This window comes from Aquaticitalea lipolytica (genome assembly GCF_014641635.1).
Lineage (GTDB): Bacteria > Bacteroidota > Bacteroidia > Flavobacteriales > Flavobacteriaceae > Aquaticitalea > Aquaticitalea lipolytica.
In genome coordinates, this window is the sequence record NZ_BMIC01000004.1 from 1 (window position 1) to 115,343 (window position 115,343).

100 protein-coding genes and 1 tRNA gene are annotated in these 115,343 nt (G+C 32.0%); 59 read left to right on the forward strand and 42 right to left on the reverse strand.

What is annotated here, in order from left to right; all coding sequences use genetic code 11:
* Nucleotides 1-153 precede the first annotated feature (153 nt).
* Nucleotides 154-233, reverse strand: a tRNA-Leu gene (locus IEW41_RS10290).
* Nucleotides 234-379: 146 nt separating this feature from the next.
* Here IEW41_RS10290 and IEW41_RS10295 point away from each other — a divergent pair.
* The 3 genes from IEW41_RS10295 (at nucleotide 380) to pth (ending at nucleotide 2,707) form a co-directional block, all read left to right on the forward strand.
* Nucleotides 380-1,321: a ribose-phosphate pyrophosphokinase gene (locus IEW41_RS10295; RefSeq protein ID WP_188606281.1), complete on the forward strand. Its 942-nt coding sequence runs from the start codon at nucleotides 380-382 to the stop codon at nucleotides 1,319-1,321.
* A 25-nt stretch (nucleotides 1,322-1,346) separates the two neighbouring features.
* On the forward strand, nucleotides 1,347-2,000 hold the full coding sequence (locus IEW41_RS10300; RefSeq protein ID WP_188606282.1) for a 50S ribosomal protein L25/general stress protein Ctc: 654 nt from the start codon (nucleotides 1,347-1,349) through the stop codon (nucleotides 1,998-2,000).
* A gap of 74 nt (nucleotides 2,001-2,074) precedes the next feature.
* Nucleotides 2,075-2,707: an aminoacyl-tRNA hydrolase gene (gene pth / locus IEW41_RS10305; protein ID WP_188606283.1), complete on the forward strand. Its 633-nt coding sequence runs from the start codon at nucleotides 2,075-2,077 to the stop codon at nucleotides 2,705-2,707.
* A 49-nt stretch (nucleotides 2,708-2,756) separates the two neighbouring features.
* On the opposite strand, the gene IEW41_RS10310 is transcribed toward pth, so the two are convergent.
* Nucleotides 2,757-6,047: a zinc-dependent metalloprotease gene (locus IEW41_RS10310; RefSeq protein ID WP_188606284.1), complete on the reverse strand. Its 3,291-nt coding sequence runs from the start codon at nucleotides 6,045-6,047 to the stop codon at nucleotides 2,757-2,759.
* Nucleotides 6,048-6,123: 76 nt separating this feature from the next.
* Here IEW41_RS10310 and IEW41_RS10315 point away from each other — a divergent pair, with 76 nt between their 5' ends.
* From IEW41_RS10315 to IEW41_RS14640, 16 genes are all read left to right on the forward strand, one after another.
* On the forward strand, nucleotides 6,124-7,044 hold the full coding sequence (locus IEW41_RS10315) for a bifunctional riboflavin kinase/FAD synthetase (RefSeq protein WP_188606285.1): 921 nt from the start codon (nucleotides 6,124-6,126) through the stop codon (nucleotides 7,042-7,044).
* Entirely contained in the window at nucleotides 7,025-8,332 is a 1,308-nt protein-coding gene (locus tag IEW41_RS10320; RefSeq protein ID WP_188606286.1) for an HTTM domain-containing protein, read from the forward strand. Before IEW41_RS10315 ends, IEW41_RS10320 begins: the two co-directional genes overlap by 20 nt.
* A 60-nt stretch (nucleotides 8,333-8,392) precedes the next feature.
* Entirely contained in the window at nucleotides 8,393-9,661 is a 1,269-nt protein-coding gene (serS, locus tag IEW41_RS10325; RefSeq protein ID WP_188606287.1) for a serine--tRNA ligase, read from the forward strand.
* Nucleotides 9,662-10,144: 483 nt separating this feature from the next.
* A complete protein-coding gene (locus tag IEW41_RS10330; protein WP_188606288.1) occupies nucleotides 10,145-11,929 on the forward strand; it encodes a tetratricopeptide repeat protein in 1,785 nt (594 codons plus the stop codon).
* A gap of 7 nt (nucleotides 11,930-11,936) precedes the next feature.
* Entirely contained in the window at nucleotides 11,937-12,452 is a 516-nt protein-coding gene (locus tag IEW41_RS10335; protein WP_188606289.1) for a GNAT family N-acetyltransferase, read from the forward strand.
* Nucleotides 12,449-12,772, forward strand: a complete 324-nt coding sequence (locus IEW41_RS10340; protein ID WP_188606290.1) for a DUF4286 family protein — start codon at nucleotides 12,449-12,451, stop codon at nucleotides 12,770-12,772. The genes IEW41_RS10335 and IEW41_RS10340 overlap by 4 nt, the downstream gene beginning before the upstream one ends.
* 2 nt (nucleotides 12,773-12,774) lie before the next feature.
* A complete protein-coding gene (rsmA, locus tag IEW41_RS10345) occupies nucleotides 12,775-13,548 on the forward strand; it encodes a 16S rRNA (adenine(1518)-N(6)/adenine(1519)-N(6))-dimethyltransferase RsmA (protein WP_188606291.1) in 774 nt (257 codons plus the stop codon).
* A gap of 19 nt (nucleotides 13,549-13,567) precedes the next feature.
* Nucleotides 13,568-14,941: a magnesium transporter gene (mgtE, locus tag IEW41_RS10350; RefSeq protein WP_188606292.1), complete on the forward strand. Its 1,374-nt coding sequence runs from the start codon at nucleotides 13,568-13,570 to the stop codon at nucleotides 14,939-14,941.
* 113 nt (nucleotides 14,942-15,054) lie between these two features.
* Nucleotides 15,055-15,420 carry a cupin domain-containing protein gene (locus IEW41_RS10355; protein ID WP_188606293.1) on the forward strand — a complete coding sequence of 122 codons (366 nt, stop codon included), beginning with the start codon at nucleotides 15,055-15,057 and terminating at the stop codon, nucleotides 15,418-15,420.
* Nucleotides 15,421-16,356 carry a 2-hydroxyacid dehydrogenase gene (locus tag IEW41_RS10360; protein WP_188606294.1) on the forward strand — a complete coding sequence of 312 codons (936 nt, stop codon included), beginning with the start codon at nucleotides 15,421-15,423 and terminating at the stop codon, nucleotides 16,354-16,356.
* 24 nt (nucleotides 16,357-16,380) lie between these two features.
* Nucleotides 16,381-16,836 (forward strand): DUF1801 domain-containing protein, encoded by a 456-nt coding sequence (locus IEW41_RS10365; protein ID WP_188606295.1) that lies wholly within the window; start codon nucleotides 16,381-16,383, stop codon nucleotides 16,834-16,836.
* Between the two features lie 5 nt (nucleotides 16,837-16,841).
* Nucleotides 16,842-17,228: a VOC family protein gene (locus IEW41_RS10370; protein ID WP_188606296.1), complete on the forward strand. Its 387-nt coding sequence runs from the start codon at nucleotides 16,842-16,844 to the stop codon at nucleotides 17,226-17,228.
* Between the two features lie 143 nt (nucleotides 17,229-17,371).
* Nucleotides 17,372-17,824 carry a YtxH domain-containing protein gene (locus IEW41_RS10375; RefSeq protein WP_188606297.1) on the forward strand — a complete coding sequence of 151 codons (453 nt, stop codon included), beginning with the start codon at nucleotides 17,372-17,374 and terminating at the stop codon, nucleotides 17,822-17,824.
* Between the two features lie 104 nt (nucleotides 17,825-17,928).
* Nucleotides 17,929-18,252 (forward strand): ArsR/SmtB family transcription factor, encoded by a 324-nt coding sequence (locus IEW41_RS10380; RefSeq protein ID WP_188606298.1) that lies wholly within the window; start codon nucleotides 17,929-17,931, stop codon nucleotides 18,250-18,252.
* A 60-nt stretch (nucleotides 18,253-18,312) separates the two neighbouring features.
* Nucleotides 18,313-18,810, forward strand: a complete 498-nt coding sequence (locus IEW41_RS10385; protein WP_188606299.1) for a DUF6428 family protein — start codon at nucleotides 18,313-18,315, stop codon at nucleotides 18,808-18,810.
* Nucleotides 18,811-18,814: 4 nt separating this feature from the next.
* Nucleotides 18,815-19,732 carry a GNAT family N-acetyltransferase gene (locus IEW41_RS14640; protein ID WP_188606300.1) on the forward strand — a complete coding sequence of 306 codons (918 nt, stop codon included), beginning with the start codon at nucleotides 18,815-18,817 and terminating at the stop codon, nucleotides 19,730-19,732.
* Here IEW41_RS14640 and IEW41_RS10395 read toward each other — a convergent pair.
* Genes IEW41_RS10395 through IEW41_RS10405 form a run of 3 tightly spaced genes read right to left on the reverse strand, consistent with a single transcriptional unit; the run spans nucleotide 19,721 to nucleotide 23,315 of the window.
* Nucleotides 19,721-21,562, reverse strand: a complete 1,842-nt coding sequence (locus IEW41_RS10395; protein WP_188606301.1) for a GNAT family N-acyltransferase — start codon at nucleotides 21,560-21,562, stop codon at nucleotides 19,721-19,723. The genes IEW41_RS14640 and IEW41_RS10395 overlap by 12 nt on opposite strands.
* A 21-nt stretch (nucleotides 21,563-21,583) precedes the next feature.
* The gene (locus IEW41_RS10400; RefSeq protein ID WP_188606302.1) at nucleotides 21,584-22,834 is read right to left on the reverse strand and encodes an aspartate kinase; all 1,251 of its coding nucleotides are present in this window, start codon (nucleotides 22,832-22,834) and stop codon (nucleotides 21,584-21,586) included.
* Nucleotide 22,835: 1 nt separating this feature from the next.
* Nucleotides 22,836-23,315 (reverse strand): GNAT family N-acetyltransferase, encoded by a 480-nt coding sequence (locus IEW41_RS10405; RefSeq protein WP_188606303.1) that lies wholly within the window; start codon nucleotides 23,313-23,315, stop codon nucleotides 22,836-22,838.
* Nucleotides 23,316-23,435: 120 nt separating this feature from the next.
* Between IEW41_RS10405 and fbp the strand changes: the two genes are divergently transcribed.
* Nucleotides 23,436-24,440 carry a class 1 fructose-bisphosphatase gene (fbp, locus tag IEW41_RS10410; RefSeq protein ID WP_188606304.1) on the forward strand — a complete coding sequence of 335 codons (1,005 nt, stop codon included), beginning with the start codon at nucleotides 23,436-23,438 and terminating at the stop codon, nucleotides 24,438-24,440.
* A gap of 325 nt (nucleotides 24,441-24,765) precedes the next feature.
* Here the strand turns inward: fbp and IEW41_RS10415 are convergent, their stop codons facing one another.
* Genes IEW41_RS10415 through IEW41_RS10425 form a run of 3 tightly spaced genes read right to left on the reverse strand, consistent with a single transcriptional unit; the run spans nucleotide 24,766 to nucleotide 27,568 of the window.
* Nucleotides 24,766-25,899: an ATP-binding protein gene (locus IEW41_RS10415; protein ID WP_188606305.1), complete on the reverse strand. Its 1,134-nt coding sequence runs from the start codon at nucleotides 25,897-25,899 to the stop codon at nucleotides 24,766-24,768.
* A 33-nt stretch (nucleotides 25,900-25,932) separates the two neighbouring features.
* Nucleotides 25,933-26,685 (reverse strand): SDR family NAD(P)-dependent oxidoreductase, encoded by a 753-nt coding sequence (locus IEW41_RS10420; protein ID WP_188606306.1) that lies wholly within the window; start codon nucleotides 26,683-26,685, stop codon nucleotides 25,933-25,935.
* Nucleotides 26,686-26,698: 13 nt separating this feature from the next.
* Entirely contained in the window at nucleotides 26,699-27,568 is an 870-nt protein-coding gene (locus IEW41_RS10425) for an aldo/keto reductase (protein ID WP_188606307.1), read from the reverse strand.
* Between the two features lie 166 nt (nucleotides 27,569-27,734).
* Between IEW41_RS10425 and IEW41_RS10430 the strand changes: the two genes are divergently transcribed.
* The 14 genes from IEW41_RS10430 to IEW41_RS10495 all read left to right on the forward strand — a co-directional run bounded on the left by IEW41_RS10430 (nucleotide 27,735) and on the right by IEW41_RS10495 (nucleotide 42,747).
* On the forward strand, nucleotides 27,735-28,736 hold the full coding sequence (locus IEW41_RS10430) for an AAA family ATPase (RefSeq protein WP_373282961.1): 1,002 nt from the start codon (nucleotides 27,735-27,737) through the stop codon (nucleotides 28,734-28,736).
* Between the two features lie 114 nt (nucleotides 28,737-28,850).
* Nucleotides 28,851-29,717 carry a DUF58 domain-containing protein gene (locus IEW41_RS10435; RefSeq protein ID WP_188606455.1) on the forward strand — a complete coding sequence of 289 codons (867 nt, stop codon included), beginning with the start codon at nucleotides 28,851-28,853 and terminating at the stop codon, nucleotides 29,715-29,717.
* 7 nt (nucleotides 29,718-29,724) lie between these two features.
* Nucleotides 29,725-31,371 (forward strand): BatD family protein, encoded by a 1,647-nt coding sequence (locus IEW41_RS10440; RefSeq protein WP_188606309.1) that lies wholly within the window; start codon nucleotides 29,725-29,727, stop codon nucleotides 31,369-31,371.
* Nucleotides 31,371-32,375 (forward strand): vWA domain-containing protein, encoded by a 1,005-nt coding sequence (locus tag IEW41_RS10445; protein WP_188606456.1) that lies wholly within the window; start codon nucleotides 31,371-31,373, stop codon nucleotides 32,373-32,375. Before IEW41_RS10440 ends, IEW41_RS10445 begins: the two co-directional genes overlap by 1 nt.
* A gap of 20 nt (nucleotides 32,376-32,395) precedes the next feature.
* A complete protein-coding gene (locus IEW41_RS10450) occupies nucleotides 32,396-33,430 on the forward strand; it encodes a VWA domain-containing protein (RefSeq protein WP_188606310.1) in 1,035 nt (344 codons plus the stop codon).
* Nucleotides 33,431-33,494: 64 nt separating this feature from the next.
* The gene (locus IEW41_RS10455) at nucleotides 33,495-34,283 is read left to right on the forward strand and encodes a tetratricopeptide repeat protein (protein WP_188606311.1); all 789 of its coding nucleotides are present in this window, start codon (nucleotides 33,495-33,497) and stop codon (nucleotides 34,281-34,283) included.
* Between the two features lie 23 nt (nucleotides 34,284-34,306).
* Nucleotides 34,307-36,082, forward strand: a complete 1,776-nt coding sequence (locus IEW41_RS10460; protein WP_188606312.1) for a BatD family protein — start codon at nucleotides 34,307-34,309, stop codon at nucleotides 36,080-36,082.
* A 1-nt stretch (nucleotide 36,083) separates the two neighbouring features.
* Nucleotides 36,084-36,842, forward strand: coding sequence for a tetratricopeptide repeat protein (locus IEW41_RS10465; protein ID WP_188606313.1), 759 nt, complete (start codon nucleotides 36,084-36,086; stop codon nucleotides 36,840-36,842).
* A 100-nt stretch (nucleotides 36,843-36,942) separates the two neighbouring features.
* Nucleotides 36,943-37,203: a hypothetical protein gene (locus tag IEW41_RS10470; RefSeq protein ID WP_229660213.1), complete on the forward strand. Its 261-nt coding sequence runs from the start codon at nucleotides 36,943-36,945 to the stop codon at nucleotides 37,201-37,203.
* 84 nt (nucleotides 37,204-37,287) lie between these two features.
* Nucleotides 37,288-38,868, forward strand: a complete 1,581-nt coding sequence (locus tag IEW41_RS10475) for a SulP family inorganic anion transporter (RefSeq protein ID WP_188606315.1) — start codon at nucleotides 37,288-37,290, stop codon at nucleotides 38,866-38,868.
* Nucleotides 38,869-38,897: 29 nt separating this feature from the next.
* A complete protein-coding gene (locus IEW41_RS10480; RefSeq protein ID WP_188606316.1) occupies nucleotides 38,898-39,524 on the forward strand; it encodes a carbonic anhydrase family protein in 627 nt (208 codons plus the stop codon).
* A 65-nt stretch (nucleotides 39,525-39,589) separates the two neighbouring features.
* Nucleotides 39,590-40,213, forward strand: a complete 624-nt coding sequence (locus tag IEW41_RS10485; protein ID WP_188606457.1) for a DUF2490 domain-containing protein — start codon at nucleotides 39,590-39,592, stop codon at nucleotides 40,211-40,213.
* A gap of 30 nt (nucleotides 40,214-40,243) precedes the next feature.
* Nucleotides 40,244-42,109, forward strand: a complete 1,866-nt coding sequence (locus IEW41_RS10490; RefSeq protein ID WP_188606317.1) for a SulP family inorganic anion transporter — start codon at nucleotides 40,244-40,246, stop codon at nucleotides 42,107-42,109.
* Between the two features lie 11 nt (nucleotides 42,110-42,120).
* The gene (locus tag IEW41_RS10495; RefSeq protein ID WP_188606318.1) at nucleotides 42,121-42,747 is read left to right on the forward strand and encodes a carbonic anhydrase; all 627 of its coding nucleotides are present in this window, start codon (nucleotides 42,121-42,123) and stop codon (nucleotides 42,745-42,747) included.
* Nucleotides 42,748-42,784: 37 nt separating this feature from the next.
* On the opposite strand, the gene IEW41_RS10500 is transcribed toward IEW41_RS10495, so the two are convergent.
* From IEW41_RS10500 to IEW41_RS10510, 3 genes are read right to left on the reverse strand one after another with little or no spacing between them, the layout of a single operon-like run.
* Nucleotides 42,785-43,234, reverse strand: a complete 450-nt coding sequence (locus tag IEW41_RS10500; RefSeq protein ID WP_188606319.1) for a DoxX family membrane protein — start codon at nucleotides 43,232-43,234, stop codon at nucleotides 42,785-42,787.
* A gap of 2 nt (nucleotides 43,235-43,236) precedes the next feature.
* Complete coding sequence (locus IEW41_RS10505) at nucleotides 43,237-43,860, reverse strand: HmuY family protein (protein ID WP_188606320.1); 624 nt, start codon at nucleotides 43,858-43,860, stop codon at nucleotides 43,237-43,239.
* Between the two features lie 18 nt (nucleotides 43,861-43,878).
* Nucleotides 43,879-45,963 (reverse strand): TonB-dependent receptor plug domain-containing protein, encoded by a 2,085-nt coding sequence (locus IEW41_RS10510; protein ID WP_188606321.1) that lies wholly within the window; start codon nucleotides 45,961-45,963, stop codon nucleotides 43,879-43,881.
* A gap of 103 nt (nucleotides 45,964-46,066) precedes the next feature.
* On the opposite strand from IEW41_RS10510, the gene IEW41_RS10515 reads away from it, so the two are divergent.
* Complete coding sequence (locus IEW41_RS10515) at nucleotides 46,067-46,978, forward strand: DUF6607 family protein (protein ID WP_188606322.1); 912 nt, start codon at nucleotides 46,067-46,069, stop codon at nucleotides 46,976-46,978.
* Between the two features lie 54 nt (nucleotides 46,979-47,032).
* Here IEW41_RS10515 and IEW41_RS10520 read toward each other — a convergent pair whose 3' ends face one another.
* Complete coding sequence (locus IEW41_RS10520) at nucleotides 47,033-47,557, reverse strand: CvpA family protein (protein ID WP_188606323.1); 525 nt, start codon at nucleotides 47,555-47,557, stop codon at nucleotides 47,033-47,035.
* An 81-nt stretch (nucleotides 47,558-47,638) separates the two neighbouring features.
* Here IEW41_RS10520 and IEW41_RS10525 point away from each other — a divergent pair, with 81 nt between their 5' ends.
* The 3 genes from IEW41_RS10525 to IEW41_RS10535 are packed head-to-tail and all read left to right on the forward strand — an operon-like array spanning nucleotide 47,639 to nucleotide 49,452.
* On the forward strand, nucleotides 47,639-47,995 hold the full coding sequence (locus tag IEW41_RS10525; RefSeq protein WP_188606324.1) for a hypothetical protein: 357 nt from the start codon (nucleotides 47,639-47,641) through the stop codon (nucleotides 47,993-47,995).
* A 38-nt stretch (nucleotides 47,996-48,033) separates the two neighbouring features.
* Entirely contained in the window at nucleotides 48,034-49,053 is a 1,020-nt protein-coding gene (gene pheS, locus IEW41_RS10530) for a phenylalanine--tRNA ligase subunit alpha (RefSeq protein ID WP_188606325.1), read from the forward strand.
* Nucleotides 49,054-49,056: 3 nt separating this feature from the next.
* Nucleotides 49,057-49,452 (forward strand): hypothetical protein, encoded by a 396-nt coding sequence (locus tag IEW41_RS10535; RefSeq protein ID WP_188606326.1) that lies wholly within the window; start codon nucleotides 49,057-49,059, stop codon nucleotides 49,450-49,452.
* Nucleotides 49,453-49,592: 140 nt separating this feature from the next.
* Here the strand turns inward: IEW41_RS10535 and IEW41_RS10540 are convergent, their stop codons facing one another.
* Together IEW41_RS10540 and IEW41_RS10545 are read right to left on the reverse strand one after the other, a co-directional pair.
* Nucleotides 49,593-51,209 (reverse strand): anti-phage dCTP deaminase, encoded by a 1,617-nt coding sequence (locus IEW41_RS10540; RefSeq protein WP_188606327.1) that lies wholly within the window; start codon nucleotides 51,207-51,209, stop codon nucleotides 49,593-49,595.
* A gap of 72 nt (nucleotides 51,210-51,281) precedes the next feature.
* Nucleotides 51,282-52,283: an NAD(P)H-dependent glycerol-3-phosphate dehydrogenase gene (locus tag IEW41_RS10545; RefSeq protein WP_188606328.1), complete on the reverse strand. Its 1,002-nt coding sequence runs from the start codon at nucleotides 52,281-52,283 to the stop codon at nucleotides 51,282-51,284.
* Nucleotides 52,284-52,416: 133 nt separating this feature from the next.
* Here IEW41_RS10545 and IEW41_RS10550 point away from each other — a divergent pair, with 133 nt between their 5' ends.
* Both IEW41_RS10550 and lysM read left to right on the forward strand, forming a co-directional pair.
* A complete protein-coding gene (locus IEW41_RS10550) occupies nucleotides 52,417-53,361 on the forward strand; it encodes a nicotinic acid mononucleotide adenyltransferase (protein WP_188606329.1) in 945 nt (314 codons plus the stop codon).
* A 157-nt stretch (nucleotides 53,362-53,518) separates the two neighbouring features.
* The gene (gene lysM, locus IEW41_RS10555; protein ID WP_188606330.1) at nucleotides 53,519-54,025 is read left to right on the forward strand and encodes a peptidoglycan-binding protein LysM; all 507 of its coding nucleotides are present in this window, start codon (nucleotides 53,519-53,521) and stop codon (nucleotides 54,023-54,025) included.
* A 4-nt stretch (nucleotides 54,026-54,029) separates the two neighbouring features.
* Here lysM and IEW41_RS10560 read toward each other — a convergent pair whose 3' ends face one another.
* Entirely contained in the window at nucleotides 54,030-55,349 is a 1,320-nt protein-coding gene (locus tag IEW41_RS10560; RefSeq protein ID WP_188606331.1) for a TlpA family protein disulfide reductase, read from the reverse strand.
* A gap of 29 nt (nucleotides 55,350-55,378) precedes the next feature.
* Nucleotides 55,379-58,762: a transcription-repair coupling factor gene (gene mfd / locus IEW41_RS10565; RefSeq protein WP_188606332.1), complete on the reverse strand. Its 3,384-nt coding sequence runs from the start codon at nucleotides 58,760-58,762 to the stop codon at nucleotides 55,379-55,381.
* 190 nt (nucleotides 58,763-58,952) lie between these two features.
* Here mfd and IEW41_RS10570 point away from each other — a divergent pair, with 190 nt between their 5' ends.
* A complete protein-coding gene (locus IEW41_RS10570; protein WP_188606333.1) occupies nucleotides 58,953-59,384 on the forward strand; it encodes a TerB family tellurite resistance protein in 432 nt (143 codons plus the stop codon).
* 69 nt (nucleotides 59,385-59,453) lie between these two features.
* Here IEW41_RS10570 and amaB read toward each other — a convergent pair whose 3' ends face one another.
* Entirely contained in the window at nucleotides 59,454-61,007 is a 1,554-nt protein-coding gene (amaB, locus tag IEW41_RS10575; RefSeq protein ID WP_188606334.1) for an L-piperidine-6-carboxylate dehydrogenase, read from the reverse strand.
* A gap of 123 nt (nucleotides 61,008-61,130) precedes the next feature.
* Between amaB and IEW41_RS10580 the strand changes: the two genes are divergently transcribed.
* Both IEW41_RS10580 and IEW41_RS10585 read left to right on the forward strand, forming a co-directional pair.
* Nucleotides 61,131-62,186 (forward strand): isoaspartyl peptidase/L-asparaginase family protein, encoded by a 1,056-nt coding sequence (locus IEW41_RS10580; protein ID WP_188606335.1) that lies wholly within the window; start codon nucleotides 61,131-61,133, stop codon nucleotides 62,184-62,186.
* Between the two features lie 121 nt (nucleotides 62,187-62,307).
* A complete protein-coding gene (locus tag IEW41_RS10585; protein ID WP_188606336.1) occupies nucleotides 62,308-67,893 on the forward strand; it encodes an alpha-2-macroglobulin family protein in 5,586 nt (1,861 codons plus the stop codon).
* Between the two features lies 1 nt (nucleotide 67,894).
* Here the strand turns inward: IEW41_RS10585 and IEW41_RS10590 are convergent, their stop codons facing one another.
* Complete coding sequence (locus tag IEW41_RS10590; protein WP_229660214.1) at nucleotides 67,895-69,760, reverse strand: T9SS type B sorting domain-containing protein; 1,866 nt, start codon at nucleotides 69,758-69,760, stop codon at nucleotides 67,895-67,897.
* Nucleotides 69,761-69,881: 121 nt separating this feature from the next.
* Between IEW41_RS10590 and IEW41_RS10595 the strand changes: the two genes are divergently transcribed.
* The 4 genes from IEW41_RS10595 to IEW41_RS10610 are packed head-to-tail and all read left to right on the forward strand — an operon-like array spanning nucleotide 69,882 to nucleotide 73,755.
* Entirely contained in the window at nucleotides 69,882-70,604 is a 723-nt protein-coding gene (locus tag IEW41_RS10595) for a YqjF family protein (RefSeq protein ID WP_188606337.1), read from the forward strand.
* A complete protein-coding gene (locus tag IEW41_RS10600; protein ID WP_188606338.1) occupies nucleotides 70,601-70,912 on the forward strand; it encodes an antibiotic biosynthesis monooxygenase family protein in 312 nt (103 codons plus the stop codon). Before IEW41_RS10595 ends, IEW41_RS10600 begins: the two co-directional genes overlap by 4 nt.
* Nucleotides 70,909-73,260, forward strand: coding sequence for a penicillin-binding protein 1C (pbpC, locus tag IEW41_RS10605; protein WP_188606339.1), 2,352 nt, complete (start codon nucleotides 70,909-70,911; stop codon nucleotides 73,258-73,260). The genes IEW41_RS10600 and pbpC overlap by 4 nt, the downstream gene beginning before the upstream one ends.
* A gap of 60 nt (nucleotides 73,261-73,320) precedes the next feature.
* Nucleotides 73,321-73,755 carry a hypothetical protein gene (locus IEW41_RS10610; protein WP_188606340.1) on the forward strand — a complete coding sequence of 145 codons (435 nt, stop codon included), beginning with the start codon at nucleotides 73,321-73,323 and terminating at the stop codon, nucleotides 73,753-73,755.
* Nucleotides 73,756-73,809: 54 nt separating this feature from the next.
* On the opposite strand, the gene IEW41_RS10615 is transcribed toward IEW41_RS10610, so the two are convergent.
* On the reverse strand, nucleotides 73,810-74,865 hold the full coding sequence (locus tag IEW41_RS10615) for an endonuclease/exonuclease/phosphatase family protein (RefSeq protein ID WP_188606341.1): 1,056 nt from the start codon (nucleotides 74,863-74,865) through the stop codon (nucleotides 73,810-73,812).
* Between the two features lie 135 nt (nucleotides 74,866-75,000).
* Here IEW41_RS10615 and IEW41_RS10620 point away from each other — a divergent pair, with 135 nt between their 5' ends.
* The 3 genes from IEW41_RS10620 (at nucleotide 75,001) to IEW41_RS10630 (ending at nucleotide 79,559) form a co-directional block, all read left to right on the forward strand.
* On the forward strand, nucleotides 75,001-77,769 hold the full coding sequence (locus IEW41_RS10620; protein ID WP_188606342.1) for a TonB-dependent receptor: 2,769 nt from the start codon (nucleotides 75,001-75,003) through the stop codon (nucleotides 77,767-77,769).
* A 12-nt stretch (nucleotides 77,770-77,781) separates the two neighbouring features.
* Nucleotides 77,782-79,113 (forward strand): DUF5689 domain-containing protein, encoded by a 1,332-nt coding sequence (locus IEW41_RS10625; protein ID WP_188606343.1) that lies wholly within the window; start codon nucleotides 77,782-77,784, stop codon nucleotides 79,111-79,113.
* 71 nt (nucleotides 79,114-79,184) lie between these two features.
* The gene (locus IEW41_RS10630; protein WP_188606344.1) at nucleotides 79,185-79,559 is read left to right on the forward strand and encodes a hypothetical protein; all 375 of its coding nucleotides are present in this window, start codon (nucleotides 79,185-79,187) and stop codon (nucleotides 79,557-79,559) included.
* Nucleotides 79,560-79,636: 77 nt separating this feature from the next.
* On the opposite strand, the gene IEW41_RS10635 is transcribed toward IEW41_RS10630, so the two are convergent.
* The 4 genes from IEW41_RS10635 to IEW41_RS10650 all read right to left on the reverse strand — a co-directional run bounded on the left by IEW41_RS10635 (nucleotide 79,637) and on the right by IEW41_RS10650 (nucleotide 88,326).
* Entirely contained in the window at nucleotides 79,637-81,550 is a 1,914-nt protein-coding gene (locus IEW41_RS10635) for an OmpA family protein (protein ID WP_188606345.1), read from the reverse strand.
* Between the two features lie 18 nt (nucleotides 81,551-81,568).
* The gene (locus IEW41_RS10640) at nucleotides 81,569-82,474 is read right to left on the reverse strand and encodes a PorP/SprF family type IX secretion system membrane protein (RefSeq protein WP_188606346.1); all 906 of its coding nucleotides are present in this window, start codon (nucleotides 82,472-82,474) and stop codon (nucleotides 81,569-81,571) included.
* Between the two features lie 100 nt (nucleotides 82,475-82,574).
* The gene (locus IEW41_RS10645) at nucleotides 82,575-87,131 is read right to left on the reverse strand and encodes an FIDD domain-containing protein (protein WP_188606347.1); all 4,557 of its coding nucleotides are present in this window, start codon (nucleotides 87,129-87,131) and stop codon (nucleotides 82,575-82,577) included.
* A gap of 247 nt (nucleotides 87,132-87,378) precedes the next feature.
* Entirely contained in the window at nucleotides 87,379-88,326 is a 948-nt protein-coding gene (locus tag IEW41_RS10650; protein ID WP_188606348.1) for an endonuclease/exonuclease/phosphatase family protein, read from the reverse strand.
* A gap of 73 nt (nucleotides 88,327-88,399) precedes the next feature.
* Between IEW41_RS10650 and hflX the strand changes: the two genes are divergently transcribed.
* On the forward strand, nucleotides 88,400-89,611 hold the full coding sequence (gene hflX, locus IEW41_RS10655) for a GTPase HflX (protein ID WP_188606349.1): 1,212 nt from the start codon (nucleotides 88,400-88,402) through the stop codon (nucleotides 89,609-89,611).
* Between the two features lie 45 nt (nucleotides 89,612-89,656).
* On the opposite strand, the gene IEW41_RS10660 is transcribed toward hflX, so the two are convergent.
* The 14 genes from IEW41_RS10660 to IEW41_RS10725 all read right to left on the reverse strand — a co-directional run bounded on the left by IEW41_RS10660 (nucleotide 89,657) and on the right by IEW41_RS10725 (nucleotide 100,234).
* Nucleotides 89,657-90,586 (reverse strand): DUF3078 domain-containing protein, encoded by a 930-nt coding sequence (locus IEW41_RS10660; protein WP_188606350.1) that lies wholly within the window; start codon nucleotides 90,584-90,586, stop codon nucleotides 89,657-89,659.
* An 85-nt stretch (nucleotides 90,587-90,671) separates the two neighbouring features.
* Nucleotides 90,672-91,178 carry a DUF2480 family protein gene (locus IEW41_RS10665; RefSeq protein ID WP_188606351.1) on the reverse strand — a complete coding sequence of 169 codons (507 nt, stop codon included), beginning with the start codon at nucleotides 91,176-91,178 and terminating at the stop codon, nucleotides 90,672-90,674.
* A 3-nt stretch (nucleotides 91,179-91,181) separates the two neighbouring features.
* On the reverse strand, nucleotides 91,182-91,505 hold the full coding sequence (locus IEW41_RS10670) for a DUF59 domain-containing protein (protein WP_188606352.1): 324 nt from the start codon (nucleotides 91,503-91,505) through the stop codon (nucleotides 91,182-91,184).
* Between the two features lies 1 nt (nucleotide 91,506).
* Nucleotides 91,507-91,929, reverse strand: a complete 423-nt coding sequence (locus IEW41_RS10675) for a SufE family protein (RefSeq protein ID WP_188606353.1) — start codon at nucleotides 91,927-91,929, stop codon at nucleotides 91,507-91,509.
* Between the two features lie 30 nt (nucleotides 91,930-91,959).
* A complete protein-coding gene (locus IEW41_RS10680) occupies nucleotides 91,960-92,445 on the reverse strand; it encodes a hypothetical protein (RefSeq protein WP_188606354.1) in 486 nt (161 codons plus the stop codon).
* 59 nt (nucleotides 92,446-92,504) lie between these two features.
* Nucleotides 92,505-92,936: an META domain-containing protein gene (locus IEW41_RS10685; protein ID WP_188606355.1), complete on the reverse strand. Its 432-nt coding sequence runs from the start codon at nucleotides 92,934-92,936 to the stop codon at nucleotides 92,505-92,507.
* Nucleotides 92,937-93,054: 118 nt separating this feature from the next.
* Nucleotides 93,055-94,101 (reverse strand): zinc metalloprotease, encoded by a 1,047-nt coding sequence (locus IEW41_RS10690; protein ID WP_188606356.1) that lies wholly within the window; start codon nucleotides 94,099-94,101, stop codon nucleotides 93,055-93,057.
* 171 nt (nucleotides 94,102-94,272) lie between these two features.
* On the reverse strand, nucleotides 94,273-95,487 hold the full coding sequence (locus IEW41_RS10695) for an aminotransferase class V-fold PLP-dependent enzyme (RefSeq protein WP_188606357.1): 1,215 nt from the start codon (nucleotides 95,485-95,487) through the stop codon (nucleotides 94,273-94,275).
* Between the two features lie 115 nt (nucleotides 95,488-95,602).
* The gene (gene sufD / locus IEW41_RS10700) at nucleotides 95,603-96,916 is read right to left on the reverse strand and encodes a Fe-S cluster assembly protein SufD (protein ID WP_188606358.1); all 1,314 of its coding nucleotides are present in this window, start codon (nucleotides 96,914-96,916) and stop codon (nucleotides 95,603-95,605) included.
* Nucleotides 96,917-96,926: 10 nt separating this feature from the next.
* Entirely contained in the window at nucleotides 96,927-97,679 is a 753-nt protein-coding gene (gene sufC / locus IEW41_RS10705; protein WP_188606459.1) for a Fe-S cluster assembly ATPase SufC, read from the reverse strand.
* A gap of 1 nt (nucleotide 97,680) precedes the next feature.
* Entirely contained in the window at nucleotides 97,681-98,025 is a 345-nt protein-coding gene (locus IEW41_RS10710; RefSeq protein ID WP_188606359.1) for a membrane lipoprotein lipid attachment site-containing protein, read from the reverse strand.
* Nucleotides 98,026-98,036: 11 nt separating this feature from the next.
* A complete protein-coding gene (sufB, locus tag IEW41_RS10715; protein WP_188606360.1) occupies nucleotides 98,037-99,485 on the reverse strand; it encodes a Fe-S cluster assembly protein SufB in 1,449 nt (482 codons plus the stop codon).
* 9 nt (nucleotides 99,486-99,494) lie between these two features.
* The gene (locus IEW41_RS10720; RefSeq protein ID WP_188606361.1) at nucleotides 99,495-99,824 is read right to left on the reverse strand and encodes a HesB/IscA family protein; all 330 of its coding nucleotides are present in this window, start codon (nucleotides 99,822-99,824) and stop codon (nucleotides 99,495-99,497) included.
* Between the two features lie 170 nt (nucleotides 99,825-99,994).
* A complete protein-coding gene (locus tag IEW41_RS10725) occupies nucleotides 99,995-100,234 on the reverse strand; it encodes a hypothetical protein (protein ID WP_188606362.1) in 240 nt (79 codons plus the stop codon).
* A 151-nt stretch (nucleotides 100,235-100,385) separates the two neighbouring features.
* Between IEW41_RS10725 and thiL the strand changes: the two genes are divergently transcribed.
* A complete protein-coding gene (gene thiL, locus IEW41_RS10730) occupies nucleotides 100,386-101,432 on the forward strand; it encodes a thiamine-phosphate kinase (protein WP_188606363.1) in 1,047 nt (348 codons plus the stop codon).
* Here the strand turns inward: thiL and IEW41_RS10735 are convergent.
* The 3 genes from IEW41_RS10735 to IEW41_RS10745 form a co-directional block, all read right to left on the reverse strand.
* Entirely contained in the window at nucleotides 101,422-101,652 is a 231-nt protein-coding gene (locus IEW41_RS10735) for a DUF1660 family phage protein (RefSeq protein ID WP_229660215.1), read from the reverse strand. The genes thiL and IEW41_RS10735 overlap by 11 nt on opposite strands.
* A gap of 75 nt (nucleotides 101,653-101,727) precedes the next feature.
* A complete protein-coding gene (locus tag IEW41_RS10740) occupies nucleotides 101,728-101,991 on the reverse strand; it encodes a DUF1660 family phage protein (protein WP_188606364.1) in 264 nt (87 codons plus the stop codon).
* Between the two features lie 61 nt (nucleotides 101,992-102,052).
* Nucleotides 102,053-102,829 carry an alpha/beta fold hydrolase gene (locus IEW41_RS10745; protein WP_188606365.1) on the reverse strand — a complete coding sequence of 259 codons (777 nt, stop codon included), beginning with the start codon at nucleotides 102,827-102,829 and terminating at the stop codon, nucleotides 102,053-102,055.
* Between the two features lie 58 nt (nucleotides 102,830-102,887).
* Between IEW41_RS10745 and brnQ the strand changes: the two genes are divergently transcribed.
* On the forward strand, nucleotides 102,888-104,162 hold the full coding sequence (brnQ, locus tag IEW41_RS10750; RefSeq protein WP_188606366.1) for a branched-chain amino acid transport system II carrier protein: 1,275 nt from the start codon (nucleotides 102,888-102,890) through the stop codon (nucleotides 104,160-104,162).
* A 40-nt stretch (nucleotides 104,163-104,202) separates the two neighbouring features.
* Here the strand turns inward: brnQ and IEW41_RS10755 are convergent, their stop codons facing one another.
* Nucleotides 104,203-105,495, reverse strand: coding sequence for an aminopeptidase P family protein (locus tag IEW41_RS10755; RefSeq protein ID WP_188606367.1), 1,293 nt, complete (start codon nucleotides 105,493-105,495; stop codon nucleotides 104,203-104,205).
* Nucleotides 105,496-105,604: 109 nt separating this feature from the next.
* On the opposite strand from IEW41_RS10755, the gene IEW41_RS10760 reads away from it, so the two are divergent.
* The gene (locus IEW41_RS10760; protein WP_188606368.1) at nucleotides 105,605-107,383 is read left to right on the forward strand and encodes a T9SS type A sorting domain-containing protein; all 1,779 of its coding nucleotides are present in this window, start codon (nucleotides 105,605-105,607) and stop codon (nucleotides 107,381-107,383) included.
* 76 nt (nucleotides 107,384-107,459) lie between these two features.
* Here IEW41_RS10760 and IEW41_RS10765 read toward each other — a convergent pair whose 3' ends face one another.
* Nucleotides 107,460-107,762 (reverse strand): hypothetical protein, encoded by a 303-nt coding sequence (locus IEW41_RS10765; RefSeq protein ID WP_188606369.1) that lies wholly within the window; start codon nucleotides 107,760-107,762, stop codon nucleotides 107,460-107,462.
* A 205-nt stretch (nucleotides 107,763-107,967) separates the two neighbouring features.
* Between IEW41_RS10765 and IEW41_RS10770 the strand changes: the two genes are divergently transcribed.
* The 5 genes from IEW41_RS10770 to IEW41_RS10790 all read left to right on the forward strand — a co-directional run bounded on the left by IEW41_RS10770 (nucleotide 107,968) and on the right by IEW41_RS10790 (nucleotide 115,308).
* Nucleotides 107,968-110,811, forward strand: a complete 2,844-nt coding sequence (locus tag IEW41_RS10770; RefSeq protein WP_188606370.1) for a WD40/YVTN/BNR-like repeat-containing protein — start codon at nucleotides 107,968-107,970, stop codon at nucleotides 110,809-110,811.
* Between the two features lie 47 nt (nucleotides 110,812-110,858).
* The gene (locus IEW41_RS10775; protein WP_188606371.1) at nucleotides 110,859-111,728 is read left to right on the forward strand and encodes a hypothetical protein; all 870 of its coding nucleotides are present in this window, start codon (nucleotides 110,859-110,861) and stop codon (nucleotides 111,726-111,728) included.
* Nucleotides 111,729-111,840: 112 nt separating this feature from the next.
* Entirely contained in the window at nucleotides 111,841-112,524 is a 684-nt protein-coding gene (locus IEW41_RS10780; RefSeq protein ID WP_188606372.1) for a succinate dehydrogenase cytochrome b subunit, read from the forward strand.
* A 13-nt stretch (nucleotides 112,525-112,537) separates the two neighbouring features.
* A complete protein-coding gene (locus tag IEW41_RS10785; protein ID WP_188606373.1) occupies nucleotides 112,538-114,550 on the forward strand; it encodes a fumarate reductase/succinate dehydrogenase flavoprotein subunit in 2,013 nt (670 codons plus the stop codon).
* Between the two features lie 11 nt (nucleotides 114,551-114,561).
* Nucleotides 114,562-115,308, forward strand: coding sequence for a succinate dehydrogenase/fumarate reductase iron-sulfur subunit (locus tag IEW41_RS10790; RefSeq protein WP_188606374.1), 747 nt, complete (start codon nucleotides 114,562-114,564; stop codon nucleotides 115,306-115,308).
* Nucleotides 115,309-115,343: the final 35 nt, after the last annotated feature.

Genomic DNA, 115,343 nt, shown 5'->3' on the forward strand with positions numbered 1-115,343 from the left:
GTTCAATCTTTCCTGAAAAGTTTCAATTTGAAAATCATGAGGTTCGAACCGAAGATATCAATCCGATACTTCTTAAGATTGCTAGTGTTAATAAAGGCTTAAAGAGAAATAAAAAAAGGGACAAATCAAAAAAAGATGATTTGTCCCAGTTAGTACTCAAGGTGGGAATCGAACCCACACTCCGAAGAATCGGATTTTGAATCCGACGCGTCTACCAATTCCGCCACTTGAGCAAATTTGGACAGCAAAATTATAAAATAATTTACTACAAACAATCAAAAATAGTGGCTTTTATACTTTTGCAGTCCAAATAAATTCCTAAATTTGCACCTCGTTAAGCAAAACAGAAATTAATTCATTAAATAACAACCCATTAACAATGCCAAATGTAGTCACAGAAGCTAAGATTTTTGCTTGTTCTCAAAGTAGAGAATTAGCTGAGAAAATTGCAGCAACTTTCGGAGCTCCATTAGGTAATGTAATTACTTCAACATACAGCGATGGCGAATTTCAGCCATCTTATGAAGAATCAATAAGAGGAACTCGAATTTTTATTATTGGCTCTACTCATCCTGGTGCTGAAAATTTAATGGAAATGTTATTAATGATTGATGCCGCAAAACGCGCTTCAGCAAGGCATATTACTGCTGTTTTACCTTACTTTGGTTGGGCAAGACAAGACAGAAAAGATAAGCCTAGAGTACCTATTGCTGCTAAATTAGTAGCAAAAATGCTCGAAGCTGCAGGCGCAACTCGTATAATAACTATGGATTTGCATGCTGACCAAATTCAAGGGTTTTTTGAAAAACCAGTAGACCATTTATTTGCTTCAACTGTGTTTTTACCTTATTTAAAAGGATTAAACCTTGATAATTTAACTATTGCTTCGCCAGATATGGGAGGTTCCAAAAGAGCCTACGCATATTCAAAAGCACTAGAAAGCGATGTAGTAATTTGTTATAAGCAACGTGCTAAAGCTAATGTAATTTCTCATATGGAATTAATTGGTGACGTTACAGGAAAAAATGTAGTATTGGTTGATGATATGGTTGATACAGCTGGAACTTTAACAAAGGCTGCAGACCTAATGATGGAAAGAGGAGCGTTAAGTGTAAGAGCAATTTGTACTCATCCTATTTTATCTGGTAGCGCATACGAAAGGCTTGAAAACTCTAAGTTAGAAGAATTAATAGTAACCGATTCAATTCCTCTAAAACAAACAAGTAAAAAAATTAGAGTAATTAGCTGTGCTGATTTATTTGCAGAAGTAATGCATAATGTACATTACAACAAATCTATTAGTTCAAAATTTTTAATGTAAATTAATATTAATATAAACACAAACAATGAAATCAATTACAATCAATGGATCTCAAAGAGAAAGCGTGGGCAAAAAAGATACAAAAGCCTTACGTAATGCTGGTCAGGTTCCTTGCGTATTATACGGAGGAGACAAACCAGTGCATTTCTCTGCACCAGAATTGGCTTTCTCTAAACTTGTATACACGCCTAATGCGCATACAGTTGTGATTGCCATAGAAAACGGAAAATCTTACAATGCAATTATGCAAGATATTCAGTTTCACCCAGTAACAGACAGAATCTTGCACATAGATTTTTATCAGTTATTTGAAGACAAAGAAATCACTATGGAAATTCCAGTACACGTTATTGGAACATCTAGAGGTGTATTAAATGGAGGTGTTCTTCGTAAGAACAAGCGTAAATTAAGAATTAAAGCTTTACCAGCTAATTTACCTGATTATGTTGAGGCAGATATTACACCTTTAAAAATTGGAAGTAAATTATATATTACAGCTTTAGCTAATCCTGATTATAAATTCTTACATCCAGATAACACTGTAGTATGTCAAGTTAGACGTTCTAGAGCTAGTGTTGCTGAATTTGAAGAAGAAGAGGAAGAAGCAGCAGCTGAGGCAGCAGCAGAAGCAGCAGCTGATGGAACTGCAACAGAAGCAACTTCTGAAGGTCAAGAATAAATCAATTTGTTTTGATATATCAAAAAGCATTCTGTTAATTCAGGATGCTTTTTTTATTTTTACAAAAAAGATAAATGTGTAGATTTTTACTTAATCTATTTAAATCAAATAAACCTTCAATTGTAATTGAAGAAGACTCTATGAAAAAATATTTAATCGTCGGACTAGGAAATATTGGTAATGAGTATACAAATACTAGGCATAATATAGGGTTTAAAGTTCTAGACTTTTTAGCCTCTAAAGAATCATTAATTTTTGAAACTCAAAAATTAGGAGACGTAACAGTTTATAAGTTTAAAGGTCGTCAATTTATATTGCTTAAGCCAAGTACGTATATGAATTTAAGTGGCAAATCTGTTTTATATTGGCTTACAAAAGAAAATATTCCAATGGAAAATTTATTGATAATTACTGACGATTTAAATCTCCCTTTTGGAAGTATAAGACTAAAAACTAAAGGAAGTGATGGAGGTCATAATGGTTTAAAAGATATTCAAGATAAACTACAAACTACAAATTATAATCGCTTTAGATTTGGCATAAGTGATGCTTTTTCAAAAGGCAGACAAGTGGATTATGTTTTAGGTGAATGGAGCGATGAAGAAAATGAAAAACTATCAGAACGCCTTGAAAAATCTGTAGAACTTATTAAATCTTTTGGTACTGCAGGTGTTAATATAACTATGAATACTTTTAATGGAACATAAAAAAAGGGAGCTAAAATTTAGCTCCCTTTTTATTTATAATATCTAATTATTATTTTATAATAATCTTTTTGGTTTCTGTTCTTAATCCATCAGTAACATTAATTATATACATTCCTGATTGAACATCACCTAATCTAATTACTTGATTAAAGTTTCCATTATTAGTATAACGATTATTAAATACTTTTCTACCTCTTATATCATATACATTAATTCTAATATCATCTCCAGAGTTAGAATTTAGCTTAACCGTAAACTCTCCGTTGTTTGGATTAGGGAAAATTGAGAAAGCAGAAAACTCATTCTCTTCAACACCTAAAGATCCTTGCACACATAAATCAAGTCTAAACTCATTTATTGAACCTCCATCTAAATTAAAATTATCTCTTACTGTTAATGTCCAATTTCCAGCAGACATTTCTCCATTTATTGTAGATAAGTTTCCTTCTGGTCTAAATGTTCCTGTATAAGGAGGAGACCCAGCAGTAATCAATGTAGCAGCACTTTGGTCGAAAAGAGTATTAGTAAAATTATCACCACTTCCTCCATTCCCTGAAGACAAGTCAACAACTGTTCCATTAGGACTAGTTAAAGAAATATCTAAATCTGAAACATATGTATGAGGTATATTAATTCTTACGTTTACGTCTGTAACAGGAAAGTTTGGTGCAATGTTAATTACAGATGTATAGGTATTAGCTCCTGAAGGTGAAATTGCTATTGGAGTATCTGTAGCTGTATAAGATGCACAAGTAACATTCTCGGTTGTAAAACTAAATACACTAGATGCTGCTGCAGTTGCACAAGTATTAGAAGCTGTTACTCTCCAATAATATTGGGTATTTGCAGATAGTGATGTTGTATATGTGGTGTTTGTTACTGTAGCTGAATTAACAATATTAGTAAAAGCTGCGTCTGTAGCAACCTCTACTAAATAGTTTTGAGCATTTGCAACTGAGTTCCATGTTAAATTCCCAGCAGCTGGTACATTTGTTGCGCCATTTGCAGGAGTAGCTAAAGTCGCTGCAGCTAATGAATTACTAAACACATTTAAAGTTACATTTGTTGTTTTTGTTGTTGATGTAGCCGTCCCTACTGCTGTAATTGTATAATTACCTGGAGCTACAGAACCAATATTAGAAACCGTCATAGTAACTGGAGTCCCATCTGCTGAAGCAGATGTTGGTGAAAACGTTACGTTTGCACCTGCAGGAACATTAGTTGCTGAGAATGTTGTTGTTTCAGAAAACCCATTATATGCATTATATGTAAAATTATAAACTGCATTATTTGGTTGACAAACAGTAACATTAGAAGATGCAAAATTCATCAAAAATTCAGTTGTTTGAATTTGAAAGTTTGAGCTATTTGCTGCAAAAAAGATATTATTAGCTCCTTCAACAATAATACGTGCTTGTGAAGTTACATTGTTTGGTACTGTAACATTATAAGATCCATTATTAGGAACATTAGATGCTAAAACTATTGGAAAGGTTAATCCACCATCTGTTGATAATAATATATTAACATTTGCTGTATTTACTGGAGCAACATTTGTATTTGCAACATTCCAAGTCACTGTTTGAGATGAGCCTACAAACCAAATCACATTAGATGTTTGTGATGTTACAGTAAAGGGTCCTGATGCTCCATCAACTGTAATTCGCATCAAATCAAAACTAGTCTGACCGTTCAATCCAGTTGCAGTAGGTTGTCTATCCCTAACTGTTAAAGCCCAATTCATAGTTCTTGCAACACTAGGAACAGTTTCCCAAGCCGAATTAATCGTTGGGTTTGTTTGTGTTAGTTGCCCTGCAATTACTCTACTCAATCTTGGAATATATCTGTTTGGAGAAGTTGTTGGAGGTAAAGATCTATTCATTGATCCAGATGTAAGGGTTGGTCCAAAATTAGTATTTGTTACATTTCCTGAATCTGTTTGCTCCCAACAATACCTAAGTACATCACCAGCATTGGCGTCTGTGGCAGAACCTCTTAATACATATGCCGTCCCTCTTGGAATAACATAATCACTTCCAGCGTTTGCAACAGGAGGGCTATTTGTAATTACTCCTGGCGAATTACTTTGCCAACAAGTTCTTGTAACTAATCTATTTAAGATTTGATTTATACTATGATAATGAAAATACGGATCACTATGTTGTTGAACGTTATTCGCTCCTGTAATACCTGCGTAAGCCATTATTGTAGAACCACTTCCAGGCTCAGCATTCACTCCAGTACCTTCTGTATTAAAAGCAAATGTATGATTGGCACCCATTTGGTGACCTATCTCATGAGCTACATAGTCAATATCAAAATTATCACCTGCAGGAATACCGTCAGCAGGTGAAGTAATACCAGCTCCTTTATTTAAATCTGTAGTAGAAGCAGTATCATCAACACAAACACAACCAATACATCCTGCATTCCCACCACCTCCAGAGGCGCCAAACATATGTCCAATATCATAAAATGCATTCCCAATAACATTAGTTAACGTATTTTGAAGCTGTAAATTCCAGTCACCTAGGTTTGTTGAATAGGGGTCTGTATTAGCATTTGTATAGATAACATTTGTAGTTTGAGCAATAACAATAAAAGTTACTGCCATATCAGTTTCAAATGTTTCATTAACTCTAGTTATAGATGCATTTATAGCTGCTAAAGCTCCAGGAACAGTTCCTCCATGGTATGTTGTATATTCCCCATTTGTAGATACTACTAATCTAAACTTACGCAATGTTTGATCATTTGCATCTCTATTAAGTAATGAAGAGTCTAAATTTGACTCTTTAGAAAACTCATCAATTGTGGCGCAATGAAAATCTTCAGTATAATTATCTCCTCTAACTAATCTATTATATACAATATAATTTTGAGGGTCTCCATTTACTGGTTGCATAAACACAGTTGGTTTATCTAAATAGCTTATCATAGTTTGTACTCCGCTTGGAGAAACACTCATACGTAATCTTGTACCAGAATCATTAACTCCAACATAGGATTTAATGTCTGGAAATTGTGCTGAAAGTTCTGCATCAAAAACTGGTGCTTCCAACATTCTAAATGTTTCTAAAACACCTTCTTCATTAGGAACATTAATAAATGTTGTAGATACTTGATTACTTTCTCTTAAAGGCGCATTAACTAATGCTTGCCTAAATGCTTCGAAGTCTAATTGAAATACTTCGTAGTGTTTTTCATTCAATTCACTAATCGGTATTGTATTCAAACTTCCATTTGAGGTGCTTTTTTGCCAAAATTTTGTCTGACCGAAAACAGAAAATCCAATTAATAAAACTGCTAATGTAAAAACATAATGTAGTTTTGTTTTCATAATATTACTTTTGTTAATTATATAAGCTATAAAATTAAGTTTTTTTTAGTAAAAACTAGCTAGACTTCAATTTTTTATGAAAAAAAATATCAACTTCACAAACTATAATAACAGTAACGCTACTATTGTCACTATTGGCACTTTTGATGGTGTTCATATTGGGCATCAAAAAATTATTAAAAGATTAGTTGATATTGCTCATAAAAAACATTTAAACTCTGTTGTGCTTACTTTTTTCCCGCACCCAAGAATGGTGTTGCAAAACAATAATGATATTAAGCTTTTAAACACTATTGAAGAACGTGAAACAATTTTATCTGATTTAGGCTTAGACTATTTAGTTGTTAAAACGTTTACTAAAAAATTTGCAAATCTTTCAGCCGAAGAATTTGTTAAAAATATACTAGTTGATAAATTAAATGCTAAACACATTATAATAGGCTATGACCATCGTTTTGGTAAAGGCAGAAGTGCAAATATTGATGATTTAAAGAGTTTTGGAAAGCAGTATGATTTTGAAGTTGAAGAAATATCTGTTCAAGACATTGAAGATGTTTCTGTAAGCTCTACCAAAATACGAATTGCGCTTAATGATGGAGATATATTAACCGCCAACACTTATTTAGGGTATAGTTTTTATATCACAGGTAAAGTAGTTAAAGGCAAAGGATTAGGTAGAAAAATAGGATTCCCGACAGCTAACTTAGAGATAGCTGAAGATTATAAACTTATACCAAAAAATGGCGTTTATGTGATTAAAACATCAATTGAAAACAAGTTAGTTTATGGCATGATGAACATAGGCATGAACCCAACTGTTAATGGAACAAAGAAAACTATTGAAGCTCATTTTTTTAATTTCAATAATGATATTTATAATCAAACATTAAAAATAGAATTCGTAGCTAGACTTCGTGATGAGCAAAAATTTGAATCTGTTGAGTTACTTAAAAAACAACTAAAGCTTGATGAAAAAAATGCAAAAGTTTTTATTTAAACATATAGACAATAGTGCTTTAATTGTTTTTAGAATCATTTTTGGGCTACTAATTTTTTTAGAAAGTGTTGGCGCAATTTTTACTGGTTGGGTAAAAAGAACTCTTATTGAGCCTCAATTTACCTTCTCTTTTATTGGTTTTGAATGGTTGCAACCACTTCCTGGAAATTGGATGTATGCTTTTTATGCTATTATGGGTCTTTTTGGACTTATGGTAATGATTGGTTACAAGTACAGAATAAGTATGATTGCATTTACGCTTATGTGGTCAGCAACATATTTTATGCAAAAAACCTCTTACAACAATCATTACTATTTATTAATGCTATTGAGTGCTATTATGGTATGTATGCCTGCAAACAAATATGCATCCATAGACGCAAAACAAAATCCAAGTATTGAAAGTGTTTCTATGCCTCAGTGGTGCAGAGTTGTATTTATTTTACAAATGTTTATTGTTTACACATATGCTTCAATAGCTAAGTTATATCCAGATTGGCTAGACACTTCTGTTGTTGAATTATTAATGGAAAGCAAAAAAGGATACCCTTTGGTTGGTGAATTTCTTCAGATAAAGTCAGTTCATTATTTCATTGCTTATGGTGGCATTTTATTTGATGGTTTAATAATTCCTTTATTATTATGGAAACCAACAAGAAAATGGGCTTTTTTCGCTTCTATTTTCTTTCATTTGTTCAACTCAATTGTCTTTCAAATTGGAATTTTCCCTTTTCTATCTTTAGCATTTGCACTTTTCTTTTTTGAACCAAAAACAATTCAACAATTGTTTTTAAAAAAGAAACCATTTTACTCTGAGGCTGAAATTATAGTACCAAAATATAAAACGGCATTTCTAACTGTTTTCATAACTTATTTTGTGATTCAAATTGGATTACCTTTACGTCATTGGTTTATTAAAGATGATGTATTATGGACCGAAGAAGGGCATCGTTTGTCGTGGCGAATGATGTTAAGAGCTAAAAGTGGTTATACTTATTTTAGAGTTGTTGACACAAAAACAAATGTTGAAATTCCAATAAAACTAGAAGATTACTTAACAAAAAAACAAGTAAGAACTATCTCAACTAAGCCTGATGTAATTTGGCAGTTTGCACAGTATTTAAAGAGATCATTTGCCAAAAAAGGAATGGATGTAAAAGTATACGCAAATACAACAATAAAGGTAAATAATGGCGAACTCAAACCACTTATTAATTCTGAGGTAGACCTAGCAAATACCAAATGGAATGCTTTTAAACATAACGATTGGATTTTACCTTCAAAATAGCACCATATTTTGTTTCGCTCGTTATAAAAACTTATTACTTTTGCTTTTCAAATTAAAATTATGCTACAAGTACCATTTATTAGAGAAAACAAAGACGCAGTAATCAAAGGATTAGCAAAGAGAAACATTGATGCTACTCAAATGATTAATGATGTTATTGATTTAGATGAAGACAGAAGGGGTTTACAAACTCAATTAGACAATATCTTAGCAGAATCTAATAGTTTATCCAAAGAGATAGGCAACTTGTATAAATCTGGCGAAACTCAAAAGGCCAATATTCTAAAAGAAAAAACGAGTCAGCTTAAAGAAGATTCAAAAGCACTTAATGAGCAGCTTAATGAAAAAGCAGAAGCATTAAACCAATTGTTATATAAAATTCCTAACGTTCCAAACACATTAGTGCCTTCAGGAAATAGTGAAGATGATAATGAAGAAGTTTTTAGAAAAGGTGATATTCCTGTATTACATAAAGATGCAATTCCGCATTGGGAGTTAGCTAAAAAATATGATATTATCGATTTTGAGCTTGGTAACAAAATTACTGGAGCTGGCTTCCCTGTTTACAAAGGAAAAGGAGCTCGCTTACAGCGTGCTCTAATAGCTTACTTTTTAGATAAAAATACAGCTGCAGGTTACACAGAATATCAGTTACCTCATTTAGTAAATGAAGCTTCAGGTTTTGGAACTGGACAATTACCTGATAAAGAAGGGCAAATGTATCATGTTACTGAAGATAATTTATACTTAATACCAACTGCCGAAGTACCAGGAACCAATATTTTTAGAGACGAATTACTTAATGAAAGTGATTTACCTATAGGTATAACTGGATACACACCTTGCTTTAGACGTGAAGCTGGAAGTTATGGTGCACATGTAAGAGGTTTAAATCGTTTACATCAGTTTGATAAAGTTGAAATATTACGTGTTGAGCATCCTTCTCGTTCTTATAAAGCATTAGACGAAATGGTTGAACATGTAAAAATGATTCTTGATGAACTTAAATTACCTTACAGAATCTTACGTTTGTGTGGTGGTGATTTAGGATTTACATCTGCATTAACTTACGATTTTGAAGTGTTCTCAACTGCACAAGACCGTTGGTTAGAAATTTCATCTGTATCAAATTTTGAAACATTTCAAGCAAATCGCTTAAAGCTACGTTTTAAAAATAGCGATGGTAAAAATGAGTTAGCTCATACACTTAATGGCAGTTCATTAGCACTACCAAGAGTTCTTGCAGGTATTTTAGAAAACTATCAAACTGAAGATGGTATTAAAATTCCTGATGTTTTAGTGCCATATACAGGGTTTGAAAAAATATAATTTGTAAGAATTTTCATTTGATTATCTGTTGAAATGCAAAAAAAAGGTGTCGTTTAACGATTTTTTGCTGTTTTCTTTTGATTTTTAGTAAATATTTTTGAAGTTAGTATTCTCATAAATAATCAACCTACTTATGAAAAATATTATGCGAATCGTTTTACTAGTATCATTAGTCATTTTGGTTAGTAAAATTTTATTTTAACGTTACAGGCATTTAGTGCTACGATAATAAAAAATGCCAAATCAGGATAATTGAATCATTTTTAAAAAAATAATGATTAATAGCACATTTATTTTGCTTGGTAATGCCCAAACTTTTGTTTGGGCATTTTTTTATAATAACATTCACAATAAGAGTTATAGCATTTGTTATATTTACATAAACTTAGTTTTATGAAATGCCGACAACCACATATTTGGATGCCAAAAAAGATAATTTAGGCATTGCATCTGACCGATAAAAAAGCAAATAAATGTTAACAGATGAATAAGATTTTTCTTTTTATAGCACTATTATTTAGCTCGATGTTATTTTCACAAGATGAAGATCAACAAAGTGCTGATTCTTATTTTAAAGATGGTGAGTTTGAAAAAGCATTAATAATTTATCAAAAACTATACGACCAAAATGCCAATAGCAGTAAGTACTTATTTCAGCTTATAAAAACACAACAACAATTAGAACAATACGAAATAGTTAGAAAAACTCTTCTTCAAAAAGTTGAACGCATTAAAAACCCTGTTTATTTAATAGAATTAGGTTACAATTATCAACTAATGGATAGCACCCAACTTGCTGAAAAATATTATAATGAAGCTATTCTAAAAGTTGACGAAAACCCAAGTTTTGCCTACATGATAGCGTCTCAGTTTGAAGACCATTCGTTATTAGACAACGCCATTACTACCTACAAAAAAGCAGCAGAATTAAATCCTGAGTTTAATTTTAATATTCAGTTAGCTCGTATTTATGGTGAACAAGGTGACATTGAAAATATGTTCTCTAATTATATTGATTATATAGAAACAAAACCAGATTTTATAAATACTGCCAAAAGAGCTTTTAGCGATTTTGTTTCTGAAAACAAAGACAACGAAAACAACCTTATTTTAAAAAAATTATTACTAAAAAAAATTCAACTTCAACCAGATGAGTATTGGTATGATTTATTAAGCTGGTTGTTTAATCAAGAGAAAGAATTTGACAAAGCCTTTACTCAAGAAAAAGCATTGTATAAAAGAAATCCTGAAAGTTTAAGTAGAATTATTGAGCTTGCAGTTACTACTATTAACGAAAAACAATATAGTACTGCTCAAGAAATTTTTAATTACATATTAGAAAACACTCAGGATATAGAAACTAAACTCATTGCTCATCAATTTTTATTAGAAATTGAAACCACTTTAGCAACTGAAAAAGATTATGCTAATATTGATAAAAAATACAACGCGCTATTTAATCAATATGGGAAATATGAGCAAACAACAGGATTGCAATTAGCATATGGTGATTTTTTAGCATTTAACCTTAAAAAGCCTGAAGAAGCTAGTAATTTTATAAAACAAAGCCTAAAACTAAAATTACCTGCTTTTCAAGAAGCTACATTTAAATTAAAATTAGGCGATATTTTAGTCTTCCAAGAAAAATTTAATGAAGCCTTAATTTATTATACACAAATTCAAGCCAATTTAAAAAATAGCACAATCTCTCAAGAAGCTCGTTTTAAAGTCGCTAAAACCAGCTATTATAAAGGTGATTTTGATTGGGCAGAAACCCAACTTAAAATATTAAAATCTTCAACATCGCAGCTTATAGCAAATGATGCTCTAGACTTAAAGCTTTTAATTTCAGACAACAAATACAATGACTCTTTACATGTTGCTCTTAAACTATATGCTAAAGCTGACCTCATGGCATTTCAAAACAAAAACGACGAAGCTATTTCATTATTAGATAAAATATTAAAAGAACACAAAGGCGAAAGCATTGAAGATCAAGCACTATTTATGCAAGCACAGCTTTTTGAAATTAAAAAACAATACGATAAAGCCATTGTTAATTACCAAATGATTATTGCTAATTATAAAGATGATATTTTAGCTGATGATGCATATTACTTTTTAGGTGAATTATATAATAATATATTAGCAGAACCTGAAAAAGCGAAAGGCTTTTATGAACGTATTATTTTTGACCATAAAGACAGTATTTATTTTGTTGAGGCAAGAAAAAAATACAGAATGCTTCGTGGTGATGCCATAAATTAATTAACTAATGATAGCTGAAACCAACCGACTAATCATATCTAAAATTACTTTAGATGATGCAGCTTTCTTTTTGGAACTTGTAAACACTCCTAATTTTATAAAGTATATTGGAGATAGAAATCTTAAAACAGTTGAAGATGCAAAAACGTATCTAAAAAATGGAACTCTAAAAAGCTATGAAGACTTTGGGTTTGGGTTTTATAAACTCTTACTAAAGGAAGAAAACAATAAAGCCATAGGAACTTGTGGTCTTGTAAAAAGAGAACAATTAGACAATGTAGATATTGGTTTTGCAATGCTACCTAATTATGAAGGAAAAGGGTTTGGGTATGAATCTTGTATTGCTGTTTTAAAATTAGCTAAAGAGCAATTTAAATTAAATAAAGTTTTAGCCATTACCTTACCAACAAATAATAATTCTATTAAACTATTAGAAAAAATAGGCTTATCTTATGAAAAAAGGGTAAAACCTTTTGAAGATGATGAAGAACTCCTGTTATTTGCAAAAAACTTAAACACATGATTATATACAATGTTACTTCAAATATAGATGAGAGCGTACATGAGCAATGGTTAGTATGGATAAAAGAACATATTCCTCATGTACTTGCAACTGGCTGTTTTATTGAAGCCAAACTAACTCGTGTGCTTGTTGAAGAAGATTTAGGAGGTGCAACTTACTCTGTTCAATACAGAGCAAATTCACGTGAAGATTTAGAGCGTTATTATAACACTTATGCAGATGCTTTACGTCAAGAAGCATTTAAACGTTTTGCTGACAAAGTATTGGCTTTCAGAACCGAGTTGGAAGTTATTGATGAATATTCGGTAACAATAAACTAAACATGACTGTAAAAGCAAAAAAACATTTAGGGCAACACTTCTTAAACGATGAATCCATTGCAGAAAAAATTGCAGACTCACTATCGCTTAAAGGCTACAACCATGTCTTAGAAATTGGTCCTGGAATGGGAGTTTTAACTAAATACTTGCTCAAAAAAAAAACGACAACTCATGTTATTGAGATTGACAGCGAATCGGTTGAATATCTTCAGGCAAACTACCTCAACCTTGCTGATAGAATTATTGAAAAGGATTTTTTAAAATACGATTTAAACGAAGTTTTTAATGGCGAGTCTTTTGCTATAATAGGTAATTTCCCGTATAATATTTCGTCTCAAATACTTTTTAAAACATTAGAAATGCGCAATCAAATTCCTGAGTTTTCAGGAATGTTTCAAAAAGAAGTTGCCTTGCGCATTTGTTCTAAAGAAGGTAGTAAAGTATATGGCATATTGTCGGTATTAACACAAGCATTTTATGATGCTGAGTATTTGTTTACTGTGCCACCAAATGTTTTTAATCCACCTCCAAAAGTAGATTCTGGAGTTTTACTTCTTACTAGAAAAGAAAATTACACACTACCATGTGATGAATCTTTATTTTTCAGAGTGGTTAAAACAGGGTTTCAACAACGAAGAAAAACACTTCGTAACAGTTTAAAAACATTCAATTTATCAGATAATTTAAAAGCAAATGTTATCTTTGACAAACGTCCTGAACAATTATCAGTCAAAGAATTTATTACACTTACACAATTAATTGAAAAGGATGCCTAACCATAAAATTATATCGTAGTTGGCTGAAGAAAAAGAAAACATACAATTTGAATTAACAGACGAACTTATTGAGAGAGTAGAGTTGCTTATCGAACAAAAAAACGATAAAGAGCTTCGCAAACTCCTTAATGAGTTTCACTATGCTGATATTGCCGAAATTCTTGATGAAGTCGATCTAGAAGAGGCAATGTATGTTATCAAATTGCTGGATTCTGAAACCACGTCTGATGTGTTGATGGAACTCGATGAAGACAATCGAGAAAAAGTACTGCGTAATCTTTCAGCAAAAGAAATTGCCGAAGAAATTGAAGAACTAGATACCGATGATGCTGCCGATATTATTGCCGAATTACCAGAAAATCGTCAACAAGAAGTTATCTCTCAAATTGAAGACGAAGAACATAAGGCCGAAATTACTGAGCTTTTAGCTTACGACGAAGATACAGCTGGTGGACTCATGGCAAAAGAGCTTGTAAAGGTTTACGAAACCTGGACAGTGGCTGGTTGTTTACGACGCATTAGAGGTCAAGCTAAAGATGTTACAAGAGTTCACTCTATTTATGTAGTAAACAAACAAAATAAACTTATTGGTCGTTTATCATTAAAAGATTTAATCGTAGCTAAAAGTGACGAAAAAATTGCAGATATATACATTACTAGTGTTGATTATGTATATGTAGATGAAGATGTTGAAGACGTAGCAAAAGTAATGTCTAAATACGATTTGGAAGCCATTCCTGTAGTCGATGAAAATATGACATTATTAGGTCGTATTACCATTGATGATATCGTCGATGTATTAAAAGAAGAAGCCGATAAAGACTACCAATTAGCAGCAGGTATTACTAGCGATGTAGAAGCCGATGATAGTATTTGGGAACTCACTAAAGCACGATTACCTTGGTTACTTATAGGTATGTTTGGAGGTATAGGAGCTGCAAGTATCATTAATGGATTTAGTGATGCCATGCTTAAGTTTCCAGCCTTATTAATGTTTATTCCACTCATTCAAGCAACAGCAGGTAATGTAGGTGTACAATCATCAGCAATTGTTGTTCAAGGTTTAGCAAACGATACTATAGATGGTAATATATTAAACAGACTCCTCAAAGAATTTATGTTAGGTTTAGTTAATGGTCTTGCTATTGCATGTGTAGTTTTAGTAATAAGTCATTTCGCATTCAACACAACATATCACGAATCTTTAACCATCTGTATTGCTCTTATTGCAGTTATTATTATGGCAGCATTAATAGGCACGTTTATCCCAATATTTTTAGATAAAAGAGGCATCGATGCAGCAGTCGCTACAGGACCATTTATTACCACAAGTAATGATGTTTTTGGCATCTTAATGTACTTTATGATTGCAAAATTTATTTTAGGTTTTTAAGTTTTAATGGCGTTACCTTTCAGGTCGTGCTATCCATTACAATCTTTTTGCTCGAAACTCTCAAAAAGGATTTCCATTGCTATCACTAACGCAAAACTTCGTAAATTTACAAGATGAAAACAATCAATATCAAAGACAAATTCTCAAAATTTGATAAAAATTGGCATCCACATCAAATTGCTTTAGTCGATAATATGCAAGTTATTTTAGCAAAGCTAAAAGGCGAGTTTGTGTGGCATAGTCACGACAATGAAGATGAACTTTTTCAGGTTGTAAAAGGTACATTATATATGCAATTTCGTGATCGAACAGAAATTGTTAATGAAGGCGAAATTATTGTAGTTCCAAAAGGTGTTGAGCATAATCCTATGACAAAAAATAACGAAGAAGTACATGTGTTACTTTTCGAAAAACTAACAACTGCTCATACTGGTAATGTACAACACGAAAAAACTCAAACACATTATCCAAAAATATAAATGAAAATTCTTCATCTAGATACTAATCATCAATTACTCATTAGCCAATTAAACGATTTAGGCTTTGTTAATGACGAAGATTACACCTCATCAAAAGATGCCATCGAAAAAAAAATTCAAAATTACGATGGTATTATTATTAGAAGTCGATTTAGTATAGACAAAACATTTCTAGATGCGGCAACCAATTTAAAATTTATAGGACGCGTAGGTGCAGGATTAGAAAACATAGATTGCGATTATGCCACTAAAAAAGGTATAACACTCATTGCAGCTCCAGAAGGCAACAGAAATGCAGTAGGCGAACACGCTTTAGGAATGTTGCTGTCATTATTCAACAAACTCAATAAAGCAGATAGAGAAATCAGAAACGGACTTTGGCAACGTGAAGCCAATAGAGGTGTTGAGCTCGACGGTAAAACCATTGGTCTAATTGGTTATGGCAATATGGGAAAAGCCTTTGCAAAAAAATTGCTTGGTTTTAATGTAGAAGTACTTTGTTATGACATAAAAGAATATGTTGGAGATAAAAATGCCAAACAAGTCACGCTTAAAGAACTGCAAGAACAAGCAGATGTTTTAAGCATACACACACCACAAACACCACAAACTGTAGGAATGATAAACACGGCGTTTATCAATCAATTTAAAAAATCATTTTGGTTTATTAATACTGCTAGAGGCAAAAGCGTTGTTACTAAAGATTTGGTTGCTGCATTACAATCAGGTAAAATATTAGGTGCTGGTTTAGATGTTTTGGAGTATGAAAAGTCATCGTTTGAAGATATGTTTTCATCTCAAATGCCTGAAGCATTTCAATACTTAATAAAAGCAGAAAATGTATTACTCACACCTCATGTTGCAGGTTGGACCATTGAAAGCAAAGAAAAATTAGCACAAACTATTGTAGATAAAATAAAGGCTAAATTTTGTTAACTTTATAACTATAAAACCAAAACAATGCAATACAAAGCTAATACACCTGAAGATTATATAAATCAAGTTCCTGAAGAACGTAAAGAAGCACTCAAAAATTTACGTAACATTATAAAAAAAAGCCTCCCAAAAGGTTTTGAAGAAGGCATACAATATGGCATGATTGGTTATTATGTGCCTCATAGTATTTATCCCGATGGCTATCATTGCACACCATCTGAACCATTACCATTTATGAGTTTTGCTTCTCAAAAAAATTCAGTCAACTTATATCATAGTGGTATATATGCAGTCCCAAAAATTAACGAATGGTTTGTAAATGAATATCCTAAACACTGCAAGCGCAAACTCGATATGGGAAAAAGCTGCATTCGTTTTAAAAATGTTGATGAAATCCCTTTAGATTTAATCGCTGAACTATGTACTAAAATGACAGTTGACGAATGGATTACTGTCTATGAAAAAGCATTAAAAAAATAATTGAAATGAAAAAAAGAGTTACAGGAATTGGTGGATTATTCTTTAAAAGTAAAGATCCAAAAGCATCTAAAGATTGGTACAAAAAACATTTAGGTTTTAACACCGACGATTATGGCTGCACTTTTTGGTGGAAAGACAAAGAAGGCAATGATTGTTCAACACAATGGAGTCCGTTTGCTGAAGACACTAAATATTACGAGCCTTCAAAAAAAGACTTCATGTTTAACTATCGTGTAGAAAATTTGGTTGAATTATTAGCAACCTTAAAAGAAGAAGGTGTTACCATAGTTGGAAAAATGGAAGAATATGATTACGGAAAATTTGGTTGGATTTTAGATAATGATGGTAATAAAATAGAACTTTGGGAACCTGTAGATAAGGCGTTTTTGTAACAAAACACAAATAGATGTTACTTATAAGTTGAATACTTATTTTTAATAAACAATTATAAAAAGATAAGTTCAAAATTAGAAAAATAAATTATTGTATTTTCTTTTTTTATTACCTTTAAACAACTAACCTTAAACACATTAAAATGTCTGACGAAAAAAAATTAAGCGACGACCTAAATGACATGTTAGGCGATGCAAAAGAAGGAGCAAAAAAAGCTGCGCATAAAGCTGAAGAGTTTGCTGACGAAGCTAAAGAAAAAGCCAAAGAATTTGCTAATGAGGCAAAAGAAACATTTACCGAAATTTCTAAAGACGGAAAAAATGTAGCAATAATAGCACACTTAACTTTAATTGGTTGGGTTATCGCATTAATTATGAATAACGGTAACAAAACAGAATTAGGCTCTTTTTATATTAGACAAGTATTAGGTATAATTATTCTTGCGCTATTATCTTGGATTCCTCTTTTAGGATGGATTATTGGTTTTGTGTGTTTTATAATGTGGATTATGAGTTTAATCAGTGCTATAAATGGTGAGAAAAAACCAGTATTTTTATTAGGCGAACAATTTCAAGATTGGTTTAAATCTTTATAATAAATTAAGACCATAATTAATAGTTATGGTTTTTATTTAAATTTTATCATCGTAATATTGCAATATTACATTTTTATTGTATATTTGCCTTATAATTAAATAATATGGGAGCTTCCAAAGTTGATATTTACTCTGCCGAAATAAACGATATGGCAACAATTGCCAAAGTGTTTGCTCATCCTGCTCGTGTAGCTATTTTGCAATATATAAGTAAACAAGAAGGCTGCATTTGTAATGATATTGTAGATGAAATTGGCTTATCGCAACCTACAATTTCCCAGCATCTTAAAGTTATAAATGAAGCTGGCTTACTAAAAGGAAATTTTGTTGGTAAAAGCATTTGCTATTGCCTTAACATTAATCGTTTTCAAGAATTTCAAGAATTATTTAACTCATTTTTTAATAAAACAAAATCTAACTGCTGCTAGCCGATAATCGGCTTTTGGCAGTTCACTCAACAGTAAAACAAAGAATTAACTCAAGTAATTATGAAAACACAAGAATTATTTAACATACTAGAACAAAATCAAGACAAATCACTTCTTTTTGAATACGCTCCTAAACAATTAGTAGGTGCCAACTATCATATTACAGAAGTAAAACACCTAACAATCGATTCGGTTGATTGTGGCGCTCAAACAGATGCTTGGAAAGAGACAATTATTCAACTTTGGGAAAGCCCTCTAGAAAGTGGTAAAACAGAATACATGACTGTTTACAAAGCTTTAGGAATACTTAAAAAAGTAGGCAAAATGAAACCTTATGTTTTAGATGCTGAAGTTAAATTTGAATATAGTAATGCATCATTTCATACTGCTCAACTATTTGTTAACGATTACGAAATACAAAACAATAATTTAATACTTATGTTAGCTGTTGAAAAAACCGATTGCAAAGCAAAAACAATTTGCGGTGTTGTTGATACGGTTAAAGAAATGGTTAAAAGCGAAGAACCTTGTTGCTCGCCAGAAGGTAATTGTTGCTAAACAAATGAGTATTACAATAAGACCATTAGTAAAAAAAGATTGGGATTCGGTTTCAAAAATTTATTCCGAAGGTTTAGCCACAGGAATAGCAACCTTTGAAACCGAAATTCCTGATTGGGAAGAATGGAATTCAAAGTATATTGAGTCTTGCCGAATTATAGCAGAAAAAAATAATCAGGTTGCAGGCTTTGCAGTTTTATCATTGGTTTCTAAACGTGAAGTTTATAAAGGTGTTGCCGAAGTTACTTTATATATTGGTAAAGATTTTAGAGGTCAGCATATTGGTGAAACACTACTAAATACTCTTGTTAAAGAAAGTGAAAACAATGGGTTTTGGACTTTAAATGCAGCCATTTTTTCTGAAAATATTGCAAGCATTAACTTGCACAAAAAATGTGGTTTTAGAGTTGTTGGTATTAGAGAAAAATTAGGACAACGTCATGGCAAATGGCATGACAATTATTTATTAGAAAAACGAAGTAAAAAAACTGGAATTGATATGAAAAACATATTAGTGCTTTGCACAGGAAACTCATGTAGAAGCCAAATGGCTCATGGTTATTTAAACAAATTAGCAAAAGGAAAAGCTACTATTTATAGCGCAGGTATTGAAACACATGGATTAAATCCTGGAGCTGTTTCAATAATGAAAGAAGATGGTATAGACATCTCTAATCACACCTCAAACCATGTTGATGAATACTCAAACATAAATTTTGATTACATTATAACTGTTTGCGACCATGCTAATGAAAATTGCCCTTTTATACCAAGCAAAAATGCTTTAAGGCTACATCATAACTTTTTTGATCCATCAAAAGTGGTTGGTACAGATAACGAAAAACATGCTGCTTTTTTAAAAGCCAGAAATGAAATTAAATTGTATTGTGAAGAGTTTGTAGAAAAGTATTTAAACGTCTAAACTGTCTCCATTTTCAGAAAACTTGCGTTCCATTTCTGCTTGAAACTCTTCTAGTACAGGTTTTACAGTGCTTTCTGGTAAGTCTGCAATACGTATGTACATTAAACCATCTACTGCATTGTTAAATAGTGGGTCAACGTTAAACGCTACTACTTTTGCATTTTGTTTGATGTACTTTTTGATTAATACAGGTAATCGTAAACTACCTGGTTCTAATTCATCAATAATTTTATCAAACTTCATTAAGTCAGCCTCGGTTTCATCAAACACAAAATCTTTATCAGCATCTTTAAGCTTCACCTTAAATTCTTTCTTTGGATGCACATATTGCGCAACATAAGGATCGTAATAATGAGATTTCATAAACTCAATCATTAACGATTTAGAAAAATTGGTAAACTTGTCACTTATCGTTACACCTCCTATTAGATATTTATGTTCTGGATAACGCAATGTTGTATGTACAATACCTTTCCATAATAAAAACAAAGGCATTGGTTTTTGTTGATATTCGCTAATAATGAAAGCTCTACCCATTTCTATAGATTCGCTCATCATTTTGTATAATTCTGGTTCAAAACGGAACAAATCCTGAAGATAAAAACCATCTATACCATACTCGGCAAATATTTTTGAGCCTAGTCCCATTCGGTATGCACCTGCAAGCATGTTAGTGTCTTTATCCCATAAAAACATGTGGTGATAATAGGTATCAAAAGGGTCCAAATCTATTGCTTCATTAGTGCCTTCACCAACTTCTCTAAACGTTATTTCACGAAGTCTACCAATCTCTCGCATAATGTTAGGGATGGCTTTAGCATTTGTTAAAAACACTTCGTAGTTTTTACTTTCTAACAATCTGGCATCACTATCTCGTAAGGCTTGAACTTCACTTTTCATAGCCTCAACACTAACAGGAGTAACTATGTTTTTAATTGGCTTTGGTACTTTTAAAGTAGAAGAAATATTACTTAATAAATTGTCGTCTTTATCATCAAAAGAGTTTGCCAACATATAGGTTTTCTTTCTTAAAAATTCAGAAAATTCCTGAAGGGTTGTATGCTCTTTTTGGTCGTTAACTGTAATAGGTTTTCCTATTCTTACTTTAATAGTTCTTCGTTTTTGAGTTAACAATTCCGAAGGTAATTTAGCAGTCCTAAACGTATCGCTTATTTTAGAAAGTTTATAAAACAACTTACTGTTTTTTGCATGAAAGTAAATAGGCACAACAGGAACTTCTGCTTTTTGTATTAACTTCATTGCGGCTTCTTCCCAAGGCTTGTCTATTACTAATTTTCCATCTCTGTAAGTTGATACTTCTCCAGCAGGAAACACTCCTAATGGATGCCCTTCTCTTAAATGAAGAATTGCATTTTTAAAACCAGCAACACTAGATTTAGCGTCCTTGTGATCTTCAAAAGGATTAACTGGCATTATGTATGGCTTTAAAGGCTCTATACGATGTAATAAAAAATTAGCAATTATTTTAAAATCTTCACGCTGTTCAACCATTAACTTTAATAGTAAAATACCATCAATTCCTCCTAATGGATGATTAGAAACAGTAATATAAGCACCATCTTTGGGCAATCGTTTAAGATCTTCTTCTGGAATTTCAAATTTAATTTGAAACTCATTTAAAATACCATCTAAAAATTCTACATCATTAAGATGTTTGTTGCGGTTATAAATTTTATTGAGCGTAGATATTTTGAGTACTTTCATAAGTATCCATCCACAAAAAGTTCCGAAAATGCCATACTTATCTGCTTTAATAGCTTTAGCTACTTCTTTGGCTGAAACTAATCCTATATCTTGTTGCTTGGTCATGTGTGTAAAAGTAATAAAATGTTATTTAGTAACCATTTGAACTGTTTCCTTGGTTAACTGCTTTAACAACACAGTTTTATCTTTTTCTAATTGGTCTATGTCTTCTTGATTGTAATGTCTAATAGTATATAAAGATACATTATCGTTACAGGTAACTTTAAATTTAGCTTTTAAGTGCTGTAGTAATTTATCTAAGTTATTATAAATATTATCCACACAAACCGAGAAGCTAATTGCCGAGTTTTGTATTACATCTACTTTCATTTTATAGAGGTGTAGTAGGGCAAAAATTTCACTTATACTTTCTTCAACAATGTAAGAAAAATCTAATGATGATAATGATATTAGTACTTGGTTTTTTTTAACTATAAAGCAAGGTATATTAGGCTCAATACCTATACCTTTTTCAACTTTTGTGCCTTTGTTTTCAGGCTTTAAAAATGATTTTACGTATAATGGTATTTCTTTACCTTGTAATGGTTGTAATGTTTTTGGATGAATTACAGATGCTCCGTAAAAAGCTAACTCAATAGCTTCGCGATATGAAATTTTATTAAGTAGTTGCGCATTTTCAAAATACCTTGGATCGGCATTTAAAACACCTGGAACATCTTTCCAAATAGTTACACTTTCTGCATTTAAACAATACGCAAAAATTGCTGCTGTATAATCGCTTCCTTCTCTACCTAATGTGGTTGTAAAATTGTTACTATCACTACCAATAAATCCTTGAGTGATGTTTAATATACTTTTATCAAATTTTGAAGATATTTGCTGTTGCGTCTCATCCCAGTTAACATTTGCTCGTCTATAATAATTGTCTGTTTTTATGTATTCTCTAGCATCTAACCAATTGTTTTTTATTCCAGTTTCGTTAAGATACTCACTAATAATAGTTGTAGATATTAGCTCGCCATAACCTATTACCTGGTCGTATATAAAATTATAATCTGGTGATTTGTTTCTGTCGAAAAAACTTTTAAGCTCTTCAAATAAACTAGACACTTTTTTAAAAACAGGATGTCTTTCATTAGAAAATAAATCTAACAGAATTTCATTATGATACTTAATGACATCATGTATAGAGCTTTGCAACTCTCCTTTATTATTAAGATAATTATTTATAATTACTTCTATAGCATTAGTTGTTTTTCCCATTGCTGAAACAACTATCAATGTGTTTTTGTAGCCTACTTTTTGTAAAACAATTGATACATTTTTTACTCCATTAGCATCTTTTACTGATGCGCCTCCAAATTTGAATACTTGCATGTTATAATTTAGATAAATAATCTTTAATTCCTTGTTCGTTTAAATGTACCACATCCCAATCTCGTTTTACATCTGCTCCTTTTTTTTCATAGAATGTGATTGCTGGTTCATTCCAATCTAATACTTCCCAACTTATACGCTTTACGCCTAATTGATGCCCAAATTTTATAACCTCATCTAAAAGCGCTGTTCCTAAACCTGTTCCTCTCATTTTTTGACTTACAACCAAGTCTTCAAGGTGTAATACTTTTCCTTTCCAAGTAGAATATCTATTGTAAACTAACGCAATACCTTCAATTTTACCTGAAACTTCAGCTACAAAACACTTAAAAGCTGGGTTTGAATTAAATCCATCGTTTTTTAAATCTTCAACAGATATTTCAACTGCATCTGGCTCTTTCTCAAATACTGCTAACTCAGTAATAAGGTCTAGTACCTGAGGCATATCTTTTTCTAAAGCTTTTCTAATAGTAAAGTTCATGTTTTATAATTGAAATCAAATATAATGCAAACTATCATATTTTAGACTATTAAACTTTTTCGAAAACGATGTAGTTTGCTAAAAAATACGATATTTGCACAAACTAAATATCTGTACTTCATGTCTCGTAGAAATCAAACTTTAGGCGAATTTATTATTGAAAATCAATCTTCATTTAAATACTCGTCTGGAGAGTTATCAAGGCTAATAAATTCTATACGTTTAGCTGCTAAAGTAGTAAACCATGAAGTGAATAAAGCTGGCTTGGTTGATATTATTGGTGCTGCTGGAGAAACAAACATTCAAGGTGAAGATCAGCAAAAACTAGATGTTTATGCCAATACAAAATTTATTCAGACTTTAAAAAACAGGAATATTGTTTGTGGTATTGCGAGTGAAGAAGAAGACGATTTTATTACTATAAACAGTCAGGATGAAAATAATCAAAATAAATATGTTGTTCTTATTGATCCTTTAGACGGTTCATCAAATATAGATGTAAATGTATCTGTAGGAACTATTTTTTCAATTTACAGACGTGTAACTCCTGTTGGATCTCCTGTACAGATTGAAGATTTTTTACAACCAGGCAACCAACAAGTAGCTGCTGGATATGTTGTTTACGGAACATCTACGATGCTAGTATATACAACTGGTGATGGTGTAAATGGTTTTACGTTAAATCCTGCAATTGGAACCTTCTATTTATCTCACCCAAAAATGAGTTTCCCTGAAAACGGAAAAATTTACTCTGTAAATGAAGGTAATTATATTCATTTTCCTCAAGGCATAAAAAACTATATTAAGTACTGCCAAATGGAAGAAGGCGACAGACCTTACACTTCTAGATATATTGGTTCTTTGGTATCAGATTTTCATAGAAATATGATAAAAGGTGGTATTTATCTGTATCCGAAAAGCTCAAAAGACTCTGTTGGGAAATTACGTTTATTGTATGAATGCAATCCTATGGCTTTTCTTGCCGAACAAGCTAATGGTAAAGCTAGTGACGGCTTTAATCGTATATTAGACATCCAACCTACAGAACTACACCAACGTGTTCCGTTTATCTGCGGAAGTAAAAACATGGTTGAGAAAGCAGAAGAATTTATGAGGAATGCTTAGCAAAACAAAAACCCTATTTCAATGCCGAAAATTATCGGGAGAAATAAGGTTTATTTGTAATTGATTAATAGCATTTCAAAAATCGTAAATTAAAACCATACTCTTACAAAAAAACTATAAGTGGTTAAAAAATCTGTATGAATGGTATTTTTTTGATATTCATTGATTTAAGAAACGTTTAAAAAGACAAAAAACCTGTTTCAATGCCAAAATTTTATTGGGAGAAACGAGGCTTATTTGATCTGATTAATAGCACAGTAAAATTACTGATTAACAATCCTTTAAATATTAATATAACACTATGTTAATGTTAAGTAATTGAATACTAACTGTATTTTACTTTTCTTAAAATACGTAACGATTCTTTAAACGTTAAATACATCTCTTCACTATAATCTTTTAAATAAGGTCTTGACTCATTTAGCTTATCAATGGCTTCATGAAATAGATTGAGATAACATATTAAATAGGTTGCTGGAAGGTTTTTTAAATCTTGTTCTTCATTACTTGTTAAGGTTAATCCTTTTTTTAGTTTTTCTAAAATAGCATTATTAGCATTATAAATATGATGCAATACTTTTTTATCAAACTGTGGTGGCTGAAATAATAACTTTGTATCTATATGATAATTAGCATTGTTGCCAAATTGAATAATAGTTTCTTCTAATGGATAATATTTATACGAGTTTTGCAATCCAAGAGAAACATATTCTACAATTTTAAAAGAGTCATCATCATAAGAAATAGACACCTCATCTAAAGTTGAAAAAAACAAACGTACTTGCTCGTTTACAAGCTCAATATCTACTCTACTAAAAAAAGTTTCGTCTTTAACATACTTTTTTTGTCCTGCCCAACACAACACAAAATACTCTTTAAAAACTTTATATTGTGGTTGATAGTCTTTACGCTTGTTCATAAAATCGAAAACACCATCTAAGGTATACTCAATATTGTTTTGAGCATGTGCTTCAATAGACTCAACAATTTTAGAATTAACATCTTTAATTTCAATATCAAACACTTTAGGCATACTCATACTTCCATCTCTAAAAAAGACAGAGCCTCCATAATATTTCCAGATGTTTTTTCGAAGTGATGTAATTTTTCCTATTGGTCGTATAGTTACTAAACCAACTACTTTATCGTCTGGCAAATGCGGAAACGGAATGTTTTCATATTGAACTATTGGAGGATTTGATAGATAAGCATTAATAAGATTTTGTATTTTACTGTCGTCAAAAAAATCGACTCCAACAATATTATTATCTTCATCATCTACACCAATAACAATAAATGAATTGTTTTTTGGGTTGCTGTTAGATAACGCACAAATATGTTTTAAAAACTTCGCCTTTCCTTCCTTTTCACTAATATCTATTTTACGCTTTTTATCATAAAAGCTATTCTCATCGTTGTGAGCAAGTAGGTTTTTTATGAGTAGGCGTTTGTTAATCATAGATACTTCCCACGAGAGTGGAAATCTTTTGGTTTATAAATTCTTTTTTACTGTTGTACTATTAGCCTGTGCAGTTGGAAACACTAATAAATCTGCAATGTTAACATGTGTTGGTCGAGAAATAGCAAAATAGATGATTTCTGCTATATCTTCTGGTTGCAATGCTTTGTATCCTTTATAGACTGAATCTGCAACGACATCACCTTTAAATCGAACTTGAGAAAACTCAGTCTCAACCAATCCTGGATTAATTGCACATACTTTAATCCCAAACGGATTTAAGTCAATACGCATACCTTCAGTTATTGCTAAAACAGCATGTTTACTCGCACAATACACATTGCCTTTTGGATACACTTCTTTACCTGCTGAAGAACCAATGTTTATAATATGTCCAGATTGTCTTTCAGTCATTTGAGGTATTACAGCTTTGCTTACATACAGTAATCCTTTTACATTTATATCCATCATTGCATCCCAATCGTCTGTATTTCCTGTTTGTATTGGGTCTAATCCGTGAGCATTTCCTGCATTATTAATTAATATGTCTATACTTTTAAAATCTTCAGGAAGGGAGTTTATAGCATTAAACGTTTCATCTTTATCTCGCACATCAAAATTAAGCGTGTGCACATCTGTTTGTTTTTCTAAAGCTTTTTGTATGGTATCTAATCGTTCTTGACGTCTACCACACAAAACTAAATTTATACCATATTTAGCAAATTCGTGAGCTGTTGCTCTTCCTATTCCGCTTGTAGCTCCTGTTATTAAGGCTGTTTTTTTCATTTATTATAATCTATTATGGAACTTTGTGCCCTTGGCAAGCCACTAAAATTAAAAACCAATCTTCTAGTTCTAATTTTATCTGTATTGCTTTGGTTGCATTAGTAATTCTTTTGTAATCTGTGGTGCCAACAACTGGATGAATATTAGCAGGATGCATCATAATCCAAGCCAGTAATAATTGGTCTTCAGTAGCATTATACTTACCCATTAACTTACCTAGCTGTTTATGTATTCGTCTTGTTTGCTCGTTATCGTCTTTAAAAACATAACCTAAAGGTGACCAAGCCATAGGAGTAATATTGTTCAGCATCATATAATCTAAAGTTCCATCATGCATCGCATTATGCTCTGTTAATGAAAACTCTATCTGATTTACAGAAACAACTGTGCTTTTCGATATTAAGTCTACTTGAGAGTTTGTAAAATTTGAAACTCCAAATGCTTTTATTTTTCCTTGTTGTTTTAATATAGAAACTGCTTCGGCAATATCATCTGGTTGCATTAACGGACTCGGTCGATGTAATAAAAACAAATCGATATAGTCTGTTTTTAAATTTTTTAATGATTCTTCGGCAGACCAAATAATATAATCTTTAGAATAATTATAATGTTTTACCTTATTATTTCTGTTTTCTGATATGTATTGAATGCCACATTTAGATATTAATTGAATTGTTTCACGTTTTATACCACTTTCTGCAAAAGCATTTCCAAAATCTGTTTCTGTAGTATAACCTCCATAAATATCCGCGTGATCAAATGTAGTTATTTGATTATCAACACAATGATTTGTTAGTTTAATTATTTCTGTTTTAGAAAATTGCTTACCCCAACTTCCCCATGTCATTGCACCTGCAATAATTTTTGAAAAATTCTTTTTCATTTTTTTAATATATTCACACCTTAAAAATAGAAAACTAAAAACTCATAAAGCCCTTTGCATACTTAAATTTTTAACCAATTATTAACAGCAACACACGAAAAATTTTAACAATTTGCGGTACTCAAAATTTAGACACCAATTTGAGACTAATTAAATTTAAATTATGATGGAAGAAACAGGTACAATTGATATTAAGACCATTAACGAGAAAATTGAAAAGGAAAGTGCTTTTATTGATTTGCTTACGTTAGAAATGAACAAAGTAATTGTTGGCCAAAAATATATGGTAGAACGATTACTAATTGGACTATTAGGTCAAGGACACATTTTACTTGAAGGTGTGCCTGGATTAGCAAAAACTTTAGCTATTAATACACTTTCACAAGCTGTAAGCGGAAGCTTTAGCAGAGTACAGTTTACACCAGATTTATTACCAGCAGATGTTGTAGGTACTTTAATTTACAACATGAAGGAGAACGATTTTAAAATTAAAAAAGGTCCTATTTTTGCAAACTTCGTTTTAGCAGATGAGATTAATAGAGCACCTGCAAAAGTGCAATCTGCATTGCTTGAAGCAATGCAAGAAAAGCAAGTAACAATTGGTGATGAAACGTTTAAATTAGACAGACCATTTTTAGTAATGGCAACTCAAAACCCAATTGAGCAAGAGGGAACTTATCCTTTGCCAGAAGCTCAAGTTGACCGTTTTATGCTAAAAACAGTTATTGATTATCCTACAATACAAGATGAGCAATTAATTATTAGAGCTAACTTAAAAGGCGGTTTCGAAAAAGTTAACTCTGTTGTTTCTGTTGAACAAATATTAAGAGCACAACAAGTTGTTAGAGAAGTGTACATGGATGAGAAAATTGAAAAATATATTCTCGATATTATTTTCGCAACACGTTTCCCTGAAAAATATAAACTATCCGATTTAAAACCGCTTATATCGTTTGGAGCATCACCTCGTGGTAGTATTAATTTAGCGTTAGCAGCAAAATGTTACGCTTTTATTAAACGTCGTGGTTATGTAATACCAGAAGATGTTCGTGCTGTTGTACATGATGTATTACGCCACAGAATCGGAATTACTTACGAAGCAGAAGCTGAAAACATCACTTCAGTTGATATCATCAACAAAATTGTAAACGAAATAGAAGTGCCATAATGTGAGTTTGCTGTATTCAGTTAAAGTATGCGGTTGCTTACTTAATTCTGAATACTATATATTAAACTCAACGGTTTGCTGAAAACTGCAACTGAAAACTGTTTACTAAAAAAGATGGATACTAAAGAATTACTTAAAAAAGTACGAAAAATAGAGATTAAGACACGTCGATTGTCTAATCATATTTTTGGAGGCGAATACCACTCAACCTTCAAAGGTCGTGGTATGACTTTTAGCGAAGTTCGTGAGTATCAATATGGTGATGATGTTAGAAATATAGACTGGAATGTTACAGCAAGATATAACGAGCCTTACATTAAAATATTTGAGGAAGAACGTGAGCTAACCATGATGTTGATGGTTGATATTTCTGGATCAGAATGGTTTGGTACAGGTGAGCAGTTTAAAAACGAAATCATCACAGAAATTGCAGCAACCCTTGCATTCTCTGCAACTCAAAATAATGATAAAATTGGATTGATTTTATTTTCTGACACCATCGAGTTGTATATTCCTCCAAAAAAAGGTCGTTCTCATGTATTGCGAATAATTCGTGAATTAATTGAATTTGAGCCAAAAAGCAAACAAACAAATATTGCCGAAGCATTAAAATTTTTATCAAATGTGATGAAAAAGAAAGCCATTGTTTTTGTGCTTTCAGATTTTATTGCTGACGACTATAAACAAACACTTAAAATAGTCGCAGGAAAACATGATGTTACTGGTATAAGAGTTTATGACAAGCGCGAAGAAAATATTCCAAATTTAGGTGTTGTACAAATGCAAGATGAAGAAACAGGTGAGCTAATGTTAGTAAACACATCATCAAAAAAAGTACGTACTAATTATGGCAAGTTTTATAACGAAAAGGTAGACTATTATAAAGATAGCTTTACTAAATCTGGCGCTGGAGTAATTGATTGTCGTGTTGATGAAAGTTATGTAAAAAAACTATTAGGATATTTTAAACAAAGAGGATAAAAGATTTATGATTTACGAGTTTAAATTAACAAATTTTAAAAATAGACAAATAAGAAAAAGGCTTGTTACTATTGCCTTTTGTCTTTTGTCTATACTCTCTTTTTCTCAAGTTAAATTTTCAATCGATTCAACAAAAATTAAAATAGGTGAACAAATTACCTATAAAATTGAAGTTGAAGCAGACACTACAGATTTAGTAGTTTTCCCAGAAGGGCAAACATTTACGCCTTTAGAGATGATTGAGTCTTATAAAACAGATACAACTAAAAACAAGGCTAAATACAATCTGATAAAAAAATATGGCTTAACACAATTCGATTCTGGCTCATATACTATACCAAGACAAAAAATTATAATAGGCACAAAAACTTTTTATACAGATTCATTAAAGGTACTTGTAAATAATATAAAGGTAGACTCTACAAAACAAGGGTTGTATGATATAAAACCATTCATACAAGTAGAAAAAAGCACAAGTAACTGGTGGAAACCTTTACTATATATATTAGCAGCCTTACTAATTGTTGGTTTCTTGTTGTACTGGTTTATATGGCGTAAAAAACCATTAACAGAAGAAGAAGAAATTGCATTACTACCTCCTTATGAACGCGCTAAACTAGCTTTAAAAAAATTAGATGAAAGTGACTTTTTAATGCAAGCAGAATTAAAAGGCTACTATTCTGAATTGACTTTTATTATTAGACGTTATCTGGACGAAAAAGTTTATGATAGAGCTTTAGAGAGCACTACAGATGAGCTTGTCTCTAGATTAAAGCTACTTAAAGATGGTAACCAAATTGAATTGAGCCATGACGATATTAGAAACATTGAAACCATTCTTAAGCGTGCCGATTTAGTAAAATTTGCCAAATCAGAACCAGATATCGAATTAGCCAAAATTGATAGAAATACTATTGATATAGAAATTGACCATGTAAAAGAAGCACTACCAGAACCTACTGAAGAAGAAAAGCTTCTCGACAAACAATATAAAGAAGAACAAGAACGTAAAAAGAAACGTAAAAAAATTATTGCTACAGTAGCAATTAGTGTGTTTTTATTATTTGCAACGCTTACAGGCTTTATCATAAAGTATGGATTTAACTATGTTAAAGACTCAGTTTTTGGTCACGAAAGCAAAGAATTATTGGAAGGCGATTGGGTAAGAAGTGAGTATGGTGTGCCACCTGTTATAATTTCTACACCTAAAGTTTTAGAGCGAATGGAAGTTAAAGCTATTGACACTATTCCAAATGCTAAAACAACATATTTTAATTACGGAACACTGTTAAGCTCATTAAACATTGGTGTTAGTACAACTAAATTTAACTTACCAGATTCAACCAAAATAGATTTAAATCTTGCAGTTGAAAGTGGTTTAAAACTTCTTGAAAAAAACGGTGTTAAAAATATCATTACTAAACGAGAACAATTTATTACGCCTAATGCAGCAGAAGGCTTAAAAGTACATGGAACTGCAGATTTCCCTCGTCCACTTTCATCAGGCTATCAAAAAGGGAAATATACATTTCTATTATTTACATCAGGCAATGTGCTTCAGCAAGTAATTATGGTTTGTGAAGATGACGATGTTTATGCTAATGATATATTGGAACGTATTTTAAATTCAGTAGAACTTAATAAGGCAGAATGATGTTTGAAGGCATAGAATTTTTAAATAAAGAAATGTTTTGGCAGTTTTTATTACTTCCATTAGCAATACTATGGTATGTTTTTAAACACAAAAAACAAACTGCAGAACTTAAAATATCTAGTATTAAAGGTTTTAAATTAACAAATAGTTTTTTACCAAAAATTAAACACCTTCTTTTTGCATTAAGATTATTAGCACTAGCATTATTAATTACAGCTATTGCACGACCAAGAACATCAGATGTATCTTCTAAAACTAAAACCACAAGAGGTATAGACATTGTAATGGCAATTGATGTATCAGCAAGTATGTTGGCAAAAGATTTATTACCTAACCGATTAGAAGCCTTAAAAAAAGTTGCAGCTCAATTTATAAAAGGACGTCCTAACGATCGTATAGGTATTGTTGAATACGCAGGAGAAAGTTATACCAAAACACCTATTACTAGTGATAAAGCCATTGTTTTACAGTCGCTAAACAATGTTGAATATAATACTGTTATTGAAGGAGGAACTGCTATAGGAATGGGACTTGGAACAGCAGTAAACAGAATTAAAGATAGTAAAGCAAAGAGTAAAGTCATTATTCTATTAACAGATGGTGTAAACAATTCTGGGCAAATAGATCCAAAAACAGCTAGCTCCTTAGCTGTAGAATACGGAATTAAAGTATATACAATAGGATTAGGTACAAACGGAATGGCATTATCACCAATTGGTATAACGCCAAACGGAGCGTTTCAATATGGTCGAGTACAAGTAGAAATTGACGAAGCGCTTTTAAAAGATATAGCTAAAGTTACAGGTGGTGAATATTTTAGAGCTACAGACAATAAAAAACTAGCTGAGATTTATAACGAAATTAATAAACTCGAAAAAACTGATGTTGAAGAATTTAAGTTTACTAACTACGAAGAAAAATATCGTCCGTTAGTATTACTTGCTGGTTTACTATTATTAATAGAAGTGCTTTTGCGCTCAACATTATTTAGAAGTTTTATATAAAGAAGATTAAAAACTAAAGCATGCAATTAGAAGAGAAAATATGGTTTTGGGTTTTAGGAGTAATTCCTGTAATCTTTCTATTGTTTTTAGTACTTCAGCTCTGGAAATATAAAACGCAAAGCAAGTTTGCTAATAAATCTATGCTTAAAAAATTAAGCCCAAATAGATCTATTTTCAAATCTGTTTTAAAAATGTTAGTACTATGTTTTGTGTTCTTCTGTCTAGCTATAGCATTAGTAAACCCTAAAATTGGAACAAAATTAGAAACTGTTAAACGCGAAGGTGTAGATATTGTTTTTGCAGTCGATGTCTCTAAAAGTATGCTAGCCGAAGATATTGCACCTAACCGATTAGAAAAGTCAAAACAATTAGTAACTCAAATTATAAATAATCTAGCAAGTGACAGAGTTGGTATAATAGCATATGCAGGGAAAGCATTTCCTCAACTACCAATAACAACAGATTACTCTTCCGCTAAAATGTTCTTACAAAGTATGAACACTGATATGTTGTCATCACAAGGAACAGCAATTAACGAAGCTATAAAATTGGCGCGAACCTATTATGATGATGATGAGCAAACAAATAGAGTTCTAATTATTATTTCAGATGGAGAAGATCATAGTAATGTTGCTGCAAATGTTGCCGAAGAAGCCGCAGATGAAGGCATAAGAATATTTACTATAGGAGTTGGAGATATAAAAGGTGGTCCAATTCCAGAAAAGAGAAACGGAATCATTCTTAATTATAAAAAAGACAATAATGGCGAAACCGTTATAACACGCTTAGATGAAGAGACTCTTAAAAACATTGCTACAGAAGCCAATGGCGCATATATAAATGGTAGTAATACCAATAAAGTAGTAGAAGAGATAAGAGATATTCTTAATAAAATGGATAAAAAAGAATTCGAAGCAAAGCAATTTGCCGATTTCGAATCGCAATTTCAATGGTTTTTAGGTGCTGCTATTTTCTTTTTATTTATTGATATATTCTTATTAGAAAGAAAAACAGGGTGGCTTAAACGATTGAATTTGTTTAACGAAAACCTATAAAACATTTAAGAAAACATTATAATTATTGTAGCATTAGATTTTTTAGTTTTATAAAATATTTTAAATGAAACACTTAGTAATCATATTAATCGCATTAACAAGCATCTTTTCTTATGCACAAGAAAAAGATGAAGAAAAACTATTGGCAATAAAAAAGGCCAATAACTATGTTTATGAAGGTAATGAGCAAGTGTCTCAAGATAAATATATTGCTGCCGAAATGGAGTATCGTAAAGCCATTTCTGAACAGCCAGCAAATGTAGCTGGAGCATACAACTTAGGGAATTCTTATTACAAGAAAAATAAATATGATGAAGCCTTGTATCGTTATGAGCAAGCGGCAAAAAATTCAACTTCGAAATCAGAAAAACATAAGGCTTATCATAATATTGGGAACATTTTAATGAAAAATAAAAAATGCAAAGAGGCTGTTGAAGCTTTTAAAAATGCATTACGAAACGACCCAACAGATGATGAAACTCGCTATAATCTTGGTTTAGCTAAAGAATGTGCCGAACAACAAAAAGACGACGACAAAGGAAACGATAAAGACAAGGACAAAGACAAAAAGGACGAGGATAAAAAAGACCAAGATAAGCAAGACAATAAAGACAAAAAAGAAGGCGACGATAAAAAAGATGAAGAAGGGAAGCCTAAAGATGATAAGCAAGATAAAGGCAAAGGTGACGAGAAGAAAGATGAAAAAAAACAACAACCTCAACCTGGTCAATTATCTCCTCAACAAATAAAAAACTTGCTTGAAGCAATGAATAATCAAGAACAAAAAGTTCAGGAAAAAATAAATGCCGAAAAACAAAAAGGTGTTAAAGTAAAAACAGAAAAAGATTGGTAAATCAAACTTTTTAGTGAATTAAAATGAAACTTATTAAATACATATCATTATTTCTAATTCTGTTTGCAACAGGATTCGCTTCTGCTCAAATTAAATTTGAAGCAAAAGTGAGTAAAACTAAACTTGGCGTAAACGAACGATTAAGAGTAGATTTTGAAATGAATAAAGATGGCGATAATTTTAATCCACCAGATTTTGAAAATTTTACAGTTATTGGCGGACCAAACACTTCGGTTAGTAATTCTTGGGTAAATGGTGTTCGTTCTTTTTCTAAAACATATAGCTACTTTTTAGCTCCAAAACGTCAAGGAAAATTTAGTATAAAACAAGCCACGATTGAGATTGATGGTGAAACTTACAAAACGCAAGTTGTTACTGTAGAAATTACCTCAGCTGTAGAAAGGCCAAACGATCCTGATAATGCTATAAACGTAGCCGATGATAATATTCACTTAGTTGCCGAAATTTCTAAAACAAATCCATATCTCAACGAAGCTATAACAGTAGTTTATAAATTGTACGTATCACCAAATACTGGTGTTAGCAACTGGCGAGAAATTGACAATCCAAAATTTAATGATTTTTGGAGTCAAAATATCGACATGAAAGGCGTAAAAGTTGAAAATGGAACCTATAAAGGTGAAGATTATCGTTTTGTTGTACTACGTAAAACTGTTTTATATCCTCAAAAAACTGGAAAACTAGAAATTGAACCTCTGAGTTTAGATCTTACTGTTGAAGTACCAACAAATAGACGTGATATTTTTGGTGGTCGTTTAATGACACAAGTACATAAAACAGTTTCAGCAGGAAGCAATACTATAACAGTTAAGCCTTTACCTGAAGAAGGTAAACCAGATAATTTTACAGGAGCTGTAGGTAAGTTCGACTTTAAAATTACTACATCTAAAACCACTTTAAATGCTACCGAATCGCTTCAGGCAAGAGTTGAAGTAAGTGGAAATGGAAATTTAAAATTGTTTCAATTACCAAAACTAACCTTACCAAGTTCCTTAGAAGTTTACGAACCTGAGCATGCTGAAAATGTCAATACTAATTTAAATGGTATGCAAGGAAATATTTCAGATAGCTATACAATAGTTCCTCAGTTTAAAGGTAAATATCCAATACCAAATGTGTCTTTTTCGTATTTCGACCTAGAAACTGGAACCTACAAAACAATGTCATCTGGCGAAATTATTATTGACGTATTAGAAGGACCAACAAACAACTCAAATTCTGATAATAATTTTGCATCAACAGGAGCAGAAAAACAAAAAGTTGTCTTAAGTACTAATCAATTTGCATTTATAAAAAGCGACCCTAATTTAACATGTACACAACCAAGTTATTTCTTTAAATCTACTTGGTTCTGGACAGCTTTATTTGCGCCACTTTTGGCAATCCCTTTAGCCATTGTTTTTAGAAAAAAGAAAGCAGAACGTGATGCCGATGTTTTTGGAAACAAAGTGAGAAAAGCAGATAAACTTGCAAGAAAATATTTAAGCGAGGCTAAAAAAGCACTTGGGCAAAAAGAAGCGTTTTATATAGCTCTTGAAAAAGCATTACACAATTACTTAAAAGCAAAACTTTATATTGAAACCAGTGACTTAAGTAAAGATAAAATTAAAAGTTTACTTCTTGAAAAAGGAGTTGATGAGTCTAGTGTAATAGAGTTTAATAGTATTCTTAAAAATTGTGAGCTTGCTAGGTATACACCAATTACAAATGTTGAAATGCAAAATGACTATGAAAAAGCAGCTAGCACAATTTCAGTAATTGATAAACAAATGAATTAAGATGAAACAGTTAATTTACATTTTTGCATTTGTATTCAGCACAATTACCTTAGCTCAAAACGAAGTTTTGTTTGAGCAAGCAAACTCCTTATATAATGATGGTAATTATTCTGAAGCTATAAAAAAATATGACGCTATTTTAAAAAGCGGCAAACATTCTGCCGAATTATATTTTAACCTTGGTAACTCTCATTATAAACTCAATCATGTAGCTCCAAGTATTTATTATTATGAAAAGGCTTTACAATTAGCTCCAAATGATAAGGAAATAATAAATAATATTGCCTTTGCTCGTAATATGACTATAGATGCTATTGACACTATCCCAGAAGTAGGTTTCTCAAAATGGATAAAAAATATTACAAATACATTCTCATTTGAAACTTGGGCAAAAATATGTGTTGTATTAATGTTGCTATTTGTGATTTTGTTTTTGATATATTACTTTACATACTCAACTGGGAAAAAGAGATTAACATTTGTAGGTAGTATTACAACACTAACCCTTTCTTGTTTGGCTTTAGTTTTTGCATTTCACAAGTACAACTTAACTAAAAATGATAAACCTGCTATTGTATTTACTCAAGAAAGTAAAGTAAAAAGTGAACCAAACTTAAGAAGCACAGAAGCTTTCACTCTTCATGAAGGCACAAAGGTTCAAGTTTTAGACACTGTAAACAATTGGAGAAAGATAAAATTAGCCGACGGGAAAATTGGTTGGATTTCTTCAGAAGACATTAAACTGTTGAATAACTTTTAAAAATTATTTAACAATTAAATACAAACTTTGTCTTATTTTCGCGCTTTAAGTTAATTAGATGTACAAAAAATCGATAGCAACTTTTTTTATTATATTATTTATGGGCTTCATAATAGCACCATCAATAATTGTTGCTTTTGATAATTCAATAGACATCTCTATTATTTATTCTTTAAACGAAGAAGAAGAAAAGGGAAGTGAAACACACAAAAATATTGTAGTTGTGTTTTCTAAAAACAATCATCTTGAATTATCTCTCTTATCTACTAATCTTAAAAATAAGCCTGGATACTTTTCTAAAAAGTACCCAAAACCACATCTCAATCTCATTTCTCCACCTCCAGAAGTACACATTTTATAAATCTGATAGGATTTTTTAATCCAAATTGAAAGTCAAATTTAAACTCAATCTTAATAAGGTTGAGATAATCTATTTATTTATAAAATGTTTAAACATATTAAAAGTGACTTACCAGCGAGTATAGTCGTATTTTTTGTTGCATTACCACTTTGTCTTGGTATTGCTTTAGCTAGTGGTGCACCTCTGTTTTCTGGTCTTATTGCAGGTATTGTTGGAGGTGTTGTTGTAGGATCATTAAGTGGTTCTAAAATTGGAGTAAGTGGTCCAGCAGCTGGTTTAGCTGCAATTGTATTAACAGCTATTGGAACTTTAGGCGCTTATGAAAATTTCTTAGTTGCTGTAGTTTTAGCAGGAATTATACAGTTAATTTTTGGCCTTTTAAAAGCTGGTATTATTGGTTATTATTTTCCATCATCAGTAATTAAGGGTATGCTTACTGGTATCGGAATTATTATTATATTAAAACAGATTCCGCATTTTTTTGGTTATGATGCTGATGCCTCAGGCGATTTTGGCCTTTTCCAATCTACAAGTAAAAATACTTTTACACATATTTTTGGGATTGTTAAATATATAACCTTAGGTTCAACTATTGTTGGTTTTGTAGGATTGGGAATTTTAATTTTTTGGGATAAAGTATTATCAAAAAAATCGAAGATATTTCAAATTATTCAAGGCCCTTTAGTTGCAGTTGCTGTAGGTATTATATTTTATGTATTAACTAAGTCTAACGACACATTTTCTATCGCAAAATCGCATTTAGTTAGTGTTCCAGTTCCTGAAGATGTTACCTCTTTTTTGGGACAGTTTAGTTTTCCAAATTTTATGGTTATTACAAATCCTGATGTTTGGGTAGTAGCATTCACATTAGCTTTAGTAGCAAGTTTAGAAACTTTGCTTTGTGTTGAAGCAACTGATAAGTTAGACCCTCACAAAAACGTAACTCCAACCAACAGAGAGTTATTTGCTCAAGGAACAGGGAATGTAATTTCAGGATTAATTGGTGGACTTCCAATTACACAAGTTATTGTAAGAAGTTCGGCAAATATTCAATCTGGAGGACGTACAAAACTTTCAGCCATAGTCCATGGACTTTTGCTTTTAATATCTGTAGTTTTAATTCCTAGATTGTTAAACATGATTCCCTTATCAGTTTTAGCAGCTATTTTATTAATTGTAGGTTACAAACTAGCAAAACCAGGATTGTTCAAAAAAATGTATGATCTGGGTTGGAAGCAATGGATTCCATTTAATGTTACAGTTTTTGGTATTGTATTTATTGACTTACTATACGGAATTGGACTAGGATTAATGGTAGGGATTGTAGTTATTCTTATCAAAAGCTATCAAAATTCGCATTTTCTTCATAAAGAAGATGTAAGCAATGGTATCCAAAAAATGAAGATGACCCTAGCCGAAGAAGTTACCTTTTTCAATAAAGGAGCTATTTTAAAAGAATTAGATAGACTTCCTCATGATTCATATTTAGAATTAGACGTCAGAAAAACTAGATATCTAGATAATGATATTATTGAGATTCTTGATGATTTTGCTTTTAAAGCAAAAGAACGAAATATTACTATAAAATTAATTTCAGAACGTGGTACTATTGAAAATCCACCAAGTTATTTGGAGTTTTTTAAATTAAGACCGCAAACAGCATAATAAATTATAAACTTTAAAATTAAATTAAAATGAAAGCGCATACAAGAGAAACACAGGCAACAATGACTCCTCAAAAGTCATTACAGTATTTAAAAGAAGGAAACTTAAGATTCCAAAATAACTTAAAAGCAAATAGAAACTTATTAGAGCAAGTTAATGACACGAGCGATGGTCAATTCCCTTTTGCTACAATTTTAAGTTGCATTGACTCTAGAGTTTCAGCAGAATTAGTTTTTGACCAAGGATTAGGTGATATATTTAGTGTTCGTATTGCAGGTAACTTTGTAAATGAGGATATTTTAGGTAGTATGGAATTTGCATGCAAATTGGCTGGTACAAAACTAATTGTTGTTTTAGGACACACTGCATGTGGTGCTGTAAAAGGTGCTTGTGATGATGCAAAAATGGGTAACTTAACGAAGTTAATTGAGAAAATCACTCCTGCTGTAAATGCTGTAAGTGAGCCAAAAGATGTAAGTTTAAGAAACTCTAAAAATGCTGAGTTTGTTGATACTGTTGCTGAGAAAAATGTTCAGTTAACTATTGACAGAATTCATGCAGAAAGTCCAATTCTTTCAGAAATGGAGAAAAATGGAGAAATAATGATTGTTGGAGCCATGTATGACATTAACACTGGTGAAGTCAAATTTTTATAAAAAGCTGAAAGAAATTGACAAAAAAAAGAAAAATAATTAAATTTAAAACGGCAGCATTGGTAACTATGCTGATGCTGCCTATTTTCACTATTGCGCAAGACAGTAATTTTGGTAATTGGATGATTTATTTTGGAAATAAGCAATTGAACTCCAAATGGAACCTTCATCATGAAGTGCAATACCGAAATTACAACGCCATTGGTGATTTAGAGCAATTACTGTTACGCACAGGTTTAGGATATAATTTAACCGACAATACAAACATATTAATGGGTTATGGTTATATTTTATCTGAAAACTATATTGCAAATACAGATGAAAAGTTTCAAGTTAATGAGCATCGTATCTATCAGCAATTAATTACAAAACAGAAATTCAAAAATATAACTATTCAGCATAGATATAGATTTGAGCAACGCTTTGTAGAAGATGATTTTAAATTACGATTTCGTTATTTTTTAGGGGTTAATGCACCTTTAAGTAAAAAAGAAACCAATAAATGGTATCTTTCAGCTTACAACGAATTATTTATAAATACAGAATCATCTGTTTTTGATAGAAATCGATTATACGGAGGATTAGGTTACAAGATTAGCAATTCTGTAAGAATGGAATTGGGCTATATGAACCAGTTTTTTGAAACCAGTAGCAGAGACCAGTTTAACATAATCACATTTGTGAATTTTTAAAAAAAGTATAACCAACTAAAACAACAAAAAATGAAAAATTTATTTTCAAACATTAAAGGAGATGCCTTTGGAGGTATCACAGCAGGAATCGTTGCTTTGCCTTTGGCATTAGCATTTGGTGTTTCCTCTGGATTAGGACCTAGTGCAGGACTTTACGGAGCCATATTTTTAAGCTTTTTTGCTGCTTTATTTGGTGGTACAAATACACAAATTTCTGGTCCAACTGCTCCAATGACTGCTGTTAGTATGGTTGTAATTGCTGGAATAATTGCTGCAAATGATGGTGATATTAATAAAGCATTACCAGTAATTTTAACAGTATTCCTTTTGGCTGGACTTATACAAGTTGGACTTGGGTTTCTAGGATTTGGAAAATATATTAAATACATTCCATATCCTGTTGTCTCTGGTTTTATGACTGCAATTGGTGTAATTATTTTGGTGACTCAAATTTTGCCTGCTGTAGGTTATTACCCAAAAGAAGATATGCCTTATGTAGAAACCTTTAAGCCTCAAGCAGAAGAAATCATTCTTGAAAACATATTAAAAGAAGAAGCAGGTGAAGGCATTTTGGTTCTTGAAGATTTTAAAGAAACTATTAATAGAGCAGAAAGCATTTCGCAAGATGATATTTTAAAAGAATCTAAAACACTAGCCGCAAATAATGCTTCAGGTGTTTTAGGAGCAATAAAAGTATTACCTCAAGCATTAAGGAACATAAGTTGGTTAGAACTTATACTAGCTCTTTCAACCATTTTTATAATCTACGGATTTAAACGAATTACAACAGCTGTCCCAAGTACATTGGTGGCTTTACTTGTTGTTTCAGGTGTGGCAGTTGGTTTCGGTTTAGATTATCGTCCAATTGAAGAAATTCCATCAGGACTTCCAATTCCAAATCTAGAAATTATTACAGGATTTAGTTTAAGTAGCCTTACGCCTTATGTTTTTACTGCACTTACATTAGCGCTTTTAGGAGCCATTGACTCATTGCTTACAAGTGTTGTAGCTGATAATATGACCAAAACAAAACACCAACCTAATAAAGAATTAATAGGTCAGGGAATTGGTAATAGTATTGGAGCAATTTTTGGTGGTATTCCTGGAGCAGGAGCTACAATTAGAACTGTTGTAAATATTAAATCTGGAGGAAAAACTAAGTTGTCTGGAATGATTGCTGGTATTATGTTATTATTCATTTTATTGGCTTTAGGTCCAGTTGCCTCAAGAATTCCGGCTGCTGTGTTAGCAGGAATTTTAATAACAGTTGGTATTGGTGTAATGGACTACAAAGGTTTAAAAGCTATTCCTAGTTTACCACGAGATATGAAGATTGGTCCTTTAAAAATCAGTTCTGAAGTAGTTATCATGTTAATTGTACTTGTACTTTCTAGCTTATGGAATTTAGTATATGCTGTAGGTATTGGTCTAATTATAGCTTCGTTAATGTTCATGAAAAAAATTGGCGATTTAACTGCTGAACGCTCTGATGTTAAATCTTTACTTAAAGAAAAAGCTTGGGATGATGAAGTTGATTTTCCTGAACGATTAAAAGAAGAAGTATTTATAAAACATATAAAAGGACCATTGTTTTTTGGATCTACAAGTGATTTTCAACAATTAGCTGCTCAAATACCTAAGACAGCCTCTACTGTTGTAATAAGGTTAGGTAGAATGCAATATATGGATCAGTCTGGTTTATATGCAATGGAAGACGTTTTAGTAGACTTAAGAAAAGATAATATTAATGTACTTTTTGTAGGCTTATTAAGACAGCCACAATATATGATGGAACGAATAGATATTATTCCAGATTTAATTCCAAAAGAGCATATATTTACTACTTTTAAGGATTGCCTTACTTGGATTAAAGCTAATGTTAAGGATAAACATTAAATATATCTCTTATGAATTTAGACAGAGTATTTGAAAACAACGAAGTGTGGATTAAAGAAAAACTATCTACAAACCCAAAATACTTTGATGAATTAGGAGAAGGTCAGAGTCCTGAACTTTTATTTATTGGTTGTTCAGATAGTCGTGTTACAGCAGAAGAGTTAATGGGACTTGGTCCTGGTGAAGCCTTTGTGCATCGAAACATTGCAAATATGGTTTCTGGAACAGATTTAAATGTTATGTCTGTTGTAGAATATGCTGTAGTGCACTTAAAAGTAAATCATGTGGTTGTTTGTGGTCATTATGCTTGTGGAGGAGTAAAAGCAGCCATGCAATCGGCCGATTTAGGTATTTTAAATCCTTGGTTACGTAATATTAGAGATGTATATCGTCTTCATAAAAATAAGCTTAACGCTATAGTCTCTGAAGAAGATCGTTATGACAGATTTGTTGAATTGAATGTTCAAGAACAATGTGTAAATCTTATTAAAACAGCTGCAGTACAAAAGGCTGTAAGAGAAAGAGGCTTAAAAGTACATGGATGGGTTTTTGATATTCATACTGGGAAACTTGTAGATTTAAAAATTGATTTTGAAGCTATTCTCGAAAACATTAGAGAAATTTATCATCTAGATTAACATAAAAAAGCCACTCAAATTGAGTGGCTTTTTTTATTTAAATAGGTTTAATCCAAAGTAAGTGTTTCCACTTTTCCTTTTCTTTTAAAACAAGAGCTATGTTAACTAAAAACAATCCTCCTGTTTGTATAAGTTCTCCTATTTCATCTGCTTCAAGAAATAAATGGAATAAGAAAATGTGTAGTGTTATTGGTAATAAAAATAAGGCTCCGATAAATCCAGTGCCTTGGATAATTAAAAGAAAACCAAAGATAAGTTCGCAAATTCCTAACACTTGCCAGAAGTAGCCAGTTTGTTTTGCGCCACTTATATACAATACTTTTTGAAGTGTAGGCTCTTTATCAGGAGCAGAAAATTTTTCTGCCTTTTCTAAGACTTCAATAGAGCTTGGAATTGGCTTTTCAAACTTTTGAATTCCGCCATAAATCATGAATCCTCCTAAGAGTAAACGAAGTACAATAAATAAAATGCTAATTGATTTTTTCATAATTAAAATGTTGTAACACCTGTATTTGGTTGATATACATAATTGAATGTGTAAAATTGAGAATTGCTTAAATCATCATTTGGTTGGCTGTTTTCGTAATAGCTCAAAATTTCCAATTTAGCATATCTACCATCATTGGTTTTTACAACAAGAATTTTTCCTGCAATTGGAGAAATAATATGTGTTGATGGATTATAATGATACCATCCATTATCGGAACCTGTTGGTATTGCTAAACCGTTTGCTGAACTATCAGATGTGAATAGCTCTGTGTTAACTTCTGTAATACCTGCTAAAGTTCCTGTAACAATATAAGCACCAGCATTTGCTGTTCTTATTGGTTGATCTGCTGCAGTAGCTTCGCCACCATTTACAATAATTGTTGAGCCTCTAAATGCAATATCCCAATTATCGCTTGTTGTGGTTGTGCCTGTTTCAAAAGAAAATTTAATGTAATCACCAGTAATTGTTGGAGGATTTGTTGAGTAATCAGCAGTTTGTGTTGCTTGTAAGTTTGAAACTGTTTCAGATTCTATTTCTAAAACTGGTGTAGAATCATCATCATTACTACAAGATGTGAAACCAATAAAAAGTGTTACTAATGTTAAAAATTTAAATGTGTTCATAGTGTTTATATATAATTATTAAAATTGAATGTTTAATTTTCCGTAAATAATCCGACCAGAAATATTGCTAATGTTTTGAGTATCTGTAAAAGCAAAAACGTTATCAATACCAAAGCCTAATTTGTAGTTTTTATAAAGTGTTTTATTAATTGCAAAGTCCCAAATACTATAACCTTCAACAAAGTCATCATAGGTATCTAAATAGGCGTTTCCATTTGTATCGTACAATCCATATTTGCTCCTGTAAGTGCCACGTATATTGGCATCTAAATTCAAAGTTGTGAATTCGTAAAATACTTTCAGGTTTGCCATATGTCGAGAACGATTGTATAACCCAAAATAATCATCTCCTTTTAGCTGAAATGAAGGAGAACTAGGCGTTTCTCTTGCATAAACTTCTCCATTTTTAAAGGCTTTTTCTGCTGTCTTATCTTTTGCAAAAAGCAATTGGTAACCACCTGTAATTTTTAAGTTGCTATTCGGTTTCCAAGTAGAGTTGAATTCTAAACCTTGTGTGTAAACCTCGTGTACATTGTAGTAACTAAATACATTTTGCCCATTAGTTTTATTTGCAATAACTCGTGTGTCTATTAAGTCTTCAATAGTGTTTCTAAAGACATTAAGATTTAGTTTTATTGATGAGATTGGATTGTAATATAAGCCTATGTTGATACCAATTGAGTTTTCAGGATTTAATTCATCTTCAAACTCAGAAAGAGGTACTATTATATTTGCGATCTGCCCTTCGGCTTCTAATTCAGGAATTTTTGTAGTTACTGCATTATACCCTAAAACGGTATACCCAACGGTTGCGTTTGTAAAATCGAAATATAATTGTCTAAAATCTGGCGCTTTAAAACCGTACCCAACAGACGATTTAATTGCTAATTTTTCTGATAATTTATAACGCAAAGCAACTTTTGGGCTGAATTGAGATTTATATGCGCTATGATTATCAAAACGAGCGCCAAAAATAATATTCATTTTCTCGGTAGGATTGGTGTCATATTGTAAATAGGCGTAAGGCGAATTAAACTCTGGTTGCGTAGAAAAATCGGTTCTGGTTAAAGTTTCATGGTTCCAACCTAAACCAGCTATAAAAGCAGATTTTTCTGTTGGATTATAAGTTGCTCTAATTTCTGGACGAACTAATAATTGATTAAAATTACTATCACTAAAACGAGAGGTATCAGTATTATTCAAATATTCATCAGCTTTGTATCGTGTGGCGTAAAATTCAAAATAGCTACTCCATTTTTGGCTATATGTATGGCTTAATTTTAAATGAGTATTCCATTCGTTTACATTGCTTTCGCCTTTTAAATCTTCTGAAGCTATGTAGTCTTGGTTTTGTGTGTAGTATCTTCCAGATAAGAATAAGCTGGTATTATCATTAAAATTATAGTTCAGTTTTGTGCTTAATGTATAATTTGAATAAGGCTCAATCGTGTTTAATGCATCATTTTCATTTAAATCATAACCATCACTTTTAAAACTATTAAGAAAAGTACTTATTGAAAAATTTTCTTTTTTATACCCTAGATTTAAACCAGTATCGTAAGTATTAAATGTTCCAACACGAGAATTTAAATCTCCTTTAAAATCATATTTAGGATTATCTGTTATAATATTTATAACACCACCAAGAGCTTCGCTGCCATATAAACTAGACGATGCGCCTTTAACAATTTCTATCTGTTTAATATTACCAACACTTACTCTACTAATATCTAAAGTACCAGCAGAACGACCTATAAGTGGCACACCATCAACTAAAATAAGGGTGTATTGAGAATCTAACCCTTGAAGCTGAATCCCTTCTCCTCCTCCAAAATCTGGCACAGTAATAAGTCCTGTTTGCTCGTTTAAAATGTCGCTTAAACGCGATGAATTAACACTTTGAATCTCTTTTTTTGATATCAATTGTGCAGGTAAGGGTAAAGATGATAGCTGCCTGACAGTTCGGGTTGCCGTTATAATGACTTCTTCTAAAGATTCAATTTTGGTCGAATCTTGTTTAGTTATAGTTTCTTCTTGAGAAAATGAAAAGCAACTAAAAAAAATTAAAAAAAAGATTGAAATATTATTTTTATTTAGACTCATTCTATATAAATTTGTCGCAAATATATAAGTTATTTTTATTCAATCTAAATAAGAATAATAAAAATTTTAATTTTTTTAATCTCAAAAATCAAACACTTTAAAAATGAAACGATTAACACTTTTATCAATTTTTTCATTAGCATTTATATTAAATGTTAATGCACAAAGCAAAAAAAATCAAGATCAAAAAGCTATAAAAAGCATGTGTGGTTGCTATGAAGTAAGCTTTAATTTTGCTGAAACTTTTCAATACTCAAACGATTCAACTTATAAAGCCTCTGATGTAAAACATGATACAGGTTTAGAATGGGTTGAACTATTAGAAGATTCTGAAAACAAAATTGTAATGCAGCATTTATTAATAGTTGGAAAACCAGAAGAGCAACATGTTATTAAACATTGGAGACAAGATTGGTTGTTTGAAAACACTAACTTATATACATATAATGCTGACAATAAATGGAATTATGTTAGTCTTCCTAAGAGTCAAGTAAAAGGACAATGGACACAAAAAGTGTTTCAGGTAGATGATAGTCCGCGTTATGAAGGTTCAGCTACATGGATTCATGCAGATGGGAAAAGTTATTGGGAAAACACAACAGATGCTCCCTTACCAAGAAGAGAATATACAAAACGTAATGACTATAATGTAACTGTTAGAACCAACAAACATGAAATTACTAAATATGGTTGGATACATGACCAAGACAATGATAAAGTAATTAGAACGACAGGAAAAGACGATGTTGTTTTAGCACAAGAAAAGGGACTAAACACTTACACAAAAGTAGACGACAGTAAATGTAAATCTGCTCAAGATTGGTGGAAAACAAATAATCAAAATTGGAAGTTGGTACGCAATAAATGGGATGAAGTCTTTAATAGAAAAACAGATCTAATTTTAGAAGAAAAGGTAGATGAAAAACCTCTATATAGTATATTATTCTCAAAAGAATTTTCGAATAAAGAAGAAGATATAAATAGTATTATTGAGGCTTTTGTAAAAAAATCTTAATAGTGATTAGTTAATTTTTTGCCACTTTTTCAAAATCTTGAGGAAGTGGCTTTTTTATACAGTTTCTTCAGGTGTATTGCTATTTTCTTTAATCTCTTTTTTATTCAAAATACTAGGGAAAATCTTAGGCGCAAATCCTTTAACAGGTTCGTAAAGTATAGAATCTTCTAAAGACTCTTCATCTGTAAAGGGGATAGTGCTATTTAAACTATCAAACACTATTAAAACAACGCTTAATATTAACCCTATTTTTAAGGCACCGAAAAGTCCTCCTAATATTTTATTTATAATTCCTAAAGCTGCAAAATCTGCTAATTTAGTTAATGCCTTTCCTGCTAAAGCAATTACCAAAACTATCACAACAAAAGTTATTGCAAATGCAGTAATGTTAATTGTTTTCTCACTCCATTCTGTTTTATCCATCAAAAAATTAGCCGCAAAATCACTAAAGTGTATCGCTCCATAAACACCAGCTACCAAAGCAACTAAAGAAGCGACTTCAACAAAAAGACCATTTATTAATCCTCTTACCAATCCAAAAAGCAATAAAGCTGCCAAAACTATATCTAAAACACTCATATCGTATAGAATTTTATCAAATATAAGTTAACTTTGCGACTTTCTAATTAATGCGATTTTCACTAAAGTGAAAAAATATATATGTCAAGAGACGAACAATTAAAACAACGTTGGGATTTAGTGGTCCAAAAATTATCTGCTCAATTTGCTGAAGGCGATACATTAGATTTGGATGCCATAATTTACCTCATTGGAGTACAAGAATTAGGTCAGCTACATAGTAAATTTAAAAAAGACCATAAGCTAGACCTTATGCATATTGCTATTTGCCGCCTTTTAGAACCTTATGGTTATTATGAGTTTGATTTTTATGATGATGACAAATGGCCGCATTATAAGATAAAAGAACAATTACCTCCATTAAAAGCAGGTGAACAAAGCATCTTAATGAAAGAAGCTATCGTTAACTATTTTCTGGAATCAGAATATATAGAGTAAGATTTACTAAATTTGCAGTCATTTTTTGAATTGATACCATGATAGACAAGATAAAAGAACTTATTGCTGAAGCAGAGTCATTTAAAGCACAATCTAAAGACGAGATTGAAGCATTTCGTATAAAATACTTAGGCAAAAAAGGATTGCTTAACGATTATTTTGCCGAATTTAAAAACGTAGCCAACGACCAAAAGAAAGAATTCGGACAGGTAATTAATGCGCTTAAAAAAACCGCTGAAGACAAAGTAAATGCTTTAAAAGAAGAGCTAGAAAGCAAAGAAGAAGTAAAAGGTGTTTATGGTGATTTGTCTCGTCCTGGTGAGCCTGTTCAACTTGGTGCTCGTCATCCTATATCTATTGTAAAAAACCAAATTATTGATATCTTTTCTCGTATTGGATTTAACGTGAGTGAAGGTCCAGAAATTGAAGACGATTGGCATAATTTTACAGCTTTAAATTTACCTGAATATCATCCTGCAAGAGATATGCAGGATACTTTTTTTATTCAAACCAATCCAGATATTTTATTACGCACACACACAAGTTCTGTACAAGTACGTTATATGGAAAACAACAAGCCTCCTATTCGTACTATTTCTCCAGGTCGTGTGTATCGTAACGAAGCTATTTCGGCACGTTCGCACTGTTTTTTCCATCAAGTAGAAGGGTTATATATTGATAAAGATGTAAGCTTTGCCGATTTAAAACAAACACTCCAATATTTTACAACCGAAATGTTTGGGAAAAGTAAAATACGTTTGCGTCCATCATACTTTCCGTTTACAGAACCAAGTGCAGAAGTAGATGTATATTGGGGACTTGAGACTGAAGTAGATTACCGAATTACCAAAGGAACAGGTTGGTTAGAAATTATGGGGTGTGGTATGGTTGATCCTAATGTTTTAGAAAATTGTGGTATAGACTCTAAAGAATATTCAGGTTTTGCTTTTGGTATGGGAATCGATCGTATTGCGATGCTTTTACACCAAATTGGAGATATTAGATTATTAAGTGAAAATGATGTTAGATTTTTAGAGCAGTTTAAATCATCTATCTAATTCATGAAAAAAGACATTCAAATTCCAAAAGTTGAAGATGTTTATGTTGCAGTGGTTTATGAGTATAATGATATTTATAAAACCAACGATTGGAATGCCTACATTATTAATGATAAAGATGTCGATTTAGATGTTGTACTTATTGTAACCAGTGGTTATTCTGATAAAAAAATGACGTCTATTTTCAGAAAAAAACTAGACCATCTTCCTAAAAAAAGCTACGCTAAAATTGAGCTAATGCAAGAAGATTTGTTTGCATTAAACAACGAATTTAAAGTTACTTTTTTTGAAGGCAACACTATGTTTGAAAAAACATATTTGTTCAGAAAAAACACTATTAACGAGCGTGCTTTGCAAACCATTCCTTTAATGAAAGTAAAGGGTGTTTTGGTGAAGTAACAGATTAACGCTTAATAAGAGATGATAAATTTTTAATCATTAAAGTATTATTGTGAGCTTTAAGATTTACAGTGTTCTCTCTAGATTTCATAGTTGCTGATTTAGCAACGGTTGTCTGTTTTGGGGTTAATTTAATTACTTTATTGGTTTTCATTTTTAGATGATAATTGGTCTATTCGGTCTTGTATTCTTTTAGATGCTTGTATTTCTCTATAAAAAAGTGCTTGTAAAGATAAGCTATTAATAGGTTGTAATTTTGATTTATCTCTATTCTGACATAACGATTTTCCAGAAATTTTATTTTTTCTTGAGCGATTTTTATTAAAGAAAGATAAGTATTTTTTTGGAGAAATCCCTTCAAACATCAAAATTTGTACTTTGTCATTCTTTGAATCTTTTGTTAAGATAGTATCGTCAGTTATGGAATCACTATGTAAATCTATCCCTTTACTTTTAATGTAAGGCTCAATATAATAAAGCTTTATAATTCCTGCAGCAATTATATGTCTAACACAATTATGACATGGATATGTAGTGCAGAATAATGTGCTTCCTCTTAATTTAACACCATTTAAATTAGCCGCATTGAGAATAGCATGCATTTCCGCATGTACTGACCTAGAAAATTCAATAAGAGTTTTTATCGATGAACTTAATAAAACTTTATTCAAAACATTTAATATTTTACTTTTCTCTAAATCATCGGAAACAACTTTATCTATTTTTGCTTTAAAATCGTCTAATATTACATTTCTTATGTTCTCTTTGTTAGAATCATTAAAACATTGACCTTTAATATAACATCTATTGTCAATTTTAGATTCGTGTGTATATAAATTCCCTCCATATTTAGGAACGTCATTCCAGCCAACTGATATTAACTCATCTTCATTCGAAATTATAGAAGCTCCAACTTGTCTAGAGAGACAAGCAGAATTTACAGAAGCAGATTTTGCCTCATACATAGCTCTTTCTTCAATTGTAGGTGTAATGAGTTCGTTCTCAAAAATTATATTTGTAAATCTTTCTATTTTACTTTTAATCTCAGTTTCATTTTTTTTATCTACTTTAATAAAAAAATCTGCATCCACATAAACTTCTCTAACTTGTTGACCACTTTCTTTAAATTCCTGATACTCATCAATGTTTATTATTTCTATGGCCTCATTTTTAGCTATATTAGGAATTGAGATGTTTTGAATTCGTTCTGAACGTGGTGTAAAAACACTAATTAAATAAAAGGCATCACCATAAATATCTCTTAAAGCATTTAATTCTTCTTTATGTTTAATAGAATCAATTATGTAGCATTTTCTTTGCGAAGAAATATTAGAAAAATCTTTTTCCCCACTAATTTTGAAAATTTCCATTTTTGAATTTGCTATTTCTGAAACAGACAGATTTACGAGATAATCTTTCCCATAAATTTCTCTTAAATGATTTCCTTTTTCAATCTTCCTAACAATAGTATTATATCCAGATGTTTTGTCTTGAGAGTCATTATATTTAAAATTAGGAGCATCAGCATCATCAATATGCTTACTTAATTTTAAATCCATGAATTCATAACCATATGATTTCAATTCGGATTTCAAGGCTTTAATGACTAAATCTTTTTTTGCTCCAATTTGGGAGCAAATGCCTAAAACTAGTTCAGATGTATGAGTTTCTTTAACTCTTTCAGACGTGGTTTTGTCTGAGTTTTTTGAAATTTGATTATCTGAAGACTGATTATTTAATTTTCTTGCAATACTCATAAATTGTATGAAATTTTCCTACAATAATAATTATTTATTTTGAATATCAGCATTTTAAGCCCTAAACTATAACTAATCCAACTTATCGGTCAATTTTTTAAACGTTATTTTAGGGTCTTTCCCTTCATATAAAATGCCATAAACTGCCTCTATAATTGGTAATCGTGTTTTCTTTTTATTCTTTTCATTTAACTGATGAGCACTTTTAGTGGCATAATAACCTTCGGCAACCATACTCATTTCCATTTGTGCAGATTTTACTGTGTAACCTTTACCAATCATATTACCAAACATTCTGTTGCGAGAAAACACAGAGTAACCTGTAACAAGCAAATCGCCTAAATACGCAGAGTTGTTAATGTTGCGTTTCATCTTGTGCATCTTTTTAATAAAACGCTTCATTTCTCTAATTGCATTACTCATCAATACACTTTGAAAATTATCTCCATAACCTAATCCGTGAGCAATACCAGCAGCAATAGCGTAAATATTTTTAAGCATTACTGCATATTCAGTACCTATAATATCGTCACTGATTTTGGTTTTTATATAGTCGCTAGATAAGTTTTTGGCAATGTCTTTTGCTTTTGCAGCATCAGCACAAGATATTGTTAAATATGATAAACGCTCTAAAGCTACCTCTTCAGCATGACAAGGTCCAGCTATAACAGCAATATTTCCAAAAGGCACATTATATATATCATGAAAATGTTCGCCAAGTAGTTTGCCAGATTCTGGTAAAATTCCTTTTACTGCAGATACAACTGTTTTCTCTTTAAGATCAATTGTTATTTTATCTAATTCATCTTGTATAAAAGCCGATGGTATTACAAATATTAGTACATCTGCGTAGGCTGCAATCTCATTAATATCATTGCTTAACTTTAATTGTTTTGTATTAAATTCAACCGAACTCAAATAACTTGGGTTATGCTGCTCTTTTAATAAATGCTCTTTAATGTAAACACTACGCATATACCATCCTACTTCATCTAAATTTTCACATAACATTTTTACTATAGCAGTTGCCCAACTTCCAGACCCAAAAACAGCATATTTTACTGACTTACTCATATAATTTGCATTAATTAATCACTCCAAAAATACATAAAATTTGAGTCTTAAGGGTTATCAAAAATTGAAGGTGTAATAATTTTTGGCACGCGTTTTGAAACCTCATCTATTATAACCCTAAAATTGTTAGATTATGAAGACAATAAAATTACTTTTCGCATTTGCTTTATCAGCAACATTATTTACTTCTTGTTATACAGAAGTATTAGTAGATGATCATAATAATAACAATATATCGCTAAATCAGTTATTAAGCTCATATGAGTTATGGTATGTAGATATTAATCAAACCATTGGTCATGGAGAAACTCCTTTTTTACAAATTGCATTTACAATGTCGTTTAGAAACGGAACCGTTTTTGCTAATAACAATTTAGTTGGCTTTGGAAGCCAAGGAAATGGCTATGGAATAGATGTTGGAAGCTATCAGGCTTATGATATGATTTTAGATATCTACCACGATATTGATGGTTATAATACTTTTGACGTTTACCAAATAGATAATAACACTATAGAATTATATAACCCATTTAATGATACTTCATACTTTTTACACGGTTACCAACGTAGCACGTTTGATTATGACTATGTGTTTTATGATAATATTCATTATTTCTTACAAGAGTATGAAGCATGGGAAAAAACATACACAAGCCAAGTTGGAGCTATAAATGAATTTGATAACGAAAACTACTTACAGTTTTTAGCAGGTGGAAACGATTCAACTTTTAGAAGCTCTCAAGACACAAACATTGGGAACCCAGATAATATTTATTGGGATTACACAGGAGTTTACGGCGTTGGAGACATCTCAAATAATATGTACTTAAAAACATTAACATTAGATTATGATTTTTTTGACAATGAATTTTTTGAGTTGAGCGTTATTAATGATCAGAGAATAGAATTATACCATCCTTCATCAGGAACTTTTTATGAGTTTACAGGAAGAGGATATATACAATATTTAAGAGAAAGTAACGCTAAAGGCGAAATCACTAAAAAAACGACAGAGCCTAAAAAACGTAAACAAAAAACCGAGAAAAAAGATAATCCTCGTATAAGTAATAGAAACTAGATTTTGGTTGGTTATTTAGTTTCAAAAGAAACGCTCACTAATGTATTTTAGATGAGCGTTTTTTCTTTTTATAAAATTCTTATTGGCTATATATTGGAATTGAACAAGAATTTCTTGAACTTTACGTAAACTGATAACTCTTTTAAAACTAACTATTATGGGATTATTTTCATTTATTAAAGATGCTGGAAATAAGATTTTTGGCATAAATAAAAAAAAAGCTGCTGCTAAAGAGGCAAACACTAATGCAAAAGCAAATGCTGCTGCTGAGTTGCTTAAAGAAGAAGAAAATGCTGCACTTAAACTTGAAGAAACTATTAACGATTTACAACTTAAAGTTGATGGTTTAAAAGTGAAAATTAAAGGCGAAATGGCGACTGTAAAAGGTATAGCCCTAGACCAAACAACTAAAGAGAAAGTGGTTTTAGTGGTTGGTAATAATGAAGGCATTTCTGTTGTTGATGACCAAATGACTGTTGAAAACCCTGAGCCTGAAGCTCAGTTTCATACTGTTATAAGTGGTGATACATTAGGTAAAATAGCAAAGAAATATTATGGCAACCCAATGAAGTATCCTATTATTTTTGAAGCTAACCAACCAATGCTAACTGATCCTGATAAAATTTACCCAGGACAAGTATTACGAATTCCGCATTTGGGTTAGGCTATTACAACTTACTTAACTCAACTTCTAAAGTTTCAACATCTGCAGGCTTTGCAATTATTTTTTTGTCTTTGTCTAATACAAAATAGCTTGGTGTTGCTTTTATTCCGTATTCGTTAGCTATAGTGTTATCCCACTTTGCTAGTCCTAAAACATGAATAAACTCTGGGTAATTTGTTATTGTGTTTTTCCAAGTTGAGTCATCATCTTCAAGCCCAATAGCTATTACTTTTAAATTTTTAGGATGTGCTTCAATAAATGCTTTTACTTTAGGAAGTTCGTCTAAACAATGAAAACAAGTACTACTCCAAAAAATAATTAAATAGTGGTCTGCACTATCTAGCTTGTGTAAAGATGTTTCTGTTATTTTTCCATTTTTTGAAATTTTAATTGGAAAATCGATAGCCACTTCGCCTAATGAATTATCTCTGTATGTAACAATAGTTTCTAATAAGTCATTATTATTACTTTGCTTGGCTATTTCTAATAAGTAAGTATTAGTTATGTAGTTAGCAACATTAGATTTTTCAAGCTCTACAAATCGCCACCAAAGCATTTCTAACAATATGGACTTAACTCCAATTTTAGTAGTGCTAATTGCTTTTGCTATATCATCAACATGTTGGTTGAAGGTGGTATCTTCTGTACTTGACGACATTCCAAAAACGTAAGCTAAAATTCTATCGGTTAAAAAATTTGAGCTTTGTAGTAACTCATTATTAAAATCTACGCGCTGCAAATAAGTGTTTTTTAAATTTTTAGAATAGGTTGAAATATCTTCAAACTGTGTTGGTATATAAGGCTCGTTAGCTTTAATAAAAACATTAGCCATTGTGCCTTTTGAAGCCTCATCATAACCTTTTTGAGTATCAGAAAGTGTATTGAAAATATCTTCAAAGGCCTTTTCATCTGTACTTTCTTTTGCGTAAAAATTACTTATTGCTGCGTTTATCAACTCCATACTTTTCGTATAAGAAGCCCATAATTCGTTTTCATTAGATGCTGTAAAAACCAAACCTTCTTCTAAACTAAAAGTTAACTTTACGTCTTCTTTTCCGCTATATATTAAATCGAAATTATTTTCCTCTTGTGGCAATGCGTATACGATTTTATAAATACCTGCTGGAGCGTTAGCATCCATCTGTATTTTAAAACTACCATCCGATTGTACTACTCCTCTATTTACATACTCAGTACTTGTTGGACTTGATTTATACAACATAGCAAATGAGAATTTTTCTGCTGGTGTAAAAATGCCTTCAATACTATGCTGTGAAAACATAAGTACTGGTAGTAACACTAAAAGAAATACACTTTTTTTCATTCTATATATTTTTATTTTTTGTTCAAAAATTAAGCCACTATTGGTTGCAACACTACTAATGCTTGCTTTACAGATTTAATATTCTCAAATGTAAGTAATAAACGCAAACCTCCTCTTGTTTGTTTCTCTTTCATTTTTGCTGCATTAGGATGTGTTTGTACAAATTGTAACACTTTGGTAAATCCGTGACTTTGGTAAAACGCACTTTGTTGGTCGTTAATAAAATAACCTACTAATTTGCCGTGTTTCATGATAACCTTTTCTAAACCAATTTTTGTTGCTATCCATTTTATACGAACACTATTTAATAAATCTACAACTTGTTTTGGCAGTTCTCCAAAACGATCGATAAGTTGATTCTCAAAAACCTGAAGTTCCTCTTCTGTTTTAATAGTATTAAGCTGTGTGTAAAGATTTAATCGTTCAGTAATATTGTTTACATAGTCATCTGGAAACAACAACTCAAAATCAGAATCTATGGTAATATCTTTTACATACTCTTTATCTACACCTTCGTCTTGATATAAATCTTTAAACTCATTTTCTTTTAATTCTTCAATAGCTTCATTTAATATTTTCTGGTAGGTATCAAAACCAATATCATTAATAAAACCACTTTGTTCTCCACCAAGTAAATCACCTGCTCCACGAATTTCTAAATCCTTCATGGCTATATTAAATCCGCTTCCCAATTCAGAAAATTGCTCTAGTGCAGTTATACGTTTACGAGCATCATCTGTCATAGCAGAATATTCTGGTGTGATGAAATAGCAAAACGCTTTTTTATTACTTCGTCCTACTCGACCTCGCATTTGATGTAAATCACTTAACCCAAAATTATTAGCATTATTGATAAAAATTGTATTAGCGTTAGGTACATCTAGTCCGCTTTCTACAATAGTTGTACTTACCAACACGTCAAACTCACCATTCATAAAAGAGAGCATTAAATTTTCAAGTTTCTTGCCATCTAATTGACCATGACCAACACCAACTTTAGCATCTGGAACTAGCCTTTGAATCATACCTGCAACTTCTTTTATGTTTTCTATTCGATTATGAATAAAGAACACTTGTCCGCCACGTTGAATTTCATAAGTAATCGCATCTCTAATGGTCTCTTCATTAAATCTTACAACATGACTTTCTATAGGATAACGATTTGGTGGAGGTGTTGTAATAACCGACAAATCTCTTGCTGCCATTAAGCTAAATTGAAGTGTACGCGGAATAGGAGTTGCTGTTAATGTAAGCACATCAACATTGTCTTTTAAAGTCTTTAATTTCTCTTTTACAGCAACACCAAATTTTTGCTCTTCATCAACAATAAGCAAACCTAAATCTTTAAACTTTACATTTTTATTTACGAGTTGATGTGTTCCTATAATAATATCAACATGACCATTTTCAAGGCTTTCAAGTGTTTCGCGTTTTTCTTTGGCTGTTCTAAAACGATTCACATAATCAACAGTTACAGGAAAATCTTTTAACCGTTCTGTAAACGTTCTATAATGCTGATAAGCCAAAATAGTTGTAGGCACTAAAACCGCAACTTGCTTACCATTATCAACGGCTTTAAATGCAGCTCTTATAGCAACTTCAGTTTTTCCAAAGCCAACATCGCCACAAACCAATCTATCCATTGGTCGTTCGCTTTCCATATCAGCTTTAATATCTGCTGTCGATGACATTTGATCAGGAGTATCTTCATACAAAAACGATGCTTCTAGCTCCAATTGCATATAGCTATCTGGTTTATACTGATAGCCTTTTTCCAGCTTGCGTTTAGCATACACCTGAATTAAATTAAAGGCAATTTCTTTAACTCTAGATTTTGTTTTCTGCTTTAAGGTTTTCCAAGCATTACTTCCAAGCTTATAAATTTTTGGAGGTTTACCATCTTTCCCATTAAACTTGGTAATTTTATGTAACGAGTGAATGCTTAAATACAGCACATCACGTTCGCCATAAATCAGTTTAATAGCTTCTTGTTTTTTGCCTTCTACATCAATTTTTTGCAAACCACCAAAACGTCCTATTCCATGATCGATATGTGTTACATAATCTCCAATATCGAGGTTTGTCAACTCTTTTAGAGTTATAGCTTGCTTTTTAGCGTAACCGTTTTTCAGATGAAACTTATGGTAACGCTCAAATATTTGATGATCTGTATAACAGGTAATTTTATTGTCGTGATCTATAAATCCTTGAAACAAGGATAATACAATTGTTTTATAATGTACATCTTGCTCAACATCTTCAAAAATATCGTGAAAACGTTTGGCTTGTTGTTCGCTTACACAAGCAATATAATTGGTGTAACCTTTATCATGAGATGCATTAAGGTTTTCAATTAACAAATCGAATTGTTTATTAAAAGACGGTTGAGGAGAAGTGTTGAATTGAATTGTTTCACTATTAAAATAGCTTGAAGTTCCAAACTCAACTAATGTATATTCTAATAATTGTCGTTTAAGCAATTCTGAGTTGCAAAACAACTCGTTAGGAGACGCATGTTTTATGTCTTTTGAAAGTGTTTTAAAAGCGTCTTCAGCTTTACCAAAAAAATTATCAATTCTTGAAAATAATAAATCTGCATTTTTAGTAAATACAATTGTTTTTGAAGCAATATACTTTAAGAAACTCTCTCTGCTTTCTTCTAAAAACTTATTCTCAACATTTGGAATAATACTTATTTTTTTAATCTGTTCTGTAGATAATTGTGTTTCTACATCAAAAGTTCTAATACTATCTACTTCGTCTCCAAAAAACTCAATTCGATAAGGTTCATCATGCGAAAATGAAAACACATCTACAATGCCTCCTCTTACAGAAAACTCGCCAGGTTCAGTCACAAAATCGACACGTTTGAATTGGTACTCAAACAACACTTCGTTTACAAAATCGATTGACAAATTATCGTTAAGTGAAATTTTAAGTGTATTTCGCTCAAGTTCCTTTCTTGTTACCACCTTTTCAAACAAAGCATCAGGATAGGTAACAATAATGGCTGGTTTTTTACGAGAATTGATTCGGTTTAAAACTTCAGCTCGCAACAACACGTTTGCATTATCGGTTTCTTCAATTTGATATGGACGACGATAACTTCCAGGATAAAACAATACATCTTTATCGTTAAGCAATAATTCTAAGTCATTAAGATAAAAAGCCGCTTCTTCTTTGTCATTAAAAACCAATAAAAATGGTACTTCAGATTGCTTAAATGTTTCTGAAATAATAAACGATAATGACGACCCAACAAGTCCTTTAAGATGTAATTTGGGCTTGTCCTGAGCACTGCGACTTCGCTCAGTATAAACTCCGTCGAAAGGTTGATTTTTGGCAATAGCAATTTGCAGATTTTGCGTTTGCAAAGTCTGTGCATAGGTTTGCGAGAGATGTGATTTACTCAAGACAATTTATTTTGTACAAATATAAAATTTTGTGATAGAGTTTGTTGTTAAAAAGTAATTTTAAAATTATATTTAATAGGTATTTTTCATTCTTATTATATAGGCTTATTAACCTTACTTTATAGATGATTTATATTTCAAAAGATAAAAAAAATATGTAGGTTTGCAGAACCTTAAAAACAAGAAAATTATGTCAATTTCAGATTTATTTGATAGTGGATTTAAAAAGCGTAATGAAGACCATTTTGCAGCAATAGTAAGAGTTGCTATGGATGATGGTGTTATATCTGACGATGAAAAAGCGTTTTTAGATAGATTGGCTCGTAATTTAGACATTAGCGAAAGTGATTATAAGTTAATTTTAAAAGATTACCAATCTCATCCTATTAATCCACCAACCTCTTATGACAGACGTTTAGAGCGTTTATATGATTTGGCTCGTATGGTTCAAGTTGACCATATTAAAGGAGACCATGAAGAAATTTTATTAAGAAAAATAGGAATTGGGCTAGGCTTTTCTCCAGACAATGTAAAGTATGTTGTTGACAAAGCATTAACTTTAGTTAGTAATGGTGTTGATTTAGATACTTTTACAGAAGAAATTAAAAACATGAATAGATAATTTATTAATCTATAAATAAAAAAAGCCACATCAAATGATGTGGCTTTTTTGTTTTCTATAATTACTTAATTACAAATCAAACTTAATCCCTTGTGCTAAAGGTAAGCTTGTTGTATAATTTATGGTATTTGTTTGTCTACGCATATACACTTTCCAAGCATCAGATCCAGACTCGCGTCCTCCACCAGTTTCTTTTTCACCTCCAAAGGCTCCACCAATTTCTGCTCCTGATGTTCCAATATTTACGTTTGCTATTCCGCAATCAGAACCTTGTACTGATAAGAATGCTTCTGCTTCACGCAAATTATTAGTCATAATGGCTGATGACAATCCTTGCGCAACACCATTTTGAATTTCTAATGCATTATGTACATCTCCTGAATATTTTAATAAGTATAAAACTGGAGCAAATGTTTCATGCTGTACAATTTTAAATTCTGGTTTTGCTTCAGCAATTGCTGGTTTTACATAACAACCACTTTCATAACCTTCGCCAGAAAGAACACCTCCTTCAACAATAACATTTCCACCTTCTTCAACAACTTGAGTTAATGCATTTTGATACATTTTTACTGCATCCTTGTCAATTAATGGTCCAACATGATTTTTTTCATCTAATGGGTTTCCAATACGTAATTGTTTGTAAGCATCAACTACAGCATTTTTAACAGTGTCGTACATGCTTTCGTGAATAATCAATCGGCGAGTTGATGTACAACGTTGTCCTGCTGTACCAACCGCTCCAAATACAGCTCCAATAACAGTCATTTTTACATCAGCATCTGGTGTTACAATAATTGCATTGTTACCACCTAATTCAAGTAAAGATTTTCCTAAACGTCCTGCTACTTCTTTAGCAACTATTTTTCCCATTCTTGTACTTCCTGTTGCAGATACTAAAGGTATTCTTGTGTCTTTAGTCATCATCTCTCCAACTCTATAATCGCCATTAATTAAACAAGAAATCCCTTCTGGTAAATTATTAGCCGCAAAAACTTCAGCTGCTATATTCTGGCAAGCAATACCACACATTGGTGTTTTTTCACTTGGCTTCCAAACGCAAACATCACCACAAATCCATGCTAAAGCTGTATTCCATGACCAAACAGCTACAGGAAAATTAAATGCTGAAATAATACCAACAACACCAAGCGGATGATATTGCTCATACATTCTGTGTCCTGGACGTTCAGAGTGCATTGTTAATCCGTGAAGTTGACGAGATAAACCAACAGCAAAGTCACAGATGTCAATCATTTCTTGAACTTCTCCTAAACCTTCTTGGTATGATTTACCCATTTCATATGAAACAAGTTTTCCTAAAGCTTCTTTTTTCTCTCTTAATTTTTCACCAAACTGACGAACAATTTCTCCACGCTGTGGTGCAGGCATAGTTCTCCAAGTTTTAAAAGCTTTGGTTGCAGCATCCATTACTTTATCGTAATCTGCTTGTGTAGTTGTTTTAACTTTACCAATTAATTTACCGTCAACTGGAGAATAGCTTTCAATAATATCTCCATTAGAAAAGTTGTTAGAACCTGTTGAAGTTCCTTCATTTATATCTTTTACTCCAAGTTGTTTTAATGCTTTTTCAATTCCGAAATCGGTAGCAATTGCTTCCATATATATCTATTTTTTACGAATTATTAAATTTTGATGCGAAGATACTAATAAAATGTTGTTTTTACCTGAAGCATACATTGTAAAAAAATGTAACTTTAGTGTTTAATCTTTTAAACATCCAACATGAGAAAATTAATGTATTGCATATCGTTTTTATTTCTTTTATCAAGCTGTAAGGACAGTGAGAAACAACTTAAAGTTGAAAAACCTATTGAATCTCCTAAAGCTGAATTTTCTATTGTAATACACGGAGGAGCTGGTACCATATTGAGAGAAAATATGACTCCAGAAGACGAAGCAGCTTACAAAGCAAAGCTCGAAGAAGCTATTAAAGTAGGTTACGAAATTTTAAAAAATGGAGGAAGCAGTCTAGATGCTGTTGAAAAAACTATAAACGTAATGGAAGATTCGCCTTTGTTTAATGCTGGTAAAGGCGCTGTGTTTACAAATGCTGAAACCAATGAATTAGATGCATCGATAATGGATGGAAAAACATTAAATGCAGGTGCTTCTGCTGGTACAACTATTGTAAGAAACCCAATAAATTTAGCAAGAGCAATAATGGAAAAATCGCCTCATGTAATGTTATCTGGAAAAGGTGCTGAAGAGTTTGCTAAAGAACAAGGAATACAAATTGTTGACCCTAGTTATTTCTTTACTGAAAGACGATACAATTCACTTTTAAAAATTAAAGAAACTGAAAAAGTAGAATTAGACCACGACGACAAAACTGCTTTTTATGATCCAACTATTAAAGATTCAAAATTTGGTACTGTTGGATGTGTTGCTTTAGATAAAAACGGAAATCTTGCTGCTGGAACTTCTACTGGTGGAATGACCAACAAACGTTGGGGACGCATTGGTGATGCTCCAATAATTGGCGCTGGAACTTATGCAAATAATAATACATGTGCTGTATCGAGCACTGGTTGGGGAGAATTTTTTATTCGTGCTATGGTTGCCCACGACATTTCTGCTTTAATGGAATATAAAGGCTTAACACTACAAGAAGCTGCAAAAGAAGTTATACAGAAAAAAGTACCTCAACTTGGTGGTGATGGTGGTATAGTTGCTGTAGATAAAAACGGAAATATGGTAATGGAATTTAATACTGCTGGTATGTATAGAGCATCAATGAATGACAAAGGCGAACTATATATTGGTATATACAAAGACTAAACTTTATGACGAATTTAACGCTTCATAAAAGTCTAACGTATTAAAAAAACTCGTATTTTAATTAACAGGAAAACGCCTACTTTTCTTTTCGTCTAAATCATCACCAAATACCATCAGTACTATGTCTCTAAAAAAGCTTTTTGCCATCACATTTTTACTAACTCTAGTTGTTTCTTGTAAAAAAAAGGAAGTCGAAGAAGAAACCGATAATCTATTTAAATTCAGAGAATATATTAGTTATACTACATCTGGAGTTGTGTCAATTGCCGATCCAATTGTAATTAATTTAGCTACTGATGTCGAAGGTTGGGAAGCTGGTAAAGAGATAAAAGACGCTATTGTTGCAATAGACCCTTATGTACAAGGAAAATTAACTGTTGCCAATGCTCATGCACTAACATTTACTCCAGACGAACACCTTAAACCAGATACAGAATATACAGTTTCGGTGAAGTTGAGTAAAATTTATAAAAACTTACCTAAAGGCTTTGAAACCTATACATTTAAATTTAAAACCATCACTCCAAATTTTAGTGTAACAACCAATAATTTACAGTCTTACAGTAAAAATTGGCAATACTTAGAAGCGGTTTTAAGAACTTCAGATATTGTATCGCTAAAAAATGCAAAGCAACTGGTTGAAGCCTATCAGAATGGAAAAAAATTAAAACTGCAATGGAATGATGCTATTGATAATGCAACGCTTTTTGAATTTAAAATTGATAGTATTAATCGCCTTATTGAAGATAGCGATATTTTAGTGAAATGGAATGGAAAAGCTATAAACGCTGATAATGAAGGTGAAAATAAAGTAATGATTCCTGGCATTAATAACTTTACAATTGTTAATGTAGAGGTGATTCAAACTCCAGAACAATATCTATCCATCAATTTTTCTGACCCTTTAAAAAAGCAACAAAATTTTGATGGATTAGTGACTATTCAAAATGCTAAAAGCCCAAAATATATTGTTGATGGTAATGTGTTAAAAGTATATCCAGATAATAAATTAGTTGGTAATGTTTTAGTTGACGTCTTTCAAGGTATCACTAATACAGATGGCTTTAAGCTCAAAAAACCATTCTCCGAAACGATTTCTTTTGAAGAGTTAAAACCTCAAGTGCGTTTAATAAGTAACGGAACCATATTACCAAATTCGGAAGAATTAAAATTCAATTTTGAAGCTGTTAATTTAAAGGCTGTTGATGTAAGAGTTATTAAAATATTTGAAGATAATGTGCTTCAGTTTTTACAAGATAACGACCTACAAAGCAATAACGAAACTGCTATAAAACGTGTTGGTCGTCGTATTGCAAAACAAACCATAACATTACAAAATGATGGTGTTGAAAATGATGGTCGTTGGAAAGCATACAGCATCGATTTATCTAAATTTTTTAAAGCCGATCCAGGTGCAATATATCGTATAGAGTTGAGTATTAAAAAAGAATATTCTTTATTCAATTGTGATAATTATACGAATATTGATAATGCTGAAGATGACTATTATGAAGATTATTATTACGAAGACGATTATTACTACAACGAAAACTATAATGAAAGTTACACAGAAGATGACGATTTAAGAGAAGAAGAATATTGGGATAATCTAACTTACAGATATAGAAACTCAAACTATAATTGGAGAGAACGCAATAACCCTTGTCATGATGCCTATTATAACGAAAACAGAATTGTATCTCAAAACCTATTGGCTTCTAATCTCGGAGTCATTGTTAAACAAGGTGCAAATAACGCATACTATTTTGCTGTCACTAATATTTTAAACACTAATCCAGAATCTGGCGCAACTATAAAGTTGTATAATTTTCAGCAACAAGAAATCAATAAGGCAACAACTGATGGTGAAGGTCTGGCAAAAATAAATTCAAACAAATATGCTTCGTTTGCCATTGTTACAAAAGGAAAAAACACAACATACATAAAATTAGCCGATGGAAATTCTCTATCCTTAAGCAAATTTGATGTCTCTGGTAATAGCCTACAACGAGGGCTTAAAGGCTATATTTATGGAGAGCGTGGTGTATGGCGACCAGGTGATTCGTTATTTTTAACTTTTATGTTAAATGACAATGATAATAAACTCCCAAAAGGACATCCTGTAAAAATGGAAATTACAGATCCTAATGGAAAACTGATTTACAAAAACGTCACGACCGATAATGTCAATAATTTTTACCGATTCACAGTTCCTACATCTTCCGAAGGTAAAACAGGAAGTTACAATGCAAAAGTATCCGTTGGTGGTGCATCGTTTTATAAGAGTTTACGAGTTGAAACTGTTAAACCAAATCGATTAAAAATAAAAGTAGATTTTGAAAACGAAATACTAACAAGTAACGAACCACTTAAAGGGACTTTAGATGTAAAATGGCTTCATGGAGCTGTTGCAAAAAACCTTAAAGCTGAAATTAAGGCAAAATTCAGTACGTCTTATGCTGGATTTAAAAATTATAAAGATTACGAATTCACAGACCCAACTCGAAGTTTTTCGTCAGAAGAACTTAATGTTTTTGAAGGAAAAGTAGATGAAAACGGAATCGCAAAAATCAATAACAAATTAGATATTGGCAAAAATGCGCCTGGACTACTAAACGTTCAGTTTTTGGTACGTGCATTCGAAAATGGAGGCGACTTTTCTTTAGATGCATTTACTAAAACTTACGCTCCTTACGAGTCTTTTGTTGGGCTTCGTTCACCTAAAGGGAATATGTATGGTTCGTTTTTTACAGATGAAAATCAAACCTTTGATATTGTAGTTGTAGATGCTCAAGGCAAACCTGTAAAAAGAGATAATCTTGAAGTTAAGGTGTATAAAGTAGAATGGCGTTGGTGGTGGAACTCTTCTTACGATAATTTATCAAGCTACGTATCGAGTAATTACCACAGACCTTTTTTAGATAAAAAAGTGAGTATTGATGCTAACGGAAAAGGAAAATTCACATTAAAAATCCCTGAAAATGAACGTGGTCGATACCTTATAAGAGTGAATGATCCAAAAAGTGGTCATGCTACAGGTCGTACTGCATATTTTTATAAAAACTGGTATCAAACGTCACCTTCATCAGATAAAGAAGCTGCTAAAATGCTTGTCTTTGCTGCTGATAAAGAAAAATATAATGTAGGCCAAACAGCTAAAATTACGTTCCCATCTGGCACAGAAGGGAGAGCATTAATTAGTATTGAAAATGGTTCTGATGTTTTGTCTCATAAATGGGTAAAAACCACAAAAGGAGAAACAACAGTTAATATCCCAATTACTGCCGAAATGGCTCCAAACGTATTTATTAATATTTCATTATTGCAACCTCATGCAACAACTGCTAATGATTTACCATTACGTTTATATGGTGTTATTCCTATTCTTGTAGAAAATCCAAGCACAAAATTATCACCAGAAATTAAGATGCCTAGTAGTCTTCAACCTGAACAACAGTTTGAAGTTGTTGTATCTGAAAAAAACAAAAAAGCAATGACTTACACTATTGCTATGGTTGAAGAAGGCTTGTTAGATTTAACACGTTTTAAAACTCCAAATGCTTGGGATGCATTTTATGCTCGTGAAGCTTTAGGCGTGAAAACTTGGGATGTTTTTGACGATGTGATTGGTGCTTATTCTGGAAGTATAGACCAAGTATTTGCAATTGGTGGTGATGGAAGTGCAGCTGCAGGGAAAAACCAAAAAGCAAACCGATTCAAGCCAGTAGTAACATATTTAGGACCTTTTAAACTGGAAGCTGGAGCTAAAGCAACACACAAAATAAAAATGCCAAATTATATTGGTGCTGTTAGAACAATGATTGTTGCTGGTGATGCTAAAACTGAAGCTTATGGAAGTGTCGATAAATCTGTTGAGGTTAAAAAACCACTTATGGTCTTGGCAACCTTACCTCGTAAGTTAAGTCCAGGTGAAAAAGTAACACTTCCTGTTACTGTTTTCGCAATGGAACCTAATGTGAAAAATGTAAACATCAGCTTAAAATTAAGCAATGGAATTGAAGTTGTTGGCGATAGAAGTAAATCGCTAACCTTTGCAAGACCAGATGAGCAAATGGCATATTTTGAATTAGATGTTAGCAAAGCTAATGGGTTTAATACTGTTGAAGTAATTGCCACAGGGAATGGTGAAAAATCGACTTACAAAGTTGAGATTGATGTGTATAATCCTAATCCTATCACATCAAAAGTATTAGAAAAAACAATGGAAGCTAATGCAAATGCTTCATTAGATTTTTCCACCTTTGGTGTTGTAGGAACCAATTCGGCAACTGTTGAATTTTCAACAATGCCACCAATGGATTTTTCAAGACGACTTCAGTATTTAGTACAATATCCTCATGGTTGTTTGGAGCAAACCACATCGAGTGTGTTTCCTCAATTATATTTAAACGATATTTTTGATTTGCCATATAAGAAGAAGCAAGAAATAAAATCGAATATCGAAAACGGGATAAAACGTTTGGGTAATTTTCAACATCCAAATGGTGGTATGAGTTATTGGATGGGTGAAAATACAGCCAACGACTGGAGTACAAGTTACGCAGGACATTTTATGATTGAAGCCGAGAAAAAAGGATTTGTATTGCCATTAACCTTTAAAAGCAATTGGTTAAAATACCAAAAGCAAGCTGCTCAAGATTGGCGACCAAGCTATAAAACTTACAATTCCGATTTAGCACAAGCCTATCGTTTATATACATTAGCATTGGCTGGAAGTCCAGATTTGGCATCAATGAATCGCTTAAGAGAATTTAGTGAAATTTCAAATGAAGCCAAATGGCGACTCGCTGCCGCTTATGCTTTAGCAGGACAAAAAGAAGCCAGTAACAAAATATCGAGTACAGCAAACATCAATTTTACACCTCCAAAGTATAATTATTATACCTATGGTTCGGTTGATAGAAACAGAGCAATGGCTTTAGAAACCATGATTCTGACTAAAAATTCTAAAATGCGAGAATTGGCGCAATACATTGCTAAAGATTTATCGAGCGACCAATGGATGAGCACACAAACTACGGCGTATAGTTTATTGGCAATGGCAAAAATGGTAGAAGCTAATGGAGGAAAGGCTATGAAGCTAACGTATACTTTTAATGGAAAAACCGAAACTATCGATACTAAAAGCGCAATTGCACAACGAGAATTATCTGTAAAAGATGGAAACAATTCGTTTTCATTTAAAAACAATTTAGATAATGTTGTGTATGTACGAGTGCTTAATTCTGGAAAACTACCTTTAGGTCAAGAAATAGCAGAGCAACGAGGTTTAAGTGTTTCTGTTGAATATAAAGATTTAAAAGGCAACAAGATTGATATCAGTAAACTGCAACAAGGACAAGATTTTGTTGCAACTGTAAAAGTGAGTAACCTCAAAGACGAAAACGTAAATGATGTGGCATTAACACAAATATTCCCTTCAGGATGGGAAATTGTCAACACACGTTTTACCGATTTTGGAGACAACACTACTAGTCAAGCACGATTTACAGATATAAGAGATGATAGAGTTAACTTCTATTTTGATTTGAATAGACGAGGACAATATGACACTAAAACTTTTAATATTATGTTGAATGCTTCTTATTTAGGAACCTATTATTTACCAGGAATTCAAGCAGAGGCTATGTATGATAATGAGTATTTGGTGCGTACTAAAGGTCGTTGGGTTGAGGTAGAGAAATAATCTACCTCTTCAACGTAAAATGACCTTTAAGCTCTTGTCCATCAATATTAATAACATACCAATAATCAGACATTGGTAATGGTTGGTTTTTAAAAGTACCATCCCAAGCAAATGGACTATTTTTAGAACTAATTAATAATCGACCATAACGATCAAAAATATAGACCTCAGAATGATTATAGAACTCGATACCTTTTAAATTAAAGGTATCGTTTTCTGTATCACCATTAGGTGTGAAAAATTTAGGAACCCAAAAGTGTAAATATTCAATTGATGCAACACCACAACCACTGCGCTCTCTAACATAAATCGTATATAATCCGCCTTCAATAGTATTAAAAACTGGATTTAATTGATAGTTGATTCCATCTAAAGAATATTCAAAATCGCCTGTATTTGCAGTAGAAATAATAATATCTGTACCTTCAGACTCTACCGAACCAATAACTGGATTATCTATTTGAGTTAGTGTTATTGTTTTTGTTGCCGAACAACCATTTCCATTTGTTACAATAACTGTATATATTCCTGATGTGTTTACTGTAGTTTGTGAAATGACATCTCCTGTACTCCATAAATAGGTCATATTCTGAACATTTGCATATAAGGTAATATCTTCCCCTTCGCAAAAGGTGAGTTCTTCATCCACTACAACTGGAACAGGATAAAATACTATACTAACAGCTGTACGATTATTTGACACACAATTACCATTACTTGTTACTGCTTCTGCATAATATGTTCCTGCCACATTAGTAGGATACGAATCGCTTTCAGACAATAAAAGGTTACCTCCACTTGGAGCGTCATACCAATTTACAATCACATCAGCTGGTACTGTTACTGAAACAGATTGAGTATCATTCCCGCAATTTTCAATATTACCATTACTAATTGGAGCTTCTGGGACTTCGATTACACGAATTTCAAAAACTTCTGACAGTGAGCTACATTGAGGGTTCGCCAAATTAACAGCATCTTCGGCTACTTTAACTCTATAATAAGTTGTTGTATTTATATTAGGTGTTATGTATGATTGGTAAGTTTCGCCAACAATATCAACCCATATTGTATTATCAGTACTTTCTTGCCATTGATAAGCATGAGTTGTATAAATTGAAAAGTCTGGATTAGCTGTTAATTGAGTTGCAAAAGGAGTATCGTTTTCACATACCATGATTGTAGCATTAGATTGTGAATCTTCAATAACAATATTATCGCCACAAGTTTTAAATACTATATCATCTATTGCTAAATCATTTCCACAACCACCAACACCATTATTTATCATTTTTAAAATCACAGAAGTTTGAGCTGGTAAGGTTTGAAATGTAAGCCCAAATTGTTCCCAAATAGCATTAGGTGTTCCTGCGATATTTCCAGTATCACCAGATGCCAACAAATTAGTATCTGTAATATCCCAAATCTGAAACTTAACATTTATTGGAATACCACTTCCGCCACATCCACTACTAGGTAATAAGTTTAATAACCATGAAGAAAATTCGTAAGATGTATTTTCACAAAGTCCGTTAATGGTCTGTCTAAAAAATTCGCCAGCTGTAAAATCTGCATTAACAATTAAGCTTCTTCCATTAGTATCGTTTGGTGTATGGTCTAAGGTATTATGCCAACCATACCAGTTTGTAGTGCTTGATACAGTATAAAACCCATCATTAGGTGCTGAATTAGCATAAGTATATGTTGTGGTTCCAAGAGGTAAAGCCACATTGTTTGTTCCTTCTCCAAAGGTTTCTATAAAAATAGGATCACCTGAATTCCCATTACAAAACCCAAGTTGTGCAAAAGCATTTGGAATACTTACACATAATAAAACGATTTGGATACTTTTTCTTAAAAATTTCACGTTTTAAAAATAAACATTATACCATAAAAACACAGCTAATGTTTATATTAGTAGTAAGTTTTTAATGAAAATTATAAACGCAATCGTTTTCGTTAATTTTAATTACACTTAATAATAAAAAATGAGGGCTTCAGAAATATTAAATAAAGCAAATCATCGCGATTTTGAATATCCTAAACGGCCTTGGAAGTTTTATCAGGAATGGAATAAAGCTATTTTTTTACATTGGGAAATTGAACCAGAGTTAATAAAACCTTTGCTGCCAAAATCTGTTGAATTAGATACCATTAATAACAAAGCATGGGTTAGTTTAGTTGCTTTTGACATGAATCATATTGGCATTAGAAACATGCCTAAAATACCTCATATTTCAGATTTTCATGAAATAAATATCAGAACCTACATTAAGTGTAATGGAAAGTCTAGTGTTTATTTTTTAAGTATGGAAGGTAGCAAACGATCATCATGTAAAGTTTTAAAAGCAATATCAAAGTTTCCTTACGAACATTCTAAAATGAAGCGAACAGATTTTAGTTATGAATCTCATAATTCAATCTCAAATAATAGTTTAGAACTTATTTACAGATTACAAATTGAAGCCACAAAAAAAGACGCTACAGATATCTGGTTGACTGAACGTTATGCTGTTTTTCAAGATTATAAAAACAAACTTATTGAATATGATGTGCATCATATAGAATGGCCAATTCAACCCATTTTAATAAAAAACCTAGAGTTAAATTATCCAAAATTTAATCACCTTATTAACAACCAACCCAATAGAGTACACTATTCTGAAGGTGTAAAAGTGCTAACGTGGGACAAAAGAAAACACAAATTATGACTTCTAATTTTGAGCCTTATTACGCTGTTATTTTTACTTCAAAACGAACTGAAGGTGATAATGGCTATGCTGAAATGTCACAGCTTATGAATAGTTTAGCCAAAAAGCAAAAAGGATTTATAGGTGTTGATAGTGCTCGAAACAATATAGGAATTACTGTTAGTTATTGGAAAAATTTAGAAGCCATAAAAAATTGGAAACAACAAACAGACCATTTAATGGCTCAAAAAAAAGGAAGGACAGATTGGTACAGTTGGTATAATGTGAAGATTTGTAAGGTTGAACGCGAATATGAGTTTGGACATTGAAACGAATTATTAATTACATTAAACGTCACAAAATCAAATCTACCATTGTATTTATACTTCTGGTAATTTACTATTTCTCATTGCCAAGGCAACTTTTTAAAGACCCAACAGCAACTGTTATTACAAGTTCTAATAATGAATTGCTTGGTGCTATGATTGCTAAAGATGGTCAATGGCGATTTCCTCATAATGATAGTATTCCTGACAAGTTTAAAACATGCATTATTCAATTTGAAGATGAATATTTTTATAAGCATCCTGGTTTTAATCCTGTTTCAATATTTAAAGCGCTTCGAGATAATATAAGTTCTGGAGATGTAAAACGTGGTGGTAGTACATTAACACAGCAAGTTGTTAGGTTATCAAGAAAAGGTCAATCACGAACCTATTTTGAAAAATTTAAAGAACTCATTTTGGCAACTCGATTAGAATTTAGAGCCTCAAAAGAAAAAATCTTGTCTTATTACAGTAGTAATGCACCTTTTGGAGGTAATGTTGTTGGTTTAGATGCCGCTTCGTGGCGTTATTTTAATAGAGAAGCCAACGAGTTGTCTTGGGCAGAAAGCGCAACACTTGCTGTATTACCAAATGCTCCAAGTCTTATTTATCCAGGTAAAAATCAAGAACGACTATTAACTAAACGAAACACATTACTAAAAAAACTGCTTCAAAATAAAATCATTGACTCGTTAACTTATGATTTGTCTATTGCTGAAGAGCTACCTCAAAAGCCATATGCATTGCCACAAATTGCGCCTCATTTACTGCAAAAAGTAACACAATCATACTATGGAAAACGAATAAAAACAACACTTAAAAAATCACTCCAAGAGCAAACCAACAGGATTGTGAGCAATCATTACAATCAATTAAGTCAGAATGAAATTTACAATATTGCTGTTTTAGTATTAGATGTAAAAACCCGAAAAGTCTTAGCTTATGTAGGTAATTCACCAACAGATAATGAACATCAAAAAGATGTCGATGTGATTGATAAGCCCAGAAGCACAGGCAGTATTTTAAAACCTTTTTTATATGCTGCTATGTTAGATGCTGGCGATATTCTGCCAAACACATTAGTCGCAGATGTGCCTTCACAATTTGGAAGTTATAACCCAGAAAATTTTGATAAAGAGTATGATGGCGCTGTTCCTGCAAGTAGAGCGTTATCACGTTCGTTAAATGTTCCTGCTGTGAGACTATTGCAGGAGTTCGGATTAGATCGTTTTCATCATTATTTAGAGGCTTTAAAACTCAAAGATTTAAAATACAATGCTAATCATTATGGTTTATCACTTATTCTTGGAGGTGCAGAAAGTAACCTTTGGGATTTATGTAAAAGCTACGCTGCTTTGTCTTCTACTTTAAATCATTTTAATGATACATCAAGTGAATATTTTACAAACGAATTTTGTGAGCCCACTTTTTTAGCTGATAATGATATCGATTTTGGTAAAAAAACCTCTGAAAAAACACTTTTTGATGCTGCATCAATTTATCTAACTTATGAAAGTTTAAAAAATGTTAACAGACCTGAAGGTGATGAAAATTGGGAGTTTTTTGATAGTTCTAAACAAATTGCCTGGAAAACAGGTACTAGCTTTGGCTTTAGAGATGCTTGGGCAATAGGTACAACAAAAGATTATGTAATTGGAGTATGGGTTGGTAATGCAGATGGCGAAGGCAGACCAGGTTTAGTTGGAGTGCAAACAGCAGCTCCAATTTTATTTGATGTTTTTGATGTGTTGCCAAATAGTAATTGGTTTTCTAAACCGTTTGATGAAATGCAGGAAGTAGATATTTGTACCAAAAGTGGCTATAGAGCCTCGGTAAACTGTGAAGAAAAAGAGCAAAAATTTATTCAGTTAAGCGGATTGAAAACTCAGCCTTGTCCTTATCATGTATTAGTTCATTTGGATAGAAATGAACAATATCAAGTGAATTCTTCTTGTGAAGATTTAGGGAATATTACTCATAAAACTTGGTTTGTATTACCACCATTAATGGAATATTATTACAAGTCTAAAAATCCATTTTATAAGTCATTACCTCAATTTAGAAGTGATTGTTTAGGTGACAATGCTATTAGCATGCAGTTTATATATCCGAAGGAAAATAACTCTATTTTTTTACCTAAAGATTTTGATGGAAAGCGAAACGAATTGATCTTAAAAATAGCACATTCTAAACCAGAAACTATTGTATTTTGGTATATAAATGAAACCTTTGTTGGAACCACAAAAGATATTCATGATATGGCAATCATTCCAAAACAAGGCAAACATTGGATTACTGTAGTTGATGAGTTTGGTAATGAAGCGAAGCGACAAATTGAGATTTCTCAATAATTATAAAGTTGAACCTTTAAAATTAGTATTTTTGTTTTCTAACCTTTCAAACACACATTTATGTATAGTACAATACAATTTCTACATTCTTATTGGGCTTATCTTGTCCTAACCATTTTAGTATTAGCAACCTTTAATGCGCTTATTAAGTTTTTTGGCAATAAAGAATTTCAGGCTAATGATTTTAGAATTTCATTGTTTGCATTAATTGTAACTCATATTCAATTGCTTTTAGGATTGATTCTTTATTTTGTCTCTCCTTTTGGATTGAAAAATATAACGGCAAACGGAATGGGAGGATTGGATTCTTTTTCAAGGTTATTGGCCGTAGAACATCCTTTTGTTGGAATATTAGCAGTTGTACTTATCACTATTGGTTATTCTAAACACAAAAAGAAACTAACTTCAAGACCTAAATTTAAAGTCTTATCCATTTTTTATACGCTTGGTTTAATTTTGGTTTTATCAAGAATTCCATGGAGTAATTGGTTTTAGAGAATAAAAAAGGCGCAAATGTTTATTTGCGCCTTTTTTATTTAATTGAATATTTTATTCTTTAACCTCTCTTAGTAGATAAATATACACTGGAAAGTGATCACTAAACCCATCAGTAAATCCACCATCAGACCAGCTTCTAAATGGGTAGCCTTTCCATCTACCTCTTTTGGTTGTTAAGTAGTATTTGTTATAAATAGCTGCTTTATACAATCTGAAAGAACTAAAATCTTTTTCTAAAAATGGTTTTGTTACTAAAATTTGATCAAATAAACTCCATGCATCTCTATAAGCAGTAGTACCTAAACCATCTTTATAAAAATTTTCGTAAGGATTATAAATTCCTTTAATATCTACTTCTTCTTTTTCTGCTTTTGCTTTTAATACCTCCTTAACACTTTCATTAGTTGGGTCGTCATTTAAATCTCCCATTGTAATTATCTTAGCATAAGGATCAATTACTTGTAAAGAATCTATGATATGCTTATTGAGTTTTGCCGCAGCAACTCGTTTAGATCTACTTCTTGCTTCACCTCCACTTCGTGATGGCCAGTGGCTAACTATAACATGTATTATTTCTCCATCTAATTTTCCAGTGACTAACAATTGATCTCGAGTATAAACTCTGTCTCGAGTATAATCATCGTAAATTTTTAATTCATGAGAACTTGTGCTAATTGGAGTAAATAATGCTTTTTGATATAAGAGAGCAACATCAATACCTCTAGCGTCAGGCGAATTATAGTGTATTATACCATAGTCTTTATCCAGTAATTGTGGGTCATTAGCCAAATCTACTAACACTTCTCTATTTTCAACTTCAGAAACACCAATTATTGCAGGTGCATTTTTAGCAAAATCAGCACCAACATCAGCTATAACTCTAGCCATATTCTTCACCTTTTTATTATAAGCGTCCTGTCTGTTAGTATTCATTTCCATAATCGGACTTGCTTCATCAAACTTAGTAACATCATTAATGGTATCAAATAGGTTTTCTAAATTGTAAAATGCAACAGTATGTATTTTAAATTTTTTTGCTTCTTGTGACCACATGTTAAAAACAAGGAGTAAAAAAAGTACTAATTGTAATTGTTTAAGCGATTTCATTTTTTGTATATTATTTTTATGTTATGTTAATACAAATGTTACGCCAAAAGTAGATATTTATTATAAATAATGTAAATTTGCAAGCCTTAAATAATTATTATTTAACGGTTAAGACTATTAACTTTAAAATTAAATATGAAAAAAAGTATTTTAATTTACTTATTTGTAATTTTTTCAGCCTTTACATCATTAGCTCAAGAAACTGTTGTAAAGGGAAGTGTTTTAGACGCTGTTACCAATAATCCAATTCCTGGCGTTACAATTACTATAGAAGAAACTTTTCAATCAACTCAAACAGATGCTTTAGGTGAATTTAGCTTTACAACAAATGTACCTTTAGGAGAACAGGTTTTATTGGTAGAAAAAGTAGGCTTTGTCACTAAACGATATCCTATAGTTGTAAACGAAGGAAAAACTGTTGACATTAGTGGTATGGTATTAGATATAGATATTTCTGATACTGCAGATCAATTTACCATCAGTTTAAGTGATGATGAATTAAATGACGATACTGGTGGCGCAGATAATATTTCTGGATTACTACAGTCATCTCAAGATGTGTTTCAGAACACAGCTGCGTTTGAATTTAGTTCTTCATTTTTTAATGTAAGAGGACTAGACTCTGAAAATGGTGCTGTTTTAATTAATGGTATTGACATGAACAAGCTTTACAATGGTCGCCCACAATGGAGTGATTGGGGAGGGTTAAACGATGTTGTTAGAAACCAAGAATTATCAGTTGGTATGTCGCCTTCAAATTATACTTTTGGAGGTATTTTAGGAACAACCAATATTAATGTTAGAGCTTCTCAATACAGAAAAGGAGGACGCCTAACTTATTCTTCAACAAACAGAAGTTACACAAACCGTCTACTTGCAAGCTATGCTACTGGAATGATGGAAGGTGGCTGGTCATTTGTTGCTGCTATAGGAAGACGCTGGGGAGAAGAAGGTTTTCAAGACGCAACTTTATATGATTCAAATTCATTTTTTGCTTCTATCGAGAAAAAAATAGGAGAAAGTCACAGTATAAATTTCACATCTATTTATGCTCCTAACAGGAGAGGTAAATCTTCGCCTAATACACAAGAGGTTTATGATTTAAAAGGTATAAAATATAATGAATATTGGGGATGGTATGATGGTGAAAAAAGAAACTCACGTATAAAGGAAGTTGAAGAACCAATATTAATGTTAAATCATTTTTGGGACATCAGTTCAAATACTACTTTAAATACAAATGTTGCTTATCAATTCGGAAAAATTGGTAATAGCCGTTTAGACAATAATGGTCAGCGCTTAAATGAAGATGGTATCCCTGTTGGTGGTGGTGCAAATCCAAGTCCAGCTTACTATCAAAAACTACCAAGTTACTGGCTAACACCTGCTGCTGGACCAAACTATGAACAAGCCTATTTAAGTGAGCAAGAGTTTTTAAATGATGGACAAATAGATTGGAATAGTTTATATCAAACAAACCTTGAAAATACAGGTAATTATTCAACTTATATACTTTATGAAGATAGAAATGATGACAAACAGTTTACTGCAAATTCTATCTTAACAACCTATTTAAACGACAACATTACTTTAAATGGTTCATTAAATTACAGCCGTTTAAAATCTGAAAATTTTGCAGAAATTATCGACCTTTTAGGTGGTAATGGGTTTTTAAATGTAGACTCTTTTGATGGTTTTCAATTTGATTTGCAAAACCCAAATAGAATTGCATTAGAAGGCGATAGATTTAGATATAATTTTAATCTCTATGCAGATGTGCTTTCTGGTTTTGCTCAAGGACAATTTAAATACAATAAAGTAGATTTTTATGCTTCAGCAAGTGTAACTAATACTCAATACCAAAGAGAGGGATTATATCAAAATGGTGCTTACGAAGACAACTCTTTAGGTAAAGGTGAAAAACTATCATTTACTGGTATTGCTACAAAAGCAGGTTTAACTTATAAGCTAACAGGAAAACACTTGTTTGATATAAATGCAGCTTACATAACTAGAGCTCCTTCATTAAGAAATACCTATTCAAATTCTAGAGAAAATCATAATATAGTAAGTGATATTACAGAAGAAAAAGTTAGCTCTGTAGATGCAAGCTATATTTTTCGCTCTTCAATTGTAAAAGCTAAATTAACAGGTTACTTCACTAAAATTGAAGATGCTAATGAAATTTCATTTTTCTATGCTGATGGTATTGGCGGAGACAATACTGCTTTTGTTCAAGAGATTTTACAAGGTATTGACAAAAAACATTTTGGTGGTGAGTTTGGTATTGAAGCTCAAGTAACACCAACAATTAAATTGAAAGGTGTTGCTGCTGTTGGTCAATTTACTTACGATAATAACCCTAATCTTTACTTAACGTCTTCTGATTTTGATGGAGGAAGAAGAGATGTTGGTGAAGCAAGCTTGAAAGATTATAAATTGGCAGGTGGTCCTCAAACGGCTTACTCTGTTGGTTTTGAATATCGTGATCCAGATTATTGGTGGTTTGGAGCAACGGCAAACTTTTTCGACAATACTTATATAGATGTGAGCCCTTTAACAAGAACTAGTAATTTTTATCAAGATTCTGATGGGTTACCATTTAATGACTATGATGAAGATTTAGCAAGACAGTTATTAAAACAAGAAAAATTTGATAATTATATGATTGTAAACCTTGTTGGTGGAAAATCATGGAAAATTGATGACTACTTTGTTGGCTTTTTTGCGAGTGTAAACAATCTATTAGATGTTGTTCATAAAACTGGTGGATTTGAACAAGGAAGAAACGCAAATTACAGACAATTACGAGATGACACAAGTAATGATACTCCTGTATTTGGTTCAAAATATTGGTATGGTAGAGGAACGTCTTACTTTGTAAATGTTTATTTTAGATTTTAAAAAAAATTAATTATGAAAAATATAATATTAAAAATTATGAAAACGAATAGAATTTTAAGCCTTATGTCAATTCTATTTTTGGGATTAATAGTTGTATCATGTGTACAAGATGACGACTATAACATTCCAACTTTAGAAATTGTAGAACCTAACATTACTGCTAACACTACAATTAGTATTGTAAAAAGTATGTACGCTGGAACTTTAGTAGATTTCACTGAAGCAAGTAATGGTGGAGAATTAATTATTGAAGGGTATGTAGTTTCTAATGATGAAGCTGGTAATTTCTATAAAGTATTAGTATTACAAGATGCTCCTGAAAACCCAACTGCTGCAATACAATTAGATATAGACGTAACTGCATTGTATTCAAAATACAAACCAGGAAGAAAAGTATATGTAAAATTAAACGGATTAGGAATGACTAACCTAAATGGTGTTTTACATATTGGTAGTATTGAAGGTAATTCAGTTGGAAGAATTTCTGCAACAAATTATGAAGATTATATTATTCGTTCATCTGAAATTACAACATTAGTTCCTAAATTAATAACTCCTTCACAATATAATGACAACATGATTAACATGTTAGTTCAATTAGATAATATGCAATTGAGTGGTAGTGAAGTAGGTCAGCCTTATGCAAATGCAGATGATACATTTACAGTAAACAGAAAGTTGAAAAATTGCGACGATAATTCTGAAACCATTTTAAGAAATAGTGGTTTTGCTAGTTTTAAAAATGAATTATTTCCTACAGGAAAAGGATCTATCGTAGCTATTTTTAGCAAATACAATTCAGACTATCAGTTATTTATTAGAGATACTGAAGATGTAGACTTTGAGGGGAATCGTTGTGATCCATTATTTGAAGATTCTTTCTCTGATGGCACATTAAATAAATGGGATCCTTACAGTGTAACAGGTGCTCAAGTATGGTATTATAATACTTTTGGTAACCCTGCAGATAGTGCTACAATGTCTGGATTTAGTAGTGGAAATCAAACAAATGAAGACTGGTTAATATCAAAACCAATTGATATGACAGGAGTTACTTCGGCAACACTAACCTTTCAAACTGTAAAGCGTTATGCAGGTAATGATATTCAAGTGTTTATGTCAACAAACTATACAGGAGGAAACCCTAATACTAATGGTACTTGGACACAATTAACTGCTGCTTTAGATACTAACATTAACAGTTGGTCATCTTGGACAAACTCTGGAGATGTCGATGTATCTGCTGCTGCTGGAGGAACTTTATTTATAGCTTTTAAATATACATCAACAACTTCTGCTTCATCAACTTGGGAAGTAGACAATGTAGAAGTAATAAGTAATTAAAAATTATTCTAATAATAAATTTATATTTAGAGCCTGCAAATGCAGGCTCTATTTTTTTAAACAGTATATATATGTCATTTTTTGATACCTTGTTTTTTAATGTTTTTAATTACTATAAAAATAGTCGATTTAAAAAATCGGCAATTAATATTGCTTTATACTATATAACTATTGTACAAGGCTCTTTATTACTTCTTTTAGGTGTGTTCTTTTCAGAATTTTTCAACCAAATGAATGTTATTACCATGTCTTCCATTAAAGCGTGGATATTATACGTAATTACTGTTGTTATTTTACTTTTTAAGAACTGGATTCAGTATAGTGGTAAGAGAAGAAACATACTTAATGCAAAACAAAAAAGAAAATCTGGCTATAGTATTTGGACATTGTGGTTAATACCAATTATATGTGTTTTCCTTTCTATACTGATGCTAAAAGTATTTTAACAAAAAAGCCCTATCAAAGTGATAGAGCTTTTTCAAATTAAGGTTAGTTAGTTAGTAATTATAGTTGTAATAAATGTTTATTGTGCTTGAGGACTTCCACTAACAATAATAAACTCAGAACGTCTATTAAGTTGGTGTTCATCTTCTGTACAGTTAGTTCCGCAGTCTACTTTAGGCTCGCTTTCTCCTTTACCCATTCCTGTAATTCTACTTTTATCAATACCTTTAGATATTACATATTGAACAGTAGTTTTTGCTCTTCTATCAGATAAGCGCTCATTGTATGACGCAGAACCTCTACTATCTGTATGTGATGTAGCGTTGATAACTAGTTCTGGATATTTATTCATAATTTGTACAAGCTTATCTAATTCAAAAGCAGCTTGCGATGTGATATTAGACTTATCAAAATCAAAATAAATAGGAGCTAATTCAATTCTATCAGCTGCAATTAATTTTTCTATTGGGTCTAAAGCAATCGGCACATTTACTTCCTCTTCTTCAGTTCCTTTAACAGCAACTTGTCTACTTTCATAACCATCTACTGATACTTCTAAAACAGAATTTTTACTGCATTCTACAATAAATTCAGCAGTACCATCTGTATTTGTCACTTTAGAAACAACTTTGTTTCCTTGTTCATCATTTAAAGTCACAGTAGCAGCATTTAATGGTTTTCCTGTTTTTATGTCAGTTACTGTAGCGGTAATTAAAACATCGCAAAGTGGTTGTAATTTTTTAATTGCATAAATATCATCACTACCAACACCGCCTTCTCTGTTTGAAGACACAAAACCTTCTCCTGTTTCTTCATCTAAATGAAATGCAAAATCGTCTGCATTACTATTTACTGGAATTCCTATATTACGAATAGGAGCTATTTTACCGTCTATTTCTTTAGTATGGAACACATCTAGACCTCCAAGCCCTAAATGTCCATTAGAAGAGAAGTATAGTGTTCCATTATCACTAATATATGGGAACATTTCTTGTCCTTCAGTATTTACTTTTTGCCCAAGATTAACTGGTTCACCTAATGAACCATCATCATTAATATTTGCTTTGTAAATATCAAATCCTCCATATCCATTTGGCATGTCAGATGCAAAGTAAATTGTTTTTCCATCACTACTAACTGATGGGTTTTTAATAGAGTAGTTTTTACTATTCATTGCAAAACCTTCTACATTATCCCAATTAGCTCCTGATTTTTTTGCTCTGAATAAATGTAAAACACTATATCTGTTTTTAGTAATTGAATCTTTCTCGTAAATTTTTTCGAAGAAACTTTCTCTAGAAAAATACATTGTATTCCCGTCTGGGCTAAATGATACAATACCTTCATGATATTTAGTGTTTATTTTATCATCTAATAAAACTGCTGGTTGATAAGTTCCATCAGAATTTTTAGTTAGTGTATATATATCCAAGAAAGGTTGTTCGTTCCATCCATAAGTTCTTCTATTACTATTTCTAGCAGATGTAATATAAAGTTTACCATCTTTAAAAGTTCCTCCAAAATCAGAAACTTGTGAGTTAAAGCCCATATTTTGAACGTTAAACTTTTTACCTTTTTCTAAAATTTTTGGTAAGTAATCTGGATTTTGTTTAAAAGCGACAGCTCTATCATCTCCTGGACGCATTGATGCAAATTTTGCCATTTGTTGATTAGACTCTTCATATTTACCGTTAGCTTTTAGCATTTGAGAATACTTGTAAATAGTTTCAGGGTCTTGAGAACTTTCAAGAGCTTTAGCGTACCAACGTTCAGCTTCAACTGTATTAAATATATTATAATACGAATCTGCTAATCGCTTGTATACATATGTATCAGCTTTACCATCTTCAACTAATTTTTTATAGTCTTCGGCTGCTTCAATAAACTCAAATCTTGCAAAGTGTTTGTCTGCTTTTTTAGTGTCTTTATTTTGAGCAGTTAAGCTGAAACTACTCAATATAATAATTGTAATAAGTATATTAATTTTTTTCATAATGTTTAGCTTAACTGGTTAGAAATATCTTGGTGAACGTGAAACATTTTTAGGGAAATTTAAATCAAATAGCAGCATAAACTCATGTGATGCTGGTGCATATCTTTTTATATCAGATGTAACGCTATCGTAAGCATAACCAATACGTAATGATGGTGTAATAGCAAAGTTAATCAACCCTGAAAATGAATCGTCTAATCTGTATGAAGCTCCAATTTCAAACTTCTCATAGAACAACATATTTGCATTAATATCAAATGATGTTGGTGCATCAAATGAAGACTTCACTAAAAAAGAAGGCTTAAGTTTTGCATTTGGTGATAATTCAAACACATATCCTCCAGTTAAAAAGTAATGAGTTGCTTCAGAACCTAGTTGATTGCCATTAGCATCTAAATGAACTGAATTTAAAATATTTGGAACAGATCCTGCTAAATAATAGTTGTCTGTATAATAAAAGAAACCTGCTCCAATATTAGGCGTTGTACTATTTATATTTTGAGAAAAGAATGGATCATTAGGATCAACAACATCTATTCCTGCTAACCCAATATCGTGAAACGTTGCTCCTGCCTTTAATCCAAAAGCTAAACGATGCTCTCCTCCTAATCTTAATGTATAAGAAAAATCAGCATAAGCATTGGTCTCTTTAACTGGGCCATGTTCGTCTGATATGATTGAAAGACCCAGACCAACTTTTTCACCTACAGGTAAATGTCCAAAAAATGTTCCTGTTTTTGGTGCACCATCAATACCTGACCATTGGGTACGATACAATAACCCGAACGAAAGATTTTCTTTTGATCCAGCATAAGCAGGATTGATGACATTCATATTATACATGTACTGTGTATACTGAGGGTCTTGCTGTCCATGCATTTGTGTAGCGATGAGCAATACAATTATAATATATAGTTTTTTCATCTGTTATTTTGTTTTTTAGTTGTCAGATGGAATTCGCACAATAATCATTTACTGTTTGAAATGATTATTGTGCTCATTTCATATTTATTTAGTTGATTAGTTATTTGTTAATGTAAACCCAAGCACTTCTAGTTTTACCATTTTCGTATTCCATAGTGTAATAATATGTACCTACTGGAAGTTCATCTCCATTATTTGTTTGTCCATACCATTCATTAGTATAATTTGTTTTAGAATACACTAAGGTTCCGTTTCTATTAAATATCTCGAGTTTAGTAACTGCAAAACTGCTTAAATCAAAGAAATCATTATACCCATCGTTATTAGGAGAGATTCCTTGTGGAATAACACACTGTTCTAATTCAATAATAACTATGTCTGTTGATGATGTACAACCTGTATCATTAAATGTTACATCAATTGTATAAGTCCCTTCAACCAAGACAGGTAATACTAAACCATTCTGACCTGTTATTAGTGTACCATCTAAATACCAATCAATAGTAACTTCACCTACAGAATAATTGTTTGCTGTTGCTTCTACCATAATTGGAACTGTAGCATTCGGACAAACTTCATAATCAAAGTCTGAATTAAACGACGTTACAGGAATATCATCAACAATTAAATCAAAATCAATTATTGAATAACAGTCTACAGCTATATTACTTTCTACTCTAGCCCAAATAGTTTGTGGGTTTGAGGTGTTTGTATAAGGAGAAACTAAAGCTGATGTCCCTGCGTTTGCATCGGCTTGTGTAGCATAATATGAAACTGAATAATCAGTTGCACTTTGTCCATTTAATACATTTGCGTCATGTGCAGTAAGATCAAATGATTCAACTCCGTCTCTAGATGCATCATCACACAACGCAATATCTACAGATGTTGCAGTAGGTGTTGGACCAGAAATAATTAAGTCAAAACTTGTTGTTACACTACAAAATGTTGCATTAGCATCTTCTATACGAATCCATATTGTTTGAGGGTTAGTAACGTTAATATAAGGTGATGACAATGCTCCTGTATTAGAGTTTGCATCACTTTGAGTTAAGTGATAAGTAACATTAAATAATGATGGATCTTGAGCGCCTAAAACAATAGGTGTTTGAGATTCTAAATCAAAATCTTCAAAACCATCAGCAGATGCATCGTCACAAGTTATGATATCTTGAACTGGATTTGCTACAGGCTCTGTACCAAATGTTACAAGAATTTCATCGGTAGCCACAGCATCACAGTTAGTATCATACGCAAATACTGTATAAATACCTGTTTCTGTAACTGTTAATGTAGAACTTGTTTCACCATCAATAATAAATCCATCATAATACCACTCATACGTATCTGCAAATGGAGAATCAGCAACAATAGTATAATCTGGGAAACCACAAAAATCTTGATCTTCCCCTAAGTCTACTTGTATTTCTGCAACTGTTGAACCAGCTCCACCATTACCTGCATTTGTTTGAGTAATAGTAATTGTTCCTGCTTGATTAGAGAAATTAGTTACTAATAAAACATATATTTCTCCTGCTTGTGCATTATCTATAGTTAAATTTTCTGTAGGTGCTGCAGAATAGCTACAGTCTACAATATTACCATATGGATAAAAATTAGGGTTAGTAGTATTATTTGGACAGTTGTTTGGAGCTGGACAACCTTGGTCTAAAACACCAGCGGCACAAAAGTCAGTGTCTGAATCAAAAGGTCCCCAAAGCACAAAATCAACATCTAATCCTCCACCAGAACCATTAACCTGGTCTATTTGGATTTCTATAAGCCCTGGGTCACCAATTTGAATTATATTCCATGATGGATTAGGTGTAGTAAATAAACACGCTATTTGACCAATACTAGGAAATCCTATAATATTTGATCCTGTTGCTGGACCTCCATCACCACAAAAATTAGCTGCTTGCTCACAAATTGTATTTTCTGGTGCTTTTTGAATACATAAATCAAATGTTGTTGATGTTGGTGTACTTCCAAATGAAAATACTCTAACGTAATATGTATTTCCAACTGTTAATAAAGGAGTAACGCTTGCAGTATTTGGTGAGCAATAAAGCTCAGTTAAAGACCCACAACTTCCACTGTAAACCGCATGGTCTAAATTAGTAGAGCCTCCTGCAACATTTATAAGAGAAATTAATTGTACTTCATTAAGTGCAGTAAATTCAAACCAAACATCATCATCTGGAGCACCAGTACAAGAACCTCCTGGCACACCTGATGGTGTTGCTGCTAATACAGTTCCAGGTGTAATTAAATCACATGTTGATCCAGCATTTACTGCTGCAGCAGTTGCATCAATACAGTTATCATTTGAAGGAGGACAAGCTAATACTTGAATAGGTTGACTATTAATCACACAGTTAACATCTTGATCATTAGAAACCGTTACAATTACTGGAGTAGCAAATGGGAAAGGTCCTATTTGATAAGTCCCAGTTGCTGTAGCTGGTACAGTATTAGCATTAATGTTATTAGAGATTGTTAAAGATGTAGCATCACCTATACTAGTAATATTTACATCTATTAAAAATTGATTTCCATTATCACAATCATCTATCACAGCATAAGTAGCTACAGGATTAATACAAGTAGCACAAGTTACCGTAACGTCTAATGGATTTATTGTTGAAGACGTCGTACAATCTACCGTTGTATCATAATTTACATAAAATGATATTGTTGGTCCAGAAGATTGATATGTAATACCAGCTACGTTACCAGCCGCTCCATAAGGAGTAGCAGCATTTAAATTGGTAGTACCATCACTGTCTAATACTATAAGTTCATCCCAATTATTTTCAACATTTCCACTATTAAACACAATGTTAAGAGGTGTTATACCATCAGAACTTGTAAAAGTATAAATTGGAGGCGTTGGGTCTCCGTCGTCATAACAAGAAACAGAATTTACTGGTCCAACATTACAATCAACTATAAAATCTGTTTGCACAGTTGTAGTGAAATTAACTGGACCTGCCCAAACACTATAGTTTCCTCCACCACAATCTGCTCTTACATAAACTTCGTAAGCTGTAGAATAGTTTAAAGTTGTTTCATTTACTGTTGTTGAAGAAACTGGATTTCCAGATCCTGTTGGAGCTCCTGTTCCCGCTGGTTGAACTACATATTCCCAAGCTAACTCACCATTATTTGGAGTCCAAGAAATATCTGCTGAAGTACCACCAACATTAGCAACTGCTAAATTACTTGGTGCAATACAAAATGATCCGCAGGTTTCAACTCTAACATAATCGATAGACATATCTCCTTCAAAACCTGTTCCAGCGCCACCATAACTAAATCTTATATATACAACCTGTCCTAAGTATGCATCTAAATTAACTCCTATTGGCACCCAAGCTTCATTTGCTGTAGTTTGATAATCTCCAACCCAACTATATAAATTAGTAAAAGGCCCTGTAGCAGAAGTACTTATTCCTACATTTAAAGTCCCCATATTATCTCCAAAAGCATGCATATAAAAAGATAGCTCAGCCCCATCAACTGCTGTTGACAAGTCAATTGCTGGACTAATAGCATTGGCAATTGTTGTTGAATTACCCGATGCTTCGTATTCTAAATGCATTCCTCCATTAAAGGACACAAATGGCCCTGTGCCTCCTGAATTTGCATTACCAGCAGTTATTCTCCAATTACCATTAGCTCCACTAAAACCAGTTCCTGTCCATCCAGATGGTGGGTTAGTTTCGAAGCTTTCAGAAAAAATGAAAGAAGAAGAGCCACTACTACATGTCACACCATTTGGTGGTGGTGGTGGTGTATTTAAAGTTGTAAAATTAATTGGTCCAACCCAATTACTTAGTCCATTTGCTCCACAATCTCCTCTTACATAAATTTCGTAAGCTGTGCTAGGGTTTAATGACATTGCATTATATGGCGCATTATTAGGAGTCTGCGTTCCTGGTCCTGAAGGAGTACCTGTTCCAGCTGGCTGAATTGCTATTTCCCATAATACTTCTGTATTTCCTGCGCTCCATGTTACATCAGCTGTTGTAGAAGTAACATTTGCAACTGCAAGGCCTGTAATATCAGGACAAGTTGGAGGGGTTTGAGATGTTATAGTTGGAGAATTGAAACAAAAACCCCAAGCCCAAACACCACCATCATTATAAAATATTCGGTATCTAAATCCTGCTAATTGTGTTGGTGTAAAACCAGCAATATTTAATTCACCACTATTAAATGGTTGAGATGCTCCATTACAAAAATTATCTAATGGTGCTCCTGGTGTGTCTGCTGCTAATGGCGTTCCCCAGTTAATCCAAGTGCTAGTATCAGCATTCCAATATTGAACACCTAATCTATCAGCACCAATATTATTGTAGACATAAGTTGAATTTAAAAACAACCATGTTTCTCCAGCATTAAAAGCTGCAGTCAAGTCTATTACAGGAGAAACTGCCTGAATATTGTTAATTGCACCACTTCCAGCATCATCATCATCATAAGCAAAGTTTGCTGATGTTGTTGGGTTAGCTTCAAAAATTGTCGGTCCATTGACATAAGTTCCAGTGATAGACCAATTCGTATTTGGCCAGCTAGCAGCCTGATTTAAAACTTGTGCTATAGCCTGAAACGAAAATAGTAACAGCAATAGGAAGAAAGTAATTTTTTTCATTTGAATTGATTAGGTTAATTAAATCATTTTATCAGGTCAATTGTAACTAGTTAATTACAAGTAACTTATATTTTTTGTAGGTTAATAAAAAAACAATTTGGGAGTATTCTTGTTCCACCTTTACAGAGCAAACAAGTAACCGAAGATAAAAAAAATGACTATTAACAAACTATTAACAATGCTATAATAGATTAAGTGCAATAATTCTCGATAAAAAGAAAAAAGCTTTAACAGCAAGATTCTTTTGTTATTTTTTGAGTTGAATATAAACTGGAAAATGGTCACTAAATCCTCCCTTATATTTCTTACCAACATAAGTTCTAAATGGCTGACCCTTGAATTTGCCTTTGTGTTGTGTTAAAAATTTTTCATCAAAAATATTGGCTCTTTCAAATTGAAGTCCTGGACCTTTTAAATTCAAAAAATTTTGTGAGAGTAAAATTTGATCAAATAAAATCCAAGTAAAGTTATGATTTACGCTTCCTCTGCTATATGACCATAACGACTCGGTTACATTGTAAAGTGAGTTTTCTTTTTTTAGTTGAAGCATACTATTGCTAGTTGGATTATCATTAAAATCTCCCATAACAATAATTTTAGAATCTAAGTTATGTTCTTTTAAATTAGCTATTATTTCTGAGGCCTTTTTCGAAGCTAACAATCTTTTGTATTCGGTTTGGTCTGACCCTTCATGTCTAGAAGGCCAATGATTAACAAGGATATGTATCTTTTCATTATTTAAATACCCTGTAACCAATAATATGTCTCTAGTAAAATCTTGCTCAGCTTGCTCGTCTTGTATATATATATTAAATGTTTCAGAATGCTCTACAGTAAATTCATCTTCATTATATAAAAGGGCTACATCGATTCCTCTTTCATCTAATGAGTTATAATGAATAAACTTATAATTATATAATTTTAAATCTTCACTATTAATTAAGTCTTTTAAAACCGAATCGTTTTCAACTTCAGCTAAACCTATAATAGTTGGTGGTTTTTGAGCAGATTCAAACCCTATTTTAGAAATTACAGAACCTAATTTATAAATCTTTGTTTCATATCTTTTTTTTGTCCAATTCTTTGCAGATGTAGGGAGAAAATCATTGTCATTAGTCCTTCTATCTAAATAGATATCAAATAAATTTTCAGTATTATAAAAGGCAATGGTATAAAGGTTTGATATAGAACTCACAATAAAAATTTAAGTTTTAAAAATACTAAAACGACTGCATTCATTTATGTAACTTTGCACAATATTTATATTTATGTTAGAAAAGAAAGATATAGAATTAGAAAGAGCAGTGCTAATTGGTGTTGTTACCAAAGAACAAGATGAAGCAAAATCTAAAGAATATTTAGACGAGTTAGCTTTCTTAACTTTTACTGCAGGAGGAGAGGTGGTAAAGCGTTTTACCCAAAAAATGGAAATGCCTAATCCTAAAACTTTTTTAGGAACAGGTAAAATTGAAGAAATACAAGCTTTTATTAATGATAACGAAATTGGCACAGCAATTTTTGATGACGAATTATCTGCAGCACAAGAGCGCAATATTAGTAAAATATTAAACTGTAAAGTACTAGACAGAACCAATCTAATTTTAGATATTTTTGCCCAACGCGCACAAACAAGTTATGCAAGAACCCAAGTAGAACTTGCACAATGTGAATACTTACTTCCTAGACTTAAAGGAATGTGGACTCACCTTGAAAGACAAAAAGGTGGTATTGGAATGCGTGGTCCTGGAGAAACAGAAATAGAAACCGATAGACGTATTGTTAGAGACAGAATTTCATTACTTAAAGACAAGATAAAAACGATTGATAAGCAAATGGCTGTGCAACGTGGTAACAGAGGCCAGATGGTTAGAGTTGCTTTAGTTGGTTACACCAATGTTGGTAAGTCTACTCTTATGAATGTTATTAGCAAGAGTGATGTGTTTGCCGAAAACAAGTTGTTTGCTACTTTAGATACAACTGTAAGAAAAGTAGTTATAGGTAACTTGCCTTTTTTAGTTAGTGATACTGTTGGATTTATTAGAAAGCTCCCTACGCAATTAGTAGAGAGTTTTAAAAGTACATTAGATGAAGTTAGAGAAGCAGATTTGTTACTTCATGTTGTTGATATTTCACATTCAAATTTTGAAGAACATATTGATTCTGTAAACAAAATTTTAGATGAGATTAATAGCAACGATAAACCAACAATTATGGTTTTTAACAAGATTGATGCTTATGAAGCTGTTCCGTTTGATGCTGATGATTTAGTTCATGTTAAAACCAAAGCAAACTATACACTTGAAGAATGGAAAAAAACATGGATGAATAAAATAGGTAACGACGCCATTTTTATTTCAGCTTTAAATAAAGAAAACCTTGAAGCCTTTAAAAAGCGTGTTTATGATGAGGTAAGAGAAATACATGTAAAACGTTTCCCTTATAATCATTTTTTATATCCTGATTACGAGGAAGAATCATAAAAAAAGCGCACCAATTGGTGCGCTTTTTTATTAATGTTATATTAATTAAAACTTATAGTTTAGACCAGCTGTCCAGTAACTTTGTAATTTGTTATCTACTGAATCAAAAGTTTCTGCTGTGTTACCTAATGTATTAATTGAATAGTTTAGTGCTTCTTGCTTATTGCTTCTTAATCCGAAATCAAAACCAACACCAATCATTTTCCATAATGTATATCCAAATGAGTTAGTCCAAGTCCAGTTTGAGTAATCTGAACTTTTATAGCTTTGAAACATAGATAAGTTAGTTTTAAAATTAACAGCTCCAATTTGTCGTGTGTAATCAGCAACAATTTTAGCTCCTAAAGACGATTCAAAAACAGTTTCTCCTTTGCTAAATACAAAGTTGTAGTTTAATGGATGAACAACTACTATTAAATCTGTAATTGGTGTCCAAGTTGCTCCAACCCCTAAATCTAAATATCCAGGATCATTAAAATTGTTTAAAACTGTAGTTCTGTATTCCATTAATCCAGAAGCAGCAAGTTTATCAGTAATATTTCTACCATATAGAGAAGATAAATTAAATACATCTGTAGTAGGTTCAAAATCTTCACTATCTGTGTTAATGTCTTTATTATCTAATTTCACCCAACTAAAGTTAGTGTTTAAGGCGTTTCTCCAGAAAAATTTCTCTTCAATTAAATTCGCACGACTATTAAAAGTAAACCCAATATTACCTGAAGAATTGTTTGGTGCTCCTTGTGCATACCAGTTATTAAAGTTAGATAAACTTCCACCAATGGTACCAAAAGCTGCTAATCTCCAACCAGGAAGTGCATTAATTTGAGCTTGTAGTGCGTCTGCCTCAGCTTGCAATGCATCTGCTGCTGCTTGCTTTTCTGCTTTTTGAGATTCTAGCTCTTCTTTAGTTTGAGAAAAACCAAACGAAATTGTAAAAATTAAGGCAATCGTAAAAAATACTCTTGTATTCATTTTCATTGTTTTTAAGTGATTCATATTTTTATAAAGGGTTGCAAATATATGAGTTACATCTATTTTTTGAAAGATTTTATGTACGTTATTTCTTTTTGTAAAGTGGCACAGAAGAACATGCTTCACCATACATTATAGATTTTGCAATTGGTTTTAGCTTTTGAGAAAGCAAAATATAAGCGTTTTCTGGCACAGGTTTGTTAGAGCATCCTTTAATAATTAAAGGCTTATCTAAAAATGAATTTGTATCTAGATTTTGAATAATATCTTGATAAATAGATGTTTCTAGTTGCTGTAAATCGCCTATAATAATTCGTTTAGCGTAAGGCTGTAATTGCATTGTTACAAGCATAAATGCCCAAGCAGGCACAATGGCGTCTGAAGTACATGTTAATGCCACATAATGATCTTGATATTGCTCCCAATTATGTTTACTAACATAATCTCTAAAGTCCTTTTCACGAAGTACTAATTCTTCATAAAGCCAATCTTTAATATCAAAAAGAGTTCTTTCGCCTTTCGGATAATAATCTTCAAGGTCAACAACTATAAGTTTGCTGTTCGCAACTCTATTAATAATCTCGTCTGCCATATATTAAAGCATTCCTAACTCTAGTTTTGCTTCTTCACTCATTAAATCCTGACTCCAAGGTGGATCGAAAGTTATTTCAACCTCAGCAGATTTAACATCATTTAATGATTTAACTTTTTCTTCAACCTCAAGAGGTAATGTTTCGGCAACAGGACAATTTGGTGTTGTTAATGTCATTAAGATTTTAACATCATAATCTTCATTTACAAATACGTCATAAATTAGTCCTAGTTCATATATATCGACAGGAATTTCTGGATCATATATGGTTTTTAAAACTTTAACTATTTTTTCGCCTAATGCGTTTGTATCTATTGTTGTTTCCATTTTAACTCAATTGTGTTTGGTATGCAATGGCATACATTTTTATTTGTTTTATCATACTCACCAATCCATTTGCTCTTGTTGGCGACAAATGTTCTTTTAAACCGATGTCATCAATAAAAGAAGTGTCTGCATCAATAATATCTTTTGGGTGTTGATTAGAAAATACTCGTATTAAAATTGCTATAATACCTTTAGTTATAATGGCATCACTATCTGCAGTAAAAACAACTTTGTCGTCTTTCATTTCGGCATGTACCCAAACTTTACTTTGACATCCTTTTATAATGTTGTCTTCTGTTTTGTACTGCGAATCTATTAAAGGTAAAGTTTTACCTAAATCTATCATATACTGATAGCGTTCTTCCCAATCTTCAAACATTGAAAACTCATCAATTATCTCGTCTTGTATTGCTTTAATTGTCATTATAAAATTTTATACAAAAGTACAATTTATCTATTGTTTTTTAGCGTTTTCCATTATTGATAATACCTTATTGACTAACTTTTCAATTGCTGCAGGAGGATAACCATGATCAAAACTATTGCTTTGTATAGTTTCGTTACTTTTTGTTATTGAAAGACTTGCGTGAGCTGCTCCATCATAAAGTCGTTTTGCTGTTGGTGCTTCTAAATTTGGAAGTGATTTTAAATCTACTTTATTTAAAAGCGTCATTATATCATTCCAGTCTTTTTCTGCGCATAAGTATGTGCTTTTTTCAACTAGATTTCTATCGTTTGAAACAATTACAGCATCTTTGGTAATCCATACTTTTTCAAAAAGACCTCGTGACATTGCCTCGTACGTAATTGTAACCTGTTCTTCCTGATTCATATTTGAAGTAGTTTCTGTTGGCGTAACGGTTTGTGATAGATTAGTATCTTTTTTATCACACTCTTTGTTAAGCATTAAAATGGTTAAAAGACTAAATAAAATTTTCATGTGCTATTAATTATTATTTTTTAAATATTAATACAAAAAGGAAGCCAAAGTTTGTTTAGCTAGTTACCTTCTTTTAAATGGCTACATTCAATTATAACTTTTTTGTCTTTTGACATTAGTTTTAATGTATTGCCTTCGGCTTTAAAAAAAGTTGCTTCGTTAAGTGCTTCAAAAAATAATTGCTCTGTGTTTATATTATTACACATCATTTTTGTTGAACCAACATTACTAATTTTTACCTGGTTTTTATTTATAGTTACATCTCCAAAGTATCGGTTACATCCTGAGCTTCCTGAAATTCCTTTTCCAGAAAGATCAATACGTATTGTTGGCTGTCTTGAAAACTCTGTTTCTCCTTTTAAATTTACGACTAACCATGATGTGTTTTCAATACTTTCTGTTGTATTTGAATCTTGACTCTCTTTTTTGTCTTGAGCGCATGACAAAACAACACAAAAACAAAGTAATATAAACTTATATTTCAAACTCATATTTAATATTCTAATCATATTAGTAAAAGTAAAAAAAATTAACCCGTTTTAAGTATTAATTATAAGAACAAAAAAAAACGCCATAAAGGCGCTTTTTTTTTAAAAGTAATTAGTTCTATTAATTAATCATAGAGTCTCTCGCTCCTCCTGCTAAGAAAATTGTTCTCATTCTTTCTTTTTGCCCTTCAGAAAACATATACATACAAGCATCATTAGTGTAATCCATATAATTCATCGTCATATCATTAGAACGGCAATTTACAGTTGGATAAGATGGACAGCCATAATTTGGTGCATCTGACGAAGGAGTATCTGAAACAAAATCATCTCTATTACATCTTCCATCTCCCCAAATATGACGTAAATTAAAATAGTGACCAACTTCGTGAGTTGTTGTTCTACCTTTATCAAACGGAGCTGATAAATAGCCTGTTGACCCAAAATAATTAGGTCCAACTACAACACCATCTGTTGCTGATGGTCCTCCTGGAAATTGAGCATAGCCTAAAATTCCTCCTCCTATGTTACAAACCCAAATATTTAAATGAGTTTCTGGTGTAATTGGTGGATAAGCAGATTTAACGGCATCATTAGTTCCCCAAGATGTTCTAGAATTTGAATATCTAAAAGTGTTTACTAGATTAAATTGAATCTCAGTATCTGCAACTAAACCTGCAAACTCTGAAGGCGTTTGATTTGCATCATTATTTGTAGCTCTAAAATCGTCATTTAAAACAGCTATTTGAGATGCAATCTGTGCATTAGAAATATTTTCGTTTGAGTTACTATATACCACATGTACATAAACAGGAATTGTAATTACTCCTAAGTCATCTGGAGGAGTTGAGCCTCCACCTCCATTACCTCCTTTTGGTGGTTTTCCTTTTCCTGTAATGCTCGCTCTAGTTGTATATTCAATATCATACATTTTTTTGTATAAATCTGGATTTTCATTAAGTAATCTATTAAGGTTGACCATAGAATAACATGATTTTGAATCGCCAAATTCAGCTTTTCTAGAAGTCTCATCAGTATCAGCATCTGTATACAAATAAAAGTCGCTCATATCTACTTTAGATTGATCTTGACTTGGAGAGTCTTCATCTTTATTACAAGATGTAAATACGAGTGCTAAAGCAGCCATTCCTAAAAATACTTTTTTCATTTTTATATATATTTTAGTTAATAATTCTGCTCAATATATAATTTAACAATTAAAATTTTAACATTTTGTTAAGAATTTTTGTGTTTTTTCGATGAAATGCAAATCTGATTTTTTGCATAAAAAAAGCATCTTAAAAAGATGCTTAATCATATATAATTGGTTTTAAGTTTTTTAGGATAACATAAGCTTTGCTTTTTTCACACCTTCAACTAATGCGTCTATTTCTTGTTTAGTATTATAAAATGCAAACGATGCTCTTACTGTTCCTGGAATTTTGTAGAAATCCATAATTGGTTGTGCGCAATGATGTCCTGTACGAACAGCGATTCCCATTTTGTCTAAAATTGTACCTACATCATAAGGATGGATTCCTTCTAAATTAAAAGAAATTACTGAAGTTTTATGTTTTGCGGTTCCGTAAATTTTTAAGCCTTCTATTTCAGAGAGTTTTTGTGTTCCATACTCCAAAAGCTCGTGTTCATATTTTGCTATATTTTCAAAGCCAATAGCATTCATATAATCTAAGGCTGCTCCAAAGGCAATACCACCACAAATATTTGGAGTTCCAGCTTCAAACTTATGTGGTAAAGTTGCGTAAGTGGTTTTTTCGAAAGTTACCTCGGCAATCATTTCGCCTCCTCCTTGATAAGGCGGTAATTTATTAAGCCATTCTTCTTTACCATACAAGATACCAACACCTGTTGGTCCACACATTTTATGAGCAGAAACCACATAAAAATCGACATCTAGTTTTTGAACATCTGCTTTTATATGCGGACTTGCTTGGGCTCCATCTATTAAAACTGCTGCACCAACATTGTGTGCTTTAGTTATAATGTTTTCGATTGGATTTATTGTGCCTAATGCATTTGAAATATGATTTACAAAAACCAGTTTTGTTTTGTTTGAAAGGAGTTTATCATACTCACTAATTACGAGCTCTCCTTCTTGATTCATTGGGATGACTTTTAAAATAGCTCCTGTACGCTCACATAGCATTTGCCAAGGCACAATATTACTATGATGCTCTAAGGCCGAAACTATAACTTCATCTCCATCTTTTAATATTGAAGAAAATCCGTTAGCTACTAGATTAATTCCGTGAGTTGTTCCTGATGTAAAAATGATTTCGTGAGCAAATTTGGCATTAAAATGATTTTGTATTTTATGTCTTGCCTGCTCGTACTTATCTGTTGCTTCTTGACTTAAACTATGAACTCCTCTGTGTATGTTGGCATTATAATTTGAATAATAATCTACAATAACATCTATTACCTGTTGTGGTGTTTGAGATGTTGCTGCATTATCAAAATACACTAAAGGTTTGCCATTAACTTTACGAGAAAGTATTGGAAAGTCTTTTCTTATGGTTTCTACGTTGAACATAGTCGTGTTTTAGCCTCGATAGTAGCGGCATACTTTTTTATGTTTAACCCTTGGACTGCGCTCAAGGTGACAGAAAAAAGATATAGCGTATAGCGAGAAATAGCTTCAAATAATTTTATAAATCGAACCCAATATCAACACCAAGTTTTGTTGCTATAATTTTAGTGATACGTTGTTTAATTTCAGGAATTTTAACCGAACTCAATACATTATTACTAAACGCATACATTAACAATGCTTTGGCTTCTTTTTCTGGAATACCTCGAGAACGCATATAAAACATTGCGCTTTCGTCTAACTGCCCAATTGTACAACCATGAGAGCATTTTACATCGTCTGCAAAAATTTCTAATTGTGGTTTGGTATTAATGCTTGCTTTGTCGCTTACTAAAATATTGTTGTTTGCTTGAAACGCATTTGTTTTTTGAGCTTCCTTTTCTACAAGTACTTTACCATTAAAAACACCTGTTGCACTATCTCCAAAAATACCTTTGTAGTCTTGATGACTTTCGCAATTTGGTTGTATGTGGTGAACTAGCGTATTATGATCGACATGCTGTTTACTGCCAATAATAGTAACTCCTTTTAATGTAGAATCTATACGCTCTCCGTTTTGATAAAAATTAAGATTGTTACGTGTTAATTTTCCTCCAAACGAAAATGTATGTGTAGATGCTACACTTTCTTGTTTTTGATTTATAAAAGTATTATCAATTAACGACGCATTTTCATTGTCGTTTTGAATTTTATAATAGTCTACTATTGCTCTCTTATTAGCATAAATTTCTGTTACACTATTAGTAAGCACAGGATTATCTGTTAAACTTTGATGACGCTCAATAATTTGAACATGCGAATTTTCGTCAACAACAATCAGATTACGAGGCTGATTCATTAATGCAGATTCGCTACCTGTTGAAAAATGTATAATTTGAATTGGTTTTGCTGCCAATTTATTTTTTGGAATGTGAATGTAAGCACCTTCGCTAGAAAACGCTGTGTTTAGTGATGTTAAACTATCTTTTGTTGCTATTTTATTAAAATAGTTTTCAATAATTAACTGGTACTTTGGTTTTGCTAATGCTGATGACATTAAACAAACATCAATTCCATCGTGCGTTGTTTGTGATAAATGTGATGCATACTTACCATCTATAAACACGATTTTGTAGGTGTCTATATCGTGAATAAAGTACTTTTTTACATCGTTATATTCTACAGTGTTTTCGTGTTTTGGAAACACACTATAATCGTGCTTTAAAATACTGTTTAAAGAAGTATACTTCCACGCTTCTTCCTTTTTTGAAGGAAACCCTTGTGTTTCGAATACTTTTATTGCTTCACTTCTAACATCATGAACTGGTGAATCTACATCCACTAGGTTCTCGAATGCCATAAATGATGATATGAGTTTTTCTTTTAAATCCATTTGCTTGTTATTAAGCGTTCACTTCTTCTTTAATCCAATCGTAACCTTTTTCTTCAAGCTCATGCGCTAACTCTTTACCTCCTGATTTTACAATACGACCATTGTATAATACATGTACAAAATCTGGAACGATATAGTCTAACAATCTTTGGTAGTGTGTAATTACAATAACTGCGTTATCCTTACTTTTTAATTTGTTTACACCATTAGCTACAATTCGTAATGCATCGATATCTAATCCTGAATCTGTTTCGTCTAGTATAGCCAATTTTGGTTCTAACATTGCCATTTGAAAGATTTCATTACGCTTTTTTTCACCACCTGAAAAACCTTCATTTAATGAACGTGATAAAAACTTACGGTCTATTTCTAATAATTCAGACTTTTCGCGAATAAGTTTCAACATTTCATTAGCAGGCATATCTTCTAACCCTTTTGCTTTTCGAGTTTCGTTTATAGCTGTTTTCATAAAATTAGTTACACTAACTCCAGGAATTTCAACAGGATATTGAAACGATAAAAAGATACCTTTATGTGCTCGCTCTTCTGCTGCTAATTCATCAATATTTTCGTCGTTAAGAAGTATTTCTCCTTCACTAACTTCATACTCTTCTTTTCCTGCAATCACAGACGCTAAAGTGCTTTTACCAGAACCATTTGGTCCCATAATTGCATGAACTTCGCCTGCTTTTACCTCTAGGTTTATACCTCTTAAAATTGCTTTGTCTTCAACACTTGCGTGTAAATTGTTAATCTTTAACATACTACTCATCACCAAATTTTATAATGTCGTTATCTTCTTTTGATTCAGAAACGTTTACTATTTCTTTAATATCTATACTATAATCCCAACCTTCTTCGTTTTCTGGTCTAGGAATTAGTTTTCCTCTTAATTCTACAGAAACCATATCTGTATCTTCTTTTTTAAATTGTTTAGAAAGTTTATCTAACTCTAGTGCTTTATCGTTTATAATTACACCATAAACTATTGAATCTGTTTGTAAAACAGCAGCGCCATCATAATAGATAAATTGTCCTTTAACTAGCTCTCCTTTATCACAACTAGTTAGAGCTAACATAAAACATATTAAAAACAAAACTTTTTTCATTCTTGATTTTTTTATCCTACAGATCCTTCTAAACTTATTTCTAGTAATTTTTGAGCTTCAACAGCAAACTCCATTGGAAGCTTGTTTAATACATCTTTACTAAACCCATTTACAATTAACGCAATAGCTTTTTCTGTATTTATACCACGTTGGTTACAGTAAAAAATTTGGTCTTCACCAATTTTACTTGTTGTAGCTTCGTGCTCTATTATTGCTGATTTATTTTTTGCTTCTATATAAGGAAATGTATGCGCTCCACATTCATTACCCATAAGTAAACTATCACATTGTGAGAAGTTACGAGCATTGTCTGCTCTTGAACTTATTTGAACCAAACCTCTGTAAGAGTTTTGAGATTTTCCTGCAGATATACCTTTACTAATAATGGTAGATTTAGTGTTTTTACCTAAATGAATCATTTTAGTTCCTGTATCTGCTTGCTGATAATTATTGGTTACTGCAATAGAATAAAACTCTCCTACAGAATTATCTCCTTTAAGTATACAACTTGGGTATTTCCATGTAATTGCTGAACCTGTTTCTACTTGTGTCCATGAAATTTTTGCGTTTTTCTCACATAAACCTCGTTTGGTTACAAAATTGTAAACGCCTCCTTTTCCTTCTGCATTTCCTGGATACCAATTTTGCACTGTTGAGTATTTTATCTCTGCATCGTCAAGTGCAATAAGCTCTACAACTGCTGCATGTAATTGATTTTCATCTCTACTTGGCGCTGTACAACCTTCAAGGTAACTCACATAACTACCTTCGTCTGCAATAACAAGAGTTCTTTCAAACTGCCCTGTTCCTGCTTGATTAATTCTAAAGTAGGTTGATAACTCCATTGGGCAACGTACGCCTTTTGGAATATAACAGAAACTTCCATCACTAAACACTGCACTATTTAATGCTGCGTAAAAATTGTCTTTTTGTGGCACAACTGTACCAATATATTTTTTTACTAATTCTGGATATTCTCTAATAGCTTCAGATATTGAACAGAAAATTATTCCCTTTTCAGAAAGTGTTTTCTTAAATGTTGTTGCTACAGAAACTGAATCTACAACAACATCCATAGCTACATTAGCTAATTTTTTTTGCTCATCTATAGAAATACCTAATTTTTTAAAGGTTTCTAAAAGCTCTGGATCTACCTCATCAAGACTGTCATATTTAGGCTTGCTGTTTGGTGCAGAATAATAAGAAATCGCTTGAAAATCTGGTTTTACATAATTTACATTTGCCCATTCTGGTTCAATCATTTCTTTCCAAGCACGAAAAGATTCTAATCTCCATTCTGTCATCCATTGTGGCTCTTCTTTTTTAAGTGAAATTGCTTTTACTATATCTTCATTTAAGCCAATAGGAAATGTATCTGATTCAATATCAGTATAAAAACCATATTCATACTCTTTGGTTTTTAATTCTTCTCTTAAATCGTCTTCGGTATATTTGTTCATTACTTTTATTTATAGGGAGAAACTTTCACCACAACCACAAGTTCTGTTGGCGTTTGGGTTGTTAAATACAAAACCTGCTCCATTTAATCCTCCTGAATACTCAAGAGTAGTTCCAATAAGGTATAAAAAGCTTTTTTTGTCAACAATGATTTTTACACCATTGTCTTCAAATACTTTATCATCTTCCTTTTGTTCTTTATCAAATTTTAAATCGTACGATAAGCCAGAGCAACCTCCACTTTTTACGCCTACACGTACAAAGTCGGTTACTGAATTGAACCCATCATCGCTCATCAATTCTATAACTTTCTTTTTAGCTGTTTCAGATACTTTAATCATGTGTTAATTAGATTATGTCTAAATAGACTGCAAATATACAATATAAGTAGAGTTTTCCCATAGAACCTAACATTATATTAGCAAATGATTCTATAGTAATCTTTAATGATAAAAAATATAAATGTTAACTAAAGAGTAAACGCTTTAAGATACTTGTTTAATAAAAAAGATTAAGCTGAAAAGAGCACACGAGACATTTTAGTTTTTAATAAAAATAATTCTCTTAAGATAAATTGAATCTCTTTGTTTGTATATAATTCTTCATTAAAATTTCCAAGTTTGTCTGTAACAACTTTGGCTTTACAAGTAGAACAAATTAACTCTGTATATGAATGTGTTTTTGATTTTGAACGATACAGGTTGTGTCCAAAAATAGAGCAAGTAAGCTCGTTGGTTGAGTTAGATTTCATGGCTATTATAGATTTAGGGGATTCAAACATAATTAATTTGTTTAAAAATCATGTTAAAACGCAAATATTTTCGACGAAATACATTTGGCGTTGAATACTTATTATGGCATATTAACTTAATTAGTTTTAAAAAAGTGACTATTTTTGCAGCATGATAGAAGATAAGAATCAACAACGAACATCATTAGAAGCTCTAGGTGAATTTGGCTTGATAGAGCATCTTACCAAGCATTTTAAAATTAAGCAAAAATCTACAGTTAAAGGCATAGGAGATGATGCTGCTGTTTTAGATTTTAAATCAAAAAAAATTGTTGTTACCACAGATTTACTAGTAGAGCAAGTACATTTTGATTTGAGCTACATGCCTTTAAAACATCTAGGTTACAAAGCTATAATGGTAAATTTATCTGATGTATATGCTATGAATGCAAATGCAACTCAGGTAACAGTTTCTATTGCTGTGTCTAATAGGTTTCCTTTAGAAGCGTTGGAAGAGTTATACGCTGGAATGGAATTGGCATCTGAAATTTATGGTGTTGATATTGTTGGTGGTGATACGACCTCATCAACAACAGGTTTAATTATTTCTGTTACTGCGATTGGAGATGTAGATGTAAAAGACATAACTTACAGAAATGGAGCTAAACCAAATGATTTATTGGTGGTCTCTGGAGATTTAGGCGCAGCTTATATGGGTTTGCAAGTTTTAGAGAGAGAAAAAGAAGTGTTTAAAGTTAACCCAAACAACCAGCCAGATTTAGATTTATATACTTACATTATTGAGCGCCAATTAAAGCCTGAAGCCCGAAAAGATATTGTAAAACTATTAAAGGATTTGAAGGTAAAACCTACATCGATGATTGATATTAGTGACGGCCTGTCATCAGAAATTATACATTTATGCAAACAAAGTGAAGTAGGTGTTGAGCTGTATGAAAATAAAATTCCTTTAGACCCTCAAGTTATTTCTACTTGTGAAGAATTTAATATTGACAGTACTACTATTGCGCTAAATGGTGGAGAAGATTACGAACTTTTAATGACAATTTCTCAAGAAGATTTTCCTAAAATTAAGGCAAATCCTAACTTAACGGTTATTGGTTATATTACTGATAAAAATAAGGGAATGAATCTGGTTACTAGAGCAGAAACTCTAATACCATTGATTGCAAAAGGTTGGAATTCACTTAATGCTTAAACACAAGAAGGTTTTCTTGTTTAGCCATTTTTTTATTGTGAATGTGTCGCAAAACCAAATTAATCTCCTTGTATTTTGGAGTTAATGGCGTTAGCTCGCCTTTACTATTGGTGGTCATTTGTACACTACAATGCTTGCATTTATACTCATTAACATGTAATGTAATTTTTTTAGTGATGACGTATTGATGACCAAATACAGAGCAGTAAATATTTTTCACTTTAGCTATTAAATTAATTATTACTTAGAGGGAAGCTAAATATATGAAAATCAATTTATACACTTTTAGTTTTGCTTAATATATCGACGAACTGAGCGTTTTTGTCTTTAAACGTGACATTCTTCTAACATAAATGTCTTCTAGAATAGTATTAATCTCTCTGTATTTAGGAGTTAACTCAATTAGATTGCCATTACTATTAGTTGTTAATTGTCTTTTACAGCATTTACAAGTGTACTCTTTTACATGTGAAGTTACTGATTTTGAAACTTTATATTGATGTCCAAAAACATTGCAATATAATTTGTTTGAGGCTGTGTTGGTAAAGTTTTTTTTCATGGTCGATTGGGTTAAGAGCCTCTAAACTAATAAAATAAATAAAATAAAACGTTTAACAGTGTTATTTTTCGATGAATTGATTTATATTGTAAGATAAATCTTTCGTGTTTTCTATATGACTCATATGTCCATCTGGAAACTCAACAACTTTAACATCTGTTCCTGTTGTCTGTTTTATTAGTGTATTGTATTCTAATACAGGGTCTTTACTCCCAATAATCATCATTTTTTTTAAGCTTCTATTCTGAAGTATTAATTCTCTGTTTTTTCTAATTTTCATTCCTTCCAAAGCAGCAATTATCCCTTGTAATGGCATCTGTAATGCTTCTTCTTTAATTAGTTTAATCTCATCCTTAAATACCAATCTGTTTTTTGGTCTAAATAAATTAGCAATAGACATGCTAATAAATGTTTTATGATTACTCTTAACCGATAAAATTGCCCTATCTCTATTAAGTTGCTTTTCTTTACTATCTGCAATTGCAGTTGAATTCATTAAACATAATTTATTAACCTTATCTGGATAAAGTTCAATAAAAGCCAACGCTACATAACCTCCCATTGAATGGCCTATAAACACAGATTTATCAATCTTTAAAAAACTTAAAACTTTATTAACAGCTTCAGCCATCATTTCCATTGTATGTATATAACCCAAACAACCTGTTTGCCCATGACCTAATAAATCTACGGTAATAACCCTATTCTTTTCAACTAAATCAGGAATTAAATACTGCCACATAGAACTGTTCTCAAGAAAACCATGCAACAAAACAATAGCCTCTCCTTTACCTTCATCTGTGTAAAAAATATTAATCCCTTTATGCTCTAAAATCATATTTAAACTATATTAGGCAAATATATTATCTTACTGTTAGAAATTTGATAAACTTAATATGAATAATACAAAAGAAACATTTGTTTTTGGCTTTGCTTTATTTGCAGGCTTTTTTGGTGCTGGTAATTTAATTTTACCTCCTTTATTAGGTTTTAATTCAGGTCCTGACTGGTGGTTAGTAACTTTAGGTTTTGTTATTTCTGCTACAATTATACCTTTAATATCTCTTTTTGCTCATGCTCGCTTACAAGGAACAATGTTGGCTTTTGGAAATAAAGTGTCGCCTCTGTTTAGTTTATTTTTTGTTCTGTGTGTGTTTCCAATAGTAATAGCTTTACCATGTCCTAGAACCGCAGCAGTAACACACGAAATGGTTATTCATCCATTTTTTGGAACCAGCGCAATTTTAACTAGTAGTATCTTTTTTGCTTTAGCATTTATTTTTGTTATAAACAGAAATAATGCGCTTAACATATTAGGAAAATATTTAACACCAATAATTGTTGCAATATTGATATTAATTATTGTGTTAGGTATAATATCACCTGTCCCTGAAATGAATCCATCCATTTATAGCACACCTATTGTTGAAGGTTTACTTGAAGGCTATCAAACCTATGATGCTATAGCTGGTATGCTTATGGGAGGCATGGTCATAATCTCAATAAACAACTCAAAAGTAAATATGTCATTTGAGGACAAAAAGAAGATGATTGCTAAATCTGGCTTTATAGCTATGTGTGGGTTGTTTATTGTTTATGCAGGTTTAATAGCTTTAGGAGCGTTATATAATTCAGAGTTTGATAGTGGTATTTCAAGAACAAACCTTCTTTTAGGTTTAGCATCAAAAACACTGGGTAATTATGGTGCTATTAGTTTAGGAATTCTTGTTTCGTTAGCATGCTTCACTACTGCTGTGGCTATAATTGTAAGTACTGCTGATTTTTTTAAAGAACTATTTAAAGGGTCTGAAAAAGCTTATCTTTTAACAACTATAATATGTTGTGTTGTAGGAATAATTGTTGGAAGTTATAATGTTGGTTTTATTATTGATATCGCACTACCTGCTTTAATGTTTATCTATCCAATTTCTATCGTTTTGATAATTTTGAATGTAGTTCCAGAACGATTTGGGACAACTTTAGTATTTAAATCTGTTGTACTTGTAACTTTTATATTTAGTATTCCAGACTTTTTAAAATTCATTATTCCTATTGAAAATATTCAAGGCATTATTAATATAATACCATTAGCTAAACATAGTTTAGGCTGGGTTTTACCTGCTATAGTTACTTTTATTTTAGTGAATTTATTAGAGCATAAAGAAGCCTGAAATTAATTCAGGCTCTATTATTTTTATATCTATTAAGAAATTAAGAATTCATTATATCTTCAATTTCATCAGCTTCAATAGGAATGTTGCGCATTAAATTAAAAGGTTCTCCTTTCTTTTGTATTACAACATCATCTTCCAAACGAATACCAAATCCTTCTGCAGGAATATAAATTCCAGGCTCAACAGTAAATACCATATTTGCTTGCATTGGCTCTGTTAAAATTCCATAATCATGAGTATCTAATCCCATGTGGTGTGACGTACCATGCATGAAGTACTTTTTGTATGCTGGCCAATCAGGATTTTCGTTTTTCACATCAGCTTTGTCTAGCAGTTTTAAACCTAGCAATTCTGAAGTCATTAATTTACCAACCTCGACATGGTATTCCGCCCAATCAGTTCCTGGAATTAGTAGTTTTGTCGCTTCGTTCTTAACTCTATTAACTGCATTATAAACTTCTTTTTGACGCTTTGTAAATTTACCAGACACTGGAATAGTTCGAGACATATCGCTAGAATAATTTGCATACTCTGCACCGACATCAAGAAGTATCAAATCGCCTTTTTTACACTGCTGATTGTTTTCAATATAATGCAATACATTTGCATTATTTCCTGAAGCAATAATTGGTGTATAAGCAAACTTTTTAGAGCGGTTTCTCAAAAACTCATACATGAATTCGGCCTCAATTTCATATTCCCAAACACCTGGCTTAACAAAACCTAAAACGCGTCTAAATCCTTTTTCGGTGATATTGCAGGCTTGTTGTAATAAATCAATCTCAACCTTATCTTTTACCGAACGTAAGCGTTGTAAAATAGGATTGCTTTTAGCAACAGAATGAGCTGGATACTTGTCTTTTAACCATTTAGTAAACCGATCTTCTCTAGTTTCAGTTTCAACAGATGCTCTATAATGTTCATTTGTATTGATATAAACTGTATCACATTGTGTCATAAGTTCAAACATCACTTTTTCCATGTCTTGTAGCCAATACACTGTTTTAATACCAGATGTTTTAAAAGCAGCATCTTTAGTCAGTTTTTCCCCTTCCCAAACAGCAATATGTTCATTTGTTTCTTTTAAAAACAAAATTTCGCGATGCTTTTCTTTTGGGCAATCTGGAAATAAAACCAATATACTTTCTTCTTGGTCAACACCACTTAAATAAAAAATATCACGATGCTGCTCAAAAGGCATAGTACTATCTGCGCTTATTGGATAGATATCATTCGAATTAAAAACCGCTAAACTACTAGGCTTCATTTTGGCTGTAAAATTTTTGCGATTCTTTATAAAAAGTTTATTGTCAATTGGTAAATATTTCATACTGTTTATTATTATTTTATTATAGAAATAGTTATTTAAACAAAGTGTTTGTCGTTAAATTGTTATATTTATCGACGAAATACAATATTTAAATTCAAAATCATAACCTATGAAAAAAATTACTTTAAAGAGTCTTTTAATCCCTTTTTTCGCTTTATTCTTTTATACATCTATTGCTCAAGAATTGATGTATGAAGTTTCTTTAAGCCAACAAGTACAATCTTCAACACAAATTATTGAAGGTAAAGTTATTTCAAAAAAATCATTTTGGGATAACAATCGTTCAAATATTTATACCATAAACACAGTAGAGGTTTTTAAAGTATTTAAAGGGCAAGCTCTTTCAACAATTGAAATTGTTACTAGAGGAGGCGCTGTAGGTCTTGAAGCAGAAATTGTATCACCAAGTTTACAACTAGAAATAAATGATATAGGAATATTTACATTAGAAAATAATAATAATAATTTACCAAATAATTCTAATGCGAGATTTAAGCCTTATAGTGAAGCTCAAGGTTTTTATAAATATAACACTTACACTAATGTAGCTGTAAACCCTTTTAAGATTAAAAATGGTATTGCTCATTTTTATAATGAAATTGAAACATTAACCAACAGAAGCTATACTACTGTTAATACTTTTGATATTGAACAAATTATTACAACTTCAAATACCAATAGAAATGTTGCTGCTATAAACAATTTCACGCCAACTAATGCAACTGCAGGAACAAAAACTGTTTTAACAATAAATGGTTCTGGATTTGGAGCAACAAAACAAAATGTAGGTTTTGCAAATGCTAATGATGGTGGATCAACATATACTCTAGCATTAGCTACTCAAATTTTAACTTGGAATGACACTCAAATTACTGTTGAAATCCCATCACAAGCAGGTACAGGGACAATCGCAATTATAAATTCTGCAGCAACAGCTATAATTTTCTCATCAGCTGGAACTCTAAATATAAATTATTCAGAAATTAATGCGGTATCAGATGCTGTTAGTGCTGGAACAAATGTTGCGTATCCTACACAACATATAAATAGAAATGGAAATGGTGGTTATATCTGGCAAATGCATACAGACTTTAATAATAATGCTGCAGCTAATGCATCATTTATGAGAGCTTTTGATACTTGGCGTTGTGAAACTGATATTTATTGGGAGATTGGTGCTGTTACTGCTATAGATGTAGTTGCAAATGATGATGTAAATATAATTCGTTTTGATAATGGAGCTGAGTTATCAGCTGGTGTTTTAGGAGTTTGTACAAGTAGATTTTCTGGTTGCTTTACAAACGGAAACACAAGTATTGATTGGTTTGTTGAAGAGCTTGATATCGTTTTTGATGATACAACAAATTGGCAGTTTGGTCCTGCAAATGCTAATGGAGCACAAATAGATTTTGAAACTGTAGCAGTTCATGAACTTGGTCATGGTCACCAGCTTGGTCATGTTATTGACTCAAACAAAATAATGCACTATGCTATAGGTGGTGGAACTAATAATAGAGTTTTAAATGCTAGTGATATTGCAGCGGGTAATGATGTGCAAAGCAGAAGCACAACTTTGGCTCCTTGTGGTACTACTTCAATGTCAAATTTTGATTGTTCAATTCTATCTGTAGACGATATGACGTTAGAAAATAATATCCTTATTTATCCTAACCCAGCGCAACAAATTCTAAACATAAAAAATAACACCTACGCAATTATTGATTCTGCAACAATATATGATGTAAGAGGTAGATTAATTTCTACTACGCAAATAAATGACTCAAGAGTAACTAAATCAATTAATGTTAGCAATTTACAATCAGGATTGTATTTTGTTAAATTAAATATTAATGACACTTCAATAACAAAGAAATTTGTCGTTGAATAAACTTTATTTAGTATATAACAAAAAGGCGTTTAACTAAAGTTAAACGCCTTTTTTAATTCAAAAAAAAGAGATAATATTATTTTTTACCCATTGCATTTTTTACAGCTCCAATAACTGCCATTAAAACACCACCTCCAACACCACCTCCAGCAACACTTCCTAGTATGCTAGTTAAATCCATACTAGTAGATGCTTCAGCAGCTTCAGCGCCACCAACACCTAACATTCCTAAAATTTGTCCACCTAATCCTCCACCAAGAATCCCTACAATAGAATTCAAAACAGTTCCCATAGATAGATTTTTCATAAATGAGCCAGCAATGTTTCCACCAACTGCTCCACTCACAAGTTGGATAATTAACGGTAAATACTCTTCCATTTTATTAGTTTTTAATTGGTTATACAAAACTAAAATAGTTAAATAATTTAATTTTTATTAAAAATATATGATTTAAATTGCATTTTAAGCAATTTTTTAGCTAAAACATTAATTGGAATTATTAAGGTTATTGTTAAACTTTAAAATCAAATTTTGTTAGTGTTGTCTTTATCATTAATTTTCAAACTATAAAACACCAACCTTTATGAAAATTTCAAAATTCTTTGTTTTAGCATTAAGTATTACTTCTTTTACATGCTATAGTCAAAACCCGTCTACATCTTCATCAACTGTTGAAAATGCTCTTCAACAAAAAGAAGCATTAATGCAAAATTCGCTAGTAAAAAACATAGCTTTCAGCAATATTGGTCCAACAGTAATGAGTGGTCGTGTAACAGATTTAGCAGTAAATCCTGAAAACCCAACCGAATTTTATGTAGCTTACGCTTCAGGTGGTTTATGGCACACCATAAATAACGGAACAACATTTACACCAATTCTCGATAATTCTAACACACAAAATGTTGGCGATATTGCTGTAGATTGGAAAAACAAAACTATTTGGGTTGGTACAGGTGAAAACAATTCATCGCGTTCAAGTTATGCTGGAATTGGGATCCTAAAATCTACTGATAACGGGAAGACTTGGCAGAATGTTGGCTTGAAAGATTCACACCATATTGGTCGTATTCTAATCAATCCTAACAATCCTAACGAAGTAACAGTTGGAGTAACTGGCCATTTATATTCTGCTAATAAAGAGCGAGGCATTTATAAAACTACTGATGGAGGAAAAACATGGAGTCAAACACTGTTTGTTGATGATATGAGTGGAATTATTGACCTTCAACATGCTCCTAATAATTATAATATAATGTTTGCTTCGTCTTGGACAAAAGACAGAAAAGCTTGGAATTTTGATGGAAATGGCAACAATTCTGCTATTTACAAAAGTACTGATGCTGGACAAACATGGACTAAAGTGTCTACCGAAAAAAGTGGTTTCCCAATAGGGAATGGCGTTGGTAGAATTGGACTTGCAATTTTTGATGACAACACTGTTTATGCAATTCACGATAGTCAATTCAGAAGGCCTGACGAACCAAAAAAGAAAGATTCTGATGCTCTAACAAAAGACGACTTTAAAACTATGTCTGTAGATGCGTTTTTAAATTTAGATGATAAAAAGCTAAATGGATATTTAAAAATGAATGGTTTTCAAGAAAAATATCGTGCAGATAATGTTAAGCAAATGGTAAGAAGCGGCAATGTAAAACCTATTGACCTTGCTAAATATCTTGAAGATGCAAATTCATTATTATTTGACACTCCTGTTGTTGGTGCTGAAATTTATAAAAGTACCGATGGAGGAAAAACTTGGTCTAAAACTCACAAGGATTATCTAGACGATTTGTATTATAGCTATGGTTATTATTTTGGCCATATTTATGTAGCACCTAATAATCAAGACAATATTTATGTGTATGGAGTTCCTATTTTAAAATCAAAAGATGGAGGAAAAACATTTACTTCAATTGATGCAGAAAATGTCCATGCCGATCATCATGCCCTTTGGATTAATCCTAAAAACCCAAATCATTTAATTAATGGAAATGATGGTGGTGTCAACATTACTTATGATGATGGTGAAAACTGGATAAAAAACAACTCGCCATCTGTTGGTCAATTTTATGCTATAAATGTTGATAACGAAAAACCTTACAATGTTTATGGAGGCCTTCAAGATAATGGCGTTTGGGTTGGTGCTAATAACGCAAGACAAGATGTAAGATGGCACGCAAGTGGTCAATACCCTTGGGAAAGTATTATGGGTGGCGATGGTATGCAAATACAAATTGATAGTAGAAACTCTAATATTGTTTACACAGGTTTTCAGTTTGGTAATTACTTCAGAATTAATAGAGAAAAAGATGAGCAAACTTACATACAACCCAAACACGAATTAGGCGAAAACCCTTATCGTTTTAACTGGCAAACACCTATATTATTATCACCTCACAATCAAGATATCTTGTATTTAGGAGGTAATAAACTAATGCGCTCTATGAATCAAGGTACCGATTTTACAGCTATAAGTGATGACCTTACTAATGGCGGAAAAAAAGGAAATGTTGCGTACGGAACACTAACATCTATTAGCGAATCACCTTTTCAGTTTGGATTAATTTATACAGGAAGTGATGATGGTTTAGTATATGTGACTAAAAATGCTGGAGGAAGCTGGACAAATATATCCTCAGCATTACCTAAAGACCTTTGGGTTAGCAGAGTCATTGCTTCACAACACAAAAAAGAACGAGTTTATGTTGCTCTTAACGGTTATCGTTGGGATGATTTTTCGGTGTACTTATTTGTTAGTGATGACTATGGCCAAACTTGGAAGAGTATTAGCAGTAACATTCCTGCATCACCAGTAAATGTTATTAGAGAAGATTCTAAAAATGAAAATTTATTATTTGTTGGAACAGATAATGGTGCTTATGTCTCATTTGATAGAGGAAACTCCTGGGAAGCATTTAGTAAAGGCTTGCCAAATGTAGCTGTTCATGATATAGTAATTCAAACAAACGCAAACGACTTGCTATTAGGAACTCACGGAAGAAGCATTTACAAAACTAATATAGAAAACCTACAACAAATGAATGCTTCTAAAATGAACCAATCTGTTGTGCTCTTTAATGCTGAAAATATTCGTTATTCTAGTCGTTGGGGAAGCTCGTTTGGAAGTTGGTCAAAACCATTTACGCCTTCTACTTCTATTTCATTTTACACAAATAGTTCAGGTTCTAAAACCATCAAGATTTTATCTGATAAAAATTCTGAATTAAATGAAATTAAAGTTAATGCAGATAAAGGATTTAATAGTGCAGACTACGATTTGTCTATAACTGAAGCTGGAAGAAAAGCTTTGTTAAAAGAAAACTCAAGTGTGGAAATCAATAAAGCAGATAATGGAACATACTACTTGCCAAAAGGCGTTTACACAATTCAAATTGATGACCAAAAAACAAAACTTGAAATCAAATAATATACTTTTTTAAGGCTTTTATAGTTATATAACAAAACTCTAAACTCATGAAAATCCTAAATCTTTTACTCATAGTTTGTGTTGTTACAGTATCATCTTGTGCAAGTGACGCAGATGATACTACACCAGCTGAACCACAATTAATTATCAAGCTAAAATTTGATCCTACTCAAGCCAGGTTGAACAATCTAGGACAACCATCAACTATTCCTGCGGGAAATGCCGCTCAATCACCAACTATAAGACGCATGAGTGCCAACTATATTGAATTTGCTCCTTCTCCAACCACACTATTGGGTCAAGGTGAAATTATTTTTACTGGACCAGAAACCACTTCTGGAGGAAACAATGCTATAAATTTTCAAAGCGCTACGTTTGCGGGTAACGATGAGGTTTTTTTAAGCATTCCCTTAAGTGAAGTTTCTAATGGCAATTACGATTGGGTTCGTGTGTCATTGGCTTATCAAGAAGGTGATATAACTTTTAAAGCTGCAAATGGTAACGACTATTCTGGTACTTTAGCAAGTTTTGTGGGTTACAATACCTATATCACAAGTTTTAACCTTAATGGAAGCTCTTTTAATGTCAATGCTAACCGACTGCAAGGCTTCTGGGCATTTGAAGCATTAGGATTTGCATCACAAGGCCAAGCTCCCGAAGGAGCCACAACCGTTCCTAACCCATTGTTTAATTCATCTCCTATTCCGCAAGGTTCTTGTGTCGTAACAGGGCCGTTTGCAAACGGATTAACAGTAACAGGTAACGAAACTCAAGATGTTGTTGTAACGCTTTCATTTTCAATAAATAACAGTTTTGAATGGACTGAAGTTAATTTTGATGGAAAATACGAGCCAACAGCTGGAGAACAGGTTGTTGATATGGGTCTTCGAGGTTTAATTCCTATTGTTGAAAATTAAATAGCCTTGTCAATTAATTAAAATGATTCTAAATACTCATAATTAAATGTATTTTTTGGCTTTCAAACGTTTGAAGTGTATCTTTGTGTAATATAAAACTAACTTCAAAATAATGAGCGGAATTTTAAATTCGTCAATTGGAAGAAAGTTTGCCATGGCGCTTTCAGCATTCTTCCTAATGTTTTTCTTATTACAACATTTTGCCATTAACGTAACTTCAGTGTTTAGTGCTGATACGTTTAATGAAATTTCCCACTTTATGGGAACAAACCCATTAATTCAATATGTATTGCAACCTGTTTTATTATTTGGTGTAATATTCCATTTTGTTATGGGATTTGTATTAGAACTAAAAAACAAAAAAGCACGCCAAGTTTCTTATGCTAAAAATAATGGAGCTGCAAATTCTTCTTGGATGAGTCGCAACATGATTTATAGCGGATTAGCTATTTTGGCATTTATGGGGCTTCATTTTTATGATTTTTGGTTTCCAGAAATCAATACTAAATTTATTGAAGGTGATATGTCTGGATTATTAGCTGATGGCAGTGGTTACAGGTATTATGAAGAATTACAACATAAGTTTGTTGATATTTGGCGAGTAGCCTTATACTGTATCGCATTCGTCTTTTTAGCATTACACTTATTACATGGTTTCAACTCGGCTTTTCAGTCGGTTGGAGCTAACAATAAATATACAAAAGGGTTGAAAGGCTTTGGAAAAGCTTACGCTATTTTAATTCCGCTAGGGTTTGTAATCATTGCGTTATATCACCATTTCAATCATATTTCTTAAGACTTAATACACTATGGCTTTAGATTCTAAAATACCAAAAGGTCCAATTGCAGACAAATGGACTAATTATAAAAATCACATCGATTTAGTAAATCCTGCCAACAAACGTAACATAGATGTTATCATAGTAGGTACAGGATTAGCAGGTGGTTCTGCAGCAGCAACGTTAGCCGAATTAGGTTATAACGTTAAAGCTTTTTGCTTCCAGGATTCTCCAAGACGTGCGCACTCTATTGCGGCTCAAGGAGGAATTAACGCAGCAAAAAACTACCAAGGCGATGGCGATTCAACTTACAGATTATTTTACGATACTGTAAAAGGTGGTGATTATCGTTCGCGTGAAGCTAACGTATATCGTCTTGCAGAAGTATCAGCAAATATTATTGACCAATGCGTTGCTCAAGGTGTTCCTTTTGCTCGTGAATATGGTGGATTATTAGATAATCGTTCGTTTGGTGGTGTTCTTGTTTCAAGAACATTTTATGCTGCTGGACAAACAGGACAACAATTATTATTAGGAGCTTATTCTGCTATGAACCGTCAAATTGGTCGTGGTAAAATAAAAATGTACAACCGTCACGAAATGTTAGACATTGTTGTAGTAAATGGGAAAGCTCGTGGAATTATAACACGTAACTTAATTACTGGTGAAATCGAACGTCATTCTGCACACGCAGTTGTTCTTGGAACTGGTGGTTATGGTAACGTATTCTTCTTATCAACAAACGCGATGGGAAGTAATGTAACAGCAGCCTGGAAAGCACACAAACGTGGTGCATATTTTGCAAACCCATGTTACACACAAATTCACCCAACATGTATTCCAGTTTCAGGAGATCATCAATCTAAATTAACTTTGATGTCTGAATCTTTGCGTAATGATGGTCGTATTTGGGTGCCTAAAAAAATGGAAGATGTTTTAGCAATCAGAAATAAAACACTAAAACCAAAAGATATCGCTGAAGAAGATAGAGATTACTATTTAGAGCGTCGTTATCCGGCTTTCGGAAATTTAGTACCTCGTGATGTAGCTTCTCGTGCCGCAAAAGAGCGTTGCGATGCTGGTTTTGGAGTAAATGCAACTGGTGAAGCTGTGTTTTTGGATTTTGCTTCTGCTATTCAACGTTACGGAAAAGAACAAGCAATCATTAGACATTTAGATGTAAACGATGCTGCTTTAGTTAAAAAATTAGGGCAAGAAGTTGTTAAAAACAAATATGGAAACTTATTCCAAATGTATGAGAAGATTGTCGATCAAGATCCATACAATACACCAATGATGATTTATCCTGCAGTACACTATACAATGGGTGGTATTTGGGTAGATTACAACTTAATGACAACTGTTCCTGGTTTGTATTGCATTGGTGAAGCTAATTTCTCAGATCATGGTGCAAATCGTCTTGGAGCTTCGGCTTTAATGCAAGGTTTAGCAGATGGTTATTTTGTATTACCTTATACTATTGGTGATTACTTATCTCATGATATTAGAACAGGGAAAATTTCAACAGCAAGTCCAGAATTTGATGAAGCTGAGAAAAATGTAAGAGATCGTATCAATCATTTAATCAACAATAACGGTACACACTCTGTTGACCATTTCCATAAGAAATTAGGAAAAATAATGTGGGATAAAGTAGGAATGTCTCGTAATGCTAAAGGTTTAAAAGAAGCAATTTCAGAAATAAAAGCACTTCGTGAAGAATTTTGGAAAGATGTTAAAGTTCCTGGAACTAATGAAGAATACAATGAAGAACTTGCTAAAGCTGGTCGTGTAGCTGACTTCTTAGAGTTAGGAGAATTGTTTGCTAAAGACGCCTTAATGCGAGAAGAATCTTGTGGAGGACACTTTAGAGAAGAATCTGTTGAATTGGATGGCGAACAAAAAGGTGAAGCAAAACGTGATGACGATAACTTTGCATTTGTTGCAGCCTGGGAATACAAAGGTGAACCAAGTGACGCTGTGTTGCATAAAGAAGAATTAGAATTCGTCGATATAGAATTAAAACAAAGAAGTTATAAATAATTAGGAAAGCTATGAATTTAACGTTAAAAATATGGCGTCAAAAAAACGCAAACGATAAAGGAAAACTTGTTGATTACAAAATCAATGATGTATCTCCAGATATGTCTTTCCTTGAAATGCTAGATGTTTTAAACGAACAGCTAATAAACAAAGGTGAAGACCCTATTGCTTTTGACCATGATTGTCGTGAAGGAATTTGCGGTATGTGTTCATTATATATTAATGGAGAAGCTCATGGACCAGATAGAGGCGTAACAACTTGTCAGTTACATATGCGTATGTTTAAAGATGGTGATACTATATTTATCGAACCATTTAGAGCAACTGCATTTCCTGTTATTAAAGATTTAATTGTTGATAGAAGTTCTTTTGATAGAATTCAACATGCTGGTGGGTTTATTTCTGTAAATACGTCTGGAAATACTATCGATGCAAATGCAATTCCTGTGAATAAGCATGATGCTGACAATGCTTTTGAAGCTGCCACTTGTATTGGTTGTGGAGCTTGTGTGGCAAGTTGTAAAAATTCTTCAGCTATGTTATTTGTAGGAGCAAAAGTATCACAATTTGCTTTATTGCCTCAAGGAAAAGTAGAAGCTACTGATCGTGTATTAAACATGGTTAAACAAATGGATGAAGAAGGTTTTGGTAACTGTACCAATACAGGAGCTTGTGAAGTAGAATGCCCTAAAGGAATTTCTTTAGAAAATATAGCACGTATGAATCGTGAATATTTAAGTGCAAGCTTAAAAGGATAATAAATTCCTATAATAAAATTATAAATCCCAAGTAA

Coding starts and splice junctions, on each gene's coding strand:
- IEW41_RS10745 (WP_188606365.1), bottom strand. CDS start 102,829: ATGATTTTAGAGCATAAAGGGATTAATATTTTTTACACAGATGAAGGT.
- IEW41_RS10740 (WP_188606364.1), bottom strand. CDS start 101,991: ATGAAAAAAAACTTTACCAACACAGCCTCAAACAAATTATATTGCAAT.
- IEW41_RS10500 (WP_188606319.1), bottom strand. CDS start 43,234: ATGAAAAAATCAATTAGCATTTTATTTATTGTACTTCGTTTACTCTTA.
- IEW41_RS10335 (WP_188606289.1), top strand. CDS start 11,937: ATGATAGCTGAAACCAACCGACTAATCATATCTAAAATTACTTTAGAT.
- IEW41_RS10400 (WP_188606302.1), bottom strand. CDS start 22,834: ATGCAAGTATTCAAATTTGGAGGCGCATCAGTAAAAGATGCTAATGGA.
- IEW41_RS10515 (WP_188606322.1), top strand. CDS start 46,067: ATGAAACGATTAACACTTTTATCAATTTTTTCATTAGCATTTATATTA.
- IEW41_RS10315 (WP_188606285.1), top strand. CDS start 6,124: ATGAAAAAAAATATCAACTTCACAAACTATAATAACAGTAACGCTACT.
- IEW41_RS10470 (WP_229660213.1), top strand. CDS start 36,943: ATGGGCTTCATAATAGCACCATCAATAATTGTTGCTTTTGATAATTCA.
- pheS (WP_188606325.1), top strand. CDS start 48,034: ATGATAGACAAGATAAAAGAACTTATTGCTGAAGCAGAGTCATTTAAA.
- IEW41_RS10310 (WP_188606284.1), bottom strand. CDS start 6,047: ATGAAAACAAAACTACATTATGTTTTTACATTAGCAGTTTTATTAATT.
- IEW41_RS10770 (WP_188606370.1), top strand. CDS start 107,968: ATGAAAATTTCAAAATTCTTTGTTTTAGCATTAAGTATTACTTCTTTT.
- IEW41_RS10775 (WP_188606371.1), top strand. CDS start 110,859: ATGAAAATCCTAAATCTTTTACTCATAGTTTGTGTTGTTACAGTATCA.
- IEW41_RS10640 (WP_188606346.1), bottom strand. CDS start 82,474: ATGAAAAAACTATATATTATAATTGTATTGCTCATCGCTACACAAATG.
- IEW41_RS10780 (WP_188606372.1), top strand. CDS start 111,841: ATGAGCGGAATTTTAAATTCGTCAATTGGAAGAAAGTTTGCCATGGCG.
- hflX (WP_188606349.1), top strand. CDS start 88,400: ATGTTAGAAAAGAAAGATATAGAATTAGAAAGAGCAGTGCTAATTGGT.
- IEW41_RS10445 (WP_188606456.1), top strand. CDS start 31,371: ATGTTTGAAGGCATAGAATTTTTAAATAAAGAAATGTTTTGGCAGTTT.
- IEW41_RS10720 (WP_188606361.1), bottom strand. CDS start 99,824: ATGATTAAAGTATCTGAAACAGCTAAAAAGAAAGTTATAGAATTGATG.
- IEW41_RS10480 (WP_188606316.1), top strand. CDS start 38,898: ATGAAAGCGCATACAAGAGAAACACAGGCAACAATGACTCCTCAAAAG.
- IEW41_RS10580 (WP_188606335.1), top strand. CDS start 61,131: ATGAGAAAATTAATGTATTGCATATCGTTTTTATTTCTTTTATCAAGC.
- brnQ (WP_188606366.1), top strand. CDS start 102,888: ATGAATAATACAAAAGAAACATTTGTTTTTGGCTTTGCTTTATTTGCA.
- IEW41_RS10435 (WP_188606455.1), top strand. CDS start 28,851: ATGGATACTAAAGAATTACTTAAAAAAGTACGAAAAATAGAGATTAAG.
- IEW41_RS10630 (WP_188606344.1), top strand. CDS start 79,185: ATGTCATTTTTTGATACCTTGTTTTTTAATGTTTTTAATTACTATAAA.
- IEW41_RS10785 (WP_188606373.1), top strand. CDS start 112,538: ATGGCTTTAGATTCTAAAATACCAAAAGGTCCAATTGCAGACAAATGG.
- IEW41_RS10670 (WP_188606352.1), bottom strand. CDS start 91,505: ATGGAAACAACAATAGATACAAACGCATTAGGCGAAAAAATAGTTAAA.
- IEW41_RS10370 (WP_188606296.1), top strand. CDS start 16,842: ATGAAAAAAAGAGTTACAGGAATTGGTGGATTATTCTTTAAAAGTAAA.
- IEW41_RS10765 (WP_188606369.1), bottom strand. CDS start 107,762: ATGGAAGAGTATTTACCGTTAATTATCCAACTTGTGAGTGGAGCAGTT.
- IEW41_RS10695 (WP_188606357.1), bottom strand. CDS start 95,487: ATGTTCAACGTAGAAACCATAAGAAAAGACTTTCCAATACTTTCTCGT.
- IEW41_RS10665 (WP_188606351.1), bottom strand. CDS start 91,178: ATGGCAGACGAGATTATTAATAGAGTTGCGAACAGCAAACTTATAGTT.
- sufB (WP_188606360.1), bottom strand. CDS start 99,485: ATGAACAAATATACCGAAGACGATTTAAGAGAAGAATTAAAAACCAAA.
- IEW41_RS10615 (WP_188606341.1), bottom strand. CDS start 74,865: ATGAAATCGCTTAAACAATTACAATTAGTACTTTTTTTACTCCTTGTT.
- IEW41_RS10460 (WP_188606312.1), top strand. CDS start 34,307: ATGAAACTTATTAAATACATATCATTATTTCTAATTCTGTTTGCAACA.
- IEW41_RS10645 (WP_188606347.1), bottom strand. CDS start 87,131: ATGAAAAAAATTACTTTCTTCCTATTGCTGTTACTATTTTCGTTTCAG.
- IEW41_RS10330 (WP_188606288.1), top strand. CDS start 10,145: ATGAATAAGATTTTTCTTTTTATAGCACTATTATTTAGCTCGATGTTA.
- IEW41_RS10595 (WP_188606337.1), top strand. CDS start 69,882: ATGAGGGCTTCAGAAATATTAAATAAAGCAAATCATCGCGATTTTGAA.
- sufC (WP_188606459.1), bottom strand. CDS start 97,679: ATGTTAAAGATTAACAATTTACACGCAAGTGTTGAAGACAAAGCAATT.
- IEW41_RS10540 (WP_188606327.1), bottom strand. CDS start 51,209: ATGAGTATTGCAAGAAAATTAAATAATCAGTCTTCAGATAATCAAATT.
- IEW41_RS10585 (WP_188606336.1), top strand. CDS start 62,308: ATGTCTCTAAAAAAGCTTTTTGCCATCACATTTTTACTAACTCTAGTT.
- IEW41_RS10680 (WP_188606354.1), bottom strand. CDS start 92,445: ATGAAAATTTTATTTAGTCTTTTAACCATTTTAATGCTTAACAAAGAG.
- IEW41_RS10610 (WP_188606340.1), top strand. CDS start 73,321: ATGTATAGTACAATACAATTTCTACATTCTTATTGGGCTTATCTTGTC.
- IEW41_RS10425 (WP_188606307.1), bottom strand. CDS start 27,568: ATGAAAAAGAATTTTTCAAAAATTATTGCAGGTGCAATGACATGGGGA.
- IEW41_RS10635 (WP_188606345.1), bottom strand. CDS start 81,550: ATGAAAAAAATTAATATACTTATTACAATTATTATATTGAGTAGTTTC.
- IEW41_RS10380 (WP_188606298.1), top strand. CDS start 17,929: ATGGGAGCTTCCAAAGTTGATATTTACTCTGCCGAAATAAACGATATG.
- IEW41_RS10660 (WP_188606350.1), bottom strand. CDS start 90,586: ATGAATACAAGAGTATTTTTTACGATTGCCTTAATTTTTACAATTTCG.
- IEW41_RS10495 (WP_188606318.1), top strand. CDS start 42,121: ATGAATTTAGACAGAGTATTTGAAAACAACGAAGTGTGGATTAAAGAA.
- IEW41_RS10545 (WP_188606328.1), bottom strand. CDS start 52,283: ATGAGTAAGTCAGTAAAATATGCTGTTTTTGGGTCTGGAAGTTGGGCA.
- IEW41_RS10455 (WP_188606311.1), top strand. CDS start 33,495: ATGAAACACTTAGTAATCATATTAATCGCATTAACAAGCATCTTTTCT.
- IEW41_RS10475 (WP_188606315.1), top strand. CDS start 37,288: ATGTTTAAACATATTAAAAGTGACTTACCAGCGAGTATAGTCGTATTT.
- IEW41_RS10340 (WP_188606290.1), top strand. CDS start 12,449: ATGATTATATACAATGTTACTTCAAATATAGATGAGAGCGTACATGAG.
- IEW41_RS14640 (WP_188606300.1), top strand. CDS start 18,815: ATGAGTATTACAATAAGACCATTAGTAAAAAAAGATTGGGATTCGGTT.
- IEW41_RS10295 (WP_188606281.1), top strand. CDS start 380: ATGCCAAATGTAGTCACAGAAGCTAAGATTTTTGCTTGTTCTCAAAGT.
- IEW41_RS10760 (WP_188606368.1), top strand. CDS start 105,605: ATGAAAAAAATTACTTTAAAGAGTCTTTTAATCCCTTTTTTCGCTTTA.
- IEW41_RS10570 (WP_188606333.1), top strand. CDS start 58,953: ATGTCAATTTCAGATTTATTTGATAGTGGATTTAAAAAGCGTAATGAA.
- IEW41_RS10430 (WP_373282961.1), top strand. CDS start 27,735: ATGGAAGAAACAGGTACAATTGATATTAAGACCATTAACGAGAAAATT.
- pth (WP_188606283.1), top strand. CDS start 2,075: ATGTGTAGATTTTTACTTAATCTATTTAAATCAAATAAACCTTCAATT.
- amaB (WP_188606334.1), bottom strand. CDS start 61,007: ATGGAAGCAATTGCTACCGATTTCGGAATTGAAAAAGCATTAAAACAA.
- IEW41_RS10385 (WP_188606299.1), top strand. CDS start 18,313: ATGAAAACACAAGAATTATTTAACATACTAGAACAAAATCAAGACAAA.
- IEW41_RS10625 (WP_188606343.1), top strand. CDS start 77,782: ATGAAAAATATAATATTAAAAATTATGAAAACGAATAGAATTTTAAGC.
- fbp (WP_188606304.1), top strand. CDS start 23,436: ATGTCTCGTAGAAATCAAACTTTAGGCGAATTTATTATTGAAAATCAA.
- IEW41_RS10725 (WP_188606362.1), bottom strand. CDS start 100,234: ATGAAATCTAACTCAACCAACGAGCTTACTTGCTCTATTTTTGGACAC.
- IEW41_RS10755 (WP_188606367.1), bottom strand. CDS start 105,495: ATGAAATATTTACCAATTGACAATAAACTTTTTATAAAGAATCGCAAA.
- IEW41_RS10375 (WP_188606297.1), top strand. CDS start 17,372: ATGTCTGACGAAAAAAAATTAAGCGACGACCTAAATGACATGTTAGGC.
- IEW41_RS10415 (WP_188606305.1), bottom strand. CDS start 25,899: ATGATTAACAAACGCCTACTCATAAAAAACCTACTTGCTCACAACGAT.
- IEW41_RS10525 (WP_188606324.1), top strand. CDS start 47,639: ATGTCAAGAGACGAACAATTAAAACAACGTTGGGATTTAGTGGTCCAA.
- IEW41_RS10485 (WP_188606457.1), top strand. CDS start 39,590: ATGCTGATGCTGCCTATTTTCACTATTGCGCAAGACAGTAATTTTGGT.
- IEW41_RS10550 (WP_188606329.1), top strand. CDS start 52,417: ATGAAGACAATAAAATTACTTTTCGCATTTGCTTTATCAGCAACATTA.
- serS (WP_188606287.1), top strand. CDS start 8,393: ATGCTACAAGTACCATTTATTAGAGAAAACAAAGACGCAGTAATCAAA.
- rsmA (WP_188606291.1), top strand. CDS start 12,775: ATGACTGTAAAAGCAAAAAAACATTTAGGGCAACACTTCTTAAACGAT.
- IEW41_RS10690 (WP_188606356.1), bottom strand. CDS start 94,101: ATGAAAAAAGTATTTTTAGGAATGGCTGCTTTAGCACTCGTATTTACA.
- IEW41_RS10620 (WP_188606342.1), top strand. CDS start 75,001: ATGAAAAAAAGTATTTTAATTTACTTATTTGTAATTTTTTCAGCCTTT.
- IEW41_RS10360 (WP_188606294.1), top strand. CDS start 15,421: ATGAAAATTCTTCATCTAGATACTAATCATCAATTACTCATTAGCCAA.
- IEW41_RS10490 (WP_188606317.1), top strand. CDS start 40,244: ATGAAAAATTTATTTTCAAACATTAAAGGAGATGCCTTTGGAGGTATC.
- IEW41_RS10685 (WP_188606355.1), bottom strand. CDS start 92,936: ATGAGTTTGAAATATAAGTTTATATTACTTTGTTTTTGTGTTGTTTTG.
- IEW41_RS10420 (WP_188606306.1), bottom strand. CDS start 26,685: ATGAAAAAAACAGCCTTAATAACAGGAGCTACAAGCGGAATAGGAAGA.
- IEW41_RS10675 (WP_188606353.1), bottom strand. CDS start 91,929: ATGACAATTAAAGCAATACAAGACGAGATAATTGATGAGTTTTCAATG.
- IEW41_RS10450 (WP_188606310.1), top strand. CDS start 32,396: ATGCAATTAGAAGAGAAAATATGGTTTTGGGTTTTAGGAGTAATTCCT.
- IEW41_RS10510 (WP_188606321.1), bottom strand. CDS start 45,963: ATGAGTCTAAATAAAAATAATATTTCAATCTTTTTTTTAATTTTTTTT.
- IEW41_RS10560 (WP_188606331.1), bottom strand. CDS start 55,349: ATGAAAAAAAGTGTATTTCTTTTAGTGTTACTACCAGTACTTATGTTT.
- IEW41_RS10405 (WP_188606303.1), bottom strand. CDS start 23,315: ATGAACTTTACTATTAGAAAAGCTTTAGAAAAAGATATGCCTCAGGTA.
- IEW41_RS10355 (WP_188606293.1), top strand. CDS start 15,055: ATGAAAACAATCAATATCAAAGACAAATTCTCAAAATTTGATAAAAAT.
- IEW41_RS10465 (WP_188606313.1), top strand. CDS start 36,084: ATGAAACAGTTAATTTACATTTTTGCATTTGTATTCAGCACAATTACC.
- sufD (WP_188606358.1), bottom strand. CDS start 96,916: ATGGATTTAAAAGAAAAACTCATATCATCATTTATGGCATTCGAGAAC.
- IEW41_RS10440 (WP_188606309.1), top strand. CDS start 29,725: ATGATTTACGAGTTTAAATTAACAAATTTTAAAAATAGACAAATAAGA.
- IEW41_RS10320 (WP_188606286.1), top strand. CDS start 7,025: ATGCAAAAGTTTTTATTTAAACATATAGACAATAGTGCTTTAATTGTT.
- IEW41_RS10395 (WP_188606301.1), bottom strand. CDS start 21,562: ATGACCAAGCAACAAGATATAGGATTAGTTTCAGCCAAAGAAGTAGCT.
- IEW41_RS10365 (WP_188606295.1), top strand. CDS start 16,381: ATGCAATACAAAGCTAATACACCTGAAGATTATATAAATCAAGTTCCT.
- IEW41_RS10710 (WP_188606359.1), bottom strand. CDS start 98,025: ATGAAAAAAGTTTTGTTTTTAATATGTTTTATGTTAGCTCTAACTAGT.
- IEW41_RS10600 (WP_188606338.1), top strand. CDS start 70,601: ATGACTTCTAATTTTGAGCCTTATTACGCTGTTATTTTTACTTCAAAA.
- IEW41_RS10520 (WP_188606323.1), bottom strand. CDS start 47,557: ATGAGTGTTTTAGATATAGTTTTGGCAGCTTTATTGCTTTTTGGATTG.
- IEW41_RS10790 (WP_188606374.1), top strand. CDS start 114,562: ATGAATTTAACGTTAAAAATATGGCGTCAAAAAAACGCAAACGATAAA.
- thiL (WP_188606363.1), top strand. CDS start 100,386: ATGATAGAAGATAAGAATCAACAACGAACATCATTAGAAGCTCTAGGT.
- IEW41_RS10300 (WP_188606282.1), top strand. CDS start 1,347: ATGAAATCAATTACAATCAATGGATCTCAAAGAGAAAGCGTGGGCAAA.
- IEW41_RS10535 (WP_188606326.1), top strand. CDS start 49,057: ATGAAAAAAGACATTCAAATTCCAAAAGTTGAAGATGTTTATGTTGCA.
- lysM (WP_188606330.1), top strand. CDS start 53,519: ATGGGATTATTTTCATTTATTAAAGATGCTGGAAATAAGATTTTTGGC.
- IEW41_RS10505 (WP_188606320.1), bottom strand. CDS start 43,860: ATGAACACATTTAAATTTTTAACATTAGTAACACTTTTTATTGGTTTC.